Origin of the sequence: Streptomyces sp. NPDC086023, assembly GCF_044540325.1 — a bacterium.
Classification (GTDB): Bacteria; Actinomycetota; Actinomycetes; order Streptomycetales; family Streptomycetaceae; genus Streptomyces.
This window is the reverse complement of record NZ_JBITRX010000001.1, coordinates 55260-167361: the sequence shown is the minus strand read 5'-3', so window position 1 is coordinate 167361 and position 112102 is coordinate 55260. Positions and strand designations below refer to the sequence as shown.

The following is a 112102-nucleotide window of genomic DNA, read 5'->3' as shown; positions in this document are numbered from 1 at the left end:
AGTACCAGCGGATCGCAGATGAGCTGAAGGCTGCGATCCAGGCAGGCGAATACGGCCCCGGTGACCGGCTTCCGGGAGAGAACGACCTCATGGCCACCTACGAGGTCGCGCGGATGACGGCCCGCCAGGCCCTGAGCGTGCTCCAGAACGAGGGGCTCGCCGAGGCCCGCAAGGGAGCCGGCGTGTTCGTCCGAGCCTTCCGGCCACTGCGACGGCGCGGCCTGCAGCGACTCGCGCAGGACCAGTGGGGCTCCGGCAAGTCGATCTGGTCGGCCGACATCGAGGACCGGACCCTGGTCGTGGACCAGATCGAGGTCGGCGAGGAGTCCGCAGACGACCGGATCGCGGGAGCCCTCGGCCTGGCCTCCGGGTCTGCGGTGTGCGTACGGAGCCGGAGGTTCGTCCTCGACGGCAAGCCGGTCCTGATCGCGACCTCGTACCTGCCGTCCGACATCGTCGCGGGATCGGCGATCACCGAAGAGGACACGGGCCCGGGCGGCACGTACGCCCGCCTCGCGGACCTGGGCTTCAAGCCGGTCCATTTCCGCGAGGAAATCCGATGCCGGATGCCGTCCGCCGACGAGGCCGACCGCCTCTCGCTCTCCATGGGTACGCCGGTGGTCCTCATCGTGCGCACCGCCTTCGCGGAGGGCGGCCGGGTCGTCGAGATCAACCAGATGGCTCTCGACTCCGCGTCGTACGTCCTCGAGTACGACTTCGACGCCTAGCCGGTGCTGCCCCCTCGTGATCTACCATCCGGGTTCCACACGGGGTGGGGATCACGAGGGGGGACCGGTGGCGAAGAGGTACGGGCGGATCTGGGGGACGGTGGCCGCGCTGGGCGCAGCCGCCGGTCTGGTGGTTGCCGTACCCGGGTCCGTGGACGAAGCTCCGTGGCGGGTGGACCGGCTCCAGGATGCTCACGAGGGTTCCCCTGCGCAGGTGCTGAAGGAGGCGGCGGAGCGGGCGCTGGCGGCCGGCGCGGCTGACGTAGAGGTGACCGGCAGCCACTTCCTGTACGGGCGGGTCCGCCCGGAGTCAGGCCGGATGTCGTGGAAGAGCCCCCACGAGGCCGTGGGCCTGCCGACCCTGTCACGCTGGCGCGTCGACAACGACGTGTACCGCGATCCCGCAACCGACCCGGCGTACGACGGGAACCCGGAGGTCGAGGACCAGTACGGCGTAGCCGCCCACGTCTCCGGACCCGAGGTGCTCAGCACCCTGCTGGTGGCCGGGAACGCGAAGCGACTGGGGCCCGAGCCCGTCCGCGGCCGGCCGGCCATGGGCTACCGCTGGGTCGTGGCGGACGACGACATCGACGCGCTCCTGTCGAAGACCTTCCCTTGTCAGGCCCCGGCCACCCCGGCCCAGGACGCCTGGAACGACCCCTTCCATGTGACCGCCTGGTTGGACGAGGGCGGACAAGTGGTCCGCGTCCAGGTGGTCCGGCCTGGCACCTCGTACGACACCGTCGTCGACTTCCACTCCTTTGGCGGCCCCGCAGTCACGCTGCCGCCGGGCGCCGAGCCCATGCCCGGCACCGGCAGCCCGCGGCGGAAGGGCTGCAGCGTCCGCTAGGTCAGTCGAACCAGCGGTCGCGGGCCAGTTCCTCCGTGCGGGACGGGTCCTCCAGGAGGGCCGCGACCTCGAAGCGGCGGGGCCACTGGCCGGCCGCCCAGGCCAGGCCCGCCGCCACGCCCTCCAGCGTGGCCGCGTGCAGGACGCCGTCCGGGGTGCGCCGCCAGTCCAGCTCGATGCCGCCCGCGACCAGCTCCTCGTGCTCGACGTACGAGTCCGGGGTCGCCGGACCCAGCAGCACCCGCACCGACTCCGGCACCCGGCGCTCCTCGCCGTCGGACGCCACCAGCGCGGGCAGGGTCTCCGACAGGCGCCGCACCTGGAGCAGTTCGGCCAGGTCGGCGGCGGCCGACGGGGCCACCGGCAGCAGCGGGAGGTCACCGGCCAGCGGCAGCAGGTCGGGCGCGTCGGCGACCACCGCGTCGGCGGCGTCCACCACCCGCACCTCGCCGTCGACCACGGCCCGCAGCTCGTCCGGCAGCGTCACCTGCTCGGGGTCCAGGTCGGCCAGCGCTCCGTACAGAGCGTGGAGTTGACGCGCCGTCACCGTGCGGGCGGGATCGGCCAGCCGGCCCAGCAGCTCGGCGGCACCGCCGGGCTCGTCGAGCAGGGCGGCGACGGAGGTGCGTACCCCCAGGGCGCGCAGCACCTGCTCGTCCTCGAAGCCGGTGGCGTCGGCGGACGTGTACAGGCCCTCCAGCAGCGGGTCGCCCCCCGCGGCCCGCAGACCCGCCGGGCGGCGGCCGTCGAGCACCGGGTGGTCGCGCAGCCACCAGGCGGTGTACGGGCGCACGGTCTGCGTGGTGCCGTCGGGCAGCAGCACCCGCACCGGCTGGGTCAGCGCGTCGCGCAGCGGCGGCTGCGCCAGCAGGGCCAGCGCCTGCGGCCAGGCGTCGTCGTCGACCAGGTCCAGGTCGCGCACCGCCACGATCTCCGTGGCCACCGGCGGCACCGGAGTGTCCGGCAGCTGGTCGAGCAGGTCCTCGCACCACACGTCGACGGCGTCCAGCAGGCCGGCGTCGTCCGGCTCGGGGAAGTCGCCCTCCCGGGGCTCCAGTTCGTCCGGGTCCAGCACCACGTCGGTGGCCCGCACCAGCTGGAAGTTGGCCAGCACGCCGCAGGCCGTGAGGGGCTGCTCGCCCCACCGCTCGGCCAGCTCCGCGTCGACCAGGGCGAGTTCGCCCTCCCGCATCACGCGGGCGAACGGCGAGCCGGGCAGCACCAGTTCGGCGGCCGGGGCCGGCTCTCCGTCCTCGTCCGGCAGCGCGAGGGCGCCCAGCCACGGCTCGTCGCCCGGTTCCAGCCCGGCGTCGCGGACCAGCCCGAGCACGACCTCGGCCAGCTCCTCCGCGTCCAGCGCGTCCTCGTCCCAGATCTCGTCCGCGTCTAGGGAGGCGGCCACCGCGGCGCGCACCTGCGGGGTGGTCAGCACCGCGCGGGGCGTGGCCGGCAGCGCGCCCAGCCTCTCCAGCAGCGGGTGCGCGGCCTCGGGGTGGGCCACCTTCAGGCCCAGCCGGGTCAGGTTCGCGGGGGTGTCCGGGCCGGGCAGCAGCACGTGCCGGGGGCCGATGGTGGTGCGGACGCCGGGCGCGCCGTCGGGCAGCTCCGCGCCGAGGCCGTCCATTCCGGGCGCGCCATCGGTCCCGGCGATCTCGCCGAGGCCGTCCAGCGGGTCCTTCCGGGCCTCGTCCGGGCCGGTGGCCAGCGGCACGGGCAGGCCGGAGAGCCGGTCGGGGTCCACACCGGCCAGCGTGTCGTACAGCCGGTACCACCAGGACGGCGCCCGCTCCACGCCCGCGATGCGCTCGATGGCGTCGCCGAGCGGCAGCCGGCCCACGCCGAGCGTGCGCAGCTCCGTACGGCGTTCCAGGCCGGCGGGCAGCAGCGTCGGCAGCACCTCGGCCAGCACGCGCACGGTGTCGGCGCCCGCGCCCTCGACCACCTCGGCCTCGAAGGGCCGCAGCGCGGTCAGCTCCTCGGAGGGCACGGCGGGGGCCAGGAACGCGGTGCGGGGCAGCCGCCGGAGCACGGCGGCGCGCAGGGCGCCGTCCAGCTCGCCCTTGCCGAGCGGGCCGGGCACCAGGTCGACGAGCGCGGTGCTCACGGGGTGCCAGGCGGCGAGGAGTTCGGCGTACGCGTCGGCCGCGCGCTCGACGAGGAAGTCGGTCAGCGGTCCGGGCGCGGGGTGGCGGCGTGCGGTGTCGAGCGGGAGGGAGGCGATGAGCAGCGCGGGGATGCCGAGCGGCTCGTCGGTGGGGGTGGGGGCGTGCACGACGGGCGCGGTGGAGGGGCGTACGGGCGCGCCCTCGGCGTCCACGGGCACGGCCCAGGAGACGGTCCACTGGGGCCGCAGCCGCTCCTCCACGGGCCGGTCGGCGAGCAGCGCGGGCTCGACGGGGCCGGAGTGCCGGACGGTGCGCCACCGGGTGGAGCCGGCCTCGCTGTCGTCGATGACGGTGTACGCGCCCACCTCGCGGCGGCGCAGGGTGCGGGTGCCCGCGGGGGTCTCGACGACCACGTCCTGGAGGCCGGGCAGGGTGAGCAGCAGCGCGTCGTCGATGCCGGCCAGCAGGCGGTCCACGAGGTCCTCGGCGACGCCGTCGCGCAGCGGGAGGACGACGACGGTGTCGTAGCCCTCGGGCGCGGTGCCCTCGGCGGGCAGCGGGAGGCGCAGCAGGGGTACGTGGCCGTCGCGGCGGCGGAGTTCGTCGCCGAGGCCGGGGCTGCCCTGGGCGGCCTGGTGGGCGAGTTCGCGTGCCTCGGCCAGGGACCAGCGGACGCCGCCGTGCCGGCCGAGGACGGCCGGCTCGTCGCTGACGGCGAGGACGGCCGCGAAGCCGACGCCGAAGCGGCCGACGCTGTCGCCGGTGCCGCGCTTGGCGGAGGCGCGCAGGGTGCTGAGGGATTCGACGCCGGTGGCGTCGAGGGGGGCGCCGGTGTTGGCGACGGCGAGGATGCCGGAGCGCAGGGTGAGCCGGAGCCGGCCGGGTACGCCGGCCCGTGCGGCGGCGTCGGCGGCGTTCTGGGCGAGCTCGACGACCAGCCGGTCGCGGTAGCCGCCGAGTGCGAGGTCCTCCTCGGCGTTGGCGTCCTCCCGGAACCGGGCGGGGCTCGCGCCCCAGGCGTCGAGTACCCCGCGCCGCAGCCGCGCGGTCCCGAAGGGGTCCACGCCGCCCTGAGCCGCCGTCGCTCGTCCGCTCACGCCGCTGCCTCCTGCTTCCCGCCCGTTGCCGTTCCAGGGCCAGAAGGTACCGCGCCGCGGACCGGCCGCGACCCGGCGCCCTGGGGGAAGCCCGCAGGTTTCAGGCTGCTGGGCCCTGGACGGGGCGCGGTGCGCAGGTTTCAGGCTGCTGGGCCCCGGAGGGGGCGCCGCACGCAGGTCTGCGGACCCCGGAGGGAGCACCGCACGCAGGCCTCAGGCTGCGGGCCCCGGACGGGGCGCGGCGCGTCCGCCTGCACCCCGGACCGGTGGCGGCGGCCGGGGCGCCCCAAGGGCGGCGCGCGCAAGGCCGGTGAAGGTCCGTTACGAGTGGCCCAGGTCCTGTTCCGGCAGCTCCGCGACGGGCACGGAGCCGCTCTCGGCGTCCGGGCGCAGCGGGAACGCGTCGGCCCCCATGGAGTCGAGCACCGGCGGCGCGGGCCGCGGCGGCTTCGGCATGACGGCGGCCTCGGAGTGCCCGCCGCAGCCGTACGAGAGGGAGACCAGGCGGCCGTCGGCCGGCCCGAACTCGTTGGCGCACACGCCGAAGGCCTGGCCCAGCGAGCCGCCGATCTTCATCAGGAAGCCGCAGGACACGCAGGAGGCGGGGGCCGCCTGCGCCATCGGGGTCTTGGCGCCGAAGGCCTCGTCCCAGCGGTCGGCCGCGGTGTGCAGCCCGTACCGGGACAGCACGCGGGCCCGCCGCATGCCCAGTTCCTCGGCGACCGAGGTGATCGAGCCGCGCTCCGGCACCGTCACGCGGTCGGTGAAGGCCACGTCCTCGGCGTCGGCGAGGTCCCTGACCTCCTCGGAGACCACGGAGTTCGGCGGGGGCGCGTCCTCGCCGGAGTAGCCGGGCTCCAGGCGCAGGTCGTCCGCCTCGGTGGGCAGCAGGTCGCCGGGGCCCATGTCGCCCGGGCGCAGCCGCTCGCTCCACGGCACCCACTCGGGTGCTAGCAGCGCGTCGGGGCCGGGGAGCAGCACCGTTTCGTCGAGGGTGACGACCTTGGCGCGGGAGGCGCGGGCCACCGTGACGGCCCAGCGCCAGCCGCGGTAGCCCGCGTCCGTGCACTCGAAGAAGTGCGTGACGACGCGGTCGCCCTCCGCGACCACCGAGACGTGCTCGCCCACCGAGCCGGGGGCGGCGGCTTCCTCCGCCGCCGCTCGGGCGAGTTCTACCGCCTCGGCGCACAGGCGGTCGGGGGTACGGCTTCGCGTCGTCGCAGCACTCACTGTCTCGTTCTCTCCTACGCCGTCTCACGAGTGCGCCGTTCGTCCGTGACAACCGCCGGTCCTGATCCGTACGGGGCGCGGGCGGAGCGGACCAGAGGGCCGCGTCGACGTCCGCGCCCGATCGGCCTCGGGCGCACCTACTGCGAACCATTCTGCGGGATCGCGGAGAGGCGCGCGGCCAAGAGCGACCGCCGGTGGCGCGCTACGCACGCTACCTCCTTCGCAGCCCTGGGCCCACCTGCACGTCCGATTCGCGGACAGCGAAGCGAACCCGTGACGCCGCCGGAACACCGCCGGAACGCGCCGGGGGGTCTTCCGGAATGCGGCGGGGGGCTTTCCGGAACGCGCCGGAAGGCGTTCTGGAATACGCCGGGGGGCCGGCGGAACGCGCCGGGGGCCCTTCCGGAATACGCCGGGGGGCCGGCGGAACGCGCCGGGGGCTTCGGCACCACGCTTCACCGAGGTGCCGTGGGGCACTATGGCCGGGTGGCAGCCGCACGGTCCTCCGACGACGGCTCGGGCCGGGCCCGCAGGGCCGGACGGGCGGTCGGGCGCGCCCTCCACCTGCCCGCGCGGGGCATCCGGCGGGCCACGCACGCGCACGGCGCGGGCGAATCGGGCCTGGGCAAGCTGATCGAGCTGCACGCCGTGAACGGCGCCGGGGACATGATGATCACGGTGGCGCTGGCGTCCACGGTGTTCTTCTCGGTCCCCACGGACGAGGCACGCGGCCGCGTGGCGCTGTACCTGCTGATCACGATGGCGCCCTTCACGCTGCTGGCGCCGGTGATCGGGCCCCTGCTGGACCGGCTTCCGCACGGCCGGCGCGCGGCGATGGCGGGCGCGATGTTCGCCCGGGCCGTGCTGGCGGTGATCATGTCGGGGGCGGTGGTGACCGGCGGCCTGCGGCTCTATCCGGCGGCGCTGGGCGTGCTGGTGGCGTCCAAGGCGTACGGCGTGGTGCGCAGCGCGGTGGTGCCGCGGCTGCTGCCGAAGGGGTTCTCGCTGGTCAAGGCGAACTCCCGGGTGACGCTGGCCGGGCTGCTGGCCACGGGCGCGGCGGCGCCGATCGGCGGCCTGCTGCACCTGATCGGACCGCAGTGGCCGCTGTACGGGGCGTGCGCGGTCTTCCTCGGCGGCACGTTCTTCGCCTTCCGGCTGCCGCACCAGGTGGACTCCGCCAAGGGCGAGCGGCGCGCCCGGCTCTCGACGCACGAGGCCCGCCGCGAGCGGGCCAGGCGGCCCGGGCTGCGGACGGTGAGCAAGCCGGTGCTGTGCGGGCTGTGGGCGAACGCGGCGATGCGCTCGCTCTCCGGGTTCCTGATCTTCTTCCTGGCGTTCCTGCTGCGCGAGCACCCGCTGCCCGGGCAGAGCGCGGCGGTGTCACTGGGCATCGTGGGCGTGTCGGCCGGAGTGGGCAACGCGTGCGGCACGGCCGTGGGGGCGTGGCTGCGGGCCCGAGCGCCGGAGGCGATCGTGGCCGCGGTGCTGACCCTGACGCTGGCCGCGGCGATCGTGGCCGCGCTGTTCTTCTCCGGGCTGCTGATGGCCGTACTGGGCGCCACGGCCGGCTTCTGCCAGGCGCTCGCCAAGCTGTCGCTGGACGCGATGATCCAGCGGGACGTGCCGGAGGAGGTGCGCACGTCGGCTTTCGCCCGGTCCGAGACGCTGCTGCAGATGGCCTGGGTCGTGGGCGGCGCGATCGGCATCTCGCTCCCGCTGAACGGCGTCCTGGGCATGTCGGTGGCGGCCACCCTGGTCGCCGCGGGGACGGTGATGGCGTACCGCGGAGCGCTGTCCGCACGACCACGGCAGGGCGGGGCACCGCCACGGGCGCGGGTGGCTTGAGGGGGGTGGGGTGGCTTGAGGGGGGTGGGGTGGCTTGAGGGGGGCGGAGTGGCTTGAGGCGGGACAGGTGGCTTGAGGCAGGCGGGGTGTCGGGGTGGGCCGGGGGCGGCGTCTCCTGGGCCGGTGTTGGGGAGGTGGAGGTATCTGGGGCCGTCCGCCGACCGAGGGTTTCCGGGCCGGGGCACCCTGTCAAGGGCGCTCCTGCGTCGCGTCGCCTGCGGCGATTCCACTTCGTTCCACCCTTGACAGGGCACCCCGGCCCGGAAGGCAAAGACCTCGGCGGACAACCCCAGGAAAACGGCCTGGGGGACACCTCATGCACTCCGGTGTCGGGTGCCTGTCCCCGGCACCGGGGCCCGGCCACGCCCCACGGGGCGGCGCACCACCGTCCGTAGGCCCCCCGCCCGTCTCAGCGACCTCCGGGCCGTCAGTGCCCCTTCACAAGCCGCCAACGATCGCTACGCGCTCCTGCCAGACGGCGACACACGGCCGTCCGGGGCGGGCCCCCGCCACACCCCCACACCGCGCACCTACGCAGCGCCCCGGCAACGACGCACGCCACCGGCACCGCGCGCCCGACCCGCACCCGCACCGCACCCGCACCCGCCCGCGCGACTCGCGGGCCGGTTGGCCACCCCCGCCACCAAGGGAAACGGCGTGAGCGATAGCCTTCGGCTCATGACCGCACCGCTTATCTCGGGTAAGGGCCGCCGCAGCGTCGCGGCTCTCGCAGCCGTGTCCGCCGGACTCCTCGTCCTCTCCGCCTGCGACAAGCCGACGCCGCTCGCGACCGTGACGGTCGGCAGCTCGTCCGTCTCGTCCGAGGCCAAGTGCACCAAGGCCAAGGACGCACAGGAGCTCACCACGGAGAAGGTGCAGGAGTGCCTCTCCAGCATCAAGTCCGGCAAGACCATCGAGTACGGCCGCGGCGACACGCTGCGCCTGGGCGTCGAGCCCGAGGTCGTCGAGGACGGCAAGCAGTGGCAGGCGGTCCTGGACGGCCAGCCGATCACCGAGCCGTCCGACAACACCTACCGCTCCTTCCCCGGCGCCGACGTCTTCGCGACCGGCGGCCAGGGTGAGGCCCCCGAGTCCAAGAAGCTCGCCTTCATCCAGCTCAGCAAGGACCAGAAGCCCCTCGCCGTCTGGTCCTTCACCCTCAAGCTGAAGAAGTAACCCCGGCAGCGACAGGGTGCGCGCGCTCATCGTGACCGCGGTGGCGGCGGAGGCCGACTCCGTCGCCGCCGGTCTGACCCCTCATCCGGACCCGGCGGACCACGACGCGCGCAGCCGCACCCTGCCCGGGGGCCGCCCGGTCGCCCGTTACGACGTGCCCGGCCTCGCCTTCGACGTGCTGGCCGGGGGCGTCGGCCCGGCCGCCGTGGCGGCGGCCACCGGCGCGGCCCTGGCCGCGGCGGAGCGCCCGTACTCCCTCGTCGTCTCGGCCGGCATCGGCGGCGGCTTCCAGCCCGCCGCACCCGTCGGCTCCCTCGTCGTCGCCGACGCGATCGTCGCCGCCGACCTCGGCGCCCAGACCCCGGACGGCTTCCTGAGCGTCGAGGAGCTGGGCTTCGGCCGCGTCGTCCACCTGCCGCCGGCCGATCTCACCGCCCGGGTCGCGGAGGCCACCGGGGCGCTCCTCGCGCCCGTCCTCACCGTCTCCACGGTCACCGGCACGGCCGCCCGCGCCGCCGAGCTGGCCGCCCGCCACCCGCTGGCCGGCGCCGAGGCGATGGAGGGCTTCGGCGTCGCCGAGGCCGCGGCCGCGCACGGCGTCCCGGTCCTGGAGATCCGTGCCGTGTCCAACCCGGTGGGCCCGCGCGACCGGGACGCCTGGCGGATCGGCGACGCGCTCGCGGCCCTCACGGAGGGCTTCCACCGTCTCGTACCCGTACTCCAGAACTGGAGGCACGATGACCGGAACGACTGAACCGGCTGCGACGGCCGAACGGGAGACGGCGTCCACGTCGCCGGCCGGACCGCTGCGGATCGCGTACTCGCCCTGTCCGAACGACACCTTCGTCTTCGACGCCTGGGCCCACGGCCGGGTCCCCGGCGCGCCCGGGCTCGACGTCACGTTCGCCGACATCGACCTGACCAACGGGATGGCCGAGCGCGGGGAGTTCGACGTGCTGAAGGTCTCGTACGCGGTGCTGCCCTGGGTGCTCGACGAGTACGCGCTGCTGCCCTGCGGGGGTGCGCTCGGCCGCGGCTGCGGGCCGTTGGTGCTGACCCGGGAGCCGGGCCTGGACCTCGGCGGGCGGACCATCGCGGTGCCGAGCAAGCGCTCGACGGCGTACCTGCTCTTCCGGCTGTGGGCGGCGGACGTGCTGCCGGAGCCGGTGGGGCGGGTGGTGGTGATGCCGTTCCACGAGATCATGCCGGCCGTGCGCGACGGCAGGGTGGACGCCGGACTGGTGATCCACGAGGCGCGGTTCACGTACCAGGAGTACGGGCTGCACTGCCTCGCGGACATGGGCGAGCACTGGGAGTCGACGACCGGGCTGCCGATCCCGCTGGGCGCGATCATCGCGCGGCGGTCCCTGGGCGAGGAGACGCTGCGGGCGCTGGCCGAGGCGGCCCGTGCGTCGGTGCGGATGGCCTGGGACGACCCGGAGGCCTCACGGCCGTACGTACGGGCGCACGCGCAGGAGCTCGCGCCGGGCGTGGCGGACCAGCACATCGGCCTGTACGTCAACGAGTTCACCGCAAACCTGGGCGAATCGGGCTACGCGGCGGTGCGGGGGCTGCTGACGCGGGCGGCCGCCGAGGGGCTCGTACCGGCGCTGCGGCCGGACGCGCTGGCGTTCCCCTGAGTTATCGCCGCGGCTCCCGCACCCTTCCTCTCGCACGCCTGTGCCCCGCCACCCGAAGGGGTGGCGGGGCACAGGCGTTTGACCGGACTCCGGGCGCGCTCCGGACCGTGCGTCAGACGTCCAGCTGGTCCGCGACGGCCCGCAGCAGGCCGGCGATCTTCGTGCCGTGCACCTTGTCGGGGTAGCGGCCCCGCTCCAGCATCGGCGTGATGTTCTCCAGCAGCGTCGTCAGGTCCTGCACGATCGAGGCGAGCTCGTCGGGCTTGCGGCGCTGGGCGGCCGCGACGGAGGGTGCCGGCTCCAGGACCGTCACCGAAAGCGCCTGGTCACCGCGCTGACCGGCGACGACGCCGAACTCGACGCGCTGGCCGGGCTTGAGTGAGTCGACCCCGGCAGGGAGCACCGACGAGTGGACGAAGACGTCTCCGCCGTCGTCTCGGGAGAGAAAGCCGAAGCCCTTCTCGCTGTTGAACCACTTGACCTTGCCGGTAGGCACGTCTGTCCTCTGTCCTTGTGCTCGTCGGGTCCTGGGAGCCGCGAAAAACGGCTCTGGATAGCAGTACAGCGGGTCGTCCCGACCCGCCATCCACCAGGCTAATGGTCCCGGGGCGGCTGACAAGACGTCCCCCGGTGCTTCCTTCGGCCAGGGAACTACCCTGGTCGGGTGACTGGTACTCCTCTTCCCGGCCATTCCGCCGAAGCTCACGCCGCCGGCCCGCGGGACCCCCAGGACGAGCCCCGTCCGGGCGACGGTCTGGTGCGCGCGGGCGGCATCGTGTTCATCGTCGGCGCGGTGGCCACGCTCGTGACGATGGCGCCGCTCTTCCTCGGCACCGACCCCTTCCCGCCGGTCGCGTACGCGGTCTGCATGCTGATGGGCGTCGGCTTCGCGGTGGCGGGAGCGGGCGTACTCCGCTCGGCCGCCGCGCAGCGCCGCGAGGCGGCGCGCAGCACGGGCTGACGGCGGTCGGGGATCGGGTCGGGGTGTCACCGGGCCTGACGGCCGTCGGGGTCAGGTCATGGTGCCACCGGCCGGGCCGGGCGGGATCACGGCCGCCGTCATGACGACGGCCGCCGCCGCAGGGCCCGCCGGACCGGCGGCACCCGCCCCGGCCCGCGCCCCGTACATCCCCCGCCCGACCGGGCGTACGCAGCCGCGCATCCGGTATCGGCGCCTCCACCGGGGCGGACCGGGTGGCGTCCCTCCCAGCCTCAGGCTCGCGGCAGGCGGGCGAACTCGGCAGCCGCGTACTCCGCCAGCCAGGCCGGCAGCTCCGTGAGGTCGGACAGGATGACGTCGGCGCCGGCGGCCCGCAGTTCATCGGCCCCGCAGGGACCGGTCGGCACGCACACCGACAACGCGCCGGCCTCGTGCGCACCGCGCACGTCACCCACGTGGTCGCCGACGTAGACGGTCGCGCCGTACTCGCGGAGCGCCTCCGCCTTGGCCTCGGCCCACAGCCAGCCGATCACCGCGTCCATCTCGATGCCGACGTGGTCGAGGTGCATGCGGGCGTTGGGCTGGTACTTGCCCGTGACGACGATCGCCCGGCCGCCGAGCTCGCGTACGGCGGCGACGGCCGCGAGCGCGCCCGGCATCGCCGGGGTCGCGGCGATGGCGTGCGTGGGGTAGATCGCGCGGTACCGGTCGGCAGCGGCCTCCAGCCGGTCCGCCGGGAACCAGTTGGCCAGCTCCTCCTCCAGCGGCGGCCCCAGTCGCGTGACCGCGGCGTCGGCGTCGATGTAGGTCCCCGTCTCGCCGGACAGCGCCAGGTAGGTGGCGTGGATGCCGGGGCGCGAGTCGATGAGGGTCATGTCGAGGTCGAAGCCGACGGTGAACGGGCGGACGGGACCGGTCTGGTTCATGCGGCCATTCTGCCGACCGAGCCGCCCGAACGGGGTAACGCAGCCTGATCCCACCCTGACCGCGAGGTGAACCCCACCCGCCGTGCCAGGGCCGCGGCCGCGGCAGCCCCCGGCTACTGCGGGGAGGCAACGGCCCGCTCTGGAATCGCCCCCGGCCACCCCGCCCGTGGCCCGAAGGCCCGAAGGCTCGGCGACCGGCCGGCGCCCCGGGACGCACGAAACCCCGCGGCACCGAGGCGCAGGCCGGGGGGCGGAGCCCGGGGGCCGGGGCGCAGCCCGGGGGGTGCGGGAGCCGGCCGGGTGCCGAGGCGGAGCCCGGGGGGTGCGGGAGCCGGCCGGGGGCCGGGGCGCAGCCCGGGGGCCGGGGCGCAGCCCGGGGGCCGGGGCGCAGCCCGGGGGCCGAGACGCAGCCCGGGGGCCGGGGCGCAGCCCGGGGGCCGGGGCGCAGCCCGGGGGCCGAGACGCAGCCCGGGGGCCGAGACGCAGCCCGGGGGCCGAGACGCAGCCCGGGGGCCGAGACGCAGCCCGGGGGCCGAGACGCAGCCCGGGGGCCGGGGCGCAGCCCGGGGGCCGAGACGCAGCCCGGGGGCCGAGACGCAGCCCGGGGGCCGGGGCGCAGCCCGGGAGGCCGAGACGCAGGCCGGGGGCCGGGGCGCAGCCCGGGAGGCCGAGACGCAGGCCGGGGGCCGGGGCGCAGCCCGGGAGGCCGAGACGCAGTCCGCGGGGCCGGGCCAGGGCGCAGCCCGGGGGTCCGGGGCGGAGCTCCGGGGAACGGTGGAAGGGCGGGTAGGGGACCACCTCACTGGGGCCCCTCCCAGCAGTAGCTCGGGAGAGGCAACCATCGACCCCGGAGAACGGCCCCAACCACCCCGCCCGTGGCCCGAAGAGCACGGCAACCAGCTGGCGCCCCGGGACGGGGAAACCCCCGCGGGGCCGAGACGCAGGCCCGGGGGCCAGGACGCAGTCCGCGGGTCCGGGGCGCAGACCAGCGGTCCGGGACGGGGCGGGCCCGGGGGTCCGGGGCGGAGCTCCGGGGAACGGTGGAAGGGCGGGTTGGGGGCACCTTCCGGCGGGAGCTGGGGGAGGGAGCAGCCCCGCCGGGGGAGGCAACGGCTCGCACCCGAGCAGTCGGCCCGTGGACCGGAGGGGCGGTTGTCAGCCAGCGCCCGGGACGGGCGGGGCGCTGCGCGGTCCGGGGCAGAGGGACCGGGGAGGGCCGGCGCCGAGGCCCGGGGCCTTACCGCGGGCGACCCGCACCGGCCCGGGGCCTTACCGCTGGCGACCCGCACCGGGGCGGGGCCGTACCGCCGGAGACCCGCACCGGCCCGGGGCCTTACCGCGGGCGGCCCGTACCGGGGCTGAGAGGCGGTGCCCGGCAGGGGAGTGGTGGGCGGCCCCACCGGGAGGTCAGGGGCGGCGCGACCGCCACACCAGGTACGCCGCAGAAGCCACGGCCGCGGCCCGGACGACCCACCAGCGCAGGTCGGTGAAGGCCTCTCCCACCCCGTCGGGGCCCAGCGGCGCACCCCACCGCTCCGTGCTGCGGCCCCAGATCCAGACCACGGCGCCCGCGAGCACCAGGCCGGGCAGCCCCAGCACCACCCACTTCCGCTCCGTGAGCGTCATGGTCCGCGACCCGTACGCCAGCAGCCAGCCCACCGCGAGCACGATCCAGTACCCGCTGACCGCCCCCGCCACCAGCACGGCCGCGGCCAGCAGCAGGAAGGCGTGCGGCTTGACCCGGGCCGGAGCGGCGGCGGCGCCTGCGGCCGGCGCGGGCTCCGCCGTCGGCTCCGGCGCACCGCCGGCCGCCTTGGCCTCGCGCCGCTCGCGGAGGGCGCGTACGACCGTCCGCACCCGTCCCACCGGCTTCCGCGGCACCGCCGGACCGGCCTCCGGTCCGGCGGGCGGCTCCTCGTCCTCCTCGCCCACCGGCCGCTTCAGCAGTTCCGGGATCTCGATGCCCCCCGCGAAGCCCTCGACCTGCGTGCCCGGCCCGAAGGGCGCCGGCTCGACCCGCCACCAGTCGGGCTCGCCGCCGGAGTCGCCGAGTTCGTCGAGGCCGGCCAGGTGCGGCGGCGCCGGGGCGGTGGCGGAACGGGGCGGCGGCACCTCGGCCTCCCGGGCCGACTCCCGCGCCGCCTTGCCGAACCGCCGCGGCCCCCGCTGTCCCGGCACCGCCGGGGCCGGCTCCGGTTCCGGGGGCGCGGGCGGCACCGCCGGGCCGCCTTCCGCGACCGACTCCAGGACCTGCTCCGGGCTCCCGAGCCGCTCCAGGATCCGCCGCACCGACGCCGGGGTCTCCTGCTCGTACCGGGCGCGCTGGCGGTCGATCTCGTTCCGCAGCGTCGAGACCAGGCGCATCCGGTCGCCGGACGGCAGCTGCCGGCGCTGGGCCAGGTCACCGACCCGGCTCAGGTAGTCGTAGACCAGCTGGTCGCTCTCGATCCCCACGCGCGTCCCCTCCCGCCCCTCTCGCCTGAAGCGAAGGTAGCGCGTGGGCCGGACACTCGGCGGGATCTCGCGCAGGGGCTAACGTTGGCCGGATGGACCAGGAGGCGAACGTGTCCGACACCCCGCACAGCCCGCACCCCACCGCCGGCCCGGCGGCCGGCTCCGAGCCGCGTTCGGCGACGGGACCCTCCACCGCGTCGCAGACCGCCTCCGACACCTCCCCCGACACCTCCTCGGGCCCTGTCTCGGCCGACACCTCCGGCCACGACGCCTCCGGAACGGGAACCGGCACCGGCACCCCCGCCGCCAGCGCCGAGGACGCGGGCAATTCCGCCGGCCCCGGCGCCACCTCCACCGCCCCCCGCTCCCTGGCCGAGGCCCTCCGGGCGCAGGACGACGCGGCGCTCGGCGCGCTGTTGCGGGCACGGCCCGACCTGCTCAGCCCGGTGCCGAGCGACCTCACGCAGCTCGCCACCCGCGCCGGCACCCGCGCCTCCGTCGTGCGGGCACTCGAACGCCTCGACCGCTTCGCCCTCCAGACCGCCGAGGCCCTCGCGGTGGCGCCGGACCCGTGCCCCTACGAGGTGCTGGAACGCCTGATGACCGGCGAGGGCTCGGAGCCGTACGAGCCCTCCGGCGCGGGCGCCCCCGCAGTCACCCCGGCCGACGTACGGGCGGCCCTGCCCCACGCCGTGGCCCGGTTGCGCGCGCAGGCCCTGATCTGGGGCGACGACACCCGGCTGCGCCTGGTCCGCACCGCCCGCGAGCTCCTCGCCCCGGCCGCCTCCCGTCCCTCCCCCACCGGTCTGGGCCCGACCGTCGCCGAGGCCACCGCCGGTATGTCGCCCGGCCGGGTGCAGGAGATCGTGGCCGCCGCCGGACTGCCGGCCACCCACGACCCGGTGTCCGCGGTGACCGCCCTCACCGGCCTGTTCACCGACCGGCAGCGGATGGCCGCCTTGCTCGAAGGCGCCCCCGCCGAGGCGCACCAGGTGCTGGCCCGGCTGGTCTGGGGACCGCCCTACGGCGAGGTCACCCCGAACCCCGCCCCGCCCGTGCGCTGGCTGCGCGACCGCGGGCTGCTGCTGCCGACGTCGGCGCGCACCGTCGTACTGCCCCGCGAGGTCGCCCTGCACCTGCGCGACGGGCGGGCGCACCGGACGCCCGATCCCGTGGCGCCGCCCGTGGATGCGGTGAAGACGCACCGTCCACAGCTTGTGGACGGGAACGCGGCGGGCCAGGCGCTCGCCGCCGTCGCCACCGTCGAGGAGCTGCTGACCTCCTGGGAACACGGCGGCCCACTGGTGCTCCGCGCGGGCGGTCTCGCCGTACGCGACCTGAAGCGCGCCGCGGCCACCCTCGACGTGCCCGAGACGACGGCCGCCTTCTGGATCGAACTCGCCTACGCCGCGGGGCTGCTGGCCAGCGACGGCGAGGCCGACGAGCGGTACGCGCCCACGCCCGCGTACGACGAGTGGCTCGACCTCCCGGCCCACGACCGGTGGGCGGCCCTGGCGGTGGCGTGGCTGCCGGCCACCCGCGTGCCGGGGCTGGTCGGCGAACAGGACGCCAAGGCGCGGACCCTGTCCGCCATGGGCCCGGACCTGGACCGCTCCGCCGCGCCCGAGGTGCGCCGCCGCGTGCTCGAACTCCTCGGCACGCTCCCCGAGGGCGGCGCACCCGACCCCGAGGCGCTGCTCGCGCGGCTGGACTGGGAGCGGCCGGTCCGCAGCGGCACGAGCGACCTGCGGGCCCGGCTGGCCCGGTGGGCGCTGGCCGAGGCGGAGCTGCTGGGCGTCACGGGCCGGGGCGCCCTGGCGACGCAGGCCCGCCCGCTGCTGACGGCGCCGCCCGCGCACGGCTTCGGGCACGGCCACGGCCACGCGGGCCAGGGCACGGCACCGGGGGCGGGTGCGGGCACCGGCACGGACTCCGCCCTGGAGGGGAAGGCGCTCCGGCAGGCCGTCGGGGCGCTCCTCGCTCCGCTGCTGCCGGCGCCCGTGGACCACGTACTCCTCCAGGCCGACCTGACCGCCGTGGCGCCCGGGCCGCTGGAACGTCACCTCGCCGACACCCTGTCCGTACTGGCGGACGTCGAGTCGAAGGGCGGCGCGACGGTCTACCGCTTCACCCCGGCCTCCGTGCGCCGCGCGCTGGACGCCGGACGCGCCGCCTCCGACCTGCACGCCTTCCTCGCCGAGCACAGCCGCACCCCGGTGCCGCAGCCGCTGGCCTACCTGATCGACGACGTGGCGCGCCGCCACGGGCACCTGCGGGTGGGCGCGGCCTCCTCGTACGTGCGCTGCGACGACGACGCGATGCTCGGCGAGATCCTGGCCGACAAGCGCTCCCAGGGGCTCGGGCTGCGGCGGCTGGCGCCGACCGTGCTGGCCGCGCAGGCCGACCCGACCACCCTGCTGGAGGGGCTGCGCGCGATGGGTTTCGCGCCGGCCGCCGAATCCGCCACCGGCGACGTGCTGGTGGCCCGGGCCGACGCCCACCGCACCCCGCCGCGCACCGCCCCGGTGCCGGTGCCCGAGGGCCCGCCGGTGCCGGACGCGACGCTGCTGGGCGCGGCGGTACGGGCCATCCGCGCCGGCGACCTGGCGGCGACGGCGGTCCGCAAGGAGCCGGCCCCCACCGCGGCGGCCGCCCCGGGCGAACTCCCCCGCACCAGCCCCGCGGAGACCCTCGCCACCGTCCAGGCCGCCGCCCTCACCGGCACCGCGGTCTGGATCGGCTACGTCAACGCGGAGGGCGCCGCCTCGCAGCGCGTGATCGCCCCCGTCCGCGTCGAGGGCGGCTTCGTCACCGGCTACGACCACACCGCCGACGAGGTCCGCACGTACCCCCTCCACCGCATCACGGGCGTGGCCGAACTGGCAGAGGACCACATCTGACCGGACGGACCACGCGGGGCTCCGGCGGTGCCGCCCCCGGAAAACCGGTGGCCGGCGGGGGGCCCGGCGACGCAGGGTGGCTGCATGGAGCAACAGCAGAACCGTCGGATACGGGCCCTCCACGGGGAGCGGACCGTGACGGTGTATCAGGCGTACGGGGCGCACATCGGGGGGCCCGCGGTGCGGGACGGGCGGTTTCCAAAGGCCTGGAAGCGCGACCGGATGACGTGGATCAAGCCCAGCTTCCTGTGGATGATGTACCGCTGCGGCTGGGGCACCAAGGCCGACCAGGAGACCGTGCTCGCCGTCGAGATCGCCCGCGAGGGCTTCGACCGGGCGCTGCGCGGGGCCTGCCTCTCGCACTACGAGCCCGACGTGCACCCCGACCGCGAGGCGTGGCGGCGGCAGTTGCAGGCGACCGAGGCGCGGGTGCAGTGGGACCCCGAGCGGGACCTGCGGCTGAACGCCCTCCCCCACCGGTCGCTCCAGCTGGGCCTCTCGGGCAGCCTGTCCCGCGCGTACGCCGACGAGTGGACGGTCTCCATCCGCGACGTCACCCCGCTGGCCCGGCAGATCCACGCCCTCGTGCGCGCCGGCGACGACACCGCGGCCCGAGCCCTCCTCCCCGAGGAGCGCCCCTACCCGGTCCCCGAGGGCGGCCTGGCCCACATCCACGGTTAGGAGACCGGCATGGCGGGCGCGATCTGGCTGCTCCTGGTGTTCACCCCCTTCCTCGGCGGCGTCGCCTGGCTGGGGTTCGCGAAGGCGTGGAGCGCGTGGCGCCTGGAGAACGGGGGCAGGGCAGCGGAGGCGGAAGTCGTCTCCGTGACGACGCGGAAGGACGGCGCCGGCGACGTGCGCCACCACCCGGTCGTCGTCTTCACCGCCGAGGACGGCCGCAGGGTCGAGCGGGAGGCCCCGCACGGCACGCACCACCCCCGCTTCGCCAGGGGCGACTTCACCGTCGTCGTGCACGACCCGCGCAGGCCGGACCGCTTCCGGCTCGAAGGCGACCCCGACCCGGCCGGTGCCGGCTGGTCCCTGCTGAGCCTCCTCTGCCTGGCGACGGTCGTCTTCCTCTGGACCGAACTCCTCTGACACCCCCTGACGCCCCGGCGACCGCCGCACCCCCGCCCGGCGGCCCCGTACGGCACACTGGAGGTTTGGCCCCGCGCAGCCGATGCCGGGCCGCCACTCCACCGTGAAGGGAACAGCGTGAACGGGCCCCTCATCGTCCAGAGCGACAAGACGCTCCTCCTCGAGGTCGACCACGAGCTCGCCGACGCGTGCCGCCGCGCCATCGCGCCGTTCGCCGAGTTGGAGCGCGCTCCGGAACACATCCACACCTACCGGCTGACGCCGCTCGGGCTGTGGAACGCCCGCGCCGCCGGGCACGACGCCGAGCAGGTGGTCGACGCGCTCGTCGAGTTCTCCCGCTACCCGGTGCCGCACGCGCTGCTCGTCGACGTCGCCGAGACCATGGCCCGCTACGGCCGGCTGACCCTGTCCAAGCACCCGACGCACGGACTGGTGCTGACCAGCACCGACCGGCCGGTGCTGGAGGAGATCCTGCGGTCCAAGCGGATCACCCCGCTGGTGGGCCAGCGGATCGACCCGGACACCGTCGCCGTCCACCCCTCCGAGCGCGGGCAGATCAAGCAGACCCTGCTGAAGCTCGGCTGGCCGGCCGAGGACCTGGCCGGTTACGTCGACGGCGAGGCGCACCCCATCGACCTCCGCGAGGACGGCTGGTCGCTGCGCCCGTACCAGCGCCAGGCCGTGGACGGCTTCTGGCACGGCGGCTCCGGTGTCGTGGTGCTGCCCTGCGGCGCCGGCAAGACCCTGGTCGGCGCGGGCGCGATGGCCGAGGCCAAGGCCACCACGCTGATCCTGGTGACGAACACCGTCTCCGCCCGCCAGTGGAAGCACGAGCTGGTCAAGCGCACCTCGCTGACCGAGGAGGAGATCGGCGAGTACAGCGGTACGCGCAAGGAGATCCGGCCCGTCACCATCGCGACCTACCAGGTGCTGACGACCAAGCGGAAGGGCGTCTACCCGCACCTGGAGCTCTTCGACTCCCGCGACTGGGGCCTGATCGTCTACGACGAGGTGCACCTGCTGCCCGCGCCGGTCTTCAAGTTCACCGCCGACCTGCAGGCGCGCCGGCGGCTGGGGCTGACGGCGACCCTGGTCCGCGAGGACGGGCGGGAGTCCGACGTCTTCTCCCTGATCGGGCCCAAGCGGTTCGACGCGCCGTGGAAGGAGATCGAGGCGCAGGGCTACATCGCCCCGGCCGACTGTGTCGAGGTACGGGTCAACCTCACCGAGAGCGAGCGGCTGGCGTACGCGACGGCCGAGACGGAGGAGAAGTACCGCTTCTGTGCGACCACCGCGACCAAGCGGAAGGTGACCGAGGCGCTGGTGGCCCGGCACCGGGGCGAGCAGACGCTGGTCATCGGGCAGTACATCGACCAGCTCGACGAGCTGGGCGAGCACCTGGACGCGCCCGTGATCAAGGGCGAGACCTCGAACGCCCAGCGGGAGAAGCTGTTCGACGCCTTCCGCGAGGGAGAGATCAACGTCCTGGTGGTGTCGAAGGTCGCGAACTTCTCGATCGACCTGCCGGAGGCGACCGTCGCCATCCAGGTGTCGGGCACGTTCGGCTCGCGTCAGGAGGAGGCCCAGCGGCTGGGCCGGGTGCTGCGGCCGAAGGCGGACGGCCACGAGGCGCGCTTCTACTCGGTGGTGGCGCGGGACACGATCGACCAGGACTTCGCGGCGCACCGGCAGCGCTTCCTGGCCGAGCAGGGCTACGCCTACCGGATCATGGACGCCGACGAGCTGCTGGCCGGCGAGCCCGAGTAGGGCGTGACGCGGGAGCCTGTGCCTGTGCGGGCTCCCTGGTACGGCAAGGCGTCCGGGTCCCCCGAGGACCCCGGGCGCTCGGTCAGCGACGTATAACTCCGGCGTCCTCGGCGTACTCGCCGAGGAGGACCACGCTGACTGCGGTCGCCGCGAAGACCCGCGCGGCGCGGAAGAGGCCGCCGCCGCGGAGGCGGGCGGAGGTGTCGGAGGGGGTGGCGGCCGCACTGCTGTGGCGGCCGCCCTGGACCGGGTTGAAGGTTGCGGTGCTCATGGATCCATGGTCCTTTTTCCGCCCTCCCCGCACATCGCTCTGCGGAGCCATCCTCCGAGGCCCCCGCGTCATACTCCCGGGGCATCCCCTCCCCCCAGAGATCTACCGAAGGTCCCATCCGGGCCCGTAGGGAGCGCAGGCACGGAGCCCGGAAGAAGCAGGCACCGGGCCCGGACGGAGCAGCCGGGCCGGCCCGGCTCCCCGGTCCGGCTCCCCGGTCCGGCTCCCCGGTCCGGCTCCCCGGCCCGTCCCCGGCCCGCCCCGGCCCGTAATCCGTTCGCGCCCCGAGGAACCGCGGACTACAATCGCCCGTCTTGCCGCCTCCCGCCGCGCCACGGGGAGTGCTGCCGACCGGACGGAAACCGGCCGGCCACGCTTCACTGAACCTTGAGGAATCCATAGCTGGAGGCAGTACCGTGCCCGCGCACGCCCCCGATCCCGCGTCCCCGCATGCCGATGCGCACCCGCTCGGCCTCCCCCGCGACACCCCGGCCGACAACCCCCTCGACCGCGAGCGCGCCCACCTGGCCTCCTCCCGCTCCGCGCTCCGCGCGATGCGCGAGGAAGTCGAGTCCCTCGACATCCGCGACGTCACCGCGAACTGGGTCAACGCCCTGATCCTCACCGCGCAGATCGAGGACCGCATCAAGGCCCTCGCCGACCTCGCCGACACCCCCCTCTTCTTCGGCCGCCTCGACTACCTCCACGCCCCCGGCGCGGAGCTGGCGGAGGGCGCCGGCGGGGAGCGCTTCTACATCGGCCGGCGCCACGTCCACGACGCCGAGGGCGACCCGATGGTGATCGACTGGCGCGCGCCCGTCTCGCAGCCCTTCTACCGGGCGTCGAAGAAGGACCCTCAGGACATCGCGCTGCGCCGCCGGTTCGGCTACACCGGCGGCGACCTCACCGCCTACGAGGACGAGCACCTCTCCGACCCCACGGAGTCCGCGGCCGTCGGCAAGCTGCTCCAGCAGGAGATCGAGCGCCCCCGCGTGGGCCCCATGCGCGACATCGTCGCCACGATCCAGCCGGAACAGGACGAAATTGTCCGATCCGGACTTTCCGGCAGCGTCTGCGTCCAGGGCGGCCCCGGCACCGGGAAGACCGCCGTCGGCCTGCACCGGGTCGCGTACCTGCTGTACGCCCACCGCGAGCGGCTGGCCCGCACCGGCACGCTGGTCATCGGCCCGAACCGCTCCTTCCTCCACTACATCGAGCAGGTGCTGCCGGCCCTGGGCGAGCTGGAGGTCAAGCAGGCGACCGTCGACGATCTGGTGGCCCGCCCGGGCGTCGAGGTGCGCGGCACGGACTCCGCGGAGGCCGCGGTGGTCAAGGGCGACGCCCGCATGGCGGACGTGCTGCGGCGCGCCGTGCGCGCGCACGTCACGCTGCCGGAGGAAGCGCTGATGGTGGTGCGCGGTTCGCGCCGGTGGCGCGTGCCGTCGTACGAACTCCAGGAGATCGTGGAGGAGTTGCGCGCCCGCGACATCCGGTACGGGGCGGCCCGCGACGCCCTGCCGCAGCGCATCGCCCACGCCGTGCTGGTGCGCATGGAGCAGGCGGGCGAGGCGCCCGACGACCGGGTGCAGGACGCGGTGGCCCGCAACGCGGCCGTGAAGGCGGCGGTGAAGGAGATCTGGCCGGCGGTGGACCCGGCGAAGCTGGTCCTGCGGCTGCTGTCCGACCCCGAGTACCTGGCCGAGCACGCGGAGGGGCTGCTGTCGGAGGAGGAGCGGAAGCGGATCCTGTGGGCGAAGCCGTACCGCAGCGTGCGGTCGGCGAAGTGGTCGGCGGCCGACGCGGTGCTGATCGACGAGGCGGCGGACCTGGTCGAGCGGACGCCGTCCCTCGGGCACGTCGTGCTCGACGAGGCGCAGGACCTGTCCCCGATGCAGTACCGGGCCGTGGGCCGGCGTTGCACGACCGGGTCCGCGACGGTCCTCGGCGACCTGGCGCAGGGCACCACGCCGTGGGCCACGCGCAGTTGGGACGAGGCGCTGGCGCACCTGGGCAAGCCGGGTGCGGTGCTGGAGGAGCTGACGGCGGGCTTCCGCGTGCCGCGCGAGGTGATCGCGTACGCGTCCCGGCTGCTGCCGTCGATCTCGCCGGGGCTGGCGCCGGTGTCGTCGGTCCGTGAGACGCCGGGCTCCCTCGCGGTGACGGAGGTGGCGCCGGACGAGCTGACGGCTGCGGTGGTCGAGGCCTGCCGGGCCTCCCTCGCGCACGAGGGCTCGATCGGTCTGATCGCCGCCGACGCGCGGATCCCGGTGCTGGCGGAGGCGCTGGCCGGGGCCGGTATGCCGTACCTGTCGCCCGGCGAGGAGACCACGGCCGAGTCCCGGCTGACGCTGGTGCCGGCTTCGCTGGCCAAGGGTCTGGAGTACGACTACGTGGTGCTGGACGAGCCGCAGGCCGTGGTGGACGGCGAGGCGGACGAGCGGACCGGGTTGCGCCGGCTGTACGTGTGCCTCACGCGTGCGGTGTCCGGCCTGACGGCCTTGCACGGGGCGCCGCTGCCGGCTGCGCTGCGCTGAGCGGGGTGCGGGTGCCGGTGCCGGTACCCGTGCCGGTGCCCGTGCCCGTGCCGGGTGCGGGCCGTTGGCGGGTGCCCGTGCCCGTGCCGGGTGCGGACCGTTGGCGGGTGCCCGTGCCCGTGCCCTGCGGGGCCGGCCCCTCCCCCGGCTACCGCTGGGAGGTGCCCCCGACCCGCCCTTCCTCCGTTCCCCGGGGCTCCGCCCCGGACCCCGTAGGCCGGACCCCGTCGGCCGGGCTTCGCGGGCCGGGCCCCGTGGGACCGGGCCCCGTGGGACCGGGCCCCGTGGGACCGGGCCCCGTCGACCCGACCCCGTCGGCCGGGCTTCGTCCGCCGGACCCCGTCGACCCGACCCCGTCGGCCGGGCTTCGTCCGCCGGACCCCGTCGGCCCGACCCCGTCGGCCGGGCTTCGCGGGCCGGGCCCCGTGGGACCGGGCCCCCGTGGGACCGGGCCCCGTCGACCCGACCCCGTCGGCCCGACCCCGTCGGCCGGGCTTCGCGGGCCGGGCCCCGTGGGACCGGGCCCCCGTGGGACCGGGCCCCGTCGACCCGACCCCGTCGGCCGGGCTTCGCGGGCCGGACCCCGTGGGCCGGACCCCGTGGGGCCGCACCGCGTCGGCCGGGCCCGGTCTGCCCGGACCTCGTCGACCCGGACCCCGTCGACCCGGACCCCGTCGACCCGGACCCCGTCGGCCGGGCCCCGCAGGCCCGGACCCCACGGCCAGATCCCGGCTGCCGGACCCCGTGGGCCTGGAGGTCGGGCCTCCGGTCCAGGGGGCCGGGGTGGGGGCGGTGCCGGGGTGTCCCGGCCGCCGCGGGATCGGGTGCCGCTACGACAGGGCCTCGCGCCAGTCCTCCACCGCGGCTGCCGAGACCGGGAACGACCAGCCGTTCGGACGGGCCGCGCCCCCGATGTGGAAGGCGTCCACGCCGGCCGCACGCAGGGCCGGGAGGTGGTCGAGCCGCAGGCCGCCGCCGACCAGGATCTGCGCCTCGTACCCCGGCTCACCGCGACGGGCGGCCTCCGCCAGCAGCACCGGCAGGCCCGCGTCCACGCCCTCGGCCGCGCCGGCCGTCAGGTAGGTGTCGAGGCCGGGCAGGCCCGCCAGCTCCTTGCGGAGCTGGTCGCGGTCGGCGGCGCGGTCGATCGCCCGGTGGAAGGTCCACCGGCAGCCCTCCAGCTCCGCGGCCAGCCGCTCCACGGTGACCAGGTCGGGGGTGCCGTCGGGGTTCAGGAAGCCCAGCACGAACTCCTCCGCGCCCTCGGCGCGCAGGGCCCGCGCGGAGGCCACCAGGGCGTCGACGTCACCCGCGGCGAACCCGTCGGCGGCCCTCAGCATCACGCGCAGCGGGATGTCCACGGCGGCCCGGATCGCCGCGAACGTCTCCCTTGGCGGGGTCAGGCCGTCGGCCGCCATGTCGGTGACGAGCTCCAGACGGTCCGCTCCACCTGCCTGGGCCGCGACCGCGTCCTCGGCGTTGAGGGCGATCACCTCCAGGACCGCACGGTTGCTCATAAGGCCTCATTCCTTCGGGATGCTGCTGGTATGGGGAAGTTTGCCGAACAGGTCTAGTCCAATATCAGGGTACGCACCTCCGGGCGCGGTCCACCAGCACCTTCACACTCCCGGCCCCGGCCGCCGCCCACCACAATGAGCGCATGCCGACCGATACCGCGCAGCTCGAAGCCCGCTGGCACGCCACCGTCGAGGCCGCCCGGGGCTCCACCCCTCCGGATGCCCCGGACCCCGCCCCCTACGCGGCCCGGCTGCTGGCCGCCTGGGCGGAGCCGCAGCGGCGGTACCACACCACCGAGCACCTCGCGGCGGTGCTGGACCGGATCGACGTACTGGCGGAGCACGCCGGGGACCCGGCCGCCGTACGCCTGGCCGCCTGGTTCCACGACGCCGTCTACCGCCCGGACCGGTCCGAGAACGAGGAGCGCAGCGCCGCCCTCGCCGAGCGCGCCCTGCCCGAGCTGGGGCTCGCGCCCGCGCTGACCGCCGAGGTGGCCCGGCTGGTGCGGCTCACCGTCACCCACGACCCCGCCCCCGGCGACCGCGACGGCGAGGTGCTCTGCGACGCGGACCTGGCGGTGCTGGCGGGCACCCCGGAGGACTACGCCGCCTACGCGGCCGCCGTACGGGAGGAGTACGGCTTCGTCCCCGACGAGGCCTTCCGGGAGGGCCGGGCCGCGGTGCTGCGGCAGCTCCTCGCCCTCCCCCGGCTCTTCCGCACCCCGTACGGCACGGAGCACTGGGAGGCCACGGCCCGCCGGAACCTGGCCACGGAGCTGCGGCTCCTGACCGCCTGAACCGCCTGACCGCCTCCGACTGGGGGTGGGGGAAGGGGACGAGAGGCCGAGTGCCCGGCCCGGGCGGGCCGGGTGGCCCGCCGCCGAGGGCCCCAGGGCCCCGGCACCGGCGGTTTCCGGTCCGGCGGGAATGCGCCGGTGTTCCGGGCAGTTGATCCATTTCATGCCCGCAGCCGCAGTACGTCCCCGTATGCCCGTGGCCGTCTACATCCTCGGCCTGTCCGTCTTCGCACTCGGCACGAGCGAGTTCATGCTCTCCGGCCTGCTGCCGCCCATCGCGAAGGACATGGGCGTGTCGATCCCGCAGGCGGGCCTGCTCATATCCGCCTTCGCCATCGGCATGGTGATCGGCGCCCCGCTGCTCGCCGTCGCCACCCTCCGGCTGCCCCGGCGCACCACCCTGATCTCCCTGATCAGCCTCTTCGGTCTCGGCCAGGTCGCGGGCGCGCTGGCTCCCACGTACGAGCTGCTCTTCGTCTCCCGGGTGGTCTCCGCCCTCGCCTGCGCCGGCTTCTGGGCGGTCGGCGCGGCCGTCGCCATCGCGATGGTCCCGGTCGACGCCCGCGCCCGCGCCATGGCCGTGATGATCGGCGGCCTGTCCATCGCCAACGTCCTCGGCGTCCCCGCCGGCGCATTCCTCGGCGAGCACCTCGGCTGGCGCTCCGCCTTCTGGGCCGTGGCGGCCGCCTCCGCGGTCGCCCTGGCGGGCATCCTGGCGCTGGTCCCCCGCATCCCGCTGCCCGAGCGGCGCCCGTCCCTCGCGCGGGAGCTGCGGATCTACCGCGACCGGCAGGTCTGGCTCTCCGTGGCCGTCACCGCGCTCGCCGCGGGCGGCGTGTTCTGCGCCTTCAGCTACCTCGCGCCCCTGCTCACCGACGTGGCGGGGCTGGACTCCGGCGCCGTGCCGACCGTGCTGGCCCTCTTCGGCATCGGCGCCCTGGTCGGCACGGCCATCGGCGGGCGGGTGGCCGACGCGCACCTCTTCGGGGTGCTGCTGACCGGCATCACCGCCTCCACCCTCTTCCTGGTGGCGCTGGCCCTCTTCGCGTCCTCGCCGGCCGCGGCGGTCACGCTGTCGTTCCTGATCGGCGTGTCCGCGTTCTACACCGCGCCCGCGCTGAACGCCCGGATGTTCAACGTCGCCGGCGCCGCCCCCACCCTGGCCGGGGCCACGACCACCGCCGCCTTCAACCTCGGCAACACCGGGGGCCCCTGGCTCGGCGGCACGGTCATCGACGGCGGCCTCGGCTTCTCCTCCACCGCGTGGGCGGGAGCCGCGATGACGGTGGTGGCGCTGGCGCTCGCCTGGCTGTCCCTCCGCCTGTCGTCCCGTACCCGGGTGGTCGCGGGCTCCGCCGGCAGGCCCGCCGCCGCGCAGGCCGACGTACTGACCCACTGACCCACTGACGCCACCGCCACCGCCACCGCCACCGCCGACGCCACGCAGCGACGGCCGTCCCGGGGGGCGTACGGGCGGCCCGTGCCCGGCCTATGCCCGCGCCCACCGCCTACGCCCGCGCCCCGCCGCCTACGCCCGCGCCCGCCCCTTCGGCCGCCGCAGACCGGCCTCGGTGATCCGGCGGACCAGTTCCTTGCTGCCGATCTCCACCGCGCCCGCCGCCACCGCGTCGGCGTACCGCTCCGACGGCACGTCGTAGTGGTCCCCGTCGAAGGCGCGCGCCGGGCAGCCGATGGACGCCGCGAAGGCGTGCAGTTCCTCGTGCGACACGTCACTGACCATGTGCGACCACATCCGCCCGTGGCCCGGCCAGGTCGGCGGGTCGATGTAGACCGTCACCGGCCGAACACCCCGCCCAGCCGGCCCACCGAGGCCACCGTCACACCGGCCTTCCCGCACACCCAGTGCGGGTCGGGGCCCAACTCGGGCTCCACGTCGAGCGCGTGCGGATCGCCCGCGGAGCACACCGGGCAGAGCGGCCAGCGCCCGTACTTCTCCAGGAGCGAGTCCTGGACGTCCTGGGCTACCAGGCCCGGCAGGTAGCCGATCCCCTCCGGCCACTGCTCCACCCACCAGCGGCGGTGCGAGACGGAGTCCTCGACCAGCGAGACGACGTCCGCCTCGGCGACGTCCAGGGCGACGAGATCGGCGAGGACGAGGGCGCGGGCAGCGTGCAGCGCCTGTTCCAGGGGGGTCGCGTGAGCCATGTCGCCATTGTGAACCCAACGGACGCAAGTGGCGAAGGCCCCCTTTCCGGCGGAGGACGTCAGCGAAACGCGGTGCCTTATGGCGGATTGACGCCCGGATCGCGCTGAAAATACCTTTCAAGGGTGAGCCGGAAGCCGAAGGAAACTTTCAGCGAGGCCCCGACCCCCGCCGCCCTGCGCGCGCGGATCAGCACCCTCGCCGCCTCCACGACCCCCTCGATGCGGGCCGTGGCGGACGCGGTCGCCGCCGATCCGGCCGGCTGCGCGCAGCTCACCGTCGGCGGACTGGCGGCGCGTACGGGGACCAGCGAGGCCACCGTCGTCCGCACCGCCCGGCTGCTCGGCTATCCCGGCTACCGCGACCTGCGCCTCGCGCTCGCGGGACTCGCCGCGCAGCAGGCGGGCGGCACCGCGCCGGCCGTCACGGCCGACATAGCCGTGGACGACTCCCTCGACGACGTGGTCGCCAAGCTCGCCCACAAGGAGCGGCAGATCCTGGCCGACACCGCCGCCGGCCTCGACACCGCGCAGCTCGCGGGCGCGGTCGCCGCGCTGGCGGAGGCCCGCCGCGTCGACCTGTACGGCGTGGGCGCCTCCTCGCTGGTCGCCCAGGACCTCGCGCAGAAGCTGCTCCGTATCGGACTGGTCGCCCACGCGCACGCCGACCCGCACCTCGCGATCACCAACGCCGTACAGCTCCGTCCGGGTGACGCGGCCGTCGCGGTCACGCACTCCGGCTCGACCGGGGACGTGATCGAACCGCTGCGGCACGCCTTCGAGCGGGGCGCGACGACGGTGGCGATCACCGGCCGCCCCGACGGTCCGGTCACGCGCTACGCCGACCTGGTGCTGGCCACCCCGCCCCCGCGGCAGAGCGGGTTCCGGCCCGCGGCCATGTCCAGCAGGACCAGCCAGCTGCTGGTGGTGGACTGCCTGTTCGTGGGGGTGGCGCAGCGTACGTACGAGACGGCGGCACCGGCCCTGGCGGCCTCGTACGAGGCCCTGGCGCCCCGGCACCGGGCCGCCGCACGCCCGAGGAGCCGCCCCGCACCCGAGGACTGACGACCGACCGACCCGCCCCCTCACCCAGGAGTCACCCCCATGACCGCGTACGCGGAGCTCCGCGCCCAGCTCGAAACGCTCACCACCGAGGCCTTCCGCCCCGAACTCGCCGAGATCGACCGGCAGTCCACCCTCGACATCGCCCGCACCATGAACGCCGAGGACGCCACCGTCCCGGCCGCCGTCGCCGCCCGGCTGCCGCAGATCGCGGCCGCCATCGACGCCACCGCCGAGCGGATGGCCCGGGGCGGGCGGCTGGTCTACGCGGGCGCGGGCACCGCCGGGCGGATGGGGGTGCTCGACGCGAGCGAGTGCCCGCCGACCTTCAACACCGACCCCGCGCAGGTGGTCGGCCTGATCGCGGGCGGCCCGACGGCGATGGTCACGGCCGTGGAGGGGGCCGAGGACTCCAAGGAGCTGGCTGCGGCGGACCTGGCGGCCCTGGACCTCTCCGAGCGGGACACCGTGGTCGGCATCTCCGCGTCCGGGCGCACCCCCTACGCCATCGGCGCCGTCGAGTACGCCCGCACCCGCGGCGCGCTCACGATCGGCCTGTCGTGCAACGCGGACAGCGCGCTCGCGGCGGCCGCCGAGCACGGCATCGAGGTCGTGGTCGGACCCGAACTCCTCACGGGCTCCACCCGCCTGAAGGCCGGCACCGCGCAGAAGCTGGTCCTGAACATGCTGTCGACGGTCACGATGATCCGGCTCGGCAAGACGTACGGGAACCTGATGGTCGACGTACGCGCCTCCAACGAGAAGCTGCGGGCCCGCTCCCGGCGCATCGTCGCGCTCGCCACGGGTGCGCCGGACGAGGAGATCGAGGCCGCCCTGACCGCCACGGGCGGCGAGGTCAAGCACGCGATCCTGACCATCCTCGGCGGCGTCGACGCGCCCACCGCCGCACGGCTGCTCGACGCGTCCGGCGGCCACCTGCGCGAGGCGCTCGCGGCGTCCCGCTGACGGGCCCCGCCCGCGTACGCCTGTCCCACCCCGCGTACGCCTGCCCGACACCCCCAGAGCAAGGCATCCCCCCACAGCAAGGCACCCCACCGCATGGACAAGAACCGCGCCACCGCCGCCGCGATCCTCCCCCTCGTCGGCGGCCCCGCCAACGTCACCTCCGTCGCCCACTGCATGACCCGGCTCCGGCTGGGCCTGCGCGACCGCGCGCTCGTCGACCACGAGGCCCTGAAGGCGCTGCCGGCCGTGCTGGGCGTCGTCGAGGACGACACGTACCAGATCGTGCTGGGGCCCGGGACGGTCGCCCGCGTCACGCCCGAGTTCGATGCGCTGGTGGCGGAGGCGGCACCGAGTCCACCCCCCACCCCGGCCGCGGAGGAACTGGCCACCCGGGGCGCCGAGCTGAAGGCGGCCCAGAAGGCCCGCAACGCCACCCCGTTCAAGCTCTTCCTGCGCCGGATCGCGAACATCTTCGTGCCGCTGATCCCCGCCCTCATCGGCTGCGGCATCATCGCCGGGCTCAACGGCCTGCTGAGCAACCTCGGCTGGGCCCCGGCGATCGTGCCCGCCCTGGCCGCCATCGCCTCCGGCTTCATGTCGCTGATCGCGGTGTTCGTCGGCTACAACACGGCCAAGGAGTTCGGCGGTACGGCGATCCTGGGCGGCGCGGTGGCCGCGATCATCGTCTTCCCCGGCGTCGCGAAGATCACCGCCTTCGGCCTGCACCTCTCGCCCGGCCAGGGCGGCGTGCTGGGCGCGCTGGCCGCGGCCCTGCTGGCGGTGTACGTCGAGAAGTGGTGCCGGCGCCGGATGCCCGAGTCCCTCGACGTACTCCTCACCCCCACCCTCACCGTGCTGATCTCCGGCCTGGTCACGATCTTCGGCCTGATGTTCGTCGCGGGCGAGGTCTCGCAGGCCATCGGGACCTTCGCCAACCGGCTGCTGGCCTCGGGCGGCGCGCTCGCCGGCCTGATCCTCGGCGGCCTGTTCCTCCCGCTGGTGATGCTGGGCCTGCACCAGGCTCTGATCCCGATCCACACCACCCTGATCGAGCAGCAGGGCCACACCGTCCTGCTCCCCATCCTGGCCATGGCGGGCGCGGGCCAGGTCGGCGCCGCGATGGCGGTGTACCTCCGGCTGCCGCACAACGGCTCGATCCGCGCCACGATCAAGTCGGCCCTGCCCGCGGGCTTCCTGGGCGTCGGCGAGCCGCTGATCTACGGCGTCTCGCTCCCCCTGGGCCGCCCCTTCGTCACGGCCTGCGTGGGCGGCGCGGCGGGCGGCGCCTTCGTGGGCCTGCTCAACCAGCTCGGCCACTCCTTCGGCTCCACCGCCATCGGCCCCTCGGGCTGGGCCCTCTTCCCCCTCCTGGACGGCTCGGGCCCCCTGGTCACCACCCTCGCGATCTACGCGGCGGGCCTGCTGACCGGCTACGCGGTGGGCTTCCTGGCCACGTACTTCTTCGGCTTCACGGACGAGATGCTGACCGACCTGAACACGCCCCCGGACCCGTCGGCCAACGCCACGCCCGGCCCGACGCCGGACAAGACCCCGACCCCGGTCTGACGCGGGGACGCGGCCGGGGCTCAGTGGGGGAAGGCAGCGGTGTCGATGCTCAGCCCGAACGGCTCGGGCAGCACCAGCGGCTTGCCGAAGGCGATCCGCTCGATGTGCGTGTACGCACCGTTCTCCGGCTCGGCGAAGAGCGTGGCCGTCGGGCCGTGCTCGTCGAAGCGGTCGACGAGGAGGTAGAGGGGGACCGGCGCGTGTGCGTAGGCCCAGAGCTTCTTGGTCCGGTCGTCCCGGGCGTTCCCCTTGGAAGTCACCTCGGCGACCAGCAGAGCCTCCGCCGCGTCAACGGGGTCCGTCTTCGCCGGGTCCGACTCGTCGACCAGCGACGAAGGCATGACCACCAGGTCCGGCACGTAGACCTTGTCCAGCGGAACGACCTGGATGCCCAGGGTCTGATAGATCTCCCAGTCTTCGGGCAGCACCCGGTACAGGGCGCGCTGGATCTTCGCCACGATGGCGTTGTGGTGTGCGTGAGGCGGTGGAACCAACCTGATCTGCCCCTCGTCGATCTCGGCGCGCCAACCGTCGGGCACATCCAGCTCCCGCCAGGTCTGCAGCAGGTAGTCCCACCAGCGGCCGGCGCCTGTCTGGCCGCCGTCGACCATCGCAGCGGTCATCGGGGGTCCCTCCTCCTGTGGCCTGGTGCGGCGAGCGTAGATCGAGGTCGGGGCGGCCGCGGCCGCCTTCGACCAGCGTCCCACGATCGTGTGAGCGGCGCGACGACCCCGGCGCGCGGGGTCAGCCAGCGGACGGGACGTGGCGGGAGACCAGGGCGCGGAGGTCCGACTCCGTCAGGGGGGCCGTGGCCGTCTCCACGACCTGGCCCGCGCGCAGCAGGACCACGGTCGGGGCGCCCGTGACCCCGTAGCGCTTCGTCGTCGCCGGGCAGCGGACGAGGTCCGTGCGGACCACCGTGAGGCGTCCGGCGTACTCGGCGGCCAGGTCCCGCACCACCGGGTCGAGCTCCTTGCAGCCCGCCGACCACACCCCCCAGAAGTACGCCAGCACCGGCCCGTCGACGTGCGCCAGCACGAAGTCGAACTGCGCGTCCTCCAGGGCCTGGTGCACCCCGACCGCCATCTGCTCCTCGCTCTCCCCGGGGGCGTTCCCGTACGCCCGGACGCAGGCCATTCTCCCGGCCCGGGGGATCCGACGACGCACGACGGGGCCGCAGAGGGCACGGGCCCGCCGACGCGCTCCCTCGCGAAGCAACCGACTGCCCGTCACATCGGCTTCCCGGCAGCTCACTTGATCCCCTGCCCGGATACCATCCACCGGTACCTGAGGGGGAATCATGAGCCAGACCACCACCGGAGAAGGCGCCGCCAAGGCAACCGGCACGCCGCTGCTGCCGGACGATCCGCAGCGGGTCGGCGGCTACTGGCTCGCCTCGCGGCTGGGCGCGGGCGGGCAGGGCGTGGTGTACGAGGCGTACGACGCCGACGGGGCCCGGGTGGCCCTGAAGGTGCTGCACCGCGAGGCGGACCCGTTCGTCCGCGAGCGCTTCGCCAAGGAGGCCGAGGCCGCCCGCCGGGTGGCCCCCTTCTGCACCGCCCGCATCCTCGACGCCGCGGTCGACGGCGACAGCCCGTACCTGGTCAGCGAGTACGTCGCCGGGCCGACCCTGGCCGGGCGGGTACGGGCCCACGGCCCCCTCTCCGAGGACGCCGCCCTGCGCCTGGCCACCGGCGCCGCCACCGCGCTGGCCGCCATCCACCACGCCGGCGTCATCCACCGCGACCTCAAGCCGGGCAACGTCCTGCTGGGCCCCGACGGCCCCCGCATCATCGACTTCGGCATCGCCCGCGCCCCCGACATGTCCCTGACCGCCACCGGCGCGATCATGGGCACCCTCGGCTACATGGCGCCCGAGGTGCTCATGGGGCAGCGCGCCACCACCGCCGCGGACGTCTTCGCCTGGGGCGTGGTCGTGCTGTACGCGACCACCGGCGCCGAGCCGTTCCGCGGCGACAACTGGACCGAGGTCGCCCACCGCACCGCCTCCGTGGACCCCGACCTCTCGGGCGTACCGGCCCGGCTGCGCCCGCTGATCGCCGCCGCCCTCGCCAAGGACCCGGCCCTGCGCCCCGGCGCCCCCGACCTGCTGGCCGGCCTGATCGCGGCGGCGACGGGCGGGGCGGGCCCGGCCGTTGCCGTGAGCCCGGCGGGTCCGGCAAGCCCGGCGGGTCCGGCGACCCAGACCCCGACCGGCCCGGCCGACCCGCGCGTGGCCGACCCCCGCGTCGCCCTCCCCCGGCAGCAGGACGCCCCCGCCCCCACCCAGCCCGCCGACCCCCGCCTCGACCTCCTCAGGGCCGGTGCCCGGCAGGCCGACGAGGCCCCGCACCAGCCCACCGAGGCGGTCCCCCCGCTCGGCGACCGGGCCGAAGCCGCCTACGCCGCACTCGCGCCCGACGCCCAGCTCGCCGCACACGACCTGCTGCTCCGCCTGGTCGTCCCGGGCACGGCCCCCGACGGCTCCCAGGACACCGTCCGGACCGTCACCCCCGCCGAACTCTTCGGTGGCCGGCCCGAGTCCGAGCAGCGCGCCACCGCCCGCGCCGCCGAGGCCCTCACCGCGGCCGGCGCCCTGGTCACCGAGGCCGACGGCTCGGTACGCCCGGTCAGCACCGCCCTCCTCCCGGCCTGGCGCAGGCTCCGCACCTGGACCGACGCCGACCGCACCGGCATCGCGTACCGCCAGCGCGTCACCTGGGCGGTGCACCGCTGGGACGCGCACGGCCGGCGGGCCGAGGACCTGCTCACCGGCACCGAACTGCGCACCCTCCTCGACTGGCTCCCCACCGCCGCCCCGCAGCTGCGCCCGAGCCCGCCGGAGCTGGCGTTCCTGGAGGCCTCCCGCACGGCCGCGACCCGCGCCGTGCGCCGCCGCCGGCAGCTGCTGTCCGGCCTGGCCGCGGTCACCGTGATCGCGCTGCTGGCGGGCGGCGTGGCGTACCTCCAGAACCGCGAGGCGGACCTCCGCGCCGCCCAGGCCACCGCCCGCTCGGTGGCCCAGGCCGCGGACTCCCTCCGGGGCACCGAGCCGGACACGGCGATGCTGCTGGGCCTGGCGGCGTACCGCATCTCCCCGGTCCCGGAGGCACGGGCGGCGCTCTTCGCGGCGGCTGCGCAGCGGGAGCGGTCCGCGATCCCGCTGCCGGAAGTCAACGACGGCGACACGGCGGGCCGGGTCCTGACCCCGGACGGCCGCAGGGTCTTCGCGTACAGCCCGCTCGGGGCCTCCATGTGGAACCTCGCGAAGGGCACGGCGGGCGCGGCCCGCCCCGAGCTGACGTTCCCCGTGAAGGCCGCCGAACTGGGCATGAACCCGCCCAAGATGAGCCCCGACGGCACTCTGGTGGCGATCCAGCGCAAGGACAACACCCTCCTGCTGGTCTCCACCCGCGACGGCAAGCCGCTGGGGCCGCCTGTGCAACTCCGGGACGACCGCGTGCCCCTCTCCGTTACGAACCAGGGCCAGGTGACGATCTACTCCAGCCGGTACGAGGAGGCCTACCGGGTCATCGACCGCACCGGCAAGGAGGTCACCACCCTCGGCCGGGGCGAGAGCGTCTCCCCCGACGGCGGGTACACCGTGACCTGTCCGGACGGAACACCGCTCCGGGTCTACCGGCTCGGCACCGCCCGGACGGTTGTCGCCCCGTCCGACGACGGCGACATCGGCAGGCAGTGCGAGGGCACCGAGTTCAGCCCGGACGGCCGCCTCGTGCTCATGCGGAGCACTGGTGGAGCGACCTTCGTCTACGACGTCCTCAGCGGGCGGGAGCTGGGCCGCCTGGGTGCCGGGGGCTCCGACCTCCACTTCAGCTCCGGGGGCCGCTACCTGGTGGGCCAGACCGACGACGAGAGCCCCCACCCGGGCATGCTGGAGGTCTGGAAGGTCGGCGACGCCAAGGAGCCGCTGGTCCGTATCCCCACCGGCGCGCGCCAAGACACCTCCGGCGACGACATCGGCACGGTGGTCCTCGACGAGCCGGCCAAGACCCTCCGGTACGAGTCCCGGGGCGCGGACCAGGTGCAGTCCGTCGACGTCAGCGCCGTACTCGCCGCCGCATCGGACGACACGGACGCCAAAGGCGTAGCGATCTCCCCCGACGGCCGTACGGCGGTGATCGGCTCCACCCGCCGCACCGACCATCCGATCCAATTGCTCGACCTCCGTACCGGCAAGCGCATCGACGCCCCCGTCACCCAGCACAGCATCGAGGCCGAAGACTCCCGGCCGAAGAGCGCCCTCAGCAGCGGCGGCCGATTCCTGGCCTACACGGACGAGACGCAGACGCGCCGGGAGATCGTGGTGCGCGAGACGGCCACGGGGAAGGAGACCGGCCGCCTCACCGCGCCCGCGGGCAACAGGATCATGCACTTGGCCATCTCCCCCGAGGGCGGCCACATCGCCCTGACCGGCTATCCCGCGGGCGTGCCCTCGGGCGAGGGCTACACGACCCACGTCTGGGAGACCGGCTCCCGGAAGCTCGTCCACACGTTCACCGGCACGGAGGGCCTGGGCGTCTTCAGCCCCGACAGCCGTCGCCTGCTCACCACGGCCGGCGAGGAGCTCGACCTGCGGACCGGAAAGACCCGGAAGGGCGTCTTCGGCTCGGCCCGCAACAGCCAGCTCGCCTTCGCCCCCGACGGGACCTCCCTCGCCCTGCTCCGGCAGTCCGGCTGGATCGAGATCTGGGACGGGGAGGCCCGCACCCGCAAGGCCCTGCTGCCCAGCGGTCTCGTGCGCGGCGGGGAGCGCTACGGACAGCTGACGGACTGGCTGTCGTACTCGGCGGACGGCAAGCAGCTCGCGCTCGTCGTCAACGGCGACTCCGTCCAGCTGTGGGACGTCGACTCCCGCCTCGCCCTCGGCAAGCCGCTCAACGTGACCGGCCGGCAGATCGACGCCATGTCCTTCGACGGCGATGCCCTGCGCGCGGTCAGCGGCGCGCAGGTCCACACCTTCGACCTCGACCCGGGCAGCCTGGCCGAGCAGATCTGCAAGAAGGTCGGCCGGGACATCACCGAGGCGGAGTGGCAGACCTACATCCCCGACGCCCCCTACCGCGGCCTCTGCTGAGCCGCCCGGTTCAGCTCCCGCACCCGCCCGCGCAGCCGCTCGCCCTTCAGCACGGCGGCCAGCTCGCGGGCGGTGGCGGGGTTGCACCGGCCCAGGTCGATGAGGGGGCGCGGGTAGTTGCCCGCGCTCGACACCGGGTCCAGCCGGAGCGACGGCAGGGTGATCCCGACCCCCTCCAGCCCCTCCTTCAGCTCGGCCAGCGCCTCTTCCGCCACCTGTACGAGATCCATCTACGCCTCCACGGTGAGTATCCGTTCCGTGCACACAGCGTGGCTGCCCGTCGCTACCGTTGAACAGTGCCCCGGGGCCAACAACCCCGTCTGTTGGACCGCGCGTTGGGAGAACCCCGCCATGGCCGGACCACGCGAAACCGATCCCGCCTCGTCACCACGGGCCATGCTGGGCGCGGAACTGCGGTTCCGTCGCAAGCAGGCCGACAAGACCCAGGAGGAACTGGGCGCCCCGCTGTTCGTCAGCGGCTCCTTCATCGGCCAACTGGAGGCCGGCACCCGGCGCATGCTGCCGGAACTGGCCCGCGAGATCGACCGGGTACTGGCCACGGACGGCTACTTCGAGCGAAACTGCGCGGCCGCGACGAAGTCGAAGTACCCGGACCACTTCGCGGAGGCCGCAGAGGCCGAGTCTCGGGCGGAGCAGATCAGGGCGTACTCACCTCAGCTGATTCCCGGGCTACTACAGACCGAGGACTACGGTCGGGCAGTGTTCTGGGCTCGACGCCCCACGACAAGCGAAGCGAAGATCGATGAGCTGGTATCGGCACGCTTGGACCGCGCCCGCCTACTCGACGATCCAACAAAGCCAATGTTGTGGGCCGTGCTCGACGAAGCCGTCCTGCGACGCGAAGTCGGGGGCAAGGTCGTCATGTCGGAGGCCTTGCGGCACATCACCGCACTGGCCCGTCGCCGTCGAATCATCGTCCAAGTTCTGCCCTTCAGCGCAGGTGCCCACATGTCCCAAGGGGGCGCGCTCAAGCTCATGGACTTCTCCGACGCTCCTCCACTCGCTTACGTCGAAGGGCTGGGAACGGGGCAGCTGTTGGACGATCCATCGACGGTTTCGCACTACAAGCTGACCTACGATCACGTCGTGGCCAGCGCGATGTCGCCAGAGGCATCCCTGGCCTTGATCGAGTCAGTGGCGGAGGATTACGCACATGGCCAGCACTGAGTACGACCTGGATTGGTTCAAGTCCAGCTACAGCAGCGGCGACGGGGACGACTGCGTCGAGGTCGCCCGCTGGCGGAAGTCGACCCACAGCGGGGGCGACGGCGGGGACTGCCTGGAGGTCGCCCCGCACTGCAACCTCGTCCCCGTCCGGGACTCCAAGAACCCCGACGGCCCGAAGCTCGTGTTCCCCGCCCCGGCGTGGACGGCGTTCCTCGTCGGCGTCCAGCGCGGAGATTTTCCCAGCACCTGAGCTCCCCGAGGCTCAAGCCGCCGCGTCCGGGCCCTCTCTTGAAGGAATGGGAGGTGGGTTTAACCCACCCACCCTCCCTGCCCGCGAAGCGCCAACTGGCGCCCAGACCAGCCAGAATGACTATTCGTGAGCGACTTGCGACGGAAGGTCGCAAGGGTCTAGCTTGCGGCGAGACGGCAAAAAGACGACCCCCGCCGGTGCGCCAACACCGAACGAGGGTCTAACCATGAGATCGGCCAAACGATCCCCATGTCTGACATCAAGTTTACGGCGGCTCCGCACCCCCTCGCCAAGCCCGGCTACGGAAAAATCACCGCACCGGACCAACTGGCCCGCACGCGGAACGACTTCTCCGACCTCCCGATCCGCGAGGCGGCCGTCGCGTCGTACATCGACCGGCTGCCCGACGGGGCGGACATCAGCGTGAAGACCCTCGCCGCTGTCCTGCCGCTCTGGGGCCAGTGCGCACTCCGCACCGCCCTGAACCGCCTGGTCGACGCCGGCCACCTGTGCCGCCAGCGCGAGCGCATCGGCAGCAGCTGGGTCACCCGCACCTACTTCTCCCGCACCGCCCGGGATGGCGCCTGGTGGGCGAGGTTCACCCGTAAGGACGCCCCCGCCCCCACCGCGCCACCGCCACCCGAACCCCCACCACCGGCCCCGAGCCCGGACAGCGCCTTCGGCATCCTGGCCGGGCTCGGCAGGCACGATCCGAGGCTCACCCTCTCCAAGGCCGACTGCTCCACCCTCGCCCCGCTCGTCGCAGCGTGGCTGGCCAAGGGCGCGACCGGCGCTCAGATCACGCTGACCCTCACCGCCGGACTCCCCCGCGACGTGCACCACCCGGCCGCCTTCGTCCGCAAGCGCCTCGAAGTCAAACTCCCTCCCGACCCCGTGGAACGCCCCCCGGCCCCGGTCCGCGCCGAATGCACCGACTGCCGCGCCCCGGGCCCACCGTCGGCCTTCCACGACGGCCTCTGCGCCCCCTGCCGCAACCAGCCCGTGCCCCCATCCCGCGCGACCCCTCTCACCCCGGACGAGGTCCGCGCCCACGCCGCCCGCATCCGCGAAGGGACACGCGCATGACGGACGCCGACACCGCGCAGATGCCCGTCGAGGACTTCGAGGAACTCGCCCACACCGCCCCAGAGACGGTCCAGATCGAGTTCATCAACGGCAAACTGGAAGTCCGGCCGCCCACGGACGGCACCCACGGTGAAATCGTCAGGTGGCTCGTGCGCCTCTGCTTCGAGCTCCGCCCCGATCTCGGCCTCTACCAGACCCTGGGGCTCGTCACCGAGCGCTCCCGCACCGGACGGTACCGACCGGCCGGCGTGCTCGCAGGGTCCGGCGAGTGGGCGGCTCCGGACGGAGCCCTGATGACGGTGGAGGTCAGCCCACACCGCCCGGCACGGGACCGGCGCGACTTCCGCGAGAAGCGTGACGGCTACGCGGCAGCGGGCATCCCCGTATACCTGCTCGTCGATCGCGCCGCACAAGAGCTGATCGTGTACGCGGAACCCGCCCGTGGCAAGTACGCCCAGCTCACCACGTATCCGTACGGCGCACAGGTCAAGCTCCCGAGCCCGGTCGCCATCACCCTCGACACCGAGAAGCTCAAGGACTACACCCGCTGACCCCCGTCAGCCCCGGGCCGCCCTGATGAACGCCGTGATCAGCTCCGGGTCCTTCACTCCCCGCGCGCTCTCCACGCCGCTCGACACGTCCACGCCCCACGCGCCGGTGGTCTCCACGGCCTCCCGGACGTTGCCCGGGTGCAGGCCGCCGGCCAGCAGCCAGCGGCCCTCGGGGGCGGTGAAGTCCGCCGCGCCCCAGTTCCACGGCTTGCCCGAGCCCGGGTCCGGCGCGTCCAGCAGCAGCAGGTCCTCGCCGTACTCGCCGCAGCGCCGCACGTCGGTCTTCGAGGTGGCCCGCAGCAGGGTGCGGCCCTCCGCGCGCAGCGCCTCGAAGAACTCCGGCCCCTCCTCGCCGTGCAACTGTACGGCCCGCAGCCCGCTCTCCTCGGTGAAGCGGCGCACCTCGTCCACGGACTGGCCGCGGAAGACGCCGACGGTCAGGACGTGCGGGGGCACCAGCGCGGCCAGCCGGCGGGCGGTGGCGGCGTCGAGCTGCCGGGGGCTCGCGGCGGAGACGAAGCCCACGGCGTCGGCGCCGTCGCGGACGGCGGTCTCGACGTCCCGCTCGGTCCGCAGGCCGCAGATCTTCACGAAGAGGTCGCTCATGATGCTCCCAGTCAACCAGAGCACCGGCGGAACCGACCGTCGAGCCCGGAAAAGGTTGTACCGCCCGCCCCTTACGGCTCCTGGGCCCCCGCACTAGCCTGCGGCCATCGCCTGTCATGACTTCATCAGAGGAGACAGTTGTCCAGCTTCACCCGCCGCGACCGTAGCCGCCGACTGCGCCGTCTCACGGCCTGCGCCGCCTTCGTCCTCTCGGCGAGCGGGCTCGCCACCGCCCTGCCCGCCGCGGTCCCCGGCGAGGCCGGCGGCGCGACCGCCCACGCGGCCACCACCCTCAAGCCCCGCACCGACGTGGACGGCGACGGGCAGAACGACCTGCTGTTCCGGTACGCGTCGGGCGAGGGGACCATGTGGTCCACGAAGTACGTCCGGGCCCAGAACTACACGTACTACGGCTACCCGGCCGCCCAGCCCAAGGACGTCATCGGCCTCGGCAACGTGCGCGGGGACGGACGGCCCGAGGTGCTCCAGCTGACCGCCGACGGCCGCCTCTCGCTGCACACCGCGACGGTGTCCGGCACCCTCGCGCCCACCTGGACCGGCACCGGCTGGCAGATCTACGACCGCGTGGTCGCCGCCGACGACCTGAACCGCGACGGCCGCCCGGACCTGATCGCCCGCACGCCGTCCGGCGACCTCTACCTGTACAAGAGCAACGGCAGCTCCACGGGCAACCCGTTCTCCACCCGCACGAAGGTCGGGTACGGCTGGTCCGGCTACGACCAGCTCGTCGGCGCCGGAGACCTGGACCGCGACGGCGTCGGCGACGTCCTGGCCCGCGACCGCTCCGGCTACCTCTGGTACTACAAGGGCAGCGGCAGCTCGACCGCGCCCTTCAAGTCGCGCGTGCCGTGAACGCCGCCGGCGAGCTGTACTTCCACGACAACCGTTCCGACGGCCTCTACCCGTCGTACGAGACCTCCGGCACCTTCCCCGCGGGCAGGAAGCTGGTCACGGCCGCCGGGATCGACGGCTCGAACCAGGCCGCCGTACTCGCCTTCGGCGGCGGACAGCTGACGAACGTCAAGAAGAACGCCCTGGTCAGCGGCGACTTCTCCACCACCAACCTGGTCGCCGGCCCCGGCGACCTGACCGGCGACGGCCGGGGCGACCTGGTCACCCGCGACACCGCGGGCGTCCTCTGGCTGCGCGCCGGCAGCGGCAACGGCACCGGGTTCGCCGCACCGGTCCGCGTCGGCAGCGGCTGGGGCACGTACAAGGCGCTGGTCGGCAGCGGGGACGTCAACGGCGACAGCCGCACCGACCTGATCGCCCAGGCCACCGACGGCAACCTCTACATCTACCGGGGCACGGGCAGCGCCACGGCACCCTTCACGTCCCGCCAGCTGATCGGCTCCGGCTGGAACACCTACAACGCCATCGCCGCCTCGGGCGACCAGAACGGCGACGGCCGCGCCGACATCGTCGGCCGTGACAGCAGCGGAAAGATGTACGTCTACCTCGGCACCGGCGGCTCCGGTACGGCGACCTTCGCCGCCCGCAAGGCCATCGCGACCTACGGCCCGAACGGCGCGGGCGGCAGCTGGAACGTCTACCCGCAGATCGGCTGACAGCCTCACTGCACCAACGCCCGAGGGCGGCACCCCCGATGGGGTGCCGCCCTCTGCGTACAGCTCTTCGGATCCGTGGATCCTCAGGACCTGCCGATCAGCCAGGGGCCGATCAGAAGTCCATGTCACCGCCCGGCATGCCGCCCGGAGCGGCCGCGGCCTTCTCCGGCTTGTCGGCGATGACGGCCTCGGTGGTCAGGAACAGGGCCGCGATGGAGGCCGCGTTCTGCAGGGCGGAACGGGTCACCTTGGCCGGGTCGATGATGCCCTCGGCGATCATGTCGACGTACTCGCCGGTCGCGGCGTTCAGGCCGTGGCCGACGGGGAGGTTGCGCACCTTCTCCACGACGACGCCGCCCTCAAGACCACCGTTGACGGCGATCTGCTTCAGCGGGGCCTCCAGGGCCAGCTTGACGGCGTTGGCACCGGTGGCCTCGTCGCCGTCCAGCTCCAGCTTCTCGAAGACCGCGGAGGCCTGGAGCAGGGCCACGCCACCACCGGCGACGATGCCCTCCTCTACGGCCGCCTTCGCGTTGCGAACGGCGTCCTCGATGCGGTGCTTGCGCTCCTTCAGCTCGACCTCGGTCGCGGCACCGGCCTTGATGACCGCCACGCCGCCGGCGAGCTTCGCGAGGCGCTCCTGGAGCTTCTCGCGGTCGTAGTCCGAGTCGGAGTTCTCGATCTCGGCGCGGATCTGGTTGACGCGACCGGCAACCTGGTCGCTGTCACCGGCACCGTCGACGATCGTGGTCTCGTCCTTGGTGATGACGACCTTGCGGGCGCGGCCGAGCAGGTCCAGGCCGGCGTTCTCCAGCTTGAGGCCGACCTCCTCGGAGATGACCGTGCCACCGGTGAGGATGGCGATGTCGCCCAGCATGGCCTTGCGGCGGTCGCCGAAGCCCGGGGCCTTGACGGCGACGGACTTGAAGGTGCCGCGGATCTTGTTGACGACCAGGGTCGACAGGGCCTCGCCGTCGACGTCCTCGGCGATGATCAGCAGCGGCTTGCCGGACTGCATGACCTTCTCCAGCAGCGGAAGGAGGTCCTTCACGTTGCTGACCTTGGAGTTGACGATCAGGATGTACGGGTCGTCCAGGGACGCCTCCATACGCTCCATGTCGGTGGCGAAGTACGCCGAGATGTAGCCCTTGTCGAAGCGCATGCCCTCGGTGAGCTCCAGCTCCAGACCGAAGGTCTGGGACTCCTCGACCGTGATGACGCCTTCCTTGCCGACCTTGTCCATGGCCTCGGCGATGAGCTCGCCGATCTGGGTGTCGGCGGCGGAGATGGAGGCGGTCGAAGCGATCTGCTCCTTGGTCTCGACCTCCTTGGCCTGGTCGAGCAGGGCGCCGGAGACGGCCTCGACGGCCTTCTCGATGCCGCGCTTCAGGGCCATCGGGTTGGCGCCGGCGGCCACGTTGCGCAGGCCCTCGCGGACGAGCGCCTGGGCGAGCACGGTCGCGGTGGTGGTGCCGTCGCCCGCGACGTCGTCCGTCTTCTTGGCGACTTCCTTGACCAGCTCGGCGCCGATCTTCTCGTACGGGTCCTCGAGCTCGATCTCCTTGGCGATGGACACACCATCGTTGGTGATCGTGGGCGCGCCCCACTTCTTCTCGAGGACGACGTTGCGGCCCTTGGGGCCAAGGGTGACCTTGACGGCGTCGGCGAGCTGGTTCATGCCGCGCTCGAGACCGCGCCGGGCCTCCTCGTCGAACGCGATGATCTTGGCCATGTGAAGTGGTCCTCCCGGACTGGGGTGGAATGCTCCGGACCGCGCCAGCGCCCGCGACGGACGGCCTGCGTGCCCTGCGGGTCCTTGCCCCGGGGGCTCGCGGGCCTCACCGACCCAGTCCTCGTCTTTATCACTCTCACCCGGAGAGTGCTAACGCCAATGATTAGCACTCGACCCCCCCGAGTGCAAGCGAGTCAGGCGAGGTCGCCCACCGGATGAGACGGACGATCAACGGACGATCAAGGGGGACGCGGGGCGCGCGGAGGGGCGCGCGGGCACGCACGAGGGGCCCGCACCCTCCCCGGGTTGCGGGCCCCTCGTACGTGTATGCGTCGTTGGTCGATCGCGCCGCGGCCTCAGCTGGTGGCGAGCTTGACCATGTCCGCCTGCGGACCCTTCTGGCCCTGCGAGATCTCGAACTCGACTCGCTGACCTTCCTCGAGGGTGCGGTAGCCGTCCATCTGGATCGCGCTGTAGTGGACGAAGACGTCCGCACCACCGTCGACCGCGATGAAGCCGTAGCCCTTCTCCGCGTTGAACCACTTGACGGTGCCCTGAGCCATGCCTAACTCCCCTATTACTGGCCCTTGCGCGGGGCCGCACTTCGCGGACCCGGGTCAGACCTTGCGCCGTAACGCGCCGACCGCGGCTGAATGTATCTGCACCAGTGCTGTCTGCAACAGGTCATTCCGACGAGAATTCAGGACACGTCGGAATCCAGAGAAGGCACGAAAATTCGGATTACAGCAGGGCAAGTCGGGCCGGATGAAACGCGCCAACAGCGCATATCGCACACGTACATTGACCCGATGTCGACCATGCCGCTGTTCGCTCATATGCGCGCGGCATGAACAGCGAGGGGGGCTACCCCAACCCTACCGCGCGCAATCAACCAGAATCGCCCCCTCCGCTTTTGCGGAAGGGGCGATTCGATGAACTATTCGGTCTCCGGAAAAGGCTCCGGAAACGGGACTCAGCAGCCGCCCGCGACCGCCGGAATGATGGAGATGCCGGCGCCCTCGGGGGTCGCCGTCTCCAGGCCGCCCTCGAAGCGCACGTCGTCGTCGTTCACGTACACGTTCACGAAGCGGCGCAGCTTGCCCTGGTCGTCCAGCACGCGGGCGGCGATGCCGGGGTGGTTCTGCTCCAGGGACTCGATGACCTCGGCGAGGGTGGCGCCCTCGGCGGGGACCTCGGCCTGGCCGCCCGTGTAGGTGCGGAGGATGGTGGGGATGCGGACGTTGACGCTCATGGGGCTGTGCCTTCCGGGGAGCAGCGGCGGGGGATCAGGAGGCGAGGCCGGCGGCGCGGAACGCGTCCAGGCTCGGGCGGATGGTGGCGGTCTGGCCGGTGCCGGAGATCGCCTCCAGGGTCTTGAGGCCGTCACCGGTGTTGAGGACGACCGTGGTGAGGGACGGGTCCAGCCGGCCCTCCTCGATCAGCTTCTTCGTGACGCCGACGGTCACGCCGCCCGCCGTCTCGGCGAAGATGCCCTCGGTGCGGGCGAGCAGCTTGATGGCGTCCACGACCTGCTCGTCGTTGACGTCCTCGACGTAACCGCCGGTGCGGCGGGCGATGTCGAGCACGTACGGGCCGTCGGCCGGGTTGCCGATGGCCAGCGACTTGGCGATGGTGTTCGGCTTCTGCGGGCGGACCACGTCGTGGCCGGCCTTGAAGGCGGCGGAGACCGGGGAGCAGCCCTCGGCCTGGGCGCCGAAGATCTTGTACGGCTTGTCCTCGACCAGACCGAGCCTGATCAGCTCCTGGAGACCCTTGTCGATCTTCGTGAGCTGCGAGCCGGAGGCGATCGGGATGACGATCTGGTCGGGCAGCTGCCAGCCGAGCTGCTCGCAGATCTCGTACGCCAGGGTCTTGGAGCCCTCGCCGTAGTACGGGCGGAGGTTGACGTTCACGAAGCCCCAGCCCTCGCCCAGCGGGTCGCCGATGAGCTCGGAGCAGAAGCGGTTGACGTCGTCGTAGTTGCCCTCGATGCCGACCAGGTCGCCGCCGTACACCGCGGCCATGACGACCTTGCCCTGCTCCAGGTCGTGCGGGATGAACACGCAGGAGCGGAAGCCGGCGCGGGCGGCGGCGGCGCCGACGGCGCCGGCCAGGTTGCCGGTGGAGGAGCAGGAGAGCGTGGTGAAGCCGAAGGCGCGGGCGGCCTCGACGGCGATCGCGACGACGCGGTCCTTGAAGGAGTGCGTCGGGTTGCCGGAGTCGTCCTTGACGTAGAGCTTGCCGGTGACGCCCAGCTCCCTGGCCAGGTTCTCGGCGTCGACGAGCTTGGTGAAGCCGGGGTTCAGGTTCGGCTTCCCGGCCACGTCCGCGGGGACGGGCAGCAGCGGGGCGTAGCGCCAGATGCTGTTCGGGCCGGCCTCGATCTGCTTGCGGAGGGTCTCCGGGTCGCCGAGGGGCAGGTCGTACGCCACCTCCAGGGGCCCGAAACACTCGGCACAGGCGAAGATGGGGCCGAGGTCGAAGCGGGTCCCGCACTCGCGGCAGGAGAGTCCGGCGGCGGGGCCGAGGTCGACCTGGGTGGGGGTAGCGTGCTGTGAAGCCATGATGGCGAGGCCCTTTCTCCTCATCTTCCCCATGGCGGACGTCGCCATGAGACGGAATTGGCACCTTCCCTAGCCGGGAGCCTCGCTGCGCGACGATGCGCACGAGACCGGCTGGAGGGTTGCCGGGGCTTCAACGGGCCGTGTCCCTCTGCCCCTCTGGATGAGCGGTATTCGATTGTCAGCGCGGCATCCGACCCCCGACATGCGATGGTCATCCGCGTTGTTCAAGACTGTAACCGAAGGGCCGGGAGGTGGAAGGTTCCGTCCGAACGGCGAGATAGAGATCACTGGGAACGATCACTGACGAGGGGATCCGGGGTGCTGGAAGAGGTGGAGCGCTGGCTGGCCAGCCGGTCCTGGTCGGCTGCCGACCGCCCGCTCGACCAGCTGGCCGCCGCCAAACGGGCGCGGGGCAGCCGGGTCAGCGTGGTGCTGCCGGCGCTCGACGAGGAGGCCACGGTCGGGGAGATCGTGGAGGTCGTCCGGCGCGATCTGATGGACCCGGTTTCCGGTACGCCGCTGGTGGACGAGCTGGTGGTGGTCGACTCGGGCTCGACCGACCGGACCGCCGAGGTGGCCGCCAAGGCCGGCGCGCGGGTGGTGCACCGGGACGAGATCCTGCCGCGGATCCCGGCGCTGCCGGGCAAGGGCGAGGTGCTGTGGCGGTCGCTGCTGGTGACCTCGGGGGACATCGTCTGCTTCGTGGACGCGGACCTGCGGGACTTCGACGCCGCCTTCGTCTCGGGGATCGTCGGCCCGCTGCTGACCGATCCCGAGGTGCAGTTCGTCAAGGCGATGTACGACCGGCCGCTGGTCGGCGCGGGCGGGGTGCCGGACGCGGGCCCGGGCGGCGGTGCCGGGCAGGGCGGCCGGGTGACGGAGCTGGTGGCCCGCCCGCTGCTGAACCTGCACTGGCCGCGGCTGGCGGGGTTCGTCCAGCCGCTGGGCGGCGAGTACGCCGTACGCCGGTCGCTGCTGGAGCGGCTGCCGTTCCCCGTCGGGTACGGGGTGGAGCTGGGGCTGCTGGTGGACGCCCTGCACACGGTGGGCCTGGACGCGCTGGCGCAGGTGGACGTCGGGGTGCGGATCCACCGGCACCAGGACGGGCTGGCGCTGGGGCGGATGGCGGCCGCGATCTACCGGACCGCGCAGCTGCGGCTCTCGCGGGGCCATCTGGTCCGCCCGGAGCTGACGCAGTTCGTGCGCGGCGAGGGCGGGTTCGAGCCGCGGACGTACGCCGTGGACACGGAGGAGCGACCGCCGATGCGGGAGATCGAGGAGTACACACGTTTGAGCGGCCGCGAGGCGGGCTAGGTTCGCCGCATGGCTACCCAGGACGGTCTTCAGGATCCGCGGCCGGGTCCGCAGGTGCTCGTCGCGGCCAACCGCGGCCCCCTCTCCTACGCCCTCGCCGCCGACGGCACGCTCAGTGCCCGGCGCGGCGGGGGTGGTCTGGTCTCCGGCCTCTCGTCCGCCCTGTCCCGGCGCCCCGGCTCGCTCTGGGTCTGCGCCGCGCTGGGCGAGGGGGACCGGGAGGCGGTGCGGCGGGGGGTGTCCGAGGCGGGCGTGCGGATGCTCGCGGTCGACGAGGGGGTCTACCAGGACGCGTACAACGGCATCGCCAACTCGGTGCTGTGGTTCGTCCACCACATGCTGTACGACGTCCCGGTCGAGCCCGTCTTCGACGCGGAGTTCCGCCGTCAGTGGGACGGGTACGTCGCCTACAACCGCGCCTTCGCGGAGGCCCTGGCCGCGGAGGCGGGCCAGGGGGCGGCGGTGCTGGTCCAGGACTACCAGCTGGCGCTGGTGCCGGGGCAGCTGCGCGCGCTCCGGCCCGACCTGCGGATCGGCCACTTCACGCACACCCCGTGGGCGCCGCCCGAGTACCTGCGGATCCTGCCGGACGACATCCGGGAGCAGCTGCTGCGCGGGATGCTGGGTGCGGACCGGGTGGGCTTCCACACCGAGCGGTGGGCCGCGGACTTCGCGCGCTGCGCGGCGGAGCTGGGCGAGACGCCCGCGGTGTCGGTGCACCCGCTGGGCGTGGACGCCGAGGACCTGCGGACGCTGGCGCACCGGCCGGTGGTCGAGGAACGGCTGGCCGAGCTGCGGGAGGTCGTCGGCGACCCGGCGCGGAAGACGGTCGTGCGGGTGGACCGGACGGAGCTGAGCAAGAACATCGTGCGGGGCCTGCTGGCCTACCGGGAGCTGCTGCGCGAGCGGCCCGAGTGGCGGGGCCGGGTGGTGCACCTGGCCTTCGCGTACCCGTCGCGGCAGGACCTGGCCTCGTACCGCTCGTACACGGAGAGCGTGGGGCGGCTGGCGGAGGAGATCGAGGCGGAGTTCGGCACCCCGGACTGGCGGCCGGTGGTGACGTACGTGAAGGACGACTTCCCGCGCTCGCTGGCGGCGTACCGGCTGGCGGACGTGGCGCTGGTGAACCCGGTGCGGGACGGCATGAACCTGGTCGCGAAGGAGATCCCGGTGGTCTCGGACCGGGGCTGCGCGCTGGTGCTCTCGCGGGAGGCGGGGGCGTACGACGAGCTGGGCGAGGACGCGCTGGTGGTGAACCCGTACGACGTGTCGGCGACGGCGCGGGCGCTGCACGAGGCCCTGTCGATGGGGGACGCGGAGCGCACGGAGCGCACGAAGCGGATGGCTGCCGCCGGCTGCGCGTCGCCACCGGTCCGCTGGTTCGAGGCCCAACTGGCGGAGCTACAGGCCTAACCGGCCCCACGCCGCGCGCGGGTCCCGTGCCGGGTGCGGGTCCCGGCACGGGTCCCCGCGCTACGGCCCGTCAGGACAGGGCGGCAGCCAGGTCGGCCAGGAAGGTGACGACCGCGGGAGGGCCGTCCAGGACCAGGTCCGCCCGCTCGGCCAGCTCCGCGACCTCCGCGCTGCCGCTGCACACCAGCAGCCCCGGCAGCCCGTTCTGCCGCAGCTTCTCCACGGCGGAGAAGGCGGCGAGGTCCCCCAGGTCGTCGCCCGCGTACAGCACCGCACCCGCGCCGGTCTCCGCGAGGTACTCGGCGAGGGCGACGCCCTTGTCCATGCCCGGCGGACGGAGTTCCAGGACGGCTCGGCCGGGCTCCACGATCAGCCCGTGGCGCTGGGCCAGCTCGGCGAGCGGCTCCCGCAGGGCCTCGAAGGCGGCCTGCGGATCGGCGGCACGGCGCGTGTGGACCGCGACGGCCCGCCCCTTCTCCTCGATCCAGGTGCCCTGCCAGGCGCCGATCGCGTCGAGGAACCCGGGCAGTTCGGCCCGGACGGCCGCGACGCCCGGGTGCGGGGCGGGGGCGTGGACGGTGCCGGATATCGCGTCCCAGCGTTCGGCGCCGTAGTGGCCGAGCACGGTCAGTCGCTCCAGGCCGGGTACGCCGGCGAAGCCGCCGTACCGTACGGCGACGCCCGCCGGGCGGCCGGTGATCACGGCGACGGAGCCGACGCGGGGCGCGAGGGCCGACAGCGCGGGGACCGCACCTGGGTGGGCGCGGGCCTGGTCCGGGTCGGGGACGATCTCGGCGAGCGTCCCGTCGAAGTCGAGGGCGACGACCGACCGCTCCGGTGTGCGGAGCAGCGCGTCAAGCGCTTCGCGGCCTGCGGGAGTGGTGGGCGTGGGCATGCGGTGCGGATGACTCCCCATGGCCCCGACCCTACCGGCGCACGGCCCACGGTGCGGGGTGCTTCCGCTTAACCCCCGGGCATCCGAAGCGGGCACGGGCCCCGGGCACGGCCGGGCGGATCAGCACCGACCCGGGGCGGCACCGGCCCGAGGCGCCACCGAACCAAGGCGCACCGAACCAAGGCGGCGGCGGCCCGAGGCGGCGGCGGCCGGCCGGAGCAGCGAACCGAGGCAGCGCCTGCCCGAGGCGCCACCGAACCAAGGCGGCACGAACCGAGGCGGCACCGAACCAAGGCGGCACCGAACCAAGGCGGCACCGAACGAAGGCGGCACCGAACCGAGGCGCCCCCGAACCGCGCGGCACCGGCCCCCCGCGGCGGCGGCCGGCCAGTCGGCCGGGGTTTATCTCAGCGCTAAGGTACCGACTACAGTGCGGTCATGACCGACCACGTAGACCGCGTCATCGCGCAATGGGCCGAGCAGGCACCCGACGCCGACGCCTCCCCCATGGGCGTCATCGGCCGGATCAAGCGCCTCTCCCACATCATCGACGCCGAGCTGCGCTCCACGTACGCCGCGCACGACCTCGACGCCTCCGCCTTCGACCTGCTGGCGACGCTCCGCAGGAGCCCCGCCCCGCACCAGCTCACCCCCGCGGAGCTCATGCGGGCCTCGATGGTGACGTCGGGGGCCATCACCCAGCGGCTGGACCGCCTGGAGGCGCGGGGGCTGATCGCCCGTACCCGCCGGGAGGCGGACGGACGGAGCTTCCACGTCTCGCTCACCCCGGCGGGTCTCGACCTGGTCGACCGGGCGCTGGTGGACAACTTCGCGACCCAGGACCGGCTGCTCAACGGCCTGGACCCGGAGCAGCGGGAGCGGCTCGCGGGCGACCTGCGGACGCTGCTGGAGACGCTCGGGGACACCGGGAGGGCTGTCGGCGTGCGCCGATAGTGTGGAGGTATGACGGAACACGAGCACGCAGGGGGCGCGCTCTCGGAGCGCGAGGCCGCCGTGCTCGCGTACGAGGGGCGCAGCTGGCCGGGGCCCGGCGCCAAGGAGCGCGCGATACGTGAGGGCCTGGGCATCTCCCCGGTCCGGTACTACCAGCTGCTCAACGCCCTGCTGGACGACCCGCGGGCGCTCGCGCACGCGCCGGGCACGGTGAACCGGCTGCGCCGGATCCGGGAGGCCCGGCGCACCGCACGGCGGTAGGCGGGGTCCTCCCGGCGGGCGGGGCCGTCCGGCACGTCGGGTACCGGGACCTCCCGGCGGGCGCCGGCGTCAGCGCTGCTGGTCCGCCGCGCGGGCGGCGCCGGCGATCTCCTCCAGCGTCCGGTCGGGGCTCTGGCCCTCGTCCATGGACTTGCCGATCTTCTGCTTGATGTCCTCGCTCACCGCGGGCCAGGACTTCTTGCCGGCCGGGTAGAGCCGGGAGTTGGGCAGGGCGGCGAGGAAGGTCTTGAGCCCCGCGTCGGCGCCGGTCGCGCCCTCCATGGCGCGGGAGCCGCTGGTGGTCACCGGCAGCAGGCCGTACGTGGAGGTGAACCTGGTGACGTTCTGCGCCTCGAAGAGGTAGTCGAGGAAGGCGCCCGCCTCCTTGGGCCGGCCGTTCTTGAAGGCCATCACCCAGTCGGCCACGCCCATCGTCGGCTCCTCCTCGCCGCGGGGCGTCGGCAGGGGCACCATGCCGAACTTCACGCCCTTGGCCGTGGCCTGCTTCATCAGCGCCGGGTGGCCGTTGAGCATGCCCACCTCGCCGTTCGAGAACGCGTCGAAGGCGGCCTGGCGGTTGAGCTCCGAGGGCTTGACCGGGCCGGTCAGCCCCGCCTCGACCAGGCGCTCCTTCACCCAGTTCAGGGTCTTGACGTTCTCCGCCGAGTCGATGGAGTACGCCTCGTCGTTGTCGGTGTAGCCACCGCCGCCCGCCAGCAGCCACTGCATGGTCTCGGCCTGCGCCTCCTCGCGGCCCAGCGGCAGCGCGAAGGGCGTCTTGGCCTCGCCCTTGAGCTTCTTGGCCGCCGCCTCCAGCTCCGCCCACGTCTTGGGCGGCGCGGCTATGCCGGCCTTCTCGAAGAGGTCCTTGTTGTAGAAGAGCAGCCGGGTGCTGGAGACGAAGGGGATGCCGTACTGCACGCGCTTGACCTTGCCGGCGTCCGCGAGCGGGGCCAGGAAGTCGGCCTCGGTGGAGACGGCGAGCAGCTCGTCGGCGGTGTAGAGCTTGTCGTCGGCGGCGTAGTCGGCGTACGCGCCGATCTGTGCGACGTCGGGAGCCTCGCCGTTCTTGACCATCTCGGCGACCTTGGCGTCGACCTCCTCCCAGGAGTAGACGCTGACGTCGACCTTGATCCCGGGGTGCTTCGCGGTGAAGGCGGCGGCCAGCTCCTTCCAGTAGGCGGTGGAGCTGTTCGCGGAACTGTCCCCGTAGTCGGCCGCGACGACCTTGAGGGTCACGTCGTTGTCAGAGGAGAGGCCTCCGCAGCCGGCCAGCGTCACGGTCATGCACACAGCGGCGCCAAGGGCGGCCAGGCGGTTACGGGCCTTCACAGCGGTATCCCAACATCGTCGTTCCACTTGTACCCGTAAGGTCTACACCACTCTCACGCCACCTTTACAGGGAGGGGAGGGTCCCGGTCCTCATTTGTATGGCGAGTCAACAATCCCTCTCAGTGGACTAGACCTTTCCCTCTCCGACACGCGAGACTGTCCCCCGTGAAACCCGTGAAACACGTCATCGCCCTCGATGTGGGCGGCACCGGGATGAAGGCCGCCCTAGTCGGCGCGGACGGCACGCTGCTGCACGAGGCGCGCCGCGCCACCGGCCGCGAGCGCGGCCCCGAGGCCGTCGTCGAGTCGATCCTGGAGTTCGCCGCCGACCTGCGCGCGCTCGGCCGCGAGCGGTACGGCGAGAGCGCCGCGGCCGCCGGCGTCGCCGTGCCGGGCATCGTCGACGCCGAGAACGGCATCGCCGTGTACGCGGCGAACCTCGGCTGGCGCGACGTACCCATGCGGGAACTGCTGAGCGCCCGCCTCGGCGGCATCCCGGTCGCCCTCGGCCACGACGTGCGCACCGGCGGCCTCGCCGAGGGCCGCATCGGCGCCGGCCGCGGTGCCGACCGCTTCCTCTTCGTACCCCTCGGCACGGGCATCGCCGGCGCCATCGGCATCGACGGCCGCATCGAGGCGGGCGCGCACGGCTACGCGGGCGAGATCGGCCACATCGTGGTCCGCCCCGGCGGCCCCGAGTGCGGCTGCGGCCAGCGCGGCTGCCTGGAGACCCTCGCCTCCGCCTCCGCCGTCACGCGCGCCTGGGCGGCCGCCGCCGGCGACCCCGAGGCCGACGCGGCGGACTGCGCCAAGGCCGTGGCCTCCGGCGACGCGCGCGCCCTCGCCGTCTGGGGCGAGGCCGTCGGCGCGCTCGCGGACGGGCTGGTCACCGCACTCACCCTGCTGGACCCGCGCACGCTGATCATCGGTGGCGGGCTCGCGGAGGCCGGGGAAACCTTGTTCACACCGCTGAGGACGGCCGTGAGGGAACGCGTGACGTTCCAGCGGCTGCCGCAGATCGTTCCGGCGGCCCTCGGGGACACCGCCGGATGCCTGGGCGCAGGCCTGCTCGCCTGGGATCTACTCGCCACGGAGGTATCCGCCTGATGGCCGCAAGCGCAGTCAGCACCGTTCTCTCCGGCGCCAGAGTGGTGCTGCCGACCGGAACCGTCGAGAACGGCCGCGTGATCGTCGCCGGTGACCGGATCGCGGGGAGCGCCCCCGACGGCGCGCCGGTGCTCGACCTGTCCGGCCACTGGCTGGTGCCCGGCTTCGTCGACATGCACAACCACGGCGGCGGCGGCGCCTCCTTCACCTCCGGCACCGCGGAGGACGTCCTCACCGGCGTCCGCACCCACCGCGAGCACGGCACCACCACCCTGGTCGCCTCCACCGTCACCGAGGACCTCGACGAACTGGCCCGGCGCGCCTCGCTGCTGGCCGAGCTGGCCCAGCAGGGCGACATCGCGGGCATCCACTTCGAGGGCCCGTTCATCTCCCCGTGCCGCAAGGGCGCCCACACCGAGGGCCTGCTGCGCGCCCCCGACCCGGCCGAGGTGCGCAAGCTGATCGACGCCGCGCACGGGCAGGCCCGGATGGTCACGCTCGCCACCGAGCTGCCGGGCGGCCTGGACTCCGTACGGCTGCTGGCCGAGCACGGGGTGATCGCCGCGATCGGGCACACCGACGCCTCGTACGAGCAGACCGTCGAGGCCATCGACGCGGGCGCGACGGTCGCCACGCACCTCTTCAACGCGATGCCGGCGCTCGCCCACCGGGCACCGGGGCCGATCGCCGCGCTGCTGGAGGACGAGCGGGTCACCGTCGAGCTGATCAACGACGGCACGCACCTGCACCCGGCCACGGTGGAGCTGGCCTTCCACCACGCCGGCGCCCACCGGGTCGCGCTGATCACCGACGCGATGGACGCGGCCGGGTTCGGCGACGGCACGTACAAGCTGGGCCCGCTCGCGGTCGAGGTGAAGGACGGCGTCGCGCGGCTCGCCGAGGGCGGCTCGATCGCCGGCTCGACGCTCACGCTGGACACCGCTTTCAAGAGGTCGGTCACGATCGACGGACTCCCGGTGGAGTCGGTGGTGCAGGCCATCTCCGCGAACCCCGCGAAGCTGCTGGGGCTGTACGACCAGGTCGGCTCCCTGGAGCCGGGCAAGTACGCCGACCTGGTGGTTCTGGACGCGGCCTTCGAGCTGAAGGGCGTCATGCGGCGCGGCGAATGGGTGGTCAACCCGTCGGCATGACGGCCGGCTGACAGCCGTTCAGGCGCCATTCGGATGTGATTCGCCCCGGATTGGCCGCCGTCGGGAAAGGCGGGCGGCCCGCGCTCTGGGCCGCCCGCCATCCTTTTGGCATGATCCCGCCTCTGGGGGCTGTCTCTTGGGGGTGCCGCGCAATGATCCTTACCGTCACGCTGAACACGGCGCTCGACGTCACGTACCGCGTGCCGCGGCTGCGCGCGCACGCCTCGCACCGGGTCACGGACGTGTCCGAGCGGCCCGGCGGCAAGGGCGTCAACGTCGCCCGGGTGCTGGCCGCGCTGGGCCACGAGGTGACCGCGACCGGGTTCCTGGGCGGGCCCGTGGGCGCGGTGGTGCGGGAGGGGCTGGAGGGGTCGGCGGTGGCCGACGCCTTCGTGCCGTGCGCGGGCAACACCCGCCGGACCGTGGCGGTGGTCGACGAGACCACCGGCGACACCACGCAGTTCAACGAGGCCGGGCCGGTGATCACACCGGCCGAGTGGAGCGCCTTCCTGGCCCGGTACGCCGACCTGGTCGACGACGCGCGGGCGGTGGCCCTGTGCGGCAGCCTGCCGCCGGGGCTGCCGGTGGGCGCGTACGCGGTACTGGTCCGCACGGCGCGGGCCGCCGGCACGCCCGTCCTGCTGGACACCAGCGGGGAGGCCCTGCGCCGGGGCATCGCAGCGCGGCCGGAGCTGATCAAGCCGAACGCCTCGGAGCTGGCCGAACTGACCGGCTCCCGGGACCCGCTGCCGGCCACCCTGGACGCCCGGCGCCGGGGCGCGCAGGCGGTGGTGACCTCGCTGGGCCCCGCCGGCCTCCTGGCCGCCACCCCCGAGGGCACCTGGCAGGCCGCCCCGCCGCGCACCCTCTCCGGCAACCCGACCGGCGCCGGCGACTCGGCCGTGGCGGGCCTCCTCTCGGCCCTGGCCGAGAACCTGGACTGGCCGGCCCGCCTCACGAGGGCGGTAGCCCTCTCGGCCGCCACCGTCCACGCGGACACGGCCGGCGAGTTCCACCGCCCCACGTACGAAGCGGTCCTGACGGGCACGAAGGTGACGCAGAGTTAGATGGACTGCGGGCTCCCATCTTCGCCAGATGTCGAACCTTTTGCGCCAATTCATGCCGATTGAACCGACTCAGCACGCAGTCACCTGCACCATTTATTCGACATTTTGTTCGAAATCGTGGGAGTCTAGGTGTCACGCCGTAGCGCCTTCTCAACTCTTGCCGTGCTCACCATCGCGACTTCATCGGTGATCGCGTCACCCGTCGCCGCTGCGCAGGCAGCCGACCAGCCTTGCTATGTGGGCAGTTGGAGCGCTGCCTGGAACGTCCGCTCCGGCACATCCACCGGCTCCACCCTCATCGTCCGGATGCCCAAGGCAAGCGAACTGCCCGCGTGGCACGCCGACTGCAGCGGCGTCGTGACCGGCGGCAGCTACCAGTGCCATAGCGGGGCCCCGACCTACAACACCTGGATACCGGTCAAGTACGCCGGAGTGAAGCGGTGGACCGCATTCCGCTGCGTGGGGGCAGGCGCCGGCCCCATGGGGTAGCGGGACCAGGTGCGGCGGATCAACCGCCGCACCTTCCGTCCTGATCCATCGTCAGCCCTTGATGTGGCCGGCGGCCAGTTCGATCTGGTCGATGATGGCGTCGCACTTGTTGCCCTGCTCGCAGGAGATCTTCAGCTTGTTCGTGCCTTTGTTGAGGTTGATCCAGGAGTAGGTGTTGGTCCAGCCCTTCTCCCAGTCGCCGGCGGGCGCGTTCGCGAAGTTCTTCATCCTGACCGGCCGGTCGAAGCGCTGGTCGTTGATCCACAGCGTGGCCTCGGCGTCCGTGCCCGGCACCGCGTACTTCACGAACACCGTGTAGTCGCCGGTCTCCGGCACGTCCACGGTCCAGGTCACCGACGCGCCGACCGCGTTGAAGCCGCCCACGTACTTGCCGTCGGCGGACCTGGCGCCCGGGATCGTGTTCTGCGGCGTGGCGCCGCCGGCCAGGGCCAGGCCCGTGCCCGAGGCCGCGTCGGCCTTCGGGAGGGTGCCGGGGTCGGAGTCCGGGTCGGAGTGGGAGTCGCCGGACTTCGAGGGGCCCGGCGTCGCGGGGGCCTGGCTGACCTTGTCGCTGGGCCCGCCGGCCTTGTCGCCCTTGTCCTTGCCCTTGTCCGTGATCAGCGCCACACCGATGCCGATGACCACGGCGCCGACGACCGCCACCGCCGCGATCAGCAGACCGCGCCGGCTGGAGCCCCGGCGGGCCGGCTCGGGCGCGTAGTGCTGCGGCGGCTGCTGTCCGTAACCGCTCTGCTGCGGGACGCCGTACCCGGCCTGGAGCGTCTCCGGCGCGGAGTAGTGCGGCTGCTGCTGCGGCACCTGGCGCGGGCCGCGGCGCTCGCCCACCGTCCGCACCTGGTTGTACGAGGTCCGCGGCACACCGGGCTGCGCACCGCCGACCGGGCCCGGGTACCCGTAACCGCCGCCCTGCGAGGGCGGAGTGGCACCGGCGGCCTGGCCGTCCGCGTAGAGGTAACCGAACGGGTCGTCGTCTTCGGGCGTGTTCGCGCCGTTGTTCGGGCCGTTGTTCGCGGGCGTCATCGCGGGTCCATCCTTTCGACCCACGGGAGCCTACCTCGAACAGGCGCTCTCCCGGGCGGCCGATGGCCTCAGCCGGCCCTCCGGTGGGCCTTCGAACGCGACCTTTTCTCGATGTACATCCGCTGGTCGGCAGAGCGCAGCACCTCGTCCGCCGACATTCCGCAGCTCGCCCACCCGATGCCGAAACTGGCGCCCACGCGCACCGCCCGCCCGTCCACGCGGATCGGCGGGATGATGGCGTTCCGCAGCCGGACGGCGAGATCCGCGGCGTCCGCGGCCCCGAGCCCGTCCGCCAGGACGACGAATTCGTCACCACCCAGCCGGGCGACGGTGTCGCCGTCCCTGACGCCCGTGGTCAGGCGGCGGGCCACCTCGATGAGGACCGCGTCACCCGTGTGGTGCCCGAATCGGTCGTTGATCGACTTGAAGCCGTCCAGGTCGCAGAAGAGGACGGCCAGGCCCTTGGTGCCGTCGTCGATGTCGGTGGCCGGGGCGACGGTGTGCACGTGGTGGTCGTAGGGGCCCGCGTCCGCGCCCCCGGGCAGGTCGAAGGGATCGGTGAAGCCGTCGGCCGGAAAGCCGTGCTCACCTGCCGTCCCGTCCTCCGGGCGGCCCTCGAAGGCAGCGTCCAGCGCCTCGACCGCGCTCGCCCGCACCGACTGCGGCCTGCGGCACAGCCGCGCGCCGAGCCGGGCCCGCAGCTCGGCGCTGTTCGGCAGGCCGGTCAGCGAGTCGTGGCTGGCCCGGTGGGCGAGCTGGAGCTCGTGCCGCTTGCGCTCCTCGATGTCCTCGACGTGCGTGAGCAGGAAGCGCGGCCCGTCGGCGGCGTCCGCGACGACGGAGTTCCGCAGCGAGACCCAGACGTACGTGCCGTCGCGCCGCCCCAGCCGCAGCTCGGCCCGGCCGCCCTCGGCGGAGGTGCGCAGCAGCGTGCCGATGTCCTCGGGGTGGACCAGGTCGGAGAAGGAGTACCGGCGCAGCACTGAGGCGGGGCGGCCCAGGAGCCGGCACAGCGCGTCGTTCGTGCGCAGCAGGCGTCCGTGCTGGTCACCGCCCATTTCCGCGATGGCCATGCCGCTGGGCGCGTACTCGAAGGCCTGCCGGAACGACTCTTCGCTCGCCCGCAGCGCCTGCTGCTCCCGTTCCAGCCGTACCAGGGCGCGCTGCATGTTCGCGCGGAGCCGGGCGTTGCTGATCGCAATGGCCGCCTGGAAGGCGTACATCTGGAGCGCTTCGCGCCCCCACGCGCCCGGGCGGCGCCCGTTGCGCGGTCTGTCCACCGAAATGACACCCAGAAGTTCCCCGCCGGACGCGTACATGGGGGCGTAGAGGCGGTCCTCCGGGTGCCACTCGTCCTCGAAGCGCGGGTCGGGACCGTCCGTGTGCCACTGGGGCACGTCGTCCTCGATGAGCACCCAGCCCTCGGTGTGCGGGATGAACCGCAGGCCGTCCCAGGACTCGCCCATCGAGAGCCTGCGCTCCCAGGACGCGCGGGAGCCGACGCGGCCGGTGATGAGGGCTTCGGCGGAGGGGTCACCTGCGAAGGCGGCGACGACCAGATCCCCGTCGGGGCGTACGAGGTTGACACAGGCGAGCTCGTAGCCGAGGCCCACGACGATGCCGTCCACGACGGTCTGCAGAGTGTCCGCCAGGCTCCGGGCCGTGTTCAGCTCGGCCACCACCTGGTGCAGCTGCCGCAGGGTCGCAAGACGGACGTACGGCTCCGACTCGGTCTCCATTGCTCGCTCTCCCCGAGACCTCGACAGCAACTCCAGGTTTGTCATCGGCGTTTCGTTGCGGTGTCCATTCCACTGAATCACAGTGAGCTGTTCCGCCGGTACACAGGGTCAACAAATCTTGCCCTCTGTGACTCAAGTCACATGAGATGAAGAAGGAGCCCCACCGGGGCTGGGAGCGCTCCCTGTCGTTTTCGTGAGCAAACGATACGCCGGGGGACCTAGGACGGGGCCGCAGCGCGGCTCGGACCGACGCCCGATGCGCCGCGCGGGGGGCCGAGACTAGCGTCCTGGGGGTGCCCAAGACGAGCCCCATGCCCCGCGCCACACCCGCCACCCCTCATGCTGAGGGGGTGAGCAATGACGAGTTCCGCGCCGCGATGTCCCGGCTGGCCGCGGGAGTGGTGCTGATCACGGCCCACGAGCCCCCGCTGACCGACGACGGCCCGCGCGGCGAGGACGTCGGGATGACCGCCACCGCCTTCATGTCCGTCTCCCTCGACCCTCCCCTGGTGCTGGTGAGCCTGCGCGAGGGCTCCCGGATGGACGACCTGCTGGCCGAACAGCCCCTGTGGGGAGCGTCGCTGCTCGCCGAGAGCCAGCGACACATCGCCGGCCGGTTCGCGATGAAGGGCCGGATCAGCGACCGCCTGCTGTTCGAGGACATCGCGTACGTACGGGGGGACGAGTCCGGCGCCCCCCTGGTCGGCGGCGCGCTGGCGACCCTGGAGTGCCGTACCGAGCAGCGGGTGACCGCCGGCGACCACACCCTCGTCATCGGACGGGTCCTGACGGCGGCTCTGCCCTCCGCCGAGGGCCGGCCGCTCACCTACTTCCGCGGGCGGTACCGGCAGCTCGGATCCTGACCGCCGGTCAGGCGGCCCCGGCCGTACGGGGGAACCGGCGGCCCCGGGCGCACGAGCGGATCGACTCCGGACGTACGAGGGACCCGGCTCACCAGTCCTTGCCGGACCGCCCCCGCTTCGTCTCCGCGCGCGCCTTCTTCTCGCGCAGCCGGCGCTCGTTGATGCCCCGCGGGATCTTCGTCGCCCGGCGCGCCTTGGGCGGCGGCGCGGTGGCCTCCGCCAGCAGCGAGGCCAGCCGGACCATCGCCATCTCGCGGTTGCGCCACTGCGAGCGGTGCTCGGAGGCCCGTACGGAGAGCACGCCGCCCACCAGCCGGCCGGCCAGCCGCTCCAGCGCCCGCTGCTTCCACACCTCCGGCAGCGCCTTGGTGGCGGCCAGGTCGAAGAGCACCTCGGCGGCGGAGTCCGAGGTGTTGACGTGCTGCCCGCCGGGCCCCGAGGAACGCGAGAAACGCCACTGGAGCTCGGCCTCGGGCAGGAGGACGGAACCGCGGATGACGTGAGGACCAGGCATGCCCCCATGATCCCGCCCCCACCGCGCCCCGTCACGCGGTTTTGCCCCCCGGGAACCGGCCCGCCCCCTCCCCGCGTTGTCCAGATCAGCGGTAGCTTGACCGACGCACGGTCATCGCACCGGCTCACAGGACGAGGAAAGGGACATCCCAATGGCAGTAAGCCTGTCCAAGGGCGGCAACGTCTCGCTGACGAAGGAGGCGCCCGGCCTGACCGCCGTCACCGTCGGCCTCGGGTGGGACGTCCGGACCACGACCGGTGTCGACTTCGACCTGGACGCCTCGGCGATCGCGGTGAACGCCATGGGCAAGGTTGTCTCGGACAGCCACTTCGTCTTCTTCAACAACAAGTCCACCCCGGACCAGACCATCGTCCACACCGGTGACAACCGCACCGGCGAGGGCGCCGGCGACGACGAGGCCATCAACGTCAACCTGGCCGGCCTCAGCCCCGACGTCGACAAGATCGTCTTCCCGGTCTCCATCTACGACGCCGACTCGCGCGGCCAGAACTTCGGCCAGGTCCGCAACGCGTACATCCGCGTCGTGAACCAGGCCGGCGGCGCCGAGATCGCCCGCTACGACCTCTCCGAGGACGCCGCCACCGAGACCGCGATGGTCTTCGGCGAGCTCTACCGCAACGGCGCCGAGTGGAAGTTCCGCGCCGTCGGCCAGGGGTACGCCTCCGGCCTGACCGGCATCGCCCAGGACTTCGGCGTCAACGTCTGATCCCGGACCGAACCGAAGCCCTCTCCGGCCGTCCCCGGAGGGGGCTTCGCGCTACGGTGCCCGGGTGATCCTCGAAACCTTCACCCCCGCGGACGGCGCCCTGCCCGGCCCCGTCCTCGCCGAGGTCGCCGCCCTCTACGCGACCAACCGGGCCTTCTTCGAGCTGAGCGGCGACTTCCCCGACCCGGCGCGGATCACCGTCGAACAGGTCGCCCGCGCCCTGGCCGACGAACTCGCCGAGGAGGGCTCCGAGGTGCTGCTCGCCCGCTCCGGCGGCCGCCTCGTCGGCCTCGCCGCCACGCTGGCCCACCACCCGTCGGACGACGACCCCGACCCCTGGATCGGCCTGTTGCTCGTCGACGCCACCGTCCACCGCCAGGGGTACGGGCGCCGGCTGGCCGGCCTGGTCGAGGAGCGCTTCCGCGCGGCGGGCCGGGAGGCCGTGCGGCTGGCCGTACTGGAGAACAACCCCCGGGCCCTGGCCTTCTGGACGGCCCAGGGCTACGCGGAGATCCGGCGCGCGGAGGACCGTACGGCGCACCGCCCGTGCGTGGTGCTGCGCAAGCCGCTGCGCTAGGCCGCCGGGACGCCGGCCGGCGGCAGCGCTCACTCCTCCGGCTTGCCGTCGCCGTGCAGCCAGGTCTCCCAGATCCCCGACAGGTCCTCGCCGGTCTGGTCCTCCGCGTACGCCGTGAACTCCCCGGTGTCGGCGTTCCCGTGGCGGTGTGCCGCGGCCCAGCCGCGCACCAGCGCGAAGAAGGCCTCGTCCCCCACCTCCTGGCGGATCCGGTGCAGCACCATCGCACCCCGGTAGTACACCGGGGAGTCGGAGATGTGCTCGGCGCCGGGCGGTTCGGCGGGCGGGAAGGCCCAGTAGGAGCCGTCCGCCTCGGGGTCGGCTTCGGTGTCCTCGTCGTAGAAGGTCCGGTACCGCTTCTCGGCGCTCGGGCCGCCGTGGTCCTCCGCCCACAGCCACTCGGCGTAGGTCGCGAAGCCCTCGTTCAGCCACATGTCGCGCCAGGACCGGGGCGAGACCGAGTTGCCGAACCACTGGTGGGCCATCTCGTGGACCAGCAGCTCGGTGTCCGGCGCACCCGAGAAGATCGGGCGGGCCTGGGTCTCCAGGGCGTAGCCGAGCGTGCCGTCGCCCTCGACGATCGCGCCCGTGGCGGAGAAGGGGTACGGGCCGAAGCGGCGCGTGCCCCAGTCGACCACCTCGGGGATCCGCTTCAGCGCCGCGGCGCTGTCGGTGGCCTCCTCCGGCCGCACCGCCGTGAGGACGGGCAGGCCGGAGGCGGTGCGCGAGGCGGTGACCGTGTACTTCCCGATGGCGAGGGTCGCGAGGTAGCCGGCCATCGGCTCCGGGCTGTGCCAGCGGAAGACGGTGCGGCCGTCGCGTTCGGTACGGGACTTCAGCACCCCGTTGGAGACCGCCTCGTACCCCTTGGGGACGGCGATCTCGACGTCGTACGCGGCCTTGTCGCTCGGGTGGTGGTTGCCGGGGAACCAGGCCATGGAGCCCTGCGGTTCGCCCACCGCGACCGCGCCGTCGTCGGTCTCGATCCAGCCCTCCTCGGAGCCGTCCGGGTCCTCGACGGGCCCCGGCGTGCCCGAGTAGTGGACGACCGTGCGGAAGGTCCGGCCCTTCCTCAGCTCGTCGGAAGGGCGGACGGTCAGCTCCTGGCCGACCCGGTTGAACCGGGCGCCCTCGCCGTCCACCCGTACCGACTCGACCTCCATGCCCTCCAGGTCGAGGTTGAAGGCACTGAGGTCCTGGCCGGCGGTGGCGGTGATCTCGGCGGTGCCGGACAGCTCGCCGGTGCCGGGGGAGTAGTCCAGCTTGAGCCCGTAGTGGGTGACGTCGTACCCGCCGTTGCCCGCCTTCGGGAAGTACGGGTCGCGCAGGCCGGACGCGCCGGGGGTGCCCTCGACCGTGCCGCCCGTACACGCCGCGGTCAGCGCGAGCAGGGCGGCGGTGGCGGGGGCGGCACGTCGTAGATCCACGTCCTCGATCCTAAGCGGCCCCGACGCCGCCCCCGGGAGCCCGGTCAGTCGTTCAGGGCCTCGACGCCGGCCTTGGCGAACTTCTCGTCCAGGTCACCGCTCGGGGCGCCGGCGACGCCGATGCCGGCGATGGGCGCGCCCTTGACCTGGACCGGGGCGCCGCCGCCCAGGAACAGGGTGCCGGGGATGTCCTTCAGGTTCGGGGTCTGGGCGAGGCGGCCGGCCAGCACGGAGGTGGGGGCGCTCCAGGAGACCGCGGTGAAGGCCTTGCGCTGGGCGGACTCGTAGGACTGCGGGCCGGCGCCGTCGCCGCGGAGGGTGACCACGGTGTTGCCGTTGCGGTCGACGACCGCGACGGTCACGCGCTGGCCCTCCGCCTCGGCGGCGTCCAGGGCAGCCTGCGCGGCCTCGGTGGCGGCGTCGATGGACAGGTGGGTGCTGGTGACCAGGCCCTTGGGGTCGTCCTTCTTCTGCGCCGGGGCGGGGGCGGCGGTGGCGGTCATGGTGCCGAAGCCCACGGCGCCGACGACGACGGCCAGACCGGCCCCGGTGATGACGCGATGACGAAGGTTCACGACTGCTCCTCTGCGGTGGTTGCGCTGTCCCTTCGATCCTGGCCCGGGGGGCGGGGGCGGCTGATCGGCGTACCGGCTGCCGATGCGCTGCGCTCCGGCTGACAGGGGGGTCAACCGATCGGCTGATGCGGGGTGCTCCCGTGGGGGCCACGCTTGCCGGTACGGCCCCGGCCGTTGCCGGGTGCGGGTGCATTGCCGGGTGCGGGTGCGTTGCCCTGCGGGGCATGTCCCCGACCCGCCTCTTCTCCGTTTCCCGGGGCTCCGCCCCGGACCCTTCGGGGGGCTCCGCCCCCGTACCCTCCCCCAGCTACCGCTGGGGGGACCCCCAGCTCCTCAAACGCCGGAGAGGCTGGATATGCCCGCGGCGCGGGATGTGCTGGCAAGCGCCGGGGTCGCGCAGCGGGCCCAGCCCCGCCAGTGTTCGAGGCGCCGGCCAGATTCCCGCAGCGCAATCCAGCCTCGCCGGCCTGTGAGGCGTGGGGGTCCCCCCCAGCGGTAGCTGGGGGAGGGACCTAGCCCCGCAGGGCAACGGCCCACGCAGCAACGGCGCCGCACCCGGCACCGGACCGAACCGGCACGGCGCCGCACCCGGCACCGGACCGAACCGGCGCGGGGCGGCGGCCGGCACGGGAGCCGTACCGGGCGGCGGCCGGCACGGGAGCGGCGCGGCAACGCACCCCGCAGGGGGGCGGCACGATGGGGGCGTAGCCCGTAGGACGAGGAAGGCACGATGGCAGCCACACAGCCCGCACAGAACGAGGGCACCCGCGCCCTCGCGGCGGTCATGCACGGGGCGTTCTTCGCACTGCTCGCGGCATCCCTCGTCCGCTTCCTCATCCGCCACCCCGGCGAGGCCCGCACCCCCTGGATCATCGCCCTCAGCGTGACCCTCGCCCTGCTCTACGTCCTCGGCCCCGCGCTCGGCGCCGCCCCCACCCTGCGCCGGCTCTGCTGGCTCGGGCTGGTGATCGCCACCTGGGTGGTGCTGGTCCTGCTCGCCCCCAGCTTCGCCTGGTGCGCCGTGCCGCTCTTCTACACCGCCCTGCGCACCCTCCCGCCCCGCGCCGCGATCGTGCTCGTGGCCCTGCTCACCACCCTCGTCGTGATCGCGCAGCTCCAGCTGGCCAACGGCCCGTTCGACCCGAACCTCCTGCTGGCACCGCCGGCGGTGGCCGCCCTGGCCACCGCCGTGTTCCTGCACATGGAGCGCCAGGCGGAACGCCAGCGGGCCCTGATCGACGACCTGATCCGCACCCGCCGCGAGCTGGCCGCCACCGAACGCCGCGAGGGCACGCTGGCCGAGCGGCAGCGGCTGTCGATGGAAATCCACGACACCCTGGCCCAGAACCTCTCCAGCCAGCAGATGCTCCTCCAGGCCGCCGACCGCACCTGGGACACGGACCCCGCCACCGCCCGCCGCCACGTCCGCACCGCCAACGAGATCGCCGCCCGGGGCCTGTCCGAGGCCCGGCGCCTGGTCCACGACCTCGCTCCGCCGGGCCTCGACGGCGGCGGCTCCCTCCCCGACGCCCTGCGGGCCCTGGACGCGGGCCCCGAGGTCACCGTCCGCTTCCACCTGGAGGGCACCCCCGTGCCGCTCCCGGAGCGGGCCCGGTCGGCACTGCTGCGCATCGCGCAGGGGGCACTGGCGAACGTACGGGAGCACTCCGGCGCCCGTACCGCGGCCCTGACCCTGTCCTTCCTCGGCGACCAGGTGGTGCTGGACGTGGCCGACGACGGCCGGGGACTGTCCGCACCCGACCCGGCGCGGCCCGCGGACCCGGCCGACCCGACCCGCGGCCACGGCCTGCCCGCCATGCGCGCCCGGGTGGGCCAGCTCGGTGGCACCCTGACCGTGGAGTCCGCCCCCGGCGAAGGCACCGTGCTGTCCGCCTCGATCCCCCTGGAGCACCGCCCATGACCACGATCCTGCTCTGCGACGACCACGTGGTGGTGCGCGCGGGCCTGCTCGCCCTCCTCGGCAGCGAGCCGGACATCGAGGTGGTGGGGGAGGCCGGCAGCGGCGAGGAGGCGGTGGCGCTCGCGGAGAAGCTCAGGCCGGACGTGGTGCTGATGGACCTCCAGCTCGGCGAGGGCATCGACGGCGTCGAGGCCACCCGGCGGATCACGGCGCTGCCGGGCCGCGCCCCGCACGTCCTGGTGCTCACCACGTACGACACGGACGCGGACATCACCCGGGCCATCGGCGCCGGCGCCACCGGCTACCTGCTGAAGGCCGAGCGGCCCGAGGAGCTGTTCGCGGCGATCCACGCGGCCGCCCAGGGCCGCACCACCCTCTCGCCGCCGGTGGCGAGCCGGGTGATGGCCGCGATGCGCGGCACCCGGCCCACGCTGACCGACCGCGAGCTGGACATCCTCGGGCAGCTCGCCCGCGGACTGGGCAACCGCGAGATCGCCCGGGCGCTGTTCATCAGCGAGGCGACGGTCAAGACGCACCTCGGCCGGATCTACGACAAGCTCGGCGTCGACACCCGCGCGGGCGCGGTCGCCGTGGCCAAGGAGCAGCGCCTGCTCCCCTGACGGACCGCCGGAATCCGGACAGGAACGCATGCTCTCCGGACAGTTCCACCCCCTCGTCAGCCATGTTCACGTCAGACCCCTGCCGGTACGCGGGCTTCCGGGGCACGCTCCCTGCGCAGCCACCCCACGGCTTCGGCGAAGGAGTCCGCGTGCCCCACACGTCCGCGCACCGCACCAGAGCCCTCGCAGTCACCGCGACGGCCGCCCTGGCCGCGCTCGCGGCCCAGACCGCCCCCGGCCTCGCGGCCCCCGCACCCGCCCGGCAGACCGCCGCCGCGCCGCACGCCCTCGCCGGCACCGGCCACAGCCAGTACAGCGGCACCGTCGCCCTGGGCACGTACTTCAACGGGCGCCTGTACGAGCTGCACGACCCGAACCGCGGCGGCCAGAAGACGTACGACGCCCGCGGCGGCACCAGCCTCGGCACCCTGTTCACCGACACCGACGACGTCTGGGGCACCGGCTCCGTCACCAACCGGCAGACCTCGGCCGTGGACGCCCACTACGGCGCCGCCATGACCTGGGACTTCTTCAAGACCACCTTCAACCGCCGGGGCGTGCGCAACGACGGCCGCGGCGTCGCCTCCCGCGTCCACGCGGGAGGCGGCAGCGGCAACGCCTGGTGGTCGGACTCCTGCGCCTGCATCAGCTACAGCGACAGCCCCGACGGCCGCCCGTACACCTCGCTCGACGTCGCCGGCCACGAGATCGCGCACGGCGTCACCTCGGCCACTGCCGGCCTGCTCTACTCCGGAGAGTCCGGCGGCCTCAACGAGGCCACCTCCGACATCTTCGCCAGCGCCATCGAGTTCTTCGCGGCCAACCCCACCGACGTGGGCGACTACCTCATCGGCGAACGCGTCACCGGCACCGCGCTCCGCTCCCTGGACCGCCCCAGCCGCGACGGCCGCTCCCCGGACTACTGGTACTCCGGCATCGGCACACTGGACCCGCACTACTCGTCCGGCCCCGCCGTGCACTTCTTCTACCTGCTGGCGGAGGGCAGCGGCGTCAAGGTGATCAACGGCGTCACCTACGACTCCCCCACCCACGACGGCTCGAAGCTGCTCGGCATAGGCCGCGAGGCGGCCGTCCGCATCTGGTACCACGCCCTGACCACCGGAATGACGTCCTCGACCAACTACGCCAAGGCCCGCACCACCACCCTGGCGGCCGCAGCAGCCCTCTACGGCACGTCCTCCCCCCAGTACGCAGCAGTGGGCGCAGCCTGGACCGCGGTCAACGTCCGCTAGCAGACTCACGGGCCGCGCGAGGAAGACACCGCGCGGCCCGTGACTCCACCCCGCGAGGCCGCCGGTCGTGTGGTGTGTGGGGGAGGTGCTTGAGGCGTCGTGGCAGGCTGGTCCGGTGGCAGGCCCGGGCCTGGGGTGGCCGAAGGCCAGGGCGAAGCCCCAAAGCCCCAGGGGTGGGCCTGCCGCAGGGCCTGCAGGCCACGACGGGTCAAGCACCGAGGGGACCCACACACCACACGGCCGGCCACCCGGCACCACCGGCCCCCGGCACTGCCGAGCAACGCCCGGCGACGCCCGGCAACACCCGGCAACACCCGGCAACGCCCGGCAACGCCGAGGAACGCTAAGGCACGCGAGGGAACCGGGCCTGGAGGGTCCACACGTGGGGGTTGTCGGCGAGGCCCTCGTGCATGTCCGTCAGGTCCGCGATCACGTCGTGCAGGAAGTCGCGGGCCTCGCGGCGCAGCAGGCGGTGGGAGAAGGTCAGCGGGCGCTCCTCGGGCGCCATCCAGTCGGCCTCGACGTCGACCCAGCCGAAGCGCCGCTCGAAGAGCATCCGGTCCGTGGACTCGGTGAAGTCGAGCTCGGCGTACTGGCGGGCGGAGGAGCGGCTGCCGCGCGGGTCCTGGTCGAGCTGCTCGACGATGTCGCAGAGCGCCCAGGCGAAATCGAGCACCGGCACCCATCCCCAGGCCGTGGACACCTCGCGGTCCTCCTTGGTGTCGGCGAGGTAGACGTCGCCGCAGAAGAGGTCGTGGCGCAGGGTGTGGACGTCCGCGGTCCGGTAGTCCGTCTGCGAAGGGTCGGGGAAGCGCGAGGAAAGGGAGTAGCCGATGTCGAGCACGCCTCGATGGTGTCACGCCCAGGGGGTCAGGGGTGCCGCGGGAGCCACCGGCTGAGGAGCAAACCCTTAGGGCCACAGGCCCGACCCGACCCAAAATCGACCCAAGCCCCCACCCGCACCGCAGCACCCCCTCAAGCCTCCACCCGCACCCCCAACACCCCCCTCAAGCCTCCACCCGCACCCCCCAACACCCCCCTCAAGCCCCCACCCGCACCCCCAACACCCCCTCAAGCCCCCACCCGCACCCCCAACACCCCCTCAAGCCCCCACCCGCACCCCCCAACACCCCCCTCAAGCCTCCACCCGCACCCCCCAACACCCCCCTCAAGCCTCCACCCGCACCCCCCAACACCCCCCTCAAGCCTCCACCCGCACCCCCCCCAACACCCCCCTCAAGCCTCCACCCGCACCCCCCCCAACACCCCCCTCAAGCCTCCACCCGCACCCCCAGCTGCGCCGCGAACAGCGGAGCCAGCTGCACCAGCTGAACCGGACTGATCACCGCCCCGGCCAGCCGGTCCACACCCCGGGCGATGTCCAGCTCGGCCGCCTCCCTGAGGTCCACGTCGGCCATCCGGGCCGCACTGAAGTCGGCCCGCCGCAGTGTGCAGTCCCGGAACTCGACCCGCCGCAGCTCCGCGCCCCCGAAATCGGCCTCGTCGAGCACGCAGCCCTCGAAGACCACGTCGGTGAGCCGGGACTTCCGCAGGTTGAGGTAGTCGATCTTGCCGCCGCGCACCAGGACCCGCTCCAGCACCGCCCCGTGCAGCTGCGTGCCGCCCAGCCGCGCGTCCCGTACCTCCACGTCCCGCAGCAGCGCCCCGGCCAGGTCCGTGCCGACCCCGCGCACCCCCTCCAGCACCGAGTCCACGAACCGTGACCTGACGAGCACGGTCTCGTCCAGCACGGACCGGCGCAGGGCGCAGTCCATGAACGTGGCGCCGTGCCCCTCCTCCCCCGAGAGGTCGGCGTCGGCGAACTCCAGCCCGTCGTAGTCCCCGTCAGGCTCCAGCCCGCCGCCGTCGTACGGCCTCAGCGCGGGCAGCAGCACCTCGGGCCGCCGCGCCGCCGCGACCACCGGACCGTCCGCCTTCTGAACTCTCCGAACCATCCCCCCATCGTCCCGCACCCCACTGACAGCACCACCTGCCGAAGGTCACCCCGACGCGCGCAGATGGTCCCCCGGCAGACCTCCCGCCCCCGCCCCAAAAAGAGACTTCCGAAAAGACTTCCGAAGAAATCCTCGCAGCCGTGTCACATCCAGCCCGCCCCCGCTGTCCCGTCTCCGAAGGCCCCACCAAGAGCCCCCGACCCGGCCCCGCACCCAGGCCACACCCAAGGGAGACACCACGATGAACCAGCTCACCGTCATCGGCGGCGGATTCGCCGGACTGGTCGCCGCCATCAGCGCCGCCGAGGCGGGCGCCCGCGTACGGCTGTACGAGTCCCACCAGACCCTCGGCGGCCGGGGCCGCACCGCCGACGGCCCGTACCGCACCAACGAGGGTCCGCACGCCTTCTACAAGAACGGCCCCCACTGGGCCTGGCTCAACCAGCGCGACCTCGTCGGCCCGCTGGCCCGGGTCCCCGCCCTGGACATGACCCGGCTCCGCCTGCACAGCGGCGGCCGCCTGCACTCCGTCCCTCCCCTGGCCTCGCTCAGGCTGGCCCGGCGCCCGCTCGCCGACGCCCCCGTCGACCGCACCTTCCTCGACTGGGCGAGCTCGCTCATCGGCGAGCGCGAGGCCCGGGCCACCGCCAACTCCCTCGCGGTCGCCCTCTTCCACCACGACATCGGGTCCCTCTCGGCGGCCTTCGTCCACGAGCGGCTCCAGCGGGTGCTGTCCTTCCCGCCCGAGGCCCAGTTCCCGCGGGGCGGCTGGCAGTCCGTGATCGACCGGATGGCCACCCGGGCCCGCCGGCTCGGCGTGGTGATCGAGACCGGCTCGCGGGTGACCGAGCTGCCGGCCGACGGCGGACCGGTCGTCGTCGCGACCTCCCTCGCCGCGGCCCGCACCCTGCTGGGCGACCCCTCCCTCACCTGGCAGAGCGGCCGTACGGTCCTGCTCGACCTGGGGCTGCGCACCCGCCGCGGCGACGCCTGGGCCGTCTCCGACCTCGACGAACCGGCCTGGATCGAACGTTTCACCGCCCAGGACCGCACCCTGGCCCCGGCCGGCGAGACCCTGCTCCAGGCACAGCTTCCGATCGGCCCCGACCAGGCCAAGGCGGTCGGCATCGAGCGCGCCGAGCGGCTGCTCGACCTGGGCTTCCGGGGCTGGCGGGAGCGGGTCACCTGGCGGCGCGAGGCCGTGGCCGCCGGCCGTACCGGCGGGGTGGACCTGCCGGGCACGACCTGGCGGGACCGGCCCGCCATCGCCCGGGGCAACGGGGTCTACCTGGCGGGCGACCAGGTCGCGGCGCCCGGGGTGCTGGCCGAGGTGTCGTTCAACAGCGCCATCGAGGCCGTCTCGCTGGCGATCCGCGACACCGGCCGCGCGGCCGCCGCCAGGGCCGCCCTTGACCTCGACCGCACTTGAGGTTGTTGGCTCGTACCCGAAGCGCCCGGTACCCGAACCACCCGGGCGGCACACCGGACAGGCACACCGGACAGGCACACCGGACCGTACGAGCCAGGGAGTCCCCATGCACGCCATCCGCCTGCACGCCTTCGGCCCCGCCGAGAACCTCGTCTACGAGAAGACCGAGGACCCGCTGCCGGGCCCCGGCCAGGTCCGCATCGCCGTCGAGGCCGCGGGCGTGCACCTGCTCGACACCGCCCTGCGCCTGGGCGACCGGGGCCCGCTGCCCGCCCTCCCCGAGCTGCCGACGGTCCCCGGCCGCGAGGTCGCGGGCACGGTCGAGTCGCTCGGCGAGGGCACCGACCCCGCCTGGCTCGGCAAGCGGGTCGTCGCCCACCTCGGCATGGTCCCGGGCGGGTACGCCGAACTGGCCGTCACCGACGCCGCCCGGCTGCACGAGATCCCCGCGAACCTGGACGCGGCCCGCGCCGTCGCGATGATCGGCACCGGCCGCACGGCCATGGGCATCCTCCAGTTCACCGAACTCGGCCCGGACTCGGTCGCCGTCGTCCCGGCCGCGGCCGGCGGCATCGGCACCCTGCTCGTCCAGTACGCGAAGAACGCCGGCGCCACGGTGATCGGCCTGGCCGGCGGACCGGCCAAGACCGCGGCCGTCGAGGCGAACGGCGCCGACCTGGCCGTGGACTACAACGTCCCCGACTGGCCCCTCCGCGTAGAGGAGTTCCTCGGCGAACGGCGGGCCACGGTCGTCTTCGACTCGGTCGGCGGCGAGCCCGGCCGCGCCGCCGTGGACCTGCTGGGCCCCGGCGGCCTGCACCTGGTCTTCGGCTGGTCGAGCGGCGGCCTGCACGAGGGCGGCCCGCTCACGTTCACGGAGGAGGAGCAGGCCGCGCGCGGGATCGTCTCGGAGCAGGTACTGGGGCCGGTGATGCTGGGCAAGGCGGGCGGCGACAACCCCGTACGCGTCCTGGAGAGCCGCGCCCTGGCCGAGGCGGCCGCAGGCCGGCTGACCCCGGCCGTCCAGCGCTTCCCCCTGGCCGGCGCGGCCGCCGCCCACCGGGCGCTGGAGGGGCGCGCCACGATGGGCAAGGTGGTGCTGGTGCCGTGACGCGTCCCCCGGGAGCGACCCTCCTGAACGTCCACACCCCGGACGCCTAGGCTCGGGCCATGATTCGTACCGCTACCCCCGCCGACGTCCCCGCGATCCACGCGATGGTCCGTGAACTCGCCGAGTACGAGCGGGCCCTGCACGAGGCCCGCGCCACCGAGGAGCAGCTGCACGAGGCGCTCTTCGGCGAGCGGCCGGCCGCCTTCGCGCACATCGCCGAGACCGACGAGGGCGAGGTCGCCGGCTTCGCGCTGTGGTTCCTCAACTTCTCGACCTGGCGCGGCGTGCACGGCATCTACCTGGAGGACCTGTACGTACGCCCGGAACGGCGCGGCGGCGGCCACGGCAAGGCGCTGCTGACCGAGCTGGCCCGGATCTGCGTCGAGCGAGGCTATGAGCGGCTGGAGTGGTCGGTGCTCGACTGGAACACCCCGTCGATCGACTTCTACCGCTCGCTGGGCGCCCTCCCCCAGGACGAGTGGACGGTCTACCGCCTCACGGACGAGGCCCTGACGAAGCTCGGCTCCTGAGACGCAGCCGCCGCGGGCCGGGTGGGTGCGGTTGGTTCCGGCCAGGCCGGGCACGGCCCGCACCACCCCCACCCACCCACACCCCCACCCCTACCCCCGCCCCAGCAGCACCTCCGCCACCCGTACCTGACGGTGCGGCAGGCGGTCCTCGCCGTCCTCCACCTCCCACAGCAGGTTCTGCAGCACCCGCCCGAGGGTCCAGGCGCGGGCCCGGTCCCGGTCCAGGCCCAGTACCTCGGTCATCAGGTCGAAGCGGCGCAGGACCGCGGCCGGGTCCCAGCGGTTCACCAGCGCGGGCAGCAGCTCGAAGCCGGGGTCGCCGGCCAGCGGCTTCGGGTCGATGGCGAGCCAGGGCTCGCGCCCGCCGGCCAGCACGTTGTCGTAGTGCAGGTCCCAGTGCAGCAGCCGGTCCCCCGGCTCGCCCGCCACCTCCGCGACGGCCGCCGCGCAGTCCCGCAGCAGCGCCCGCTCACCGGCGTCGGCCAGCTCCGCCTCCGCCTGCGGTACGTCGTCCAGCATCGCGGCGGTGATGTCGCCGAGCCGCCGCAGCCCGGCCGGTGCCGGCCGGGCGGTCAGCCGGGCCAGCAGCTCCGCAAGGATCCGGGCCGCCGCGTCGGGGTCGGCCAGGGCTGACAGGTGCCGCCCCTCGTCGAGCCGCTCCAGCAGCATCGTGCCGGTGGCCGGGTCCTCCGCGAGGAGCCGTACCGCCCCCTGCCCGTCCCACGCGCGCAGCGCCGCCGCCTCGCCCGCCGTCTCCTCGTCCGGCAGCTGGAGCTTGAGCACCGCCCGCGTACCGTCGGCGGCGCGCGTCACGGGCAGCACCAGTGCGCACATCCCGTGCATCGGGTGCCCGTCGGGCCGCAGCCCCCAGCGGTCCAGGAAACCGGCGGCGAGGGCGGGCAGGGCGGCCACGAAGGCGCGCCCGGCCTCGCCGTTGAACTCGACCTGGTTCTCGTACAGTTCGCGCGGCACCCGGACCGCCGGGCGGGCGGTCACTCGGCCCGCTCCGTGACGGCGACGGTCGCGCCCAGCGCGACGGCGACGACGAGCAGGTAGCTGCCCACCCAGTTGCCCAGCACCGAGGCGAGGGCGGCTCGGCGGCCGTGGGCGAGGGCCCGGCCGACGGTGAACAGGACGCTGGGGCCGGGGATCACGACCAGGACGAAGGTGACCGCGCAGAACGCGAGGAGCTGATGGGGATCGGCCATGCCGCGATCATGACGCGAGGGCCGGAGGACACGCCAGAAGCCCCACGGCCGGCGGCCGGGCCCCGTACGCCCTTCCCCGTGACGGCCGTCGGTCGAATCCCCTTGAAAGCGACAGAAAGCCGCAGACCGCCTCGACGCCGGCCACGCCGCGCCGGCCCCTCGCACCGCCGAAGGGCCCGAGTCACGGGACAGAAGGCCCGCAAATCCCTGCGCGGGCCCTACACCCTGCCCCTGGACCGCCCGCCGGAGACGGGTGTACCAACACCCCATGAGCAGCGCGACGATCAAGACGCCGGAGCCGGTCAACGGCGGCATCTCCTTCTGGTACGCCCAGGACGGCACTCCCCCGCCCCGGGAACCGCTCCCCGGCGACGCCACGGCGGACGTCTGCATCGTCGGCGGCGGCTACACCGGCCTGTGGACGGCGTACTACCTCAAGCAGGCCGCACCCTTCCTGCGCGTCACCGTCCTGGAGCAGAAGTTCTGCGGCTACGGCGCCTCCGGCCGCAACGGCGGCTGGCTCTACAACGGCATCGCCGGCCGCGACCGCTACGCGAAGCTGCACGGCCACGAGGCCGCGGTCCGCCTCCAGAAGGCCATGAACGACACCGTCACCGAGGTCGTCGACACCGCGGCCAAGGAGGGCATCGAGGCGGACGTGCACCGCGGCGGCGTCCTGGAGGTGGCCTACACCCCCGCCCAGCTCGGCCGCCTCAAGGCCTTCCACGCCGCCGAGCTCGCCTACGGCGAGGACGACCGCGAGCTGTACGGCGCCCGCGAGACCGCCGCGCGCATCCGGATCGCCGGCGCCGTCGGCTCCTCCTGGACCCCGCACGGCGCCCGCCTGCAGCCCGCCAGGCTCGCCAAGGGGCTGGCCGGGGCGTGCGAGCGGCTCGGCGTCGTGATCCACGAGTCGACCCCGGTCACCGCGATCGCCAAGGGCCGGGCCGTCACCCCCTACGGCACCGTCCGCGCACCCTACGTACTGCGCTGCACCGAGGGGTTCACCGCGAGCCTGAAGGGCCACAAGCGGTCCTGGCTGCCCATGAACTCCTCGATGATCGTCACCGATCCGCTGCCCGACGCCGTGTGGGAGACCATCGGCTGGGAGGGCCGGGAGACCCTCGGCGACATGGCGCACGCCTACATGTACGCCCAGCGCACCGCAGACGGCCGGATCGCGGTCGGCGGGCGTGGGATCCCCTACCGCTTCGGCTCCCGCACCGACAACGACGGCCGCACCCAGCCGGCCACGATCGACGCCCTGCGCGAGATCCTGGTCCGCTTCTTCCCCCAGCTCGCGGGCACCGGCATCGCGCACGCCTGGTCCGGCGTGCTGGGCGTGCCGCGCGACTGGTGCGCCACGGTCACCCTGGACCGGGCCACCGGCCTGGGCTGGGCGGGCGGGTACGTCGGCTCGGGCGTCGCCACCGCGAACCTGGCCGCCCGCACCCTGCGCGACCTGGTCCAGCAGGACTCCGGCCAGTCCGGGCCCACCGACCTGACCACGCTCCCCTGGGTGAACCACCGGGTGCGGCGCTGGGAGCCGGAGCCCTTCCGCTGGGCCGGGGTGCACGCCCTGTACGCCGCCTACCGCACCGCGGACCGGCGGGAGGCCGCCACCCACAGCGCGGTGACGGCCCCCCTGGCCCGGCTGGCGGACCGGATCTCCGGCCGCCACTGACCCCGTACGGTCCGCGGTCCGGCGTACGGGATCACGACCCGCCGGACCCCGCTAGTGCTGTGACCGCAAAGGTTCACCGTGTCGCGACGCCCGGCACGGCACTAGAAGAGCAGGTCCTTCGTGTTCCAGCCCGAGGCGACCTTCACCCGGGCGGCGAACGGCGCCTGCGCCTTGCCGGTGCCCTTCAGCAGCCACAGCGCCCCGGCGCCGTCGCGCGCGAGCAGGTCCGCGCGGCCGTCGGAGTCGAGGTCGCCCGGCACGACCAGGGCCTGGTACCCGGCCCAGGTGCCGGCGACCGCGACCCGCCGCCCGAAGGGCGTGGCCGCCTTGCCCGTGCCCGGGTACAGCCAGGCCTTGCCCGAGGCGTCCTCGGCGAGCAGGTCGGCCTTGCCGTCACCGGTCAGGTCGGCGCCGCCGGCCAGGCGGGAGAGACCCTTCCAGCCGGTGGCGACGCGGACCCGGTCGGCGAAGGGCGCAGCCGCCTTCCCCGTACCCGCGTACAGCCAGAGGCCGCCGGAGGCGTCCCGGGCCAGCAGGTCCGCCTTGCGGTCGCCGGTCAGGTCGCCGGCGCCGGCGATCAGGTCGTAGACGTTCCAGCCGCCGCCGACCTTCCTGCGCTCGTACAGGCCGCCGCCCTGCTCGCCCTCGACGTCGTAGAACCACAGCACGCCCGCGGCGTCGCGGCCGACGACCGGGCCGCCGGTGCTCTGGACGGTCATCGGCGCCAGCCGCGCGAGCGCGGTGTAGCGGCCCCATTTCGAGTCGATGGTGTCCACGCGCTCGAAGACGCGCGGGGCCCGGCCCGTGCCGACGTGGACGTTCAGGCTGCCGTCGGCCGCGCGGCGCAGCAGCTGGTAGCGCTCACGGACGGGCGTGCCGCCGGTGACGCCGAAGGTGCCCTGCGCGCCGGAGTCGCTCCAGCCGGCCGTGTACACGTTGTAGTTGGCAAAGGCGTCGATCTTCCACATGGGGCTCTTGGCCGCGGCCTTCAGCCGGTACGTGATCTTCACGTCGCCGGGCTTCACGTCACAGGTGAAGCCCTCCCAGTACAGCTCGCCGGTCCTGACCTCGCAGTTGCCCGCGCCGGCGCCGGCCTTGACGGAGACCAGCTCGACCTTCAGCTCGCCCGGGTCCCAGGCGCGGAAGCCGCGGCTGGGGGCGAAGCCGACGCTCAGCCTGCCCTTGTCGATGGCGTGGACGTTCACCGTGTGGGTGACCGAGCCCCCCGCGGGCACGGCCGGCAGGGTGAGCCGCACCTTGTTCTTCTTGACGTGCTCGGCGGTGAGCACCCGGACGCTGTGCGCCTCGACCGTGCCCTTGACCGGCGAACTGCCGGACAGCTGGGCGGCCTTGACGGCCTTGTCGATGCTGGCGCCGCGAGGCGCGTAGGCCACGCCGAAGTGCAGTCGGGTGTCGTCCTTCACCGACTCGCCGGCCGTCACCGAGGGGCCGACGTAGCCGTTGTCCTCGCTGGTCGGGCAGAGGAAGACGCCCTTGACGGTCGCCGAGGGGGTGCAGTCCAGGCCCGGCAGGGCCGTCATCCCGGCGGGCAGGCCGCCCTGGGCCCAGGACGCGTCGGTCAGCGGCGCCTTCGACAGGGCGTACACGAGGGTGCCGTTCGGCGTGCCGGTCAGCAGGTCGGGCCGCAGGGCGGCGGCCGAGCCTTCGCCGGGCGGGATCACGTGGTCGAGGTAGGTGAAGGAGTAGTCGTCGTTCCCGGCGGCCAGGGCGGGGCCCGCGCTCACGACACCCGTCGCGACCAGGGCCGCCGAGCCCGTCAGAACACCCCCGAGAAGACCGAGGCGCCGCGCGCCCCGGCTCATGAATCCGCGCATGTTCGCGCTCCACACATGAAGGCGGCAGTGTGCCTGCCGCGGCAACGCCATGTTCCCCGCATGGCGCGCCGATCAAGACGGTGCCGAGGGGCCCCGGGTTGCTCGCCCCACCGCATTCGCGGGCATGAAGCGGGCACGAGGCGGGCACGAGGCGGGCATGACGAAGGCCCCCGGCCGGATCGGGCCGGGGGCCTCGCGCAAGAGCCGCCTGTCGGAATCGAACCGACGACCTCAAGATTACAAGTCAAGCGCTCTAGCCAACTGAGCTAAGGCGGCACGCCCGTGCAGTGTACCCAGGCCGCGGGACGGGTGGCGTTCGATATCTCACGTGCCCGGGGGTGCTGACAGGAGGCGGTCCGGGCAGGTAGCGTCGCCGGAGGTCCACCCCAGGTGGACTAGACCCATCCTTCCTTTACTCGGATCGTCCGGCACGTTCCTGCCGGTGAAGGGACGCATCACCATGGCTTCCGTTACTTTCGACGGCGCAACGCGCCTGTACCCCGGCGCCGACAAGCCCGCCGTCGACGCGCTGAACCTTGAGATCGAGCACGGCGAGTTCCTCGTCCTCGTCGGCCCCTCCGGCTGTGGCAAGTCCACCTCCCTCCGCATGCTCGCAGGCCTGGAGGACGTCAACGGCGGAGCGATCCGCATCGGCGACAAGGACGTCACGCACCTGCCGCCGAAGGACCGCGACATCGCGATGGTCTTCCAGAACTACGCGCTGTACCCGCACATGACCGTCGCCGACAACATGGGCTTTGCGCTCAAGATCGCCGGCGAGGACAAGGCCACGATCCGCCGGAAGGTGGAGGACGCGGCGAAGATGCTGGACCTCACCCAGTACCTCGACCGCAAGCCGAAGGCGCTCTCCGGCGGTCAGCGCCAGCGCGTGGCCATGGGCCGCGCCATCGTCCGCAAGCCGCAGGTCTTCCTGATGGACGAGCCGCTGTCGAACCTCGACGCCAAGCTCCGCGTGTCGACCCGTACGCAGATCGCCGCGCTCCAGCGCGACCTGGGCATCACCACCGTGTACGTCACCCACGACCAGGTCGAGGCCATGACCATGGGCGACCGGGTGGCCGTGCTCAAGGACGGTCTGCTCCAGCAGGTCGACACCCCGCGCAACATGTACGACCGCCCGGCGAACCTCTTCGTGGCCGGCTTCATCGGCTCCCCGGCCATGAACCTCGTCGAGGTCGCGATCACCGACGGCGGCGTGAAGTTCGGCGACAGCGTCGTCCCGGTCTCCCGCGAGGCCCTGGCCGGCGCCACCGACAAGGGCGACAAGACCGTCACCGTGGGCATCCGCCCCGAGCACTTCGACCTCGCCGACGAGGGCGGGCTGGCGGTCCGCGTCAACGTCGTCGAGGAACTCGGCGCCGACGGCTACGTCTACGGCACCGCCGAGATCGGCGGCCACAGCACGGACCTGGTCGTCCGCGTGAACGGCCGCCGGGTGCCGGAGAAGGGCTCCACGGTCCACGTGGTGCCCCACGGCGGCGAGATCCACGTCTTCTCGACGTCCACGGGCGAACGCCTCTCCGACTGACGCCGGCCGCCGCACGGCCGCACCGAAGCGGCGGGCTCCCTCCCCAGGGACCCCGCCGCTCCGCCGTTCCCCCGGCAGCCAAGGGGAGTGGGGCGGGAGCCCCTGGGGACACCTCCCAGCGGTAGCTGCGGGAGGGACGGGCCCGCAGGACGACGGCCCGCACCCGGTACCGGCCGGCACCCGCAAGCGCACCCCGCGCCCCCTGCACAACCGCACCCCGCACGGGACCCGCACCCGGCCCGGCCCCCGCACCCGGCACGGGCCCCGCACGGGAGATTGCGCCACCCGGCCCCTCCCGGTCGCCGGAAGAGCGGCACCCCGGCAGCGTGGGCCACATGGCTCCGGTCCCCCTCCCGATCTGCGCCCCGCCCCCGCACCCGCGCCTCGCCGCACCGCCGCCGAGCCGCGTGCCGCTGCTCGCCGTCTGCCTCGCGTACACCGCGCTCCAGCTCCTGGCCGTCGTACCCGGCAGCCCCCTCGGCTGGGACGAGACGGTGTACGTCAGCCAGGTCAGCCCCCAGGCGCCGGCCGCCTTCTTCAGCGCCCCGCGCGCCCGCGGCATCACCCTCCTCGCCGCCCCGGTCACCCTGGTGACCACCGGCACGACCGCCCTGCACGTCTGGTTCGCGCTGCTCTCCGGCGCGGCCCTGTACCTCTCCTTCGCCGTCTGGCGCCCGCTGCTGCCCTCCCCCGTCGTCACCACCGCCGCCGGCCTCTTCGCCGGCCTGTGGGTGACGCTCCTCTACGGCCCCCAGGTCATGCCCAACCTGTGGGTGGCCTTCGGCGCCCTCGCCGCCGTCGGCTGCTTCCTCCGCTGCCTGCCCCGCAGGCCCGCCGACCCCCTGGCCGCCGTCGCGAGCCGCGCGTACGGGGCCGGCTCCGCGTACGCCCCCGGCTCCGCCTACCGCACCGACTACCCGCACGCCACCGCCCTCCCGTACGGCACGGCCCGCGCCTACGCGACCGACCTCCCCTACGGCACCGCCCGCGCCTACGGCCCCCCGGCCACCCGCACGGCCGACGCCCGGGCCCGCCCGCTGGCCGGGCTGGCCGCCGCCGCGGCCGTGGTCGCGCTGATGCGCCCGGCCGACGCCCTCTGGCTCCTCCTCCCCCTCGCGGCCGTGGCCCTCTGGCGCCGCGCGCCCCTCGTCCTCGCCGTGCTCTGCGCGGGCCTGGCCGTCGGCGGCGCCGAGTGGGTGGTCGAGGCGTACCTCCGCTACGGCGGCCCCGCCGCCCGCCTGCACCGGGCCGGCGAGATCCAGGGCGGCTTCGGCTGGCACCCGGCGTTCGCCGACCAGCTGCGGGCCCTCACCGACGGCCGCACCCTCTGCCGCCCCTGCGAAGGCGCCGTGCGCCGTCCGCTGCTCGCCCTCTGGTGGCTGCTGCTGCCCGTCGCCACCGCGGCCGGGCTGTTCCTGGCCCGCCCGCTGCGGCCGGCCCTCGTGGTGGCCACGGCGGCCGCCGCGTCGCTGGCCGTGCCGTACCTGCTGCTGCTCGGCTACGCCGCCCCGCGCTTCCTGCTCCCCGCCTACGCCCTGCTGTCCCTGCCCGTCGCGGCCGGGCTGGTGGCCGCCGCCCGCCCCTCCGCCGTGCGGCCCGAGGGGGTACGGCCCGCCGGCGCCCGCCCGGGCCGGGCGGCGGCGCTCGCCCTCGCCCTGGCCCTCGCCGCCCACCTGGCCGTCCAGTTCGCCGTACTCGACCGCGTCGCCGACCGGGCCCGTGAGAGCGGCGCGGCCTTCGAGCGCGTCCGGGCCGAACTGCGCCGCCACGGCGTCGTACCGCCCTGCGTCGTGACCGGGTACGAGGCGGTGCGGCTCGGCTACGCGCTGGGCTGCGCCTCCCGCCAAGTCGGCGGCCACGACGGGAGCATCGAACCCGCCGGCCTCCAATCGGCCGCCCTCACCGGCCCGGTGGCGCTGCTCACCGCCGGCGCCGGCCCGCCGCCCCCGTACGCGCGGGACTGGGAACCGGTGCCGCTGCCGCCCCTCCCCGGCACCCCGCAGCTCCGCGCCTTCCTGTCGCCCAGTACGACGAATACCCCGGCAGAACGGGCGCTTTCGAGCCCCGTACGTCAACAGCCCATTCGAAAAGCCACGTCGAACCATCCCTCAACAGGGTGACTAAATGTCGCCAAATCTTCACCGAGCGCTACTCTCGCCCTCGTGACCCACACTGCCCGCCGTATCGGCCGATCCCTCGCCCTGGTCCTGCCCGTCGTCCTGGTCCTGTCCGGGACCCTCGCGGTCACCATGGTCCCCTGGGCCGACAACGCCCCGTCCCAGATCCTCACGGCCTCCGCCGAGAACGTCTCCGTGCCGGCCAAGTCCCGTGCGCCGCAGGACGTTCTGCGCGAGAAGCTCCTCGGCGAGCTCCAGGCCAAGAAGGACCCCGGGCTCGTCCTGACCCACCTCCAGCAGGAGGTCGACCGCAGGCCCTCGCTCGCCGAGTACTGCGGCGGGATCGCCCGCGCGCTGGGCCGCGCCGCCGTGAACATCTACGGGCCCACCAAGGCGCAGACGTACGCGCGCCCCGTGTGCGACACCTCCTTCGCCTCCGGCGTGGCCTCCTTCGGCTGAACCGGCCCCGTACGGCGTCCTGTACGGCGGCCCGTACGGCGGCCCGTACGGCGCCTCGTACGGACCTCCGCACGGACCCCGCGGCGGCAGCCGAGTCCGCCGCGCCCCCGGCACGGTGGCGGCCCGGGCCCCGAGCCCCCGGGCCGCCACGCCGCCGGCAACCGCCCCGCATAGGCTGCGGGGCATGACGGCAGACCCCTCAGCCACCACCGCAGACACCGCGGCCGCGTTCCCCGCCGCCCCGACCCAGGCAGTCGTCCTGGCCGGCGGCCAGGGATCGCGGCTGCGTCCGTACACCGACGACCGCCCCAAGCCGATGGTCGAGATCCCCGGCACGGGCGTGCCGATCATCGGCCACCAGCTGGCCTGGCTGGCGTCCGAGGGCGTCACCGACGCCGTCGTCTCCTGCGGGCACCTCGCCGAGGTGCTCCAGGAGTGGCTCGCCGGAGCCGACCTCCCGCTCCGGGTGACCACCGTGGTCGAGACCGAGCCGCTGGGCCGCGGCGGCGGCCTCAAGTACGCGGCCGCGCACCTCCCGCATCCCGACCGGCCCTGGTACGCGACCAACGGCGACATCTGGACCCGCTTCTCGCTGCGCGAGATGGCCGCCTTCCACGAGGAGCGCGCCGCGACCGCGACCCTCGCGCTGGCCCGGCCGCGCATCCCCTGGGGCGCCGTGGAGACCAACGAGTTCGGGCACGTGCTGGACTTCATCGAGTCCCCGCCGTCGCCGTACCTGATCAACGCGGGCGTGTACGTGTTCTCGCCCGAGTTCGCCTCCCTGCTGCCCGACCGCGGCGACCACGAGCGCACCACCTTCCCGCGGCTGGCCCGCGAACGCCGGCTGGCCGGCTTCCCGTTGCCCCAGGGCGCCTACTGGCGGGCGATCGACACCGCGAAGGACCTCACCGAGGCGGCGAAGGAACTCGCCTCCCAGCGGGGCGCGTAGCCGCCCCACTGCGGCCCGCGGCGGCAACGGCGACCGGCACCGCCGCACGGCGACGCGACCGGCACCGCCCGGGCAACGCGACCGGCACGGTCAGGGCACGCGGAAGGGCCCGGCGCACACAGCGTGCGCCGGGCCCTTCCGCGTGCCGTGCCGGGATCAGCCCAGGAGGCCGCCGACCAGCCCGCCCCGCTGCTCCTGCGGCGGCTCGCTGCCGCTGCCGCCACCGCTGCCGCCGGTGCTCGACCCGCCGGACGAGGTGGGGCCGGCCGAGGTCGACGACGGCGCACGCGGCGCGGTCTGGCGCGGCGACGACTCGGTACGGCCGGCGCCCTGGGTGGCCGTCGGCGACTGCGCGCCGGACGTGGCGGTCTCCCGTACCCGCTCCGGCTGCGTGCGCTCCGCCTTCGGGGCCTTGGTGGCCTCGGCGGACGGCTCGCCGGTCTTCGCCGGCTTGCGGGCCGCCTTGCGGGCCTTGCCGGGCTCGGTCGGGAGCGGGGATCCCGGCAGGTAGTTGCTCGGCGCGTCCTCCGGCCCCGGCACGGTGACCACGGTGGTCGAGCGGACCGCGCCGCCCAGCAGGGAGCCGATCAGCAGCGTGAGGCCGACGACCAGGGTCGCCATGACCGCGCCGCGCCGCAGCACCCGGCGCCGCAGCTCGCCCAGCCCGGCGCGCGGGCCGAGCGTGCGCCAGGCCTCGCCGGCCAGGCGGCCGTCGAGCGAGTAGACGGGGGCGCCGGCGATGATCAGCGGGCTCCAGGCGGCGAGGTAGATGATGTCAGGCGCGTCGTACGCCGGTACGGTCCGCCAGCTCACGGTCATCAGCAGGGCCGCCGAGAGCAGCGTCCCGATGCAGGCCGCGAACCGCTGCCAGAGGCCGAAGACCGTGAGCACACCCACGATGACCTGGAGGAACGCCACGCTCAGCCCGGCGCCGACCGGGTGGGCCAGCGCGAAGTCCCGCAGCGGCTCGGCCAGCGCCCAGGGGTGCAGGGTGTGCAGCCAGGTGACCATGGAGCCGCGCTCGCCGCCGTCGAAGTACACGGGGTCGCACAGCTTGCCCATGCCGGCGTAGATCGAGATGAAGCCGAGGAACACCCGCAGCGGCAGCAGCACCACCCCGAGGTTCATCCGGCGGCCCGGGAAGTAGGCCTCCACGGCCGGGTCCACGGGGGCCCGGCGGACGGCGCTGATCTCCGCCACGTCCTGGCCGTACGCGTCGGTGCGCCCGTAGTCGGCGGTGTACCCGGAGTCGTACGGGGCCCCGATCGGGCGCCCGAAGTCGCGTACGGGCGTGAGGATCTGGGTGTCGTCGTCCACGGCGGAGCGCTGGCCGACGACCGTCGGCGTCGGCATGGTGTCGTCGCCGAGCTCCACGCGCGGGATGACCTGGGTCGCCGCCCCTCCCCCCGCGTCCGCCCCGGCGCCCCACGAGGTACGGGCCCCGGCCTCGCGTACGGCCTGGAGCAGCCCGCCGGTGGCCGCCGCGTCGCCGGGCCCGGCCTTTCCGCTCCACACGACGGGGGCCCGCCGCCGTGCACCGGCGGCGGCACCGGCCACGGCGCCGGCGGCGCCGAGGACGGGCATCCTGGCGGGGGCCGCGCCGGCCTTGGGCCGCCCCTTGGGGGCGAGCTGCACGCGGAAGCTGGCGTGGTTGACGATGACCTGCGCGGGGTCGCACGGCACCTTGACCATGCTCAGCGAGGGCTGGTCGTCGAACCTCGGCGTTCTGGTGTCCACACTCATCTAACCGAGTGATGAGTGTTTAGGACACTGCCTTGACAACAGGGATGTGTCCGAGACCCGTCAAGATCCGGCCACCTTGGCCCCGCCGGAGAACGCGTGAACGAAACCCCGGTCGCCCGGCCGACCTCCGTCACCCCGCAGCCCCCGTCAGGCCGTGAGGCACCGCGATCTTGTGCGTACGAGTGACGGCGCCCTAGGGTCGAATTCATGAATCTCCTGATAACCGGCGGAGCCGGATTTATCGGCTCGCATTTCACCGCTTCCGCCCTCGGCGGTGGACAGCACTTCGCCCAGGACATCCGTGTCACCGTGCTGGACAGCCTGACGCGTTCGGGTAATCCGGCGAATCTCGATTCCGTGGCCACCGACCCGAGATTCCGCTTCGTCCACGGCGATATCCGCGACGTGCGGCTCGTCGACCGGGTCATGGCGGGGCACGACGCGGTCGTGCACTTCGCGGCAGAAACCCACGTGGACCGCTCGATCAGCTCGGCCGGCCCCTTCGTGGCGACGAACGTGGTGGGCACGCAGGTACTGCTGGACGCCGCCCTGAGGCATTCCGTCGGACGCTTCGTCCACGTGTCCACCGACGAGGTCTACGGATCCGTCAGCGACGGATCGTGGTCGGAGTCCAGCCCGCTGGAGCCCAACTCGCCCTACGCGGCGTCCAAGGCCTCCGCCGATCTTCTCGCGCTCTCCTACCAGCGCACGCACAGCTTGGACGTCGTGGTCTCCCGCTCCTCGAACACGTACGGGCCGCGCCAGTTCCCCGAGAAGCTCATTCCGCTCTTTCTCACGAATCTGATGGAGGGAGTGCCCGTCCCCCTCTACGGCAACGGCCAGAACGTCCGCGACTGGCTGCACGTGTCCGACCATTGCCGAGCCATCGAACTGATCCTCCACCGCGGAAAGTCCGGGGAGGTGTACAACGTCGGAGGGGGTACGGAGCTGACCAACGAGGACGTCACCGCGCGATTGCTGAGCGCCTGCGACGCTGGATGGGACATGGTCGACCGAGTGCCGGACCGGAAAGGCCACGACCTGCGCTATTCACTCGACACCCGGAAGATAACCGCCGAACTCGGATACGCCCCGCAGAGGAAATTCGACGAGGCGCTCGAAGAAACGGTCAGGTGGTACCGGGACAACCGTTCCTGGTGGCAGCCGCTCAAAGCAGCGGCGGCTTTGACGTGAGCATCCGATGGCTCGTCACCGGCGCAGGCGGCATGTTGGGCCGCGACCTCGTCGGCCTCCTGCGCGCCAGGAACCACGACGTCACCGCGGCCACCCGCGCCGATCTCGACATCTGCGACGCCTCAGCCGCACTCCGCTGCGTCGCCGGGCACGACGTGGTCGTCAACGCCGCGGCATGGACGGACGTCGACGGCTCCGAAGGGAACGAGGCGGCAGCCACCTCGGTCAACGGAGGCGGTGTCGGCAACCTGGCCCGTGCTTGTGGCACTCACGACGCAAAGCTGATTCAGGTGTCCACGGACTACGTCTTCTCTGGCGAGCATGTCCCGGGAAGGAACACCGCCTACGCCGAGGACTCCCCAACCGGGCCGGTCAACGCGTACGGGAGGAGCAAGCTCGCCGGGGAACGCGCCGTCGCGGAGCTGCTGCCGCACAGCGGATACGTCGTGCGCACGTCGTGGCTGTACGCCGGTCATGGCAGGAACTTCGCGACCACGATGCTGGACCTCGCCGCCCGCCAGGAGACCGTGCAGGTCGTCACCGACCAGCGCGGACACCCGACCTGGTCCGGAGTGCTGGCCGACCGCCTGGCCGAGGCGGGCGCCAGGGCGATTGCCGGCGCCCTGCCTCCAGGCACGTACCACGGCACCGGGACGGGGCACACGACCTGGTTCGAACTCGCGAGAGTGATCTTCGAGCTCTCCGGACTCGACCCGGAACGTGTTCGGCCCACGACCTCCGGCGCACTCGGGCGTCCGGCCAGGAGGCCGGAACGCTCCGTCATGAGTCAGGACCGCTGGCGGACGGCGGGCCTGGCGCCGCTGCCGCCCTGGCGGGACCAGCTGGCCGCCGCGCTACAGACCCCCGACTTCGCCCGCCGGTCGGCGTTGGCTCGCCGCTCCCTCCCGCACGGCACAGGCCGCGTAGTCCGGAAGGATTCCCGATGCACGAGCGGCAGCCAGTGACGGGGCCGCCAAATCGCGCTCGGAGAGCACGGGCCGCTCCGTCGGCCAGTCGATGGCCAGAGATGTGTCCAGAGGGTCTATCGCGTGCTCCAAGTGCGGCGCATAGGTCTCGGAACTCAGGTAGCACAGCGTCGCGTCGTCGGTGAGGGCGCAGAATCCGTGCCCCAGCCCCGCCGGTATGTACAGCGCCGTGCGGTCGACGTCGTCCAGCCGCACGGCCTCCCACCGCCCGAAACCGGGTGAGCCCACACGCAGGTCCACGACCACGTCCAGCACGGCGCCACGGACGCACGTCACGTACTTGGCCTGGCCGGGCGGCACGACCGAGAAGTGGATCCCCCGGACGACGCCCTTCGCGGATACGGAGACGTTGGCCTGGGCGACCGTCATGGTGTGCCCCACCACCTCGGCGAGGAGATCGGGCCGGAACCACTCCAGGAAGGCTCCCCGGACATCGGTGTGCTGGTCCGGGCCGATCTCCCAGCATCCGCTGACCGACAGCTCGGAGAACCTCACGACCTCACCCACCCGGCCCGCACCCGGCCGCGGACCGTCAGCCGCGCTTGCGGGCGGCCTCGTACAGGACCACACCGGCGGCGACACCGGCGTTCAGGGACTCCGCCCCGCCCGGCATCGGGATGCGGACCAGGAAGTCGCAGGTCTCGCCGACCAGGCGGCCCAGACCCTTGCCCTCGCTGCCGACGACGATGACGACCGGCCCGGACAGCGCGTCGAGCTCCTGCACCTCGTGCTCGCCCTCGGCCGCCAGGCCGACGACCGTGATGCCGGCCTTCTTGTAGTCCTGGAGCGCACGGGTCAGGTTGGTGACGCGCGCGACGGGCGTACGGGCGGCGGTGCCGGCCGACGTCTTCCACGCACCGGCGGTCATGCCGGCCGCACGCCGCTCGGGGATGACCACGCCGTGGCCGCCGAAGGCGGAGACGGAGCGGACGATCGCGCCCAGGTTGCGCGGGTCGGTGACCCCGTCCAGGGCCACGATCAGCGGGTCCTCGCCCGCGTCGTACGCCTCGGCGGTCAGGTCCTCCGGGTGCGCGTACTCGTACGGCGGGACCTGGAGCACCAGGCCCTGGTGGTTGAGCCCGCCGGTCATCCGGTCGAGTTCGGGGCGCGGGGCCTCCATCAGGTTGATGTTGCCGCGCTGCTGGGCGAGCGCGAGGGCCTCGCGGACGCGCTCGTCGTTGTCGATGAACTGCTGGACGTACAGGGTGGTGGCGGGCACGCCGTCGCGCAGCGCCTCGAAGACCGGGTTGCGGCCGACGACCATCTCGCTGGTGCCCTTGGGGCCGCCGCGGCGCGGGGCCGGACGGCGCTTGGCCGCCTGCCGCGCCTTGGCGTTGGAGATGCGGAAGGCCTTGTGGCCCTTGCGGTCCTCGGCCTTGGGCGTGGGGCCCTTGCCCTCAAGACCCTTGCGCCGCTGGCCACCGCTGCCGACCGTGGCGCCCTTCTTGTTGGACGTGCGGCGGTTCCTGCGCTGGCTGTTCCCGGCCATGACCTACCTGTTTCGTTTCTGCAGACGTGTGTACGTAATGAAGTGTGCCGCCCGGAGGCCCGGGCGGCACCTGTGGACGGCCCCGTGACCGGGCCCGCGGCCGCGGCTAGCGCTGACCGAGGCTCCAGCGGGGGCCGGCCGGGCTGTCCTCGATGACCAGGCCGGACTGGTTGAGCTGGTCGCGGATGGCGTCGGCGGTCGCCCAGTCCTTGCGGGCCCGGGCGGACTCGCGCTGCTCCAGGACCATGCGCACGAGGGTGTCGACGGCGCCGTGGAGGTCCTCGCCGCGCTCCGCCTCGCCCGCCCAGTGCGGGTCCAGCGGGTCGAGGCCCAGGACGCCGAGCATCGCGCGCACCTCGGCGAGGCGGGCGACGGCGCCCTCCTTGTCGTCGGCGGCCAGCGCGCTGTTGCCCTGGCGGACGGTGGTGTGGACGATCGCGAGCGCCTGCGGGACGCCCAGGTCGTCGTCCATCGCCTCGGCGAAGGCCGGGGGCACCTCGTCGGCGGGCTCGACGGCCCGGCCGGCCATCTCGGTCACCCGCTGGCAGAAGCCCTCGATCCGCGCGAACGCCGAATCCGCCTCGCGCAGCGCCTCCTCGCTGTACTCGATCATCGAGCGGTAGTGCGGGGTGCCCAGGTAGTAGCGCAGGACGATGGGACGCCAGTTCTTCAGCATCTCGGAGACCAGCACCGAGTTGCCGAGGGACTTGGACATCTTCTCGCCGCTGAGCGTGACCCAGGCGTTGTGCACCCAGTACTTCGCGAACTCGTCGCCGTAGGCCTTGGCCTGGGCGATCTCGTTCTCGTGGTGCGGGAAGATCAGGTCGATGCCGCCGCCGTGGATGTCGAAGGCGGAGCCGAGGTACTTGTGGGCCATGGCCGAGCACTCCAGGTGCCAGCCGGGACGGCCGCGGCCCCAGGGGGTCTCCCAGGAGGGCTCGCCGGGCTTGACGGCCTTCCACATGGCGAAGTCGCGGGGGTCGCGCTTGCCCGTCTCGCCCTCGCCGGAGGGCTGGAGCAGGTTGTCCAGCTCCTGGTTGGACAGCTCCAGGTAGCCGGGGAAGGAGCGCACGTCGAAGTAGACGTTGCCGTCCGCCTCGTAGGCGTGGCCGCGCTCGATCAGGCCGCGCATCATCTCGACCATCTCGGTGACGTGGCCGGTGGCGCGGGGCTCGTAGGTCGGCGGGAGGCAGCCCAGGCCGTCGTAGCCGTCGTTGAAGGCGCGCTCGTTCTCGTACCCGATGGACCACCAGGGGCGGCCCTGGTCCGCCGACTTGGCGATGATCTTGTCGTCGATGTCCGTGACGTTCCGGATGAAGGTCACGTCGTAGCCGCGGTAGGCGAACCAGCGGCGCATGATGTCGAAGTTCAGGCCGGACCGGATGTGCCCGATGTGCGGGGCGGCCTGCACGGTCGCGCCACAGAGGTAGATCGAGACACAGCCCGGCTTGAGCGGGGTGAAATCGCGGATCTGCCGGGCGCTGGTGTCGTACAGGCGAATAGTCACGGCATCCAGGGTAGTGCTCCTGTGGCAGTGCCCCGCGACCCTTCCGGGGCGCGGGGCGCGTTTGTTGCCGAAGTGCGGCCGGGATTCGTGGCGGACGCGGTGGGGACTCAGCTCCCGTTCGTGCGGTACACCAGCGCGGTCGCGATGGCGGCGAGGCCTTCGGCCCGGCCGGTCAGGCCCAGGCCGTCGGTGGTGGTGCCGGAGACGGAGACCGGCGCGCCGACCGCGGCGCCGAGCGCCTTCTGCGCCTCCTCGCGCCGCTTGCCGACCTTCGGCCGTACGCCGATGACCTGCACGGACACGTTCCCGATCTCGAAACCGGCGGCGCGCACGATACGGGCGGCCTCACCCAGAAGCGTGACACCGGAGGCGCCCGACCACTCGGGCCGCGAGGTCCCGAAGTGGGCGCCGAGGTCCCCGACGCCGGCCGCGGAGAACAGGGCGTCGCAGGCGGCGTGGGCGGCCACGTCGCCGTCGGAGTGCCCGGCGAGCCCGTAGCCCTCGTTCTCGGGGCCGTCCCAGAGCAGGCCGGCGCACCACAGCTCGCGGCCCTGCTCGAAGGCGTGGACGTCGGTGCCGATGCCGACGAGGGGGATCAGGGGCTGCTCAGTAGGCATCGGTGGCCCTCCTGCGGGCGAGTACGGCCTCGGCGAGGACGAGGTCCAGCGGGCGGGTCACCTTGAAGGCCTCCTCGTGCCCGGGCACGAGGACGACGGGCACGCCGAGCAGCTCGACGAGCCCGGCGTCGTCCGTGGCGCCCTCGCCGCTGACGGCGGTCTTCTCGTGGGCGCGCAGCAGGGTCTCGCGGTCGAAGCCCTGCGGGGTCTGGACGGCGCGCAGCCGGGAGCGCTCGGGGGTGGCGACGACCGGCTCCGGCTCGCCGCCGGTGCGCGGCTGGACCTCCTTGACCGTGTCGGCGAGGGGCAGCGCGGGCACGACGGCGGGGGCGCCGTCGCGGACCGCCTCGACGACGGAGTCGACGGTGTCGACGGGCACCAGGGGCCGGGCCGCGTCGTGGACCAGTACGGAGGTGACGTCCGCCGGGAGGGCCTCCAGGCCCAGGCGCACGGACTCCTGGCGGGTCTCGCCGCCGGGCACGACCACGAAGTCCGTGCGCTCGGGCAGGGCGTGCTCGTCGAGGAGGTTGCGCACCTCGGCCGCCCCGTCCGGCGGGGCCACCACGACGACGACGCCGACGGCGCGGGAGCGCGCCATGGCCCGTACGGCGTGGATCAGCATCGGGATGCCGCCGAGGGTGCGCAGCGCCTTGGGGGCGCCGGGCCCCAGGCGTACGCCGCGGCCGGCCGCGGGGATCACCGCGGCGGTCCTCCCGCGGCTGCCGCCGGGGGTGTCCCCGGCGGTGGCGGGACGCGTTACGTCAGACATGCATGGCTCCGGACAGTGACGTCGTCGTGACATCGGTGGGGCGGCCAGGTTTGTCGCCTCGGCCGACGTGGGTATGGCCTGAAGGTGCCGGGCACGATGCCCTGACCGGGGCCCCTTCCGTGACGACCGGTCAAGCTGGCTGCCCGAGCCCGGCACGCCAGGGAGAGACGTTTCAGGGAACACGCGGGGCGGCGGCGGGCGCACGCCCTGCGGTGAGAACGGGGTCGGATCCGGCTGCGTGGCCGGGCCCGGCGAGGTCGGACCCAGGGCCGGTCTCGGTACGGGACCGGGAGCGGCACCGGGTCGGACGCAGACATGCCGCAGCGCCCGGCGACAGAAGGACTGTCATCGGGCACCGCGGCACAACTGTCGCGTCAGGACGCAGGGACGCGTCAGGACGCGAGGACCTCGTCGAGGAGAGCCTCGGCCTTGTCCTCGTTGGTGTTCTCAGCGAGCGCCAGCTCGCTGACCAGGATCTGACGGGCCTTGGCGAGCATGCGCTTCTCGCCCGCCGACAGTCCGCGCTCGCGCTCGCGGCGCCACAGGTCGCGCACCACTTCGGCGACCTTGATGACGTCGCCGGACGCGAGCTTCTCCAGGTTTGCCTTGTAGCGACGGGACCAGTTCGTCGGCTCTTCGGCGTACGGTGCGCGCAGCACCTCGAAGACCCGGTCCAGCCCGTCCTGGCCGACCACATCGCGAACGCCGACGAACTCCGCATTGTCCGCGGGCACACGCACCGTCAGGTCGCCCTGGGCGACCTTGAGCACCAAGTAGGTCTTGTCCACGCCTTTGATCTGGCGAGTTTCGATGGCCTCGATCAGCGCGGCCCCGTGATGGGGATAGACCACGGTGTCGCCAACCTTGAACGTCATGTGACAGGTACCCCTTCCGTGGCTATCAAGAGTAACACGAGAACGAGCTGTTCTGAATGGCGTTTCCGCAGGTCAGGGCATATCTCGGGGCTTGACAACACAGACGCGTACGTGCTGCGGAGGGCTTCCGGAGGGGGGTATTCGCAGGTCGGAGCGGCTGTGCGCACGAGGCGAAACGACCACGTTACACCTCTCGGGGGACCCGCACGAAGTGATGTACGTCCCGTTTTGCGTGGTTCGAAGCCGGGAAACGGAAGTACTCCGTTCGACTGGCGCACACCTGTCCCGGGGCCAATCCCGAATTGATCACGGAGGCGGCCGTGAAGCCGATCACGCTCCCGCTCCGGTGAAATGCCGGCCGGCGGAGGAAGACATCCGGAAGGCACCGCGGTAATTGATCACGCGCGTTTTGTGAGCGCTATGTGAAGGCGCGCAGGAAAGGAAGATCGAGGACCCGGCCGGGAGGCGCTCCGCGCGGCGCGGAGGGTCGGGTGCGGACGCGGGGTGGCGGCTCGGTAACCTAAGCCCGCTGACACACCCTTAGGGCGGCTTTACCTGTCCAGGCAGAGCCCCCGTTCCGCCTAGACCGTCCTTCGTCCAAGGAGTTGCCGCCGCCGTGAGCCGCAGCCTTCGACGCGGCGCCCTTGCCGCCGCCGCCATCGTCCTCTCGATCGGATCGCTCGCCGCCTGCGGCGCGGGCAACGACGCGCAGACCCTGCAGATCAAGCCGGACAACGCCGCGGCCTCCAAGGGCGACATCGAGGTCCAGAACGCCCTGGTGATCACGCAGCCCGTGCGCGAGGCCAAGGGCCCTGCCGTGGTCTCCGCGACGCTCTTCAACAACGGCACCGCGCCCCAGACCCTGGACGCCATCACCCTTCCGGGTGCCTCCGGCACCGTGAAGCTGAAGGCCGCCGAGGGCTCCGGCAAGATCGTCGTGCCCGGTGGCGGCTCCGTCGTCCTGGGCGGCAAGGGCAACGCCTCCGCCGTGATCGAGAGCGGCCGCGACGGCCTGGAGAACGGCGCCGCGCAGGAGGTCGTCTTCCAGTTCAGCCGGACCGGCGACATCGGCCTGGACGCGTTCGTCGTCCCGGCCACCGGCTACTTCGGCGAGTACGGCCCGTCCGAGCGCCCGGCCCTGCCGTCCCTGAGCGCGTCGCCCAGCCCGTCCGCCTCCGCCTCTGGCGAGGCCGGCCACGGCGCCCAGGCCACCCCCTCCGGCTCCGCCGGCACGCCGTCCGGCTCGGCCGCCACCCCCTCGGGGTCGGCCTCGCACAGCGCCGGTCACTGACGCACCGCCCGTACGGGCACGCGGAAGGGCCCCCACCCGGCAGCGGGTGGGGGCCCTTCCCCGTACGTACGTACCGGCCCGGCGCGGGTCACGCGCCGGGGGCGGCCTACGGCTCGAACTTGTAGCCCAGGCCGCGGACCGTGACCAGGTAGCGCGGGGCGCCCGGGTCCGGCTCGATCTTGGCCCGCAGGCGCTTCACGTGGACGTCGAGGGTCTTGGTGTCGCCGACGTAGTCCGCGCCCCACACCCGGTCGATCAGCTGCATGCGCGTCAGCACGCGGCCCGCGTTGCGCAGCAGCATCTCCAGGAGGTCGAACTCCTTCAGCGGCAGGTCGACCTTGGCCCCGCCGACCGTGACCACGTGGCGGTCGACGTCCATCCGGACCGGCCCGGCCTCCAGCGCGGCGGGGGTGACCTCCTCCGGCTCGCCGCGGCGGCGCAGCACCGCGCGGATTCGGGCGACCAGTTCCCGCGAGGAGAAGGGCTTGGTGACGTAGTCGTCGGCTCCTATCTCCAGCCCTACGACCTTGTCGATCTCGCTGTCCTTGGCGGTGACCATGATGACCGGCACGTTCGAACGGCCCCGCAGCTGACGGCAGACCTCGGTGCCCGGCAGGCCGGGCAGCATCAGGTCGAGGAGGACGAGGTCGGCGCCGTTGCGCTCGAACTCGTCCAGGCCGTCGGGCCCGGTCGCGGCGATGGCGACCTCGAAGCCCTCCTTGCGGAGCATGTAGGAAAGGGCGTCGCTGAAGGATTCCTCATCCTCGACGACGAGCACTCGGGTCACGGAAGGACCTCCGGGGCAGGGATGGCTGTTACTTGGTGGGACTCGGTGCGGTGGTCGGCGGATGCCGGTCCGGCGGTCGGCCGCTTCGGTTCGGCCGCGGCCTCGGGCAGCCGCAGCGTGAAGGTGGAGCCCTGGCCCTCGCTGCTCCACACCGTGACTTCGCCGCCGTGCGACGCGGCCACGTGCTTCACGATGGCGAGGCCCAGACCCGTACCGCCCGTGGCACGGGAGCGGGCCGGGTCGACGCGGTAGAAGCGCTCGAAGATGCGCTCCCGGTCCTTCTCGGGGATGCCGATGCCCTGGTCGGTCACGGCGATCTCGATCAGGTCCCCGCCGGGCGCCGCGACGCGGCGGCCGGCTATGCCCACGCGGGTGCGGGCCGGGGAGTAGTTGACGGCGTTCTCGACGAGGTTGCCGAGGGCTGCGGCGAGCTGGCCGCGGTTGCCCCAGACCCGCAGGTCGGCGGTGCCGCCGGCGGCCATGGTGATCTGCTTGGTGGAGGCGGTGTGCCGGCAGCGGTCGATGGCCTCGGCGACCAGGGTGTCCACCCGGACCGGCTCGGCGTCCTCCAGCGGGTCGTCGTTCTGGACCCGGGAGAGGTCGATCAGCTCCTGGACGAGGTTGGTGAGGCGGGTGGCCTCGATCTGCATGCGGCCGGCGAACCGGATGACGGCCTCCGGGTCGTCCGATGCGTCCATCACGGCCTCGGACAGCAGGGAGAGCGCTCCCACGGGGGTCTTCAGCTCGTGCGAGACGTTCGCGACGAAGTCGCGGCGCACCGCCTCGATGCGGCGGGCCTCCGTGAGGTCCTCGACCAGCAGCAGCACCAGGCGCGAGCCGAGCGGCGCCACCCGGGCGGACACCGCCAGGGCCTCGCCGCGGCCGGTGCCGCGGCGGGGGAGGTCGAGCTCGACCTGCCGTATCTCTCCATCCCTGCGGGTGTCGCGGGCCATGTGGAGCATCGGCTCGACGGCGAGCTTGCCGCCGCGCACCAGGCCGAGCGCGTACGCGGCCGAGCTGGCCTTCACCACGCTGTCGCCCTCGTCGAGCACCACCGCCGAGGAGCGGAGCACCGAGAGCACGGTGTCCACGCCGGGCGGGAGCACCGCGTTGAGGTCGGGGCGCATGGAGCTCCGCGTGGGGCGGGCCTGCTCGCGCTCGCTCCAGCGGAACGCCAGCATGGCGATCACGCCGGTGCACAACCCGGCGATCGCTGCCGCTGCGGCGACCGCCGCGTTCACGTCCATGGATCCAGGTTAAGCAGGCACGACGACAGTTCCACAGCCGTTCGGGTGGCACCTCGAACAGTCGTCGCCCAGAGTTCACCGTGACGACCGTACTGATTCACTTGTGGTGCCGGAGTCCGACGCGTGCGCCGCGCACCGTGGGAGCGTGGGGGTCGAAGCGACACGAAACCCCCGGCCCCCGGCAGTAACGAAGAGAGGGACACCCATGCGGGACGCGTACCACGAGGAACTGGACTCGATCGGCGACGGCCTGGTCGAGATGGCCCGGCTCGTCGGTTCCGCGATCGGGCGGGCCACCACGGCCATGCTCGACGCCGACCTGAAGCTCGCCGAGAGCGTGATCGCCGCTGACCAGAAGATCGACGACCTCCAGCACGACCTAGAGGCCCGCGCCATCGCCCTGCTGGCCCGCCAGCAGCCCGTCGCCACCGACCTGCGCATCGTCGTGACGTCCCTGCGCATGAGCGCCGACCTGGAGCGCTCCGGCGACCTGGCGCAGCACGTGGCGAAGCTCGCCCGGCTGCGCTTCCCCGACACGGCGGTGCCGCGTGACCTGCACGCCACGATCCTGGAGATGGGCCAGCTGGCGCAGCGGCTGATGGCCAAGGCCGCCGAGGTGATCATCACCAAGGACGTCGACCTGGCGATGCAGCTTGAGACGGACGACGACGAGATGGACCAGCTGCACCGCACGCTGTTCCAGCACCTGATGGACGACCGCTGGAAGCACGGCATCGAGACGGCCGTGGACGTGACGCTGCTGGGCCGCTACTACGAGCGGTTCGCGGACCACGCCGTGTCCGTGGCCAAGCGCGTGGTGTACCTGGTGACGGGCGAGCACGCGGACGAGCTGCAGACGCCGGTCGAGGCGTCCTGATCGTCTCCCGGCCGCCACGGCGTCACTGGCGTCACTGCGCCAGTGCGCCGTTGACGCGCCCTCTGGGCTGGGCATGAATGGGGCAGGGCAGTACGCGCGTACGCCCTCCTAGGAGGAACCATGGCCGATTCCCCCGTACCGATCACCCCGGAGCAGGAGCAGCAGCCGCCCGCCGCGCAGCCGCTCCGGCTCCCGCTGCTCGCGGCCTGCGGCTGCGGCTCGGGCTGCGGCTGCGGCTGCCAGTCCGGCGCGCCGTGCCAGTGCGGCGGCTGACCGGCGCACGTGCGCGACGAAGGGCCCTGTCCGGTTGATCCCGGACGGGGCCCGGTCACGCGCCCGGCGGCCACAACAAGTGACCTCACCTCACACGAAGAAGCCCGTCCCCACGTGGAACGGGCTTCTCGTGCGTCGGGGGGTCAGGGGGTCGCCGGCTTGGCGGGGGCGGCCGGGGCCATCGGCTGGGCGGCGGGCTTGGCCTCGGGCTTGGCCAGCAGCGAGTCGGCGGTGTCCTGGAGGGCCGCGACGTTGCCGTTGGACAGCACCAGGTTCGGGTCGAGGACGCGGTCGAGGTGCACGGTCTCCGTCAGGTCGCAGACGTTGAGGTTGTCGGGGGTGTCCGCGGCCTGGGCGGGAGCGGCGGCGCCGAAGAGCAGGGCGACGCCGGCCACGGAGTATCGGTTCAGCTTCATGCGCGGCAGAACGCACGCCCCGGACCCCGGTAATCGGCGCCCGCCCGACCTACCGCGCTCGGCCCCGCCGATCCCCCCGTCCGGCCCCGCGCACGCCCAAGTACGACAAAGCCCCCCACCCGGCGGGGGAGACCGCCGGGTGAGAGGCCTCGGAACGCTTCCGGACTACTTCTTGCCCTGGTTCTTGACCGCTTCGATGGCGGCCGCGGCGGCCTCGGGGTCGAGGTAGGTGCCGCCCGGGTTGAGGGGCTTGAAGTCGGCGTCCAGCTCGTAGGAGAGCGGGATGCCGGTGGGGATGTTCAGGCCCGCGATGTCGGCGTCGGAGATGCCGTCCAGGTGCTTGACCAGGGCGCGGAGCGAGTTGCCGTGGGCGGCCACGAGGACCGTCCGGCCGGCCAGCAGGTCCGGGACGATGCCGTCGTACCAGTACGGGAGCATGCGGACGACGACGTCCTTCAGGCACTCCGTCCTCGGGCGCAGCTCCGGCGGGATGGTGGCGTAGCGCGGGTCCTCGGACTGCGAGAACTCGGTGCCGTCCTCAAGGGCCGGCGGCGGGGTGTCGTACGAGCGGCGCCACAGCATGAACTGCTCCTCGCCGAACTCGGCGAGGGTCTGGGCCTTGTCCTTGCCCTGGAGCGCACCGTAGTGGCGCTCGTTCAGGCGCCAGGAGCGGTGGACCGGGATCCAGTGACGGTCGGCGGACTCCAGGGCGAGCTGCGCGGTGCGGATCGCGCGCTTCTGGAGGGAGGTGTGGACCACGTCGGGGAGCAGACCGGCGTCCTTGAGCAGCTCACCGCCGCGGACCGCCTCCTTCTCGCCCTTCTCGTTGAGGTTGACGTCCACCCAGCCGGTGAACAGGTTCTTCGCGTTCCACTCGCTCTCGCCGTGGCGGAGGAGGATCAGCTTGTACGGTGCGTCGGCCATGCGTACGAGCCTAATGGACGGCAGGAGGCCCTGCGCGCGCCGTCCAGGGGGCGGTCGGGACGGGTCCCGGGACCGGTCCCGGGACCTTCGCCCGGCGCTGTCCCGGCCGAATTGAGTGGCGCTTGAATCCGGCTATACGTAACGTGTCAGCGGTTGGATTGATGCTTACATCGCCGGGGGGATCCAGATGTCCGCTGCCTCGCTCAGGAGAGCCGTCCGCGAGAGCGTCGGCGGACTGCCGCGCGAGTTCTGGTGGCTCTGGACGAGCACGCTCGTCAACCGGCTCGGGGCCTTCGTCGCCACCTTCATGGCCTTGTACCTGACCCTGGAGCGGGGCTACTCGGCCTCCTTCGCGGGACTTGTGGCCGCTCTGCACGGGCTCGGCGGGGTGATCTCCTCCCTGGTGGCCGGGGTGATGACCGACCGGCTCGGGCGCCGACCCACGATGCTGGCCGCCCAGGCCTCGACCGCGTTCTCCGTGGCCCTGCTGGGCTTCATGCAGCACCCGGCGGCCATCGCGGCCGTGGCACTGCTGGTCGGCATGGCCTCCAACGCCTCCCGCCCCGCGGTGCAGGCGATGATGGCCGACATCGTCCGCCCCGAGGACCGGGTCCGCGCCTTCGCGCTGAACTACTGGGCCATCAACCTCGGCTTCGCGGTCTCCGCCGCCGTCGCCGGCTTCGTCGCCGAGTACAGCTACCTGGCCGGCTTCCTCGGCGAGGCGGTGCTCACCCTCGTCTGCGCGGTGCTGGTGTTCGTGAAGCTGCCCGAGTCCCGCCCCGAGCGGACCGGCCGGGCGGCGGCCGCCGAGCCGGAGACCCGGCTCGGGACCGTACTGCGGGACGGCCGGTTCATGGGTGTGGTGGGCCTGTCGTTCCTCATCTCCCTGGTGTTCACGCAGGGCTCGGTCGGCCTGCCGGTGGCCATGGGTTCGGCCGGCTTCACCCCCGGCGACTACGGCCTGGTCATCGCGGTCAACGGCTTCCTGATCGTCGCGCTGCAGATCCCGGTCACCCGGTTCATCGAGCACCGCGACCCGCAGCGGCTGCTGGTCCTCTCGGCGCTCCTCGCGGGGTACGGCTTCGGCCTCACCGCCTTCGCCGGGTCCATCGGTGTGTACGCGCTGACCGTGTGCGTGTGGACGCTGGCCGAGATCATCAACTCCCCGACCCAGATGAGCCTGGTCGTCCGCCTCTCCCCGGTGCACGGCCGGGGCCGCTACCAGGGCATGTACACGATGAGCTGGGCGGTCGCGTCGCTGGTCGCGCCGCTGATGGCGGGGTACGTGATCGACCGCTTCGGCGCCGAGTGGCTGTGGGGCGCGACCGCGATGCTGGGCACGGTGGCCGCGGCCGGGTACTGGGCGCTGATGCGCGGGCTGCCGGCGGGTGACGCTCAGGCGGTCGCGAAGGGTGCGAGCACGGCCGCGGCGGACCGTGAGGACCTCGCGGCCGGTACGGAGAGCCGTACCGCCGTCTAGCCGGGCGGGAGCTCCGCCGGGGACGCGTCCCCGGCAGGGGTCTTCTCCGTGAGGTGCCGGAAGGCGTCCAGGTTGCGCGTGGACTCGCCGCGCGAGGTGCGCCACTCGTACTCGCGCCTGATGGCCGAGGCGAAGCCGAGCTCCAGCAGGGTGTTGAAGGAGCCGTCCGCGCCCTCCAGGACCGAGCCGAGGATACGGTCCAGCTCCTCCGGGGTGACCACGGCCAGCGGCAGCCGCCCGGCCAGGTAGACGTCGCCGAGGTGGTCGACCGCGTAGCTCACGCCGTACAGCCTGAGGTTGCGCTCCAGCAGCCAGCGGTGGACCCCGGCCTCGTTCTCGTCGGGGTGCCGGATGACGAAGGCGTTGACCGACAGCGAGTGCCGGCCGATGCGCAGCGAGCAGGTCGTGGACAGCTTCCGGGTGCCGGGGAGCTTGACGACGTACGAGCCGGGCTCGGGGTTCTCCCACTCCAGGCCGGCGTCGGCGAGGGTGCTCTCGATGGTCTGCGCGGCGGTCAGCGCGGGGTCAGCCATGGTGGGAGCGTACGCGACGGCGGTGATCATGCATCGCCGCGGTGTACACGTCCGCCGTGCCGGCCGCCGCCGTGTCCCAGCCGAAGAACCGCGCGTGCCGCGCCGCCTCGCGCCCCATCCGCTCGGACAGGCCGGGGTCGTCGGCGAAGCGCTTGAGGCGGTCGGCGTAGTCCACCGGGTCGTGCCCGGCCACGAGGAAGCCCGTCACCCCGTCGTTCACGGCCACCGGCAGTCCGCCGACGGCCGCGGCCAGCACCGGGGTGCCCGCAGCCTGGGCCTCGATGGCGACCAGCCCGAAGGACTCGCTGTACGAGGGCATCACCAGCACGGAGGCGGCGCGGAACCAGTCGGCGAGCTGGTCCTGGCCGACCGGCGGGTGGAAGCGGACGAGGTCGGCGATGCCGAGCCTGGCCGCCAGCTTCTGGAGTCCCTCCGGCTTCGCCAGCCCGCTGCCGCTGGGCCCGCCGACCACCGGCACCAGCAGGCGGCGGCGCATGGCCGGCTCGCGGTCGACCAGCTCGGCCACGGCGTGCAGCAGCACGTCCGGAGCCTTGAGCGGCTGGATGCGGCCGGCGAAGAGGGGTATGAGCGCGTCCTGCGGCAGGCCGAGGCGTGCGCGGGCGGCGGCGCGGCCGTCGCCGGGGGTGAAGCGGTCGAGGTTGACGCCCGGGTGCACGACGGCGACCTTCGCCGGGTCCGCCTCGTAGTGGCGCACCAGCTCGTCGGCCTCCCCGGCGGTGTTCGCGATGAGGCGGTCGGCGGCGGCCACGATCTGGGTCTCGCCGATGACGCGGGCGGCGGGCTCGGGGGTGTCGCCCTCGGCCAGGGCGGCGTTCTTGACCTTGGCCATGGTGTGCATGGCGTGCACCAGCGGCACGCCCCAGCGCTCGGCGGCCAGCCAGCCGACGTGGCCGGACAGCCAGTAGTGGGAGTGGACCAGGTCGTAGTAGCCCGGGCGGTGGCCGGCCCAGGCCTGCATCACGCCGTGGGTGAAGGCGCAGAGCTGCGCCGGCAGCTCCTCCTTCTTCAGGCCCTCGTACGGTCCGGCGTCGACGTGGCGCACGAGCACGCCCGGCGCCAGCTCCACGACGGGCCGCAGCCCGCCGGAGGTGGCCCGGGTGAAGATCTCGACCTCGATGTTGATCGCGGCCAGGCGCCGGGCCAGCTCGACGATGTAGACGTTCATGCCGCCCGCGTCGCCGGTGCCCGGCTGGTGGAGCGGCGAGGTGTGCACGCTGAGCATGGCCACGCGGCGGGGCTTGCGGTGGTGGTTGCCGACCGGGAGCCGGAGCCGGGACGGGGGTGCGACCCCGAGGGCCGAGCGGTCGGGGGCGAGCCTGCCGCGGAACCGGGACACGTACTGGGTCACGTGGCGGTCCTCTCGCTCGGGGCATGACGGAAGGAGGGCCGGCCTGCGCCCTCGGTGGGTGCAACCCGCTCGGGGGCTCCCGCATTTCCACTTTGCGGACTTTTTATGGGCGGGGCGCGGCGGGGCGGGCCGCCCAGCCCCGTGCCGGCTTCGCCGGGCGGCCCGACGGGGCCCGGCACGGGCCGGTCCCACCTGCGCTTACCCTCGATCCATGGCCCCCCGCACCCCTCCCCCGAACCGACCCGTGGGCACGGTCACGCGCGGGACCACCAACCCGAACCGGCTGCGCCGCATGGACCGCTGGATCGCCGCCTCGCACGGGGCCGCCCTCCGCCGCGCCGACGCGCCCGTCGCCGTGGACCTCGGGTACGGGGCCGCGCCCTGGACCGCGGTGGAGCTGCTGGCCCGGCTGCGGGAGGCGGCCCCCGCGGTGCGGGTGGTGGGCATCGAGATCGAACCGGCGCGGGTGACGGGCGCGAAGCCGTACGAGCGGGACGGACTCGTCTTCCGGCACGGGGGGTTCGAGGTGCCGCTGGACGGCGGCGAGCGCCCGGCGCTGATCCGGGCGGCGAACGTCCTGCGCCAGTACGACGAGGAGCGGGTGGCGGAGGTCTGGGCGCGGCTGTGCGCCCGACTGGCCCCGGGCGGGCTGCTGGTGGAGGGGACCTGCGACGAGATCGGGCGCCGGCACGTGTGGGTCGCGTTGGGGCCCGAGGGGGCGCGTACGGTGACCTTCGCGACCCGGCTGGGCTCCCTGGAGCGTCCTTCCGACCTGGCCGAGCGCTTGCCCAAGGCGCTGATCCACCGCAACGTGCCGGGGGAACCGGTGCACGCCTTCCTGCGTGACTTCGACCGGGCGTGGGCCGCGGCCGCTCCGTACGCCTCGCTGGGCGCGCGGCAGCGGTGGATCCGCACGGCGCGCTCGCTGGCGGCGGACTGGCCGCTGGCGGACGGGCCGCGGCGTTGGCGGCAGGGGGAGTTGACGGTGCGTTGGGAGGCGCTGCGGCCGGTGGGTTCCTAGACGGCCGGTGGGGGAAGCGTTGCGTCCGGTGGGTTCTCGGCGACACATTCGGCTGGGGGTGTCGGAATTCATCCCGGCATGGCAACATCCCCACTGGCGATGAGAAGTTACTGACGGTAAATCAGTTGTAGTTCCGAGGGGGGACTGTGAACCGACGGCGCGGAGCCAGCGCGCTCACACTCATCTGCGCCATGGCCATCCTGTCGGCTCCCGGGCTCACGGGGCTCGCATACGCCGCCCCGGCGCCCGAGCCGGGCAAGAAGTCCCTCGAAGAGGTCCGCAAGGAGATCGAGGACCTCTACCACAAGGCCGCCGCGGCGACCGACGCGTACAACCTGGCCGAGGGCGAGGCGAAGCGGCAGTCCGACCAGATCGTCGCGCTCGCCAACCGGATCGTGGCCGGGCAGCAGCGGATCGCCGACCTCAAGAACCGTGCCGGCGCCGCCGCCCGCGCCCAGTACCGCACGGGCGGCCTGCCGCCCGGCGCGCAGCTGGCGCTGAGCAACAGCCCCCGGCAGTTCCTGGACGGGGCGGACCGGCTGCGGCAGGGCGAGAAGGCCACGATGGGCGTGATCGCGGAACTCAACCGCACCCAGGACGACTTGACGCGGTACGCGGCCGAGGCGAGCGCGCACTGGCGGACCCTTGAGGCCAACCGCCTGAAGAAGGAGGCCGCGAAGAAGGAGATCGACTCCAAGATCGCGGCGGCCAAGGCGCTCGAGGACAAGCTGGAGGCGGAGGAGAAGGCGCGCCTGCTGAAGCTGGAGCAGGAGCACGCGTACAAGGAACAGTCCAAGTGGCTGGAGTCCGGCGTCCTCAAGGAGATCAACGGCAAGGCCACGGAAGCGGGCAAGGCCGCGATCAAGTACGCGACCGCGCAGATCGGGAAGCCGTACATCTGGGGCGCCGAGGGCCCGAAGGGCTATGACTGCTCCGGCCTGACCTCCGAGGCGTGGAAGGCCGCCGGCACGACGATCCCGCGCACCTCGCAGGAGCAGCTGCGGCTGCTGAAGAAGGTGCCGATCAAGGACATGCGGCCGGGCGACCTGATCATCTACTTCGACGACGCGAGCCATGTCGCCATGTACATCGGCGACGGCGCGATGGTGCACGCCCCCCGCCCGGGGCGGCACGTGACGATCGCGGGCGCGGGCTCGATGCCGATCAAGGCGATCGTCCGGCCGGACGCGTAGCCACGGTGCGGCACCCCGGTCACCGACCGAGGTGCCCCGCCCGTGAGGGCCGTGTGGGGACCCGGTGCGGAATCCGTATCGCCTGCCGGACCGGATCTCCGCAAGGGCGTGATGTTCGTCATCCCGGACCAGGACCTTTCCCCCGGGATACGGCATATGACGGTGGCCGTTCTCACTTCTCCATTGACGGTTCCGCCGCAGGTACCGCTATGGTCCCCGTCGGAACCCTCGGGGGGAGGGAAGGAACCAAGTCGATGCCCGTACCCGTACCGCGGCAGAGGGATGTCCCGGCCGCGGAGAGCGGTCAGGCCGGTCTGCCGACACAAGCCCTCACCCTGCTCGTCATCGAGGACGACCCGTCGGGCGGCGTGACCGTACCCGAGATCCTCGACAGCAAGGGCCAGCGCGTCCGTATCCGTACGGCACGCAACCTCACCGAGGCCGAACGGCTGCTCACGCCAGACGTGCACTGCATCCTGCTCGACCTGTGCCTGGCGGACCGCACCAGCGCGCCCGCCGACGGCGCCCTCGACACGCTGCGCGAGGTGCTGCGCCTCGCGCCGCGCCACGCCGTGCTCGTGCTCACCTCGGAGTCCGACGCGGAGCGGGCCGCCGAGGCCGTACGCGTGGGTGCCCAGGACTACCTCTTCCGGGACGAGCTGGACGGCCGGCTGCTGAGCCGGGCGATCCGGTACGCGGTCGAGCGCAAGCGCGCCGACATCGCGCAGTACAAGCTTGCAGAATCGAAACTGCGGGCCCAGGAGAACGCCCGGCTGGAACGCGGCCTGCTGCCCACTCCCCTGCTCCAGGGCTCGGACCTGCGGTTCGCCGCGCGCTACCGCCCCGGCCGCAGCCGCGCGCTGCTCGGCGGCGACTTCTACGACACCGTCCGCACCCCGGACGGCACGGTGCACGCCATGATCGGCGACGTCTGCGGGCACGGCCCCGACGAGGCGGCGCTCGGCGTCGAGCTGCGGATCGCGTGGCGCGCGCTGACGCTGGCCGGACTGTGCGGCGACGACCTGCTGGCCACCCTCCAGGAGGTGCTGGAGGTCGAGCGGGACAACGAGGAGATCTTCGCGACCCTCTGCACGGTCGACATCTCCCCGGACGGCCGCCGCGCCGGCCTGTGCCTGGCCGGCCACCCGGCCCCGCTGATCGCCCGGCCGGGCCGTCCCGCGCGGCTGCTGCCGTACGAGGACAGCGGACCGGCGCTGGGGCTGCTGCCGCGCGCCCGCTGGCCGCGCAGGCAGGTCGAGCTGGGCGGCACGTGGAACCTGATGATGTACACCGACGGCCTGATCGAGGGCCGGATCGGCGAGGGCCGCGAGCGGCTGGGCCAGGACGGCATGGTCGAGATGATCAACCGGCACCTGCTGGACGGGCTGCGCGGCGAGGACCTGCTGGAGGCCGCCGTCACCGAGGCGCGGCGGCTCAACGGGGGCGAGTTGACGGACGACGTGGCGGTGGTCCTGCTGGACCGCTCGCCGGGCCGCCGCTGACGGACGCGGGGCGGCGCCGGGCGCGGGGGTTTCCGTGTGCCGGGGCGTCGTACCGATCTGCCACCGGGCCGGCGCGGCGCCGCACCCGCGGGCCGGCGTGGCGCCGTACCGCCGGAGCCGAACCGCGGTGGGGTCTACCGGTTGCCGTTGTAGGGGCCGTACGGGCCGTCGCTGCTGCTGCCCCGGCGGCGCGGGCCGCCACCGCCGCCGACCCGCTGGAGCGCGGGGCGCACGTCGACCATGAACACGATCGTGGCGATCAGGCCGGCGATCATGAGGAAGAGCATCCCCAGGAAGAAGTCGACGAGCACCGTGACGCCGAGGACGATCAGCCAGAACTTCTTGGTCTGCTTGTCGGCCGCACGATAGGCGTCCTCCCGGGCCAGCGCCGCCAGGACGAAGGCCACGACGGCGAACACGAGCATGCCGACGTAGACCCACGAGAGGAGCGAGTCGAACCCTGCCATCAACATGCCGTCCACCGCCTACTGGGAAGCCCCACGGAAACCGTCTGACGCGGCCAAGGTACCCCGCGTACCCGAACAACGAACCGGACACCGCGTCCGGTGCCCGGTTCGTGGTGCGGATCCCGCCCGCTCGGACCCGGCCCTCCCTGGGCCCGGCCCTCCCGGGGGCTCAGCCTTCCTGGGACTCCGCCGCGCTCTTCTTGGCGGCCGTCTTGCGCGCCGGCGCCTTGCGGGCCGCCGGCTTGGCCGGCTCCTCGGAGGCCGCCGCCTTCGCCTCGGGCTCGGCGGCCGGGGCCGGGGCCGGGGCCTCGACGACCTCGGCGATCTCGACGATCTCGTCGGCCACCTCGCCGCGCCAGGTGCGGACCGTCTGCTCGCCGTGCTCGGCGACCTTCTCGTACGTCTCGCGCGCCTTGACCGCGTACTCGGCGGCCACGCCGACGCCGCGCAGGGCGAGGTCCTGCGCCTGCTCGCCCAGCTTCTTCAGGTCGGCGTCGAAGGAGCCGACCACCTCGGCGAACTTCGCCGTGACGGCGGCCTGGGCCTCCTTGGCGCGCTCCTGCACGGCCTTGGGGTCGGTGTTGCGCACGGCGTCGATACGGGCCGGGGCTTCGGCCCGCAGCTGCTCGATCAGGCCGGGCACCTTGCGGGCCTGCTGGACGGCGAGGTCGGCCGTACCGGCGGCGAAGTAGAGGGGGGTGGGGTCGGTGAGGGTCTTACGCAGGTCATCGGCGATGGCCATGGGTGGTCCTCCCGGATCACATGTGCTGGTTCGTGGTGTCGTCCGCGGCCGCGTTCTCCTTGCGGAACGACTCGTAGATCTGCAGAAGCACCTGCTTCTGGCGCTCGTTGATCGCCGGGTCCGCGAGGATCGCGGCGCGCGTCTCGACCTCGTCCGGATCGCGCTCGTCGAGGATCCCGGCCCGTACGTAGAGCGTCTCGGCGGAGATCCGCAGCGCCTTGGCGACCTGCTGCAGGACCTCGGCGCTGGGCTTGCGCAGCCCGCGCTCGATCTGGCTCAGGTACGGATTGGACACGCCCGCCGCATCGGCCAACTGACGCAACGACAGCTGCGCCTGACGCCGCTGCTCGCGCAAGTACTCGCCGAGGTTGCCGACATTGAGCGTTCCCATGAACCGGATCCTCCCCCACCTTGCTAACTTTTGCAAGCGCCTGCTTGCAAAAGTAGGCCTTCCGGGGGTCCACGATCCCCGGGCTCGTCACCCGCGATCAGTTCTGCGTCTCCTCGCGGCGTCCGACAGCGGCCGCATCGGGTATGACGAGCAGTTTGCCGGTGGTACGCCGAGCCTCCAGATCGCTGTGGGCCCGGGCGGCCTCGGACAGTGCGTAGCGGCCCGTCACGGTGACCTCAAGCGCCTTGGAGCGCACCCACTCGAACACGTCGGCGGCCCGTCGGAGCAGTTCGGACCGATCGGCGATGAAGTCCCCGAGGCTGGGCCGGATCAGGGTCAGCGAACCGCCGTGGGCGAGCCGAATCGGATCAAACGGCGGCACGGCACCACTTGCCGCGCCGAAGAGCACGAGATGGCCGCGGGTTCGCAGGCTGGCGAGGCTCGCATCGAAGGTGTGCGCGCCGACGCCGTCGAACACAACCGGCAGTCCCTGTCCGCCGTTGAGCCGCCTCACCTCGGCTGCGAGATCGTCGACCGCGGAGGAAAGGATCACCTCAGCGGCCCCGGCACGCTTCGCCAGCTCGGCCTTCGCCGTGGTCGACGTCGTGCCGATCACCCTGCCGCCGAGATGGGTGACGAGCTGGGTCAGAAGCAGCCCCATGCCACCGGCAGCCGCATGCACGAGCACCGTGTCGCCCTCCTGAACCGGGTAGGCGTCCTTGACGAGATAGTGCGCGGTCATGCCCTGGAGGAGTACGGCGGCGGCCGTCTCGAAGCCGATGTCGTCGGGCAGCGGCACCAGCCGTGAGGAGTCCACGACGGCCCGCTGGGCATACGTGCCGGGAATCTCCACCCACCCGACCCGGTCCCCGACTGCGACGTCAGCGACGCCCGGTCCGACTTCGACGACCGTGCCGGCGCCCTCGGTGCCCGGGGTGAAGGGCAGCGGGAGGCTGTACCGGCCTTCGCGGTGGTAGACGTCGAGGAAGTTGACCCCGGATGCGGCGACCTCCACGACCACCTCGCCCGGACCCGGCCGCGGCTGGTCCACCTCGGCCTCCTGCAGCACCTCGGGGCCGCCCACTTCGTACACCTGAATCGCTCGCATGCCCCCTCCGATGTCGGCTCCTCCCGCGCCAACCCCGTTGACGGCCATCCGATTCCCGGCGAGCAGACCGGCCCGCCGCGCCCGCACCGCCGTGCACGTGCTCCACCGCATCGCTGCCGCACCCGCGGGGCGACTGCCGGTGAGGGCTCCGATTCGTGCGGTCGCCGAATGATCGCTAAGGTGCCGGGTCACGACCGCACCCCGTTCGACCGACGGGCCGGTCAGGGCTCTGCCGCAGTGCGTGGCACCTCCACAACTGCCGTGCGTTCCCTGCCTGTCCGGGCCGCGCGGCGACGGGGGCGGTACGCACGGGGGGCACTCAGGCCCCGGCCGACGGGTCAGGAGGAACAAGTGGCACAGCTCATCGCAGAGGTCTCGCGGACGTTCAACGAATTCCTGCTCTTGCCCAACCGCACGCGGACCGACTGCTCGGCCGCGACGGTGGACCTGAGCACGCCCCTGTCGCGGTACACGGCAGGTGAGGCGCCGGCGATCGAACTCCGGTCCCCGTTCACCTCCGCGATCATGCAGGCCGTCAACACGCCGGACCTCGCGATCGCACTCGCCCGCAACGGCGGCCTCAGCTTCCTGCACCACAACCAGCCCGTGGAGGACCAGGCCGCGGCGGTCCGCCGGGTGAAGGACGGCGCCGGCGCCGGACCTTCCGAGGGCGAACAGCGCCACCCCGCCCGGCTCGTGGACGCCGCCGGCCGCCTGCGGGTCGGCGCGGGCATCAACACCCACGACTACCGGGAGCGCGTCCCGGCCCTCCTGGAGGCGGGCGCCGACGCACTGTGCTTCGACTCGTCCGACGGTTACAGCGACTGGCAGGCGCAGGCCCTGACCTGGGTGAAGAAGCACCACCCGGAGATCCCGGTCGGCGGCGGCAACGTGGTCGACGGCGAGGCGTTCACCTTCCTCGCAGAGGCGGGGGCCGACTTCGTCAAGGTCGGGGTGGGCGGCGGCTCCATCTGCATCACGCGAGACCAGAAGGGCATCGGCCGCGGCCAGGCCAGCGCCGTCCTGGATGTCGCGGCGGCCCGGGACGCCTTCCGCGAGCGCACCGGCGCGTACGTGCCGATCTGCTCCGACGGCGGGCTGGTGCACGACTACCACGTCGCCCTGGCGCTGGCGATGGGCGCCGACTTCGTCATGATGGGACGTTTCTTCGCCCGCTTCGACCAGGCGGCGGGCGCGAAGCTGCCCACCCGGGACGGCTTCGTGAAGGAGTACTGGGGCGAGGGCTCGAACCGGGCCCGCAACTGGCAGCGCTACGGCCAGGGCGGCCGGGAGCTGGTCTTCGAGGAGGGCGTGGACGGCTTCGTCCCGTACGCGGGCGACCTCACCGAAGGGCTGGCCCTGACCGTCGCCAAGCTCAGGACCACGATGGTCTCCTGCGGCTCCACCACGCTGCCGGAGTTCCGGTCCACGGCCCGCCTGACCCTCGTCTCGGACCAGAGCTTCCAGGAGAGCCACGCCAACGTCGCCCTGCGGGCAACCCCGGCGACGGCCTCCTGACCGGACGCTGCCGGGCGGTCGGCCTCGCCCCTGGGCCTGGGCCAGGGTCGGTGGAGCCGGGGTCGGTGGAGCCGGGCCCCGCGCGTGCGCAACCGGGGCGCTGTCAGTGGGGGTTGGCACCATGGTCGTCATGAGCCACAACATCTCGTACTCCACCGCCGACAAGGCCGACGTCCTCGCGTTCCTGGGCAGCAAGGGCGACCTGACGCCGGACCAGCTGCGCAGGCTGGAGGGGATGCGCCGGGACGCGCGGGCGCACCAGGCGGACCTCGACCGTCAGGGCGTCGACTGGGGGCTGTCCGTCCCGGACGCCCTGGAGCACCTGATAGCCGGGCACACCGACTCCGACGCCGACTGCGCGGGGAACGCGTACCACTCCGCGCTGCAGCACGTCATCGACCACAACGCCTCGGACCCGTACCAGCTGGGCACGTACTCCAAGCCCTCGACGTTCTTCGGCCTGGTGGACGACGAGATGCGGCGCCTCGGAGTGCCCGCCGACCTGCTGCCGCACGGTTTCCTGTACGGCGGGCCGCCGGCGGACTTCCCGTCCGTCCCGTGCTCGACGGACGGCTACCCGGCCATCGGACACCTGCCGCTGGCGCGGGCCAAGGCGGCCGCGGACGCGTACCGCGCCGTGCTGGACCGGATGGACCCGGACTTCCGGTACGACGTGCAGGAGCTGGCCGAGAAGCTTGAGTTCGAGCACGGGGAGTGGGAGCGGGCCACCCGGGACATCGACTGGTACACGCAGGACACGCTCTTCTTCCGCCTGGTCTGAGCGCGGCGGGCGGACGGGCCGGTCGCCCCGGAGTCGGGGGGCTCCGGGGCGACCGCCGGGCGCGGGTCAGCCGCGTCCCGGGACCACCGCCAGGTCCAGTGCCGCCAGCCGCTCGGGGTCCGCCAGCACGTCGATGGCGGCGATCAGCCCGTCGGTGACCGTGAAGGCCATCACGGACAGGGGGCGGCCGTCGGCGGCGACCACCACGCCCGCGGCGCCGTTGACGAGCGCCGGCATCGCGAACGGCGCGAAGCGGCTGAAGCCGGTCGCCTGCCCGGCGACGACCTCGGCACCGCGCACCGTCACGGTGTACCTGCTCCGGGCGATGCCGCCGTCGGACCGCAGCACGACGTCCGGGTGGAGTACGGAGACCAGCGCGCCGAAGTCCCCGTCGTGCGCGGCGGCGAAGAAGGCGTCGACCACCACCCGCTGACGGGAGAGGTCGGGGTCCGGGACGGGGGCCTGCCCCTGCACCCGGCGCCGCGCCCGGCTGGCGAGCTGACGGGTGGCCGCCGGGGTCTTCTCCAGCATCGGGGCGATCTCATCGAACGGCACGGCGAACATGTCGTGCAGCACGAAGGCGACCCGCTCGGCCGGCGCCAGCGACTCCAGCACCACCAGCATCGCCAGCCCCACGGAATCGGCCAGCATGGCCTGCTTCTCCGGGTCGGCACCGCTCTCCGCGGTCACCACCGGGTCCGGGATCCGCGACTCCAGGGGGTCCTCGCGCCGCTGCTCGCGCGAGCGCAGGGCGTTCAGGCAGACCCGGGACACCACCGTGGTCAGCCAGCCGCCGATGTTCTCCACCGCGCCGGTGTCCGCCCTGCTCGCCCGCAGCCACACGTCCTGGACCGCGTCCTCGGCCTCGCCCACCGAGCCGAGCATCCGGTACGCCACCGCCCTCAGGTGCCCCCGGTGCTCCTCGAAAGCCGCCGTCAGCCAGGAGACGTCGTCCACGGCCTGCCCCTCCCCCGTAGCGGGCCGCGGCCGGCCCGCGCCCCAACACCCCAGTTCTACAAGGCAGTACGGAGGTCAGGCCCGGCGGCCCACCACGACCGTCGCGCACCACTCCTCCGACTCCAGGACCCTGGTCTCCAGGCCGGCGCGCGCGAAGGCCTCGGCGGTGCCGGGCGCCTGGCGTCCGCTGGTCTCCACCAGCAGCCGGCCGCCGGGCGCCAGCCAGCGCGGAGCCTCCTCGGCCACCCGGCGCTGGAGGTCCATCCCGTCCGCGCCGCCGTCCAGCGCCACCACCGGCTCGTGCTCCCGCGCCTCCGGCGGCAGCAGCCCGATCTCGTCGGTCGGCACGTACGGGGCGTTCGCCACCAGGATGTCCACGCGCCCCCGCAGCTCCCGCGGCAGCGGCTCGTACAGGTCCCCCTCGAAGACCTCGCCGCCCAGCGGAGCAACGTTTCGCCGCGCGTACCTGACCGCCTCCGGCGCGATGTCCGCCGCGTACAGCTCCGCCGTGGGCTCCAGCCGCGCCACCACCGCCGCGCCCACGGCACCGACCCCGCAGCACAGGTCCAGGACCACGGCGCCCGGCGGGGCCGCCTCGCAGGCCAGCCCCACCAGGAACTCCGTGCGGCGGCGCGGTACGAACACCCCGGGCCCCACCGCCCAGCGCCGGCCGCAGAACTCGGCCCAGCCCACGACGTGTTCCAGCGGTTCCCCGGCCGTCCGCCGCCCGACCATCTCGGTGAGCGCTTCCGGGGTCGGGGCGGCGGAGACCAGCATCCGGGCCTCGTCCTCGGCGAAGACGCAGCCCGCCCCCCGCAGGGCGAGGACCACGGATCCGTAGTCGTGCGGGTGCGCCGGCATTGCGTCTGACATGTGCTTTCTTTCGATCACTTTCGGGCCGGCCGGTACCGCGGTCTCAGAAGATGTCCGGGCTCCACGGCCGGCGGGCCGTGCGGAACACCGCCTCGGCCAGTGCCGCGGCACCCGCCGTGCGCTCCTCGATCCGGCCGAGGGTGGCCAGCCGTACGGGCGAGGCGTCGCCGAGGTAGAGGGAGGCCAGCTCGCCCGCGCCGAGGGCGAGGTCGGGCTCGTCGGTGGTGGGCGCGCACACGGCCCGCTCACCGGTGGCGTCGAGCCGGAAGCGGCCCCCGGCCAGGCCCGCCGGGTCGGCCACGTCCAGGACGAGCACGCCGCGGCCCTCGTACGTCCGCGCCTCCAGCGCCCGTACGACGTCGAGCAGCCGCAGCCACAGCCAGTCGGCGCTGGTGACGATGGACGCGGCGCGCTGGTTCGGCAGCACTCCGGTGAGCAGGTCGTCCGGCGCGCGGTAGCCCGTACGGACCTTGCGCACCCAGTCGACCGAGCAGAGGAAGTGCCAGAGCGCCCGCTCGGCGGCCGGGGTGGCGGCGATCAGGTCGCGCACGGTCAGCGTGTTGTCGGGGGTCTTGGCGTCGGTCCACTTGTCGTCGGCGTGGTAGACCGCGAGGCCCTCGGGCTCGCCGTCCGCGTTGCGGTGGACGGCGAAGAAGGGCTCCTTGAACTGGTGGTAACTGACGCGCTCCAGACCGGTCGCCAGGCTCCACCAGCGGTCGTCGCGGTCGGTGACGCCGGGCTGCCGGGCGCGCAGCTTCTCGTGGACCACCGGACCGGCCTCACGGGCCCCGGCCGCGTCGGTCAGGT

At 73.6% G+C, this 112102-nt stretch carries 104 protein-coding genes, 1 tRNA gene, 2 pseudogenes and 1 riboswitch (2 of these 108 only partly in view); of the genes and pseudogenes, 57 read left to right on the top strand and 50 right to left on the bottom strand.

Translation table 11 applies throughout. The annotated features are described in order from the left end of the window. On the top strand, window positions 1–728 hold the 3' portion of the coding sequence (locus ACIF6F_RS00830) for a GntR family transcriptional regulator (RefSeq protein WP_399939284.1). Its footprint begins 31 nt before the window's first position; the window shows 728 of its 759 coding nt (coding positions 32–759); the start codon falls outside the window, past its left edge; it ends in the stop codon at window positions 726–728. A 67-nt stretch (window positions 729–795) separates the two neighbouring features. Beyond that, the gene (locus tag ACIF6F_RS00825) at window positions 796–1578 is read left to right on the top strand and encodes a hypothetical protein (RefSeq protein ID WP_399939281.1); all 783 of its coding nucleotides are present in this window, start codon (window positions 796–798) and stop codon (window positions 1576–1578) included. A 1-nt stretch (window position 1579) separates the two neighbouring features. Here ACIF6F_RS00825 and ACIF6F_RS00820 read toward each other — a convergent pair whose 3' ends face one another. Beyond that, window positions 1580–4780, bottom strand: coding sequence for a sacsin N-terminal ATP-binding-like domain-containing protein (locus ACIF6F_RS00820; protein WP_399939279.1), 3201 nt, complete (start codon window positions 4778–4780; stop codon window positions 1580–1582). Window positions 4781–5101: 321 nt separating this feature from the next. Next, on the bottom strand, window positions 5102–6010 hold the full coding sequence (locus ACIF6F_RS00815) for a DUF3027 domain-containing protein (protein ID WP_399939278.1): 909 nt from the start codon (window positions 6008–6010) through the stop codon (window positions 5102–5104). A 486-nt stretch (window positions 6011–6496) separates the two neighbouring features. On the opposite strand from ACIF6F_RS00815, the gene ACIF6F_RS00810 reads away from it, so the two are divergent. The 4 genes from ACIF6F_RS00810 (at window position 6497) to ACIF6F_RS00795 (ending at window position 10674) form a co-directional block, all read left to right on the top strand. Then, window positions 6497–7858, top strand: a complete 1362-nt coding sequence (locus tag ACIF6F_RS00810; protein ID WP_399939275.1) for an MFS transporter — start codon at window positions 6497–6499, stop codon at window positions 7856–7858. 678 nt (window positions 7859–8536) lie between these two features. Then, window positions 8537–9034 (top strand): DUF2771 domain-containing protein, encoded by a 498-nt coding sequence (locus ACIF6F_RS00805; protein ID WP_399939272.1) that lies wholly within the window; start codon window positions 8537–8539, stop codon window positions 9032–9034. 16 nt (window positions 9035–9050) lie between these two features. Further along, window positions 9051–9788, top strand: coding sequence for a futalosine hydrolase (locus ACIF6F_RS00800; RefSeq protein ID WP_399939269.1), 738 nt, complete (start codon window positions 9051–9053; stop codon window positions 9786–9788). Further along, window positions 9772–10674 carry a 1,4-dihydroxy-6-naphthoate synthase gene (locus tag ACIF6F_RS00795; protein WP_399939266.1) on the top strand — a complete coding sequence of 301 codons (903 nt, stop codon included), beginning with the start codon at window positions 9772–9774 and terminating at the stop codon, window positions 10672–10674. The genes ACIF6F_RS00800 and ACIF6F_RS00795 overlap by 17 nt, the downstream gene beginning before the upstream one ends. Before the next feature lie 112 nt (window positions 10675–10786). Here the strand turns inward: ACIF6F_RS00795 and ACIF6F_RS00790 are convergent, their stop codons facing one another. Beyond that, window positions 10787–11170, bottom strand: coding sequence for a cold-shock protein (locus tag ACIF6F_RS00790; RefSeq protein WP_399939265.1), 384 nt, complete (start codon window positions 11168–11170; stop codon window positions 10787–10789). 258 nt (window positions 11171–11428) lie between these two features. On the opposite strand from ACIF6F_RS00790, the gene ACIF6F_RS00785 reads away from it, so the two are divergent. Next, window positions 11429–11635 (top strand): hypothetical protein, encoded by a 207-nt coding sequence (locus ACIF6F_RS00785; RefSeq protein WP_399940492.1) that lies wholly within the window; start codon window positions 11429–11431, stop codon window positions 11633–11635. A gap of 251 nt (window positions 11636–11886) precedes the next feature. On the opposite strand, the gene ACIF6F_RS00780 is transcribed toward ACIF6F_RS00785, so the two are convergent. Both ACIF6F_RS00780 and ACIF6F_RS00775 read right to left on the bottom strand, forming a co-directional pair. Continuing rightward, window positions 11887–12540 (bottom strand): HAD family hydrolase, encoded by a 654-nt coding sequence (locus ACIF6F_RS00780; protein WP_399939263.1) that lies wholly within the window; start codon window positions 12538–12540, stop codon window positions 11887–11889. Window positions 12541–13947: 1407 nt separating this feature from the next. Further along, entirely contained in the window at window positions 13948–14994 is a 1047-nt protein-coding gene (locus tag ACIF6F_RS00775) for a hypothetical protein (protein WP_399939260.1), read from the bottom strand. Between the two features lie 92 nt (window positions 14995–15086). On the opposite strand from ACIF6F_RS00775, the gene ACIF6F_RS00770 reads away from it, so the two are divergent. From ACIF6F_RS00770 to ACIF6F_RS00755, 4 genes are all read left to right on the top strand, one after another. Beyond that, on the top strand, window positions 15087–17894 hold the full coding sequence (locus ACIF6F_RS00770) for a helicase-associated domain-containing protein (RefSeq protein ID WP_399939257.1): 2808 nt from the start codon (window positions 15087–15089) through the stop codon (window positions 17892–17894). A gap of 84 nt (window positions 17895–17978) precedes the next feature. Next, a complete protein-coding gene (locus tag ACIF6F_RS00765; protein ID WP_399939255.1) occupies window positions 17979–18575 on the top strand; it encodes a DUF4291 domain-containing protein in 597 nt (198 codons plus the stop codon). A 9-nt stretch (window positions 18576–18584) separates the two neighbouring features. After that, window positions 18585–18992 (top strand): DUF3592 domain-containing protein, encoded by a 408-nt coding sequence (locus tag ACIF6F_RS00760; RefSeq protein ID WP_399939253.1) that lies wholly within the window; start codon window positions 18585–18587, stop codon window positions 18990–18992. Window positions 18993–19109: 117 nt separating this feature from the next. After that, window positions 19110–20759 (top strand): DNA repair helicase XPB, encoded by a 1650-nt coding sequence (locus ACIF6F_RS00755; protein ID WP_399939250.1) that lies wholly within the window; start codon window positions 19110–19112, stop codon window positions 20757–20759. An 82-nt stretch (window positions 20760–20841) separates the two neighbouring features. Here the strand turns inward: ACIF6F_RS00755 and ACIF6F_RS00750 are convergent, their stop codons facing one another. Next, window positions 20842–21030, bottom strand: coding sequence for a hypothetical protein (locus ACIF6F_RS00750; protein WP_399939249.1), 189 nt, complete (start codon window positions 21028–21030; stop codon window positions 20842–20844). A gap of 416 nt (window positions 21031–21446) precedes the next feature. Between ACIF6F_RS00750 and ACIF6F_RS00745 the strand changes: the two genes are divergently transcribed. Next, on the top strand, window positions 21447–23564 hold the full coding sequence (locus ACIF6F_RS00745; protein WP_399939246.1) for a HelD family protein: 2118 nt from the start codon (window positions 21447–21449) through the stop codon (window positions 23562–23564). An 830-nt stretch (window positions 23565–24394) separates the two neighbouring features. Here the strand turns inward: ACIF6F_RS00745 and ACIF6F_RS00740 are convergent. Beyond that, window positions 24395–25081 carry a copper homeostasis protein CutC gene (locus tag ACIF6F_RS00740; protein WP_399939243.1) on the bottom strand — a complete coding sequence of 229 codons (687 nt, stop codon included), beginning with the start codon at window positions 25079–25081 and terminating at the stop codon, window positions 24395–24397. Between the two features lie 143 nt (window positions 25082–25224). On the opposite strand from ACIF6F_RS00740, the gene ACIF6F_RS00735 reads away from it, so the two are divergent. Beyond that, complete coding sequence (locus ACIF6F_RS00735; RefSeq protein WP_399939241.1) at window positions 25225–25878, top strand: hypothetical protein; 654 nt, start codon at window positions 25225–25227, stop codon at window positions 25876–25878. A 190-nt stretch (window positions 25879–26068) separates the two neighbouring features. Further along, on the top strand, window positions 26069–27277 hold the full coding sequence (locus ACIF6F_RS00730; protein WP_399940489.1) for a Cmx/CmrA family chloramphenicol efflux MFS transporter: 1209 nt from the start codon (window positions 26069–26071) through the stop codon (window positions 27275–27277). 129 nt (window positions 27278–27406) lie between these two features. On the opposite strand, the gene ACIF6F_RS00725 is transcribed toward ACIF6F_RS00730, so the two are convergent. Together ACIF6F_RS00725 and ACIF6F_RS00720 are read right to left on the bottom strand one after the other, a co-directional pair. After that, window positions 27407–27676 (bottom strand): DUF4031 domain-containing protein, encoded by a 270-nt coding sequence (locus tag ACIF6F_RS00725; RefSeq protein WP_399939238.1) that lies wholly within the window; start codon window positions 27674–27676, stop codon window positions 27407–27409. Continuing rightward, window positions 27673–28044, bottom strand: coding sequence for a hypothetical protein (locus ACIF6F_RS00720; RefSeq protein WP_399939236.1), 372 nt, complete (start codon window positions 28042–28044; stop codon window positions 27673–27675). Before ACIF6F_RS00720 ends, ACIF6F_RS00725 begins: the two co-directional genes overlap by 4 nt. Window positions 28045–28167: 123 nt before the next feature. Between ACIF6F_RS00720 and ACIF6F_RS00715 the strand changes: the two genes are divergently transcribed. The 3 genes from ACIF6F_RS00715 (at window position 28168) to ACIF6F_RS00705 (ending at window position 31635) form a co-directional block, all read left to right on the top strand. Continuing rightward, window positions 28168–29106, top strand: coding sequence for a MurR/RpiR family transcriptional regulator (locus ACIF6F_RS00715; protein ID WP_399939233.1), 939 nt, complete (start codon window positions 28168–28170; stop codon window positions 29104–29106). Between the two features lie 39 nt (window positions 29107–29145). Then, complete coding sequence (gene murQ, locus ACIF6F_RS00710) at window positions 29146–30069, top strand: N-acetylmuramic acid 6-phosphate etherase (protein ID WP_399939230.1); 924 nt, start codon at window positions 29146–29148, stop codon at window positions 30067–30069. A gap of 93 nt (window positions 30070–30162) precedes the next feature. Continuing rightward, window positions 30163–31635 carry a PTS transporter subunit EIIC gene (locus ACIF6F_RS00705; RefSeq protein ID WP_399939227.1) on the top strand — a complete coding sequence of 491 codons (1473 nt, stop codon included), beginning with the start codon at window positions 30163–30165 and terminating at the stop codon, window positions 31633–31635. Between the two features lie 20 nt (window positions 31636–31655). Here the strand turns inward: ACIF6F_RS00705 and ACIF6F_RS00700 are convergent, their stop codons facing one another. Further along, entirely contained in the window at window positions 31656–32258 is a 603-nt protein-coding gene (locus tag ACIF6F_RS00700; protein ID WP_399939224.1) for a Uma2 family endonuclease, read from the bottom strand. A 121-nt stretch (window positions 32259–32379) separates the two neighbouring features. Continuing rightward, window positions 32380–32772, bottom strand: a complete 393-nt coding sequence (locus ACIF6F_RS00695) for a thioredoxin family protein (RefSeq protein WP_399939221.1) — start codon at window positions 32770–32772, stop codon at window positions 32380–32382. 163 nt (window positions 32773–32935) lie between these two features. Between ACIF6F_RS00695 and ACIF6F_RS00690 the strand changes: the two genes are divergently transcribed. Continuing rightward, entirely contained in the window at window positions 32936–36733 is a 3798-nt protein-coding gene (locus ACIF6F_RS00690) for a protein kinase (protein ID WP_399939218.1), read from the top strand. Here the strand turns inward: ACIF6F_RS00690 and ACIF6F_RS00685 are convergent. Beyond that, complete coding sequence (locus tag ACIF6F_RS00685; protein WP_399939215.1) at window positions 36715–36963, bottom strand: hypothetical protein; 249 nt, start codon at window positions 36961–36963, stop codon at window positions 36715–36717. The genes ACIF6F_RS00690 and ACIF6F_RS00685 overlap by 19 nt on opposite strands. A gap of 121 nt (window positions 36964–37084) precedes the next feature. On the opposite strand from ACIF6F_RS00685, the gene ACIF6F_RS00680 reads away from it, so the two are divergent. From ACIF6F_RS00680 to ACIF6F_RS00665, 4 genes are all read left to right on the top strand, one after another. Then, window positions 37085–37921 carry a helix-turn-helix domain-containing protein gene (locus ACIF6F_RS00680; protein WP_399939212.1) on the top strand — a complete coding sequence of 279 codons (837 nt, stop codon included), beginning with the start codon at window positions 37085–37087 and terminating at the stop codon, window positions 37919–37921. Beyond that, a complete protein-coding gene (locus ACIF6F_RS00675; protein WP_399939210.1) occupies window positions 37908–38171 on the top strand; it encodes a DUF397 domain-containing protein in 264 nt (87 codons plus the stop codon). Before ACIF6F_RS00680 ends, ACIF6F_RS00675 begins: the two co-directional genes overlap by 14 nt. A 249-nt stretch (window positions 38172–38420) precedes the next feature. After that, window positions 38421–39257, top strand: a complete 837-nt coding sequence (locus ACIF6F_RS00670) for a hypothetical protein (protein WP_399939207.1) — start codon at window positions 38421–38423, stop codon at window positions 39255–39257. Further along, window positions 39254–39808, top strand: a complete 555-nt coding sequence (locus tag ACIF6F_RS00665) for a Uma2 family endonuclease (protein WP_399939204.1) — start codon at window positions 39254–39256, stop codon at window positions 39806–39808. Before ACIF6F_RS00670 ends, ACIF6F_RS00665 begins: the two co-directional genes overlap by 4 nt. A gap of 6 nt (window positions 39809–39814) precedes the next feature. Here ACIF6F_RS00665 and ACIF6F_RS00660 read toward each other — a convergent pair whose 3' ends face one another. Next, on the bottom strand, window positions 39815–40414 hold the full coding sequence (locus ACIF6F_RS00660) for a phosphoribosylanthranilate isomerase (RefSeq protein ID WP_399939201.1): 600 nt from the start codon (window positions 40412–40414) through the stop codon (window positions 39815–39817). 138 nt (window positions 40415–40552) lie between these two features. On the opposite strand from ACIF6F_RS00660, the gene ACIF6F_RS00655 reads away from it, so the two are divergent. After that, the gene (locus ACIF6F_RS00655) at window positions 40553–41287 is read left to right on the top strand and encodes an FG-GAP repeat domain-containing protein (protein ID WP_399939198.1); all 735 of its coding nucleotides are present in this window, start codon (window positions 40553–40555) and stop codon (window positions 41285–41287) included. Next, on the top strand, window positions 41284–42003 hold the full coding sequence (locus tag ACIF6F_RS00650; RefSeq protein WP_399939195.1) for an FG-GAP repeat domain-containing protein: 720 nt from the start codon (window positions 41284–41286) through the stop codon (window positions 42001–42003). Before ACIF6F_RS00655 ends, ACIF6F_RS00650 begins: the two co-directional genes overlap by 4 nt. 112 nt (window positions 42004–42115) lie before the next feature. On the opposite strand, the gene groL is transcribed toward ACIF6F_RS00650, so the two are convergent. The 4 genes from groL to thrC all read right to left on the bottom strand — a co-directional run bounded on the left by groL (window position 42116) and on the right by thrC (window position 46323). Then, the gene (gene groL, locus ACIF6F_RS00645) at window positions 42116–43735 is read right to left on the bottom strand and encodes a chaperonin GroEL (protein ID WP_399939193.1); all 1620 of its coding nucleotides are present in this window, start codon (window positions 43733–43735) and stop codon (window positions 42116–42118) included. A gap of 356 nt (window positions 43736–44091) precedes the next feature. Next, the gene (locus ACIF6F_RS00640; RefSeq protein ID WP_399939190.1) at window positions 44092–44298 is read right to left on the bottom strand and encodes a cold-shock protein; all 207 of its coding nucleotides are present in this window, start codon (window positions 44296–44298) and stop codon (window positions 44092–44094) included. A gap of 410 nt (window positions 44299–44708) precedes the next feature. Beyond that, complete coding sequence (locus tag ACIF6F_RS00635; RefSeq protein WP_399939188.1) at window positions 44709–44987, bottom strand: ubiquitin-like small modifier protein 1; 279 nt, start codon at window positions 44985–44987, stop codon at window positions 44709–44711. Between the two features lie 34 nt (window positions 44988–45021). Continuing rightward, a complete protein-coding gene (thrC, locus tag ACIF6F_RS00630; protein WP_399939185.1) occupies window positions 45022–46323 on the bottom strand; it encodes a threonine synthase in 1302 nt (433 codons plus the stop codon). Continuing rightward, a riboswitch (SAM riboswitch) is annotated at window positions 46317–46466 on the bottom strand. It overlaps the preceding gene by 7 nt. A gap of 151 nt (window positions 46467–46617) precedes the next feature. Here thrC and ACIF6F_RS00625 point away from each other — a divergent pair. Together ACIF6F_RS00625 and ACIF6F_RS00620 are read left to right on the top strand one after the other, a co-directional pair. Continuing rightward, window positions 46618–47613 carry a glucosyl-3-phosphoglycerate synthase gene (locus tag ACIF6F_RS00625; RefSeq protein ID WP_399939182.1) on the top strand — a complete coding sequence of 332 codons (996 nt, stop codon included), beginning with the start codon at window positions 46618–46620 and terminating at the stop codon, window positions 47611–47613. 9 nt (window positions 47614–47622) lie between these two features. Beyond that, window positions 47623–49026, top strand: a complete 1404-nt coding sequence (locus ACIF6F_RS00620; protein ID WP_399939180.1) for a trehalose-6-phosphate synthase — start codon at window positions 47623–47625, stop codon at window positions 49024–49026. 70 nt (window positions 49027–49096) lie between these two features. Here the strand turns inward: ACIF6F_RS00620 and otsB are convergent, their stop codons facing one another. Next, window positions 49097–49942, bottom strand: a complete 846-nt coding sequence (gene otsB, locus ACIF6F_RS00615) for a trehalose-phosphatase (protein WP_399939177.1) — start codon at window positions 49940–49942, stop codon at window positions 49097–49099. A 417-nt stretch (window positions 49943–50359) separates the two neighbouring features. Here otsB and ACIF6F_RS00610 point away from each other — a divergent pair, with 417 nt between their 5' ends. Together ACIF6F_RS00610 and ACIF6F_RS00605 are read left to right on the top strand one after the other, a co-directional pair. Then, entirely contained in the window at window positions 50360–50875 is a 516-nt protein-coding gene (locus ACIF6F_RS00610; RefSeq protein ID WP_399939175.1) for a MarR family winged helix-turn-helix transcriptional regulator, read from the top strand. Window positions 50876–50884: 9 nt separating this feature from the next. Then, window positions 50885–51136, top strand: a complete 252-nt coding sequence (locus tag ACIF6F_RS00605) for a DUF3263 domain-containing protein (RefSeq protein WP_399939173.1) — start codon at window positions 50885–50887, stop codon at window positions 51134–51136. Window positions 51137–51205: 69 nt separating this feature from the next. On the opposite strand, the gene ACIF6F_RS00600 is transcribed toward ACIF6F_RS00605, so the two are convergent. Further along, a complete protein-coding gene (locus ACIF6F_RS00600; protein WP_399939170.1) occupies window positions 51206–52423 on the bottom strand; it encodes an extracellular solute-binding protein in 1218 nt (405 codons plus the stop codon). 219 nt (window positions 52424–52642) lie between these two features. On the opposite strand from ACIF6F_RS00600, the gene ACIF6F_RS00595 reads away from it, so the two are divergent. From ACIF6F_RS00595 to ACIF6F_RS00580, 4 genes are all read left to right on the top strand, one after another. After that, window positions 52643–53575: an ROK family protein gene (locus ACIF6F_RS00595; protein WP_399940486.1), complete on the top strand. Its 933-nt coding sequence runs from the start codon at window positions 52643–52645 to the stop codon at window positions 53573–53575. Then, complete coding sequence (nagA, locus tag ACIF6F_RS00590) at window positions 53575–54726, top strand: N-acetylglucosamine-6-phosphate deacetylase (RefSeq protein WP_399939167.1); 1152 nt, start codon at window positions 53575–53577, stop codon at window positions 54724–54726. The genes ACIF6F_RS00595 and nagA overlap by 1 nt, the downstream gene beginning before the upstream one ends. A 152-nt stretch (window positions 54727–54878) precedes the next feature. Next, window positions 54879–55793: a 1-phosphofructokinase family hexose kinase gene (locus tag ACIF6F_RS00585; RefSeq protein ID WP_399939164.1), complete on the top strand. Its 915-nt coding sequence runs from the start codon at window positions 54879–54881 to the stop codon at window positions 55791–55793. A 162-nt stretch (window positions 55794–55955) separates the two neighbouring features. Further along, window positions 55956–56282, top strand: a complete 327-nt coding sequence (locus tag ACIF6F_RS00580; protein WP_399939160.1) for a hypothetical protein — start codon at window positions 55956–55958, stop codon at window positions 56280–56282. A gap of 51 nt (window positions 56283–56333) precedes the next feature. Here ACIF6F_RS00580 and ACIF6F_RS00575 read toward each other — a convergent pair whose 3' ends face one another. Together ACIF6F_RS00575 and cdgB are read right to left on the bottom strand one after the other, a co-directional pair. Then, on the bottom strand, window positions 56334–57323 hold the full coding sequence (locus tag ACIF6F_RS00575) for a carbohydrate-binding protein (protein ID WP_399939157.1): 990 nt from the start codon (window positions 57321–57323) through the stop codon (window positions 56334–56336). A 68-nt stretch (window positions 57324–57391) separates the two neighbouring features. Beyond that, on the bottom strand, window positions 57392–59062 hold the full coding sequence (gene cdgB / locus ACIF6F_RS00570) for a diguanylate cyclase CdgB (RefSeq protein ID WP_399939154.1): 1671 nt from the start codon (window positions 59060–59062) through the stop codon (window positions 57392–57394). Window positions 59063–59373: 311 nt separating this feature from the next. Between cdgB and ACIF6F_RS00565 the strand changes: the two genes are divergently transcribed. Further along, on the top strand, window positions 59374–59925 hold the full coding sequence (locus ACIF6F_RS00565) for a flavin reductase family protein (RefSeq protein ID WP_399940484.1): 552 nt from the start codon (window positions 59374–59376) through the stop codon (window positions 59923–59925). 88 nt (window positions 59926–60013) lie between these two features. On the opposite strand, the gene arfB is transcribed toward ACIF6F_RS00565, so the two are convergent. Continuing rightward, complete coding sequence (gene arfB, locus ACIF6F_RS00560; protein ID WP_399939151.1) at window positions 60014–60439, bottom strand: alternative ribosome rescue aminoacyl-tRNA hydrolase ArfB; 426 nt, start codon at window positions 60437–60439, stop codon at window positions 60014–60016. Between the two features lie 151 nt (window positions 60440–60590). On the opposite strand from arfB, the gene ACIF6F_RS00555 reads away from it, so the two are divergent. Together ACIF6F_RS00555 and ACIF6F_RS00550 are read left to right on the top strand one after the other, a co-directional pair. Next, window positions 60591–61166, top strand: a complete 576-nt coding sequence (locus ACIF6F_RS00555) for a TerD family protein (RefSeq protein WP_399939148.1) — start codon at window positions 60591–60593, stop codon at window positions 61164–61166. 64 nt (window positions 61167–61230) lie between these two features. Continuing rightward, window positions 61231–61743 (top strand): GNAT family N-acetyltransferase, encoded by a 513-nt coding sequence (locus tag ACIF6F_RS00550; protein ID WP_399939145.1) that lies wholly within the window; start codon window positions 61231–61233, stop codon window positions 61741–61743. A 29-nt stretch (window positions 61744–61772) separates the two neighbouring features. Here the strand turns inward: ACIF6F_RS00550 and ACIF6F_RS00545 are convergent, their stop codons facing one another. Continuing rightward, window positions 61773–63170, bottom strand: a complete 1398-nt coding sequence (locus ACIF6F_RS00545) for a M1 family metallopeptidase (protein WP_399939142.1) — start codon at window positions 63168–63170, stop codon at window positions 61773–61775. A 44-nt stretch (window positions 63171–63214) separates the two neighbouring features. Beyond that, on the bottom strand, window positions 63215–63745 hold the full coding sequence (locus ACIF6F_RS00540; protein WP_399939139.1) for a heme-binding protein: 531 nt from the start codon (window positions 63743–63745) through the stop codon (window positions 63215–63217). Window positions 63746–64475: 730 nt separating this feature from the next. On the opposite strand from ACIF6F_RS00540, the gene ACIF6F_RS00535 reads away from it, so the two are divergent. The 3 genes and pseudogenes from ACIF6F_RS00535 to ACIF6F_RS00525 all read left to right on the top strand — a co-directional run. Further along, window positions 64476–65666, top strand: coding sequence for a sensor histidine kinase (locus ACIF6F_RS00535; RefSeq protein ID WP_399939136.1), 1191 nt, complete (start codon window positions 64476–64478; stop codon window positions 65664–65666). Beyond that, window positions 65663–66286 carry a response regulator gene (locus ACIF6F_RS00530; RefSeq protein ID WP_399939134.1) on the top strand — a complete coding sequence of 208 codons (624 nt, stop codon included), beginning with the start codon at window positions 65663–65665 and terminating at the stop codon, window positions 66284–66286. Before ACIF6F_RS00535 ends, ACIF6F_RS00530 begins: the two co-directional genes overlap by 4 nt. Before the next feature lie 293 nt (window positions 66287–66579). Beyond that, window positions 66580–67539 (top strand): annotated as a pseudogene (locus tag ACIF6F_RS00525) (M4 family metallopeptidase); the annotation flags it as partial. 343 nt (window positions 67540–67882) lie between these two features. Here ACIF6F_RS00525 and ACIF6F_RS00520 read toward each other — a convergent pair. After that, on the bottom strand, window positions 67883–68383 hold the full coding sequence (locus ACIF6F_RS00520) for a hypothetical protein (protein ID WP_399939131.1): 501 nt from the start codon (window positions 68381–68383) through the stop codon (window positions 67883–67885). Between the two features lie 427 nt (window positions 68384–68810). Then, window positions 68811–69494, bottom strand: a complete 684-nt coding sequence (locus ACIF6F_RS00515; RefSeq protein ID WP_399939128.1) for a pentapeptide repeat-containing protein — start codon at window positions 69492–69494, stop codon at window positions 68811–68813. Window positions 69495–69735: 241 nt separating this feature from the next. On the opposite strand from ACIF6F_RS00515, the gene ACIF6F_RS00510 reads away from it, so the two are divergent. The 3 genes from ACIF6F_RS00510 to ACIF6F_RS00500 all read left to right on the top strand — a co-directional run bounded on the left by ACIF6F_RS00510 (window position 69736) and on the right by ACIF6F_RS00500 (window position 72564). Beyond that, window positions 69736–70923 carry an FAD-dependent oxidoreductase gene (locus tag ACIF6F_RS00510; RefSeq protein ID WP_399939125.1) on the top strand — a complete coding sequence of 396 codons (1188 nt, stop codon included), beginning with the start codon at window positions 69736–69738 and terminating at the stop codon, window positions 70921–70923. A 106-nt stretch (window positions 70924–71029) separates the two neighbouring features. Continuing rightward, window positions 71030–72034, top strand: a complete 1005-nt coding sequence (locus ACIF6F_RS00505) for a zinc-binding dehydrogenase (RefSeq protein WP_399939122.1) — start codon at window positions 71030–71032, stop codon at window positions 72032–72034. Window positions 72035–72093: 59 nt separating this feature from the next. Next, on the top strand, window positions 72094–72564 hold the full coding sequence (locus ACIF6F_RS00500; RefSeq protein WP_399939120.1) for a GNAT family N-acetyltransferase: 471 nt from the start codon (window positions 72094–72096) through the stop codon (window positions 72562–72564). Between the two features lie 90 nt (window positions 72565–72654). Here ACIF6F_RS00500 and ACIF6F_RS00495 read toward each other — a convergent pair whose 3' ends face one another. Together ACIF6F_RS00495 and ACIF6F_RS00490 are read right to left on the bottom strand one after the other, a co-directional pair. After that, window positions 72655–73560, bottom strand: a complete 906-nt coding sequence (locus ACIF6F_RS00495; RefSeq protein ID WP_399939117.1) for an aminoglycoside phosphotransferase family protein — start codon at window positions 73558–73560, stop codon at window positions 72655–72657. Between the two features lie 2 nt (window positions 73561–73562). Further along, window positions 73563–73772: pseudogene (locus ACIF6F_RS00490) on the bottom strand (LysE family transporter); the annotation flags it as partial. Window positions 73773–74040: 268 nt separating this feature from the next. Here ACIF6F_RS00490 and ACIF6F_RS00485 point away from each other — a divergent pair. Further along, the gene (locus ACIF6F_RS00485) at window positions 74041–75456 is read left to right on the top strand and encodes an NAD(P)/FAD-dependent oxidoreductase (RefSeq protein ID WP_399939115.1); all 1416 of its coding nucleotides are present in this window, start codon (window positions 74041–74043) and stop codon (window positions 75454–75456) included. Window positions 75457–75557: 101 nt separating this feature from the next. Here ACIF6F_RS00485 and ACIF6F_RS00480 read toward each other — a convergent pair whose 3' ends face one another. Continuing rightward, complete coding sequence (locus tag ACIF6F_RS00480; protein ID WP_399939112.1) at window positions 75558–77291, bottom strand: FG-GAP repeat domain-containing protein; 1734 nt, start codon at window positions 77289–77291, stop codon at window positions 75558–75560. Window positions 77292–77493: 202 nt separating this feature from the next. Then, window positions 77494–77567: transfer RNA gene (locus ACIF6F_RS00475), tRNA-Thr, on the bottom strand. A gap of 184 nt (window positions 77568–77751) precedes the next feature. On the opposite strand from ACIF6F_RS00475, the gene ACIF6F_RS00470 reads away from it, so the two are divergent. The 4 genes from ACIF6F_RS00470 (at window position 77752) to ACIF6F_RS00455 (ending at window position 82365) form a co-directional block, all read left to right on the top strand. After that, window positions 77752–78840, top strand: a complete 1089-nt coding sequence (locus ACIF6F_RS00470; protein WP_399939110.1) for an ABC transporter ATP-binding protein — start codon at window positions 77752–77754, stop codon at window positions 78838–78840. Between the two features lie 335 nt (window positions 78841–79175). Further along, window positions 79176–80960, top strand: a complete 1785-nt coding sequence (locus ACIF6F_RS00465; RefSeq protein WP_399939109.1) for a hypothetical protein — start codon at window positions 79176–79178, stop codon at window positions 80958–80960. Window positions 80961–81002: 42 nt separating this feature from the next. Continuing rightward, the gene (locus tag ACIF6F_RS00460; protein ID WP_399939106.1) at window positions 81003–81416 is read left to right on the top strand and encodes a hypothetical protein; all 414 of its coding nucleotides are present in this window, start codon (window positions 81003–81005) and stop codon (window positions 81414–81416) included. 184 nt (window positions 81417–81600) lie between these two features. After that, a complete protein-coding gene (locus ACIF6F_RS00455) occupies window positions 81601–82365 on the top strand; it encodes an NDP-sugar synthase (RefSeq protein ID WP_399939103.1) in 765 nt (254 codons plus the stop codon). Between the two features lie 156 nt (window positions 82366–82521). Here the strand turns inward: ACIF6F_RS00455 and ACIF6F_RS00450 are convergent, their stop codons facing one another. Beyond that, the gene (locus ACIF6F_RS00450; RefSeq protein WP_399939100.1) at window positions 82522–84108 is read right to left on the bottom strand and encodes a DoxX family membrane protein; all 1587 of its coding nucleotides are present in this window, start codon (window positions 84106–84108) and stop codon (window positions 82522–82524) included. Window positions 84109–84315: 207 nt separating this feature from the next. On the opposite strand from ACIF6F_RS00450, the gene rfbB reads away from it, so the two are divergent. Both rfbB and rfbD read left to right on the top strand, forming a co-directional pair. Then, window positions 84316–85302, top strand: a complete 987-nt coding sequence (gene rfbB / locus ACIF6F_RS00445; protein ID WP_399939098.1) for a dTDP-glucose 4,6-dehydratase — start codon at window positions 84316–84318, stop codon at window positions 85300–85302. A gap of 2 nt (window positions 85303–85304) precedes the next feature. Further along, window positions 85305–86267, top strand: a complete 963-nt coding sequence (rfbD, locus tag ACIF6F_RS00440) for a dTDP-4-dehydrorhamnose reductase (protein WP_399940481.1) — start codon at window positions 85305–85307, stop codon at window positions 86265–86267. Here rfbD and ACIF6F_RS00435 read toward each other — a convergent pair. From ACIF6F_RS00435 to ACIF6F_RS00410, 6 genes are all read right to left on the bottom strand, one after another. Then, complete coding sequence (locus tag ACIF6F_RS00435; RefSeq protein WP_399939096.1) at window positions 86157–86783, bottom strand: dTDP-4-dehydrorhamnose 3,5-epimerase family protein; 627 nt, start codon at window positions 86781–86783, stop codon at window positions 86157–86159. The two genes, rfbD and ACIF6F_RS00435, sit on opposite strands and share 111 nt — an antisense overlap. 37 nt (window positions 86784–86820) lie before the next feature. Beyond that, the gene (gene rlmB, locus ACIF6F_RS00430; RefSeq protein ID WP_399939093.1) at window positions 86821–87777 is read right to left on the bottom strand and encodes a 23S rRNA (guanosine(2251)-2'-O)-methyltransferase RlmB; all 957 of its coding nucleotides are present in this window, start codon (window positions 87775–87777) and stop codon (window positions 86821–86823) included. A gap of 106 nt (window positions 87778–87883) precedes the next feature. Next, complete coding sequence (gene cysS, locus ACIF6F_RS00425) at window positions 87884–89284, bottom strand: cysteine--tRNA ligase (protein WP_399939090.1); 1401 nt, start codon at window positions 89282–89284, stop codon at window positions 87884–87886. 107 nt (window positions 89285–89391) lie between these two features. Then, window positions 89392–89901, bottom strand: a complete 510-nt coding sequence (gene ispF, locus ACIF6F_RS00420; protein ID WP_399939087.1) for a 2-C-methyl-D-erythritol 2,4-cyclodiphosphate synthase — start codon at window positions 89899–89901, stop codon at window positions 89392–89394. Further along, complete coding sequence (gene ispD / locus ACIF6F_RS00415; protein WP_399939085.1) at window positions 89891–90670, bottom strand: 2-C-methyl-D-erythritol 4-phosphate cytidylyltransferase; 780 nt, start codon at window positions 90668–90670, stop codon at window positions 89891–89893. Before ispD ends, ispF begins: the two co-directional genes overlap by 11 nt. A gap of 392 nt (window positions 90671–91062) precedes the next feature. After that, window positions 91063–91545, bottom strand: a complete 483-nt coding sequence (locus ACIF6F_RS00410; RefSeq protein WP_003953493.1) for a CarD family transcriptional regulator — start codon at window positions 91543–91545, stop codon at window positions 91063–91065. A gap of 616 nt (window positions 91546–92161) precedes the next feature. Between ACIF6F_RS00410 and ACIF6F_RS00405 the strand changes: the two genes are divergently transcribed. Then, window positions 92162–92836 (top strand): DUF461 domain-containing protein, encoded by a 675-nt coding sequence (locus tag ACIF6F_RS00405; protein WP_399939082.1) that lies wholly within the window; start codon window positions 92162–92164, stop codon window positions 92834–92836. A gap of 106 nt (window positions 92837–92942) precedes the next feature. Here the strand turns inward: ACIF6F_RS00405 and ACIF6F_RS00400 are convergent, their stop codons facing one another. After that, window positions 92943–93623: a response regulator transcription factor gene (locus ACIF6F_RS00400; protein ID WP_042813788.1), complete on the bottom strand. Its 681-nt coding sequence runs from the start codon at window positions 93621–93623 to the stop codon at window positions 92943–92945. Beyond that, window positions 93620–94870 (bottom strand): sensor histidine kinase, encoded by a 1251-nt coding sequence (locus tag ACIF6F_RS00395; RefSeq protein ID WP_399939080.1) that lies wholly within the window; start codon window positions 94868–94870, stop codon window positions 93620–93622. The genes ACIF6F_RS00400 and ACIF6F_RS00395 overlap by 4 nt, the downstream gene beginning before the upstream one ends. A gap of 205 nt (window positions 94871–95075) precedes the next feature. Between ACIF6F_RS00395 and phoU the strand changes: the two genes are divergently transcribed. Then, the gene (gene phoU / locus ACIF6F_RS00390; protein WP_399939077.1) at window positions 95076–95747 is read left to right on the top strand and encodes a phosphate signaling complex protein PhoU; all 672 of its coding nucleotides are present in this window, start codon (window positions 95076–95078) and stop codon (window positions 95745–95747) included. Between the two features lie 120 nt (window positions 95748–95867). After that, the gene (locus ACIF6F_RS00385; RefSeq protein ID WP_399939075.1) at window positions 95868–96020 is read left to right on the top strand and encodes a hypothetical protein; all 153 of its coding nucleotides are present in this window, start codon (window positions 95868–95870) and stop codon (window positions 96018–96020) included. Between the two features lie 143 nt (window positions 96021–96163). Here the strand turns inward: ACIF6F_RS00385 and ACIF6F_RS00380 are convergent, their stop codons facing one another. Continuing rightward, window positions 96164–96436, bottom strand: coding sequence for a hypothetical protein (locus ACIF6F_RS00380; protein WP_399939074.1), 273 nt, complete (start codon window positions 96434–96436; stop codon window positions 96164–96166). Window positions 96437–96601: 165 nt separating this feature from the next. Further along, window positions 96602–97360, bottom strand: a complete 759-nt coding sequence (locus ACIF6F_RS00375) for a phosphoglyceromutase (protein WP_399939072.1) — start codon at window positions 97358–97360, stop codon at window positions 96602–96604. A 187-nt stretch (window positions 97361–97547) separates the two neighbouring features. Here ACIF6F_RS00375 and ACIF6F_RS00370 point away from each other — a divergent pair, with 187 nt between their 5' ends. Continuing rightward, the gene (locus ACIF6F_RS00370; protein ID WP_399939069.1) at window positions 97548–98840 is read left to right on the top strand and encodes an MDR family MFS transporter; all 1293 of its coding nucleotides are present in this window, start codon (window positions 97548–97550) and stop codon (window positions 98838–98840) included. On the opposite strand, the gene ACIF6F_RS00365 is transcribed toward ACIF6F_RS00370, so the two are convergent. Beyond that, entirely contained in the window at window positions 98837–99373 is a 537-nt protein-coding gene (locus ACIF6F_RS00365) for a YbjN domain-containing protein (protein ID WP_399939067.1), read from the bottom strand. The two genes, ACIF6F_RS00370 and ACIF6F_RS00365, sit on opposite strands and share 4 nt — an antisense overlap. Further along, window positions 99366–100742: a D-inositol-3-phosphate glycosyltransferase gene (mshA, locus tag ACIF6F_RS00360; RefSeq protein ID WP_399939065.1), complete on the bottom strand. Its 1377-nt coding sequence runs from the start codon at window positions 100740–100742 to the stop codon at window positions 99366–99368. Before mshA ends, ACIF6F_RS00365 begins: the two co-directional genes overlap by 8 nt. A gap of 211 nt (window positions 100743–100953) precedes the next feature. Between mshA and ACIF6F_RS00355 the strand changes: the two genes are divergently transcribed. From ACIF6F_RS00355 to ACIF6F_RS00345, 3 genes are all read left to right on the top strand, one after another. Next, window positions 100954–101763 (top strand): class I SAM-dependent methyltransferase, encoded by an 810-nt coding sequence (locus tag ACIF6F_RS00355; protein ID WP_399939063.1) that lies wholly within the window; start codon window positions 100954–100956, stop codon window positions 101761–101763. 191 nt (window positions 101764–101954) lie between these two features. After that, window positions 101955–102956 (top strand): NlpC/P60 family protein, encoded by a 1002-nt coding sequence (locus ACIF6F_RS00350; RefSeq protein ID WP_399939061.1) that lies wholly within the window; start codon window positions 101955–101957, stop codon window positions 102954–102956. A gap of 254 nt (window positions 102957–103210) precedes the next feature. After that, window positions 103211–104458, top strand: a complete 1248-nt coding sequence (locus ACIF6F_RS00345; protein WP_399939058.1) for a PP2C family protein-serine/threonine phosphatase — start codon at window positions 103211–103213, stop codon at window positions 104456–104458. A 134-nt stretch (window positions 104459–104592) separates the two neighbouring features. On the opposite strand, the gene ACIF6F_RS00340 is transcribed toward ACIF6F_RS00345, so the two are convergent. The 4 genes from ACIF6F_RS00340 to ACIF6F_RS00325 all read right to left on the bottom strand — a co-directional run bounded on the left by ACIF6F_RS00340 (window position 104593) and on the right by ACIF6F_RS00325 (window position 107166). Then, entirely contained in the window at window positions 104593–104931 is a 339-nt protein-coding gene (locus ACIF6F_RS00340; RefSeq protein WP_399939056.1) for a DUF2516 family protein, read from the bottom strand. A 163-nt stretch (window positions 104932–105094) separates the two neighbouring features. After that, the gene (locus tag ACIF6F_RS00335) at window positions 105095–105667 is read right to left on the bottom strand and encodes a hypothetical protein (protein ID WP_399939054.1); all 573 of its coding nucleotides are present in this window, start codon (window positions 105665–105667) and stop codon (window positions 105095–105097) included. A gap of 16 nt (window positions 105668–105683) precedes the next feature. Then, window positions 105684–106058: a helix-turn-helix domain-containing protein gene (locus ACIF6F_RS00330; protein ID WP_399939052.1), complete on the bottom strand. Its 375-nt coding sequence runs from the start codon at window positions 106056–106058 to the stop codon at window positions 105684–105686. A gap of 97 nt (window positions 106059–106155) precedes the next feature. Next, on the bottom strand, window positions 106156–107166 hold the full coding sequence (locus ACIF6F_RS00325; protein ID WP_399939050.1) for a quinone oxidoreductase family protein: 1011 nt from the start codon (window positions 107164–107166) through the stop codon (window positions 106156–106158). A 351-nt stretch (window positions 107167–107517) separates the two neighbouring features. Between ACIF6F_RS00325 and ACIF6F_RS00320 the strand changes: the two genes are divergently transcribed. Both ACIF6F_RS00320 and ACIF6F_RS00315 read left to right on the top strand, forming a co-directional pair. Beyond that, entirely contained in the window at window positions 107518–108684 is a 1167-nt protein-coding gene (locus tag ACIF6F_RS00320) for an IMP dehydrogenase (RefSeq protein WP_399939047.1), read from the top strand. Between the two features lie 130 nt (window positions 108685–108814). Further along, window positions 108815–109465: a hypothetical protein gene (locus ACIF6F_RS00315; RefSeq protein WP_399939044.1), complete on the top strand. Its 651-nt coding sequence runs from the start codon at window positions 108815–108817 to the stop codon at window positions 109463–109465. Window positions 109466–109531: 66 nt separating this feature from the next. On the opposite strand, the gene sigJ is transcribed toward ACIF6F_RS00315, so the two are convergent. From sigJ to ACIF6F_RS00300, 3 genes are all read right to left on the bottom strand, one after another. Further along, complete coding sequence (gene sigJ / locus ACIF6F_RS00310) at window positions 109532–110422, bottom strand: RNA polymerase sigma factor SigJ (RefSeq protein WP_399939042.1); 891 nt, start codon at window positions 110420–110422, stop codon at window positions 109532–109534. Window positions 110423–110497: 75 nt separating this feature from the next. Next, entirely contained in the window at window positions 110498–111295 is a 798-nt protein-coding gene (locus tag ACIF6F_RS00305; RefSeq protein WP_399939039.1) for a putative protein N(5)-glutamine methyltransferase, read from the bottom strand. A gap of 43 nt (window positions 111296–111338) precedes the next feature. Then, window positions 111339–112102 carry the 3' portion of a GNAT family N-acetyltransferase gene (locus ACIF6F_RS00300; protein ID WP_399939038.1) on the bottom strand. 487 nt of this gene lie beyond the right edge of the window, so the window shows 764 of its 1251 coding nt (coding positions 488–1251); its start codon lies beyond the right edge, outside the window; the stop codon is at window positions 111339–111341.

Excerpts from the sequence above, each read along its gene's own strand:
- ACIF6F_RS00780 (WP_399939263.1), bottom strand. The coding sequence starts at position 12,540 with ATGAACCAGACCGGTCCCGTCCGCCCGTTCACCGTCGGCTTCGACCTC.
- ACIF6F_RS00685 (WP_399939215.1), bottom strand. The coding sequence starts at position 36,963 with ATGGATCTCGTACAGGTGGCGGAAGAGGCGCTGGCCGAGCTGAAGGAG.
- ACIF6F_RS00355 (WP_399939063.1), top strand. The coding sequence starts at position 100,954 with ATGGCCCCCCGCACCCCTCCCCCGAACCGACCCGTGGGCACGGTCACG.
- ACIF6F_RS00340 (WP_399939056.1), bottom strand. The coding sequence starts at position 104,931 with ATGTTGATGGCAGGGTTCGACTCGCTCCTCTCGTGGGTCTACGTCGGC.
- ACIF6F_RS00485 (WP_399939115.1), top strand. The coding sequence starts at position 74,041 with ATGAGCAGCGCGACGATCAAGACGCCGGAGCCGGTCAACGGCGGCATC.
- ispD (WP_399939085.1), bottom strand. The coding sequence starts at position 90,670 with ATGTCTGACGTAACGCGTCCCGCCACCGCCGGGGACACCCCCGGCGGC.
- ACIF6F_RS00480 (WP_399939112.1), bottom strand. The coding sequence starts at position 77,291 with ATGCGCGGATTCATGAGCCGGGGCGCGCGGCGCCTCGGTCTTCTCGGG.
- ACIF6F_RS00395 (WP_399939080.1), bottom strand. The coding sequence starts at position 94,870 with ATGGACGTGAACGCGGCGGTCGCCGCAGCGGCAGCGATCGCCGGGTTG.
- ACIF6F_RS00565 (WP_399940484.1), top strand. The coding sequence starts at position 59,374 with ATGCCCCGCGCCACACCCGCCACCCCTCATGCTGAGGGGGTGAGCAAT.
- ACIF6F_RS00575 (WP_399939157.1), bottom strand. The coding sequence starts at position 57,323 with ATGACGCCCGCGAACAACGGCCCGAACAACGGCGCGAACACGCCCGAA.
- ACIF6F_RS00695 (WP_399939221.1), bottom strand. The coding sequence starts at position 32,772 with ATGGCCTGCGTCCGGGCGTACGGGAACGCCCCCGGGGAGAGCGAGGAG.
- arfB (WP_399939151.1), bottom strand. The coding sequence starts at position 60,439 with ATGCCTGGTCCTCACGTCATCCGCGGTTCCGTCCTCCTGCCCGAGGCC.
- ACIF6F_RS00315 (WP_399939044.1), top strand. The coding sequence starts at position 108,815 with ATGAGCCACAACATCTCGTACTCCACCGCCGACAAGGCCGACGTCCTC.
- ACIF6F_RS00675 (WP_399939210.1), top strand. The coding sequence starts at position 37,908 with ATGGCCAGCACTGAGTACGACCTGGATTGGTTCAAGTCCAGCTACAGC.
- ACIF6F_RS00465 (WP_399939109.1), top strand. The coding sequence starts at position 79,176 with ATGGCTCCGGTCCCCCTCCCGATCTGCGCCCCGCCCCCGCACCCGCGC.
- ACIF6F_RS00765 (WP_399939255.1), top strand. The coding sequence starts at position 17,979 with ATGGAGCAACAGCAGAACCGTCGGATACGGGCCCTCCACGGGGAGCGG.
- ACIF6F_RS00605 (WP_399939173.1), top strand. The coding sequence starts at position 50,885 with ATGACGGAACACGAGCACGCAGGGGGCGCGCTCTCGGAGCGCGAGGCC.
- ACIF6F_RS00690 (WP_399939218.1), top strand. The coding sequence starts at position 32,936 with ATGAGCCAGACCACCACCGGAGAAGGCGCCGCCAAGGCAACCGGCACG.
- murQ (WP_399939230.1), top strand. The coding sequence starts at position 29,146 with ATGACCGCGTACGCGGAGCTCCGCGCCCAGCTCGAAACGCTCACCACC.
- ACIF6F_RS00515 (WP_399939128.1), bottom strand. The coding sequence starts at position 69,494 with ATGGTTCGGAGAGTTCAGAAGGCGGACGGTCCGGTGGTCGCGGCGGCG.
- ACIF6F_RS00740 (WP_399939243.1), bottom strand. The coding sequence starts at position 25,081 with ATGAGCAACCGTGCGGTCCTGGAGGTGATCGCCCTCAACGCCGAGGAC.
- phoU (WP_399939077.1), top strand. The coding sequence starts at position 95,076 with ATGCGGGACGCGTACCACGAGGAACTGGACTCGATCGGCGACGGCCTG.
- rfbB (WP_399939098.1), top strand. The coding sequence starts at position 84,316 with ATGAATCTCCTGATAACCGGCGGAGCCGGATTTATCGGCTCGCATTTC.
- ACIF6F_RS00535 (WP_399939136.1), top strand. The coding sequence starts at position 64,476 with ATGGCAGCCACACAGCCCGCACAGAACGAGGGCACCCGCGCCCTCGCG.
- ACIF6F_RS00750 (WP_399939249.1), bottom strand. The coding sequence starts at position 21,030 with ATGAGCACCGCAACCTTCAACCCGGTCCAGGGCGGCCGCCACAGCAGT.
- ACIF6F_RS00325 (WP_399939050.1), bottom strand. The coding sequence starts at position 107,166 with ATGCGAGCGATTCAGGTGTACGAAGTGGGCGGCCCCGAGGTGCTGCAG.
- ACIF6F_RS00670 (WP_399939207.1), top strand. The coding sequence starts at position 38,421 with ATGTCTGACATCAAGTTTACGGCGGCTCCGCACCCCCTCGCCAAGCCC.
- ACIF6F_RS00530 (WP_399939134.1), top strand. The coding sequence starts at position 65,663 with ATGACCACGATCCTGCTCTGCGACGACCACGTGGTGGTGCGCGCGGGC.
- ACIF6F_RS00450 (WP_399939100.1), bottom strand. The coding sequence starts at position 84,108 with ATGAGTGTGGACACCAGAACGCCGAGGTTCGACGACCAGCCCTCGCTG.
- ACIF6F_RS00365 (WP_399939067.1), bottom strand. The coding sequence starts at position 99,373 with ATGGCTGACCCCGCGCTGACCGCCGCGCAGACCATCGAGAGCACCCTC.
- ACIF6F_RS00665 (WP_399939204.1), top strand. The coding sequence starts at position 39,254 with ATGACGGACGCCGACACCGCGCAGATGCCCGTCGAGGACTTCGAGGAA.
- ACIF6F_RS00760 (WP_399939253.1), top strand. The coding sequence starts at position 18,585 with ATGGCGGGCGCGATCTGGCTGCTCCTGGTGTTCACCCCCTTCCTCGGC.
- ACIF6F_RS00345 (WP_399939058.1), top strand. The coding sequence starts at position 103,211 with ATGCCCGTACCCGTACCGCGGCAGAGGGATGTCCCGGCCGCGGAGAGC.
- thrC (WP_399939185.1), bottom strand. The coding sequence starts at position 46,323 with ATGAGGAGAAAGGGCCTCGCCATCATGGCTTCACAGCACGCTACCCCC.
- ACIF6F_RS00470 (WP_399939110.1), top strand. The coding sequence starts at position 77,752 with ATGGCTTCCGTTACTTTCGACGGCGCAACGCGCCTGTACCCCGGCGCC.
- ACIF6F_RS00500 (WP_399939120.1), top strand. The coding sequence starts at position 72,094 with ATGATTCGTACCGCTACCCCCGCCGACGTCCCCGCGATCCACGCGATG.
- rlmB (WP_399939093.1), bottom strand. The coding sequence starts at position 87,777 with ATGGCCGGGAACAGCCAGCGCAGGAACCGCCGCACGTCCAACAAGAAG.
- ACIF6F_RS00370 (WP_399939069.1), top strand. The coding sequence starts at position 97,548 with ATGTCCGCTGCCTCGCTCAGGAGAGCCGTCCGCGAGAGCGTCGGCGGA.
- ACIF6F_RS00600 (WP_399939170.1), bottom strand. The coding sequence starts at position 52,423 with ATGACCGTGACGCTGGCCGGCTGCGGAGGCCTCTCCTCTGACAACGAC.
- ACIF6F_RS00620 (WP_399939180.1), top strand. The coding sequence starts at position 47,623 with ATGGCTACCCAGGACGGTCTTCAGGATCCGCGGCCGGGTCCGCAGGTG.
- nagA (WP_399939167.1), top strand. The coding sequence starts at position 53,575 with ATGGCCGCAAGCGCAGTCAGCACCGTTCTCTCCGGCGCCAGAGTGGTG.
- ACIF6F_RS00770 (WP_399939257.1), top strand. The coding sequence starts at position 15,087 with ATGGACCAGGAGGCGAACGTGTCCGACACCCCGCACAGCCCGCACCCC.
- ACIF6F_RS00680 (WP_399939212.1), top strand. The coding sequence starts at position 37,085 with ATGGCCGGACCACGCGAAACCGATCCCGCCTCGTCACCACGGGCCATG.
- ACIF6F_RS00410 (WP_003953493.1), bottom strand. The coding sequence starts at position 91,545 with ATGACGTTCAAGGTTGGCGACACCGTGGTCTATCCCCATCACGGGGCC.
- ACIF6F_RS00330 (WP_399939052.1), bottom strand. The coding sequence starts at position 106,058 with ATGGGAACGCTCAATGTCGGCAACCTCGGCGAGTACTTGCGCGAGCAG.
- ACIF6F_RS00640 (WP_399939190.1), bottom strand. The coding sequence starts at position 44,298 with ATGGCTCAGGGCACCGTCAAGTGGTTCAACGCGGAGAAGGGCTACGGC.
- ACIF6F_RS00720 (WP_399939236.1), bottom strand. The coding sequence starts at position 28,044 with ATGGCTCACGCGACCCCCCTGGAACAGGCGCTGCACGCTGCCCGCGCC.
- otsB (WP_399939177.1), bottom strand. The coding sequence starts at position 49,942 with ATGGGGAGTCATCCGCACCGCATGCCCACGCCCACCACTCCCGCAGGC.
- ACIF6F_RS00610 (WP_399939175.1), top strand. The coding sequence starts at position 50,360 with ATGACCGACCACGTAGACCGCGTCATCGCGCAATGGGCCGAGCAGGCA.
- cdgB (WP_399939154.1), bottom strand. The coding sequence starts at position 59,062 with ATGGAGACCGAGTCGGAGCCGTACGTCCGTCTTGCGACCCTGCGGCAG.
- ACIF6F_RS00350 (WP_399939061.1), top strand. The coding sequence starts at position 101,955 with ATGGCCATCCTGTCGGCTCCCGGGCTCACGGGGCTCGCATACGCCGCC.
- ACIF6F_RS00795 (WP_399939266.1), top strand. The coding sequence starts at position 9,772 with ATGACCGGAACGACTGAACCGGCTGCGACGGCCGAACGGGAGACGGCG.
- ACIF6F_RS00305 (WP_399939039.1), bottom strand. The coding sequence starts at position 111,295 with ATGTCAGACGCAATGCCGGCGCACCCGCACGACTACGGATCCGTGGTC.
- groL (WP_399939193.1), bottom strand. The coding sequence starts at position 43,735 with ATGGCCAAGATCATCGCGTTCGACGAGGAGGCCCGGCGCGGTCTCGAG.
- ACIF6F_RS00635 (WP_399939188.1), bottom strand. The coding sequence starts at position 44,987 with ATGAGCGTCAACGTCCGCATCCCCACCATCCTCCGCACCTACACGGGC.
- ACIF6F_RS00375 (WP_399939072.1), bottom strand. The coding sequence starts at position 97,360 with ATGGCCGACGCACCGTACAAGCTGATCCTCCTCCGCCACGGCGAGAGC.
- ACIF6F_RS00510 (WP_399939125.1), top strand. The coding sequence starts at position 69,736 with ATGAACCAGCTCACCGTCATCGGCGGCGGATTCGCCGGACTGGTCGCC.
- ACIF6F_RS00335 (WP_399939054.1), bottom strand. The coding sequence starts at position 105,667 with ATGGCCATCGCCGATGACCTGCGTAAGACCCTCACCGACCCCACCCCC.
- ACIF6F_RS00700 (WP_399939224.1), bottom strand. The coding sequence starts at position 32,258 with ATGACCGCTGCGATGGTCGACGGCGGCCAGACAGGCGCCGGCCGCTGG.
- ACIF6F_RS00660 (WP_399939201.1), bottom strand. The coding sequence starts at position 40,414 with ATGAGCGACCTCTTCGTGAAGATCTGCGGCCTGCGGACCGAGCGGGAC.
- ACIF6F_RS00705 (WP_399939227.1), top strand. The coding sequence starts at position 30,163 with ATGGACAAGAACCGCGCCACCGCCGCCGCGATCCTCCCCCTCGTCGGC.
- ispF (WP_399939087.1), bottom strand. The coding sequence starts at position 89,901 with ATGCCTACTGAGCAGCCCCTGATCCCCCTCGTCGGCATCGGCACCGAC.
- ACIF6F_RS00385 (WP_399939075.1), top strand. The coding sequence starts at position 95,868 with ATGGCCGATTCCCCCGTACCGATCACCCCGGAGCAGGAGCAGCAGCCG.
- ACIF6F_RS00505 (WP_399939122.1), top strand. The coding sequence starts at position 71,030 with ATGCACGCCATCCGCCTGCACGCCTTCGGCCCCGCCGAGAACCTCGTC.
- ACIF6F_RS00730 (WP_399940489.1), top strand. The coding sequence starts at position 26,069 with ATGCCCGTGGCCGTCTACATCCTCGGCCTGTCCGTCTTCGCACTCGGC.
- ACIF6F_RS00735 (WP_399939241.1), top strand. The coding sequence starts at position 25,225 with ATGCCGACCGATACCGCGCAGCTCGAAGCCCGCTGGCACGCCACCGTC.
- ACIF6F_RS00585 (WP_399939164.1), top strand. The coding sequence starts at position 54,879 with ATGATCCTTACCGTCACGCTGAACACGGCGCTCGACGTCACGTACCGC.
- ACIF6F_RS00555 (WP_399939148.1), top strand. The coding sequence starts at position 60,591 with ATGGCAGTAAGCCTGTCCAAGGGCGGCAACGTCTCGCTGACGAAGGAG.
- ACIF6F_RS00805 (WP_399939272.1), top strand. The coding sequence starts at position 8,537 with ATGACCGCACCGCTTATCTCGGGTAAGGGCCGCCGCAGCGTCGCGGCT.
- ACIF6F_RS00455 (WP_399939103.1), top strand. The coding sequence starts at position 81,601 with ATGACGGCAGACCCCTCAGCCACCACCGCAGACACCGCGGCCGCGTTC.
- ACIF6F_RS00380 (WP_399939074.1), bottom strand. The coding sequence starts at position 96,436 with ATGAAGCTGAACCGATACTCCGTGGCCGGCGTCGCCCTGCTCTTCGGC.